The sequence below is a fragment of the Pseudomonas sp. FP1154 genome, from assembly GCF_030687245.1.
GTDB classification, from domain to species: Bacteria; Pseudomonadota; Gammaproteobacteria; order Pseudomonadales; family Pseudomonadaceae; genus Aquipseudomonas; species Aquipseudomonas rhizophila.
In genome coordinates this window covers 4535160-4646089 of sequence record NZ_CP117465.1, presented here as the reverse complement: position 1 = coordinate 4646089, position 110930 = coordinate 4535160, and the positions used below count along the sequence as shown (strand labels likewise).

Genomic DNA, 110930 nt, shown 5'->3' with positions numbered 1-110930 from the left:
GGTATCGCTGGAAACCAGCGGCGCCTTGGACATCGCACCCGTTGATCCGCGAGTCAGCCGCGTCGTCGATCTGAAGACCCCAGGGTCCAAGGAAGCCCATCGCAATCGCTATGAGAACATCGAACTGTTGACGCCCAACGATCAGGTCAAGTTCGTTATCTGCTCGCGGGAAGATTATGACTGGGCCGTGTCCAAGCTGATTCAATACGGGCTCGACCAGCGGGCTGGCGAAGTGTTGTTTTCGCCAAGTCATCATGACTTGAACGCCCGGGAGCTGGCGGACTGGGTGGTGGCGGACAATTTGCCGGTGCGCCTGCAATTGCAGCTGCATAAATATCTTTGGAACGACGAGCCGGGGCGCTGATATGACTGAACACTCGAACATTGCAGAAAAACGTGCCGTCATCCTGTTGTCCGGCGGCCTCGATTCCGCGACGGTCGTGGCCATGGCGCGTGCCGAGGGCTACCGCTGCTACACCATGAGTTTCGATTACGGCCAGCGCCACCGCGCCGAACTGCACGCCGCCGAGCGGGTGGCCCGGGACCTGGGTGTCGTCGAACACAAGGTGATCGGCCTGAACCTCAATGGCATCGGCGGCTCGGCCTTGACCGACAGCTCCATCGACGTGCCTGAAACTCCCAGCGAAGGCATCCCGGTGACCTACGTGCCGGCACGCAACACGGTGTTCCTGTCCCTGGCCCTGGGCTGGGCGGAGGTGCTGGGTGCCCGTGATATCTTCATCGGCGTCAACGCCGTGGATTATTCCGGCTACCCGGACTGCCGTCCGGAGTTCGTCGAAGCGTTCGAGCGTATGGCCAACCTGGCGACCAAGGCCGGTGTAGAAGGGCAGGGCTTCCGTATTCAGGCACCACTGCAGAATCTCAGCAAGGCCGACATCGTTCGGGCGGGGGTGAAGCTTGGCGTGGACTACGGGCTCACCGTTTCCTGCTATCAGGCTGACGATCAGGGGCGTGCCTGCGGCAAATGCGACAGCTGTCGCCTGCGTGCCGAAGGCTTCGCGGCGGCGGGTGTGAGCGATCCAACCCCTTATTTTTGATTTATTTCAAATTAGGTGTTGAATAGTCCTTAGAAATCAGTATTATACGCGCCACCACACAGCGGGTCGTTAGCTCAGTTGGTAGAGCAGTTGGCTTTTAACCAATTGGTCGTAGGTTCGAATCCCACACGACCCACCATTTTTAGCAGTTTTAAAAGTCTGGAAGGCCCACGAAAGTGAGGATTTCCGGATTTTTTTTTGCCTGTAGAAAACTCGCCGCTTGAAAACCGGAACCACCCGACGATTCGAGTGGTTCCCTGGGTTGTTAAAGCAAGCCGTCCTCGGCGCATACCTTCACGATCTGTTCGCGAAACCAGATGTTGGCGTTGTCCTGGCCGGGTTTCTCGCTCCACATCATATCCAGCGTAAAGTTCGGTAAGCCCACTGGTGGCCTGCGATGGCTGTATTTGCCTTCATCGCAGGTCAACGCCTGGATACGCCGAGGCAACGTCAGGATGAAGTCGGTTCCCGGAATCATATTCAGTGCTGCCACGTAGCTGTTGGCCCGAGCGACAATCTGTCGGTTGTAGCCTTGCCGGGCGAGCCAGCCGTCCACCATGTTGGTGTCGGAGGTCCAAGGCGTCGGAAAAACATGCTGGCAGGCGACGAACGCCTCCAGATCAAATTCCTCCCTGGGCAGTGAAAAGTCTTTATCGACCACGCAGACCAGTTCATCTTCCAGTAATACTTGCGAGCGCAACCCCTTCGCGCCGCGATGAAAGTTGGGGCCAAAACAAACAACCAGGTCGAATCGACCCTCCATCAATTCGTCAACCGGAATGTCTTTGTGAAATTTCGTGATGTTAATGATGACGGGGAAACGGCTGCCAATGAATCGTTTCACTAGCTGGGGAAGTATAAGAAGTTCGAAATACTCCGGGGCGCAAATATTGAATGTTATTTCTTTCTGCGTGGGGTCGAATGTTTGAATGCCGGAGTGGCATATATTTATGGTCTTGAGGATGTTGAGTACATGGCTGTACATGGCCGTGGCTTTGTTCGTGGGCCGCATGCCACTACGGGTATTGATGAATAACTCATCTTCGAAACTTGTGCGCAGCTTCTTCAGGCAGTAGCTCACGGTTGACTGGCTCACACAAAGGGTCTCGGACACCTCGGTGACGCTGCTTTGCTCGTACACCGCGACAAACACCATCAGGTCCTGCATGTCCAGCTTTCTAAGCAAATTACTATTGAGCATAAGATCCTTCTCGGCGCAATCCATCAGCTAGCGTCCCTTGTTTTTATGACAAAGGGGTTTATTTATATATTAGCGGAAGGCATTTATTTTTTAAATGGCTTGTGGGAATTTTCTTAAATATGCTCGCCTCGCTTTTTATAGAAATCCTGCACAAGGACGGAGGAGGACGATATGCAAATTCGCGTCGCAGAAACTAAGACACCGTTATGGGTGCAAGCCACTGAAGTAGTGAAAGAGAAATTTCGCCGTTCTTATTCGGCGTCGGTTGAACCGAATCCACAATACTTTGCGGTCACCCAGGATCCGTCAGACCGTATTCTTGCCTGTGCCGGTATTACATTCGCGGACCACCGCACACTGTTTTCCGAGCAATACCTGGCGCAACCGATAGAAGTGATTTTGTCCCAGCGCCTGGAGAAAACCATCGACCGCTCAAACATTGTCGAGATCGGCAACCTGATCTCCCATCACCTGACGGCCGGCATGATTCTGGTCAACATGATTCCCCTGTTGTCCTGGTGCATGGGTGGGCATTACTTGTTGTGTACGGTGACACCCCGCGTTCGGCAAATGATGGAAAGTTGCCAAATCGATTTCGAGCCGCTGCTGACAGCAGACCCTGCGCGCCTGGGCGAGGAGGGTGGCAAGAACTGGGGGACTTATTACTCCAAATTGCCGGTCACCGGGTTCATCCGGGTAGACCCGCAGCGCTCGCGTTTCGCGGCCATGACGCTCAATACCTCGTTCACCCAACTGCCTGGCGATTCACTGGCGAGGGCGCAGCCATGAGCGGCGGATTTATCCATCACTTGCAAAGCGCGTTGCAAGACAATCGCCAGGCTGTCTGCGCGGTGGACTGGTCGGCGTCGGGCGGCGAGCCGGTGGCATTGACCTATGGCGAGCTGGAACATCGTGCCCTCAATCTGGCCGCCGAACTGCAACGGCGTTTTCCCAGCCCGGCCCATGGCGATCATGTGGTTTTGGGAATTGCCACGCGTAACAGCAGCGACTGGCTGGTGGCCGATCTTGCTTGCTTGTTTGCCGGGATTACCGCGTTACCGTTGCCATTGGCTTTCAGCCAGGCTCAGGCGGAGCACCTGGCCGAGCGTTGCGACGGGTTTGTAGTGGATGCCGCCGGGCAGCGGACACTGGCGCAGCGATGGAAGTTGAATTTCCCTGAAAGCCGTTTGCGCCACATCAGCGAGCCGGTCATCGAACAGCCTTTGTTGCATACGCCCGACGGTGATGAAGACTGGATCTGCAAAATCATTCACACCTCGGGCACGACCAGTCGCCCGAAGGGCGTGCAGTTGAGTACCCAGGCGGTCGGCGCCGTGCTGGCATCGCTGCGTCAACGTATGCCCGCCGATGCTCATCGCCGTTACCTGTCGCTGGTGCCCTTGAGTTTGCTGCTCGAACAGGTGACTGCCGCCTATCTACCGTTGCTGGCGGGCGGAACCGTGCATTTCTTGCCACCGAACGAAGCATTGCTCGGCGAGCCTGGGGCTTCGCCACAGCGTCTGGTCGAGTGGATCCTGCAGGTCCAGCCAACGGCCCTGACAGTGCCGCCGGTGATGGTCAACCGCTTCCTGGAACAAATGGACGAGGGCGGCGAGCAGGGCGAGAGACTGGCGCGCTATCTGCAATCGGGTGCGCATATTACCTGTGGCGGTGCGGCGGTCAGCATCGATGTACTGCGCGGACTGGAAGAACGGGGCATTGCTGTGTACCAAGGCTACGGCCTGTCCGAGAACGCCTCGGTGGTCAGCATGAACACCTTCGAACAGCAGCGCCTGGGCAGCGTGGGCAAACCCTTGCCCCATGTCCAGGTGCGTATCGGCGCCGACCAGACCATTGAGGTCAAGAGCAGCTCACTGTTCAGTGGCTATTCCGGCACGGACCCCAGTGCCTGCTCCATGTCTGCCGATGGCTGGATGGACACTGGAGACCTGGGCATGCTGGACGACGATGGCTACCTCTATGTGCACGGGCGTAAGAAGAACGTGATCTGCCTGCCCAACGGGCGCAACGTCAGCCCTGAACAGGTTGAGCTGGAGTATCGCAAATACCCCGGCGTCAACGATGCCGCAGTGTTTTTCGATGAGCACCATGGCCTGGTGGCGTTGCTGTGTGTCGAGTCGGCCCCCGCGCGCGATGAGCTGGTGGCCTGGTCCGCCCGGCGTTTTTCCGACATCGAAAGACCCAGCCGACTCTGGTTGTTGACCCAGGACGACCCGTTGATCGAGCAGCTTTACACCGTTACCGGCCGGCCAAAACGCGCCGACATCGCCACTGTTTTTTCCACTCTGCAAGGGACTGCATCCAATGACCACGCCTGCCTTTCACTTTGAAACCGCGGACATCTCTATCGTCGAGTCGCACCACTTCGCCAGCCTGGGCAAGAGCGAGCTGTATGAGCTGCTGGGCCATTACGGGGTCGTGCTGTTTCGTAACTGTATCCACAGCGCCGAAGATTTCAGCGCCTACGTCAAACAAAACAGTTCGCGGCTGAGCCTGGATCCGGCCCGCGTCATGGTGGGCGGCGCGGCACAGTTGGTGGACGCGGGACATCAGGCGGTTGGCCTGCACTGCGAAAACGGTAACTCGCCGTTCTGGCCGGACATGACCTGGTTCTATTGTCAGGAAGCACCACGCAAGGGGTCGCAAACGACGTTGTGTGACGGTGAGAAGGTGTTGGCGAAACTGTCTCCAGCCTGCCGCAGTTTTTTTGAAGAAAACCCTATCCGCTACAGCCGTACCGTTGCGGGGGAAAAGTGGCGTCGTTTGGTTTGCCACTATTCGCCAGCGTTGTCGGACCCGGCGGCCGTCGAAATCGAGGACCTGTGGCAAATCATCGGGGAGGACCCGCAGACGGTTATTTCCTTCAACCCGGCCGATGACTCCATTCACTACGCCTTCAGCACTCCGGCGATCCTCACGTCCGCGTTCAGCCAGCGTCCGGCCTTCGCCAACAGCATCCTGGGACCTTCCTTCAACTACGAAGCTCCGGTGATCGACACCGTGGGGGGGCAGCCGATTCCTGCTGGGTTTCTGCGGGAAATTGCCGAAGTGTCCGCCCAGTACACCTGCCCGGTTGGCTGGCGCGATCACGACGTGGTGATGATCGACAACCGTCGGGTCATGCACGGTCGTGAAACCATCGTCGACGAACGTCGACGCATCTTCAACGCCTTGAGCTATCGCTGAGACTCATCATGACGAACAACAACAAATACATTGTCAGCGGACAGTACGAGAGTTATCTCGATGGCGATGGCCGGCAGATTATCGACCTGAGCGGCGGGTTCGGTTTCCAGGTGCCGTCGGTGATCGAGGCGGTCAGTCGCCAAGCGGACATCATGGGGTTATCCAACCGGGTGCTGATGTCCCAACCGCTTATTGCCTTGTGCCGACGCCTGGCCGAGCTGCTGCCTGCGCCGCTCGTCAACTCTTATGTGTGCAGCTCCGGGGATGAGGCGTTCGAGGGCGCATTGAAGTTGTGCAAGGGCCTCAAGCCCAAGGGCAACACCATCGTGTTCATCCAGGGGGGGGATTATGGCGCGCTGACCTACGGACGTTGCCTCAGCGCCGCGCAAGATGATCTGGCCGTGCAGAGTTTTCTAGGGTTCAAGCGAGTGGCGATTCGGCATCTGGCTGACCTGGACACGGTGGACTGGAGCGATTGTTTCGCGGTGTGCCACAGCAACACCCGCGTGGATGCCAGCGGCCGATTGCAACTGCTCGATGCTGCACTGCTCGAGCAATTGCATGCCCGCGCAGCACAGGCTGGCGCGCCGGTCATCGCGGTCGACACCCACAGTTGCCTCGGTAGCCTGGGGACGCTGTTCGGTTTCCAGCGTTATCGTCCTGTCCCGGACATTGTCGTGCTTGGGGGCCCCTTGGGGGGCAGCGCGATTCCCATCGGCACCTATACCTGCAGCGAGCGCATGGCCTGGCAGGTCTATGGGCGCAGCAGTCCGGCCAAACACGGCAGCACCACCGCTGGTAATCCGATGGCGTGTGTAGCGGCCCTGGCAGCCCTGGATTATGTGCAGGCCCACGACTCGCCTCTGCATTGTCTGGAGAACGGTCAGCGGCTGGTGCAAACCCTGGCGCCATTCGGAGCGGTGGCCGTGGGTGGCTGGGTCAGTCTGCCGCTGGCCGATGATCTGCAGCCGTCCCTGCTGTGCGAAGCGCTTTACCAGCAAGGCGTTTATATCAGCCCACCCCGGGGCCGCGAATTGATCTTGCGCTGCCCGATCACTGCACGCCCCGAACAGATTCAACGTGCCGCCCACCTCATCAAGGAGACGCTAAGCCATGTCCTTACTCAGGCCGCATGAACAACTGCTGGATGATTGCCAGCGGCACTGGAGCGCCTCGGCGGCCAAGCTGTATCGCCTGGGCAAGACCAGCGTAGAACAGCAGACCGATGGCATCCATGTCACCGATCACACCGGCAAGCGCTTCATTGACTGCGCGTGCAGCTACGGGGTGTTTATCGTCGGGCATCGCAACCCGACGGTGCGTGAGCAGGTGCAGGCGCAATTGAATCAGTTGGCCTGGGTCCCGGAAGGCCGGCGCCATCCGCTTCAAGACAAGCTGTCCGAGCGGCTTTGCCAACTGGTGCCGGGAGAATGGGGCGACGTGCAATTCATGGTCTCGGGTGCCGAGGCCGTAGAGCAGAGTCTGCGTTATGTGCTGCGGATCCAGCCTCAGCGGCGCAGGATCGTCGTGATGAGCGGCTCTTATCATGGCAAGACTTTGGCGGCGATGAGCATTCTGGGCCAGCAACAGCACCACAGCAGTTATGGCATCGCTTGCCCCGAAGTGACCTGTGTCCCCTACGGCGATTTCGCCGCCCTGCAAAAGGCCGTGGGCGAGGGTGTCTGTGCGGTGTACGTCGAGCCGATTCTGGGCGGCGCTCATCTGCAGGTGCCCCCGGTGGGCTACATGGCCAACCTTCGAGCCTTGTGCGACGCCACGGGCACGCTGCTGGTGGCGGATGAAATCCAGACCGGTTTCGGCCGTTGCGGCAAATGGTTCGCCGTGCAATATGACGACGTGGTGCCTGACATCATGATCCTCTCCAAGGGTCTGACCGGCGGCTACACCTCGTTCGCTTGCGCCATGTACAGCCGGCGCCTGGCCACCCAGTATCCAATCAGCGAAATCGAGCCCGACACGCGAACCAATGGCGGGCATCCGCTAGCGTGTGCCTCGGCGCTCGCGGCCATCGACTACATCGAGCAACACAACCTGGTGGAGCTGTCGCGGGTCAACGGTGGGTTGCTGCGCCACGGTCTGCAACGACTGGCCTTGCGTTATCCGCACATCATCGAGGATGTGCCGGGCGTCGGCCTGATGACGGGCCTGCGCCTGCGTGGTTCGGTCTATGAGGCGCTGATGAGCATGGAGCTGGGCAAGCGTGGCGTCCACGCCGGGCATTCCATGAATGAAAAGGCCGAACGCCCGGTGCTGCGTTTTTATCCGCCGCTGAATATCACGCCCGAAGCCTTGCAGCATGTCCTGGCGATGATCGAAGAGTCCCTGCAAGCCATCGATCGGCGCCCGGCGCTGGCGGTGAAAGCGTTTTCCCTGGTGGTGCGCAACATGTATCTATTGCCCAACAAGTGGCTGCGCAGCAAGGAGGCGTCATGAGCCTGTTCAACCCCGATACGCTGACCCTGCGGGAAATGGCCGGTCTGCTGCGCCGTGGCGTGCTGACCAGTGTCACGTTGCTGGAGTTTTACCTGCAACGCATCGCTGAGCGTAACCGGCACATCAACGCACTGATCCAGCTGGCGCCAGTCGAGGAGCTGCGGCGCCAGGCTCGCGAGGCTGACGAGATGGCGCGCGTTGGCCAGATCAGTGGCCCGCTGCATGGGATTCCCATCACCATCAAGGATGTCCTGCATGTGCGTGGTTTCAAGATGTCCCGAGGGCTGGGGGAGCTGTTGGGCGAACCCAGTGAGCAGGACGCAACGGCCGTTGCCCGGCTTCGACAGGCCGGGGCGATCATTCTGGGCATCAGCAATGTGCCTGAGCTGTGCATGGCCTTCGAAACCGAAAACCTGGTCTACGGCCGGACCCTGAATCCCCACGACTTGCAACGCTCCGCCGGCGGCAGCAGCGGCGGTGAGGCAGCGGCGATCGCTGCCGGGTGTTCCCCGGCCGGGCTGGCGTCCGATGCATGTGGCAGTGTGCGGATACCGGCGCACTTCAATGGCATCTGCGGCTTGAAACTGACCCAGGGGCGGGTGCCGCTGACCGGCCAGTTTCCCAATGACCGTTCCGGGCTGTTCCACATGACCTCGGCCTTTGGCGTGATGGGCCGCTATGTCGATGACCTGGCGCTGCTGGGCCAATTGATCAGCGGTGCCGACGGGCAGGATCCGGACACCGTCGATGTACCGTTCACCGCCAGCGAGCCGCTGGCCAACCTGCGGGTGGCGCTGTTCTCGGCGTCGAGCCGCCCGCCGGTCAGCGCGGCGGTGAGCCAGGTATTGCAGCACGTCGAACGATGCCTGGGTCCGGTGGTGGCCGAGGTGAGCACGGTCGCGCCGCCGATGCTCGATGAGGCCTGTGATGTGCTGTGGCGGGTGTTCATCACCGGCGCTGACGCCGGTCGCGGTTGGCGGCAATTGTTCGAGTCCATGAACAAGCGACGTTTTACCCCGGCCATCGCTCAATTGCTGGACATGAGCGAGGCGGTGGAGTTGACCGTGGATGAGGTCAAACGCGACTGGATCATGATCGATACGTTTCGCTATGAGTTGGCGAAATTCTTCAAGCAGCATGACCTGTTCATCTGCCCGGTATTTCCGGACGTCGCGTTCCGTCACGGGGAGTCCCTGGAGGATCGCGACCGGTATGCCTTCGTGTTCCCGTTCAGCCTCAGCGGTTCCCCGGCAGTAGTGATCCGCGCCGGAACGGACCCGACTACCGGGATGCCTATCGGCATCCAGATTGTCGGGCCTCATTGGCAGGAAGAACGGTTGTTGGCAGTGGCTGCTTTCCTGGAGCGTGAGCTGGAGCGCTGGAGTCCGGTTACGCCCCGTCCGGCATCGACGTACTGACCGCCCTCAAGCCGTGACGGTTCTGGTGTTTCGGCTGCTGAGCACCAGTGCCAGCATGCCGATACCCACCAGGGCAGCACCGAGGATCTCGATCATCAGCGGTTGCTGCCTGAGCCAGAACCAGTGCAGTACGGTCACGAACAGGGTGCTGAGGTAGACATAGGAAACCACCGTGGACGGCGCGATTACCCCAATTGCCCGGTGCAACAGCCAGAAAGTGGCGAGGGTGCCGAACACGGCCAGGTACATCAGCCAGCCGATGTCCAGCGTCGACAACTGCAGAGCGCTGCGCCAGCCGCCGCTGAACAGGCAAAACACCAGCAGAAACAGCGCCCCGAACAGCATGTTCCAGAACGTCATCGTCACCGGGTCGCGGCCTTTCAGCGCGCGGACCTTGAACCGTTGGCTGAGGGGGGAATACAGCGCCATCGCCAGGCAACCGGCGCCGAAAACCAGCACGGGATAGAGCGCCGGCAATTGTCCCGGAGCCGACCCCTTGAGGGTCAGCAACACTGCGCCGATCGCTGCGGTCGACATCGGCAGCAGGCGGGTCTTGAGGCTTGGGTTGGGCAGCAGAAATACCTCGAACAACAAGGTCATCAACGGCACCAGCGTGTACAGCGTCGCGGTATTGACCGCCGAGGTGTAGCGCAACGCTTCGAACAACGAACCGAAGTACGTTGCCAGCAACAGGCCAAGTACGGCATGGGCCAGCAGGCCTTTGCCGGAGACCGGCGAGGTGTTTTTCAGCAGTAACAGCGGCAGGAACATCAGGGCGGAAAACAGCAGTCGCAAGCCGGTGAGCAGGATCGGATCGATTGACTGACTGACCTGCGCCGCGGCAAAGAACGACGCTGCGATCAGGATTGCCCAGATGAGCATGCCCCAGTGAGCGGCTGCGAAACCGACGTTTTTCATCAAGGTTCTATTCCTGCTTTCAAATACCGGAACGTCATGAGGGACAAATCGGCCGGCTGTCATGGTGAGTGTGAAAAACAGGGCCGCAGTCAACTGCAGCCCTTTGACGCCACTAGCTGATGTGTCGCGCGTAGTGTTTGGGATTGAAGCGCAGGACCATCACGATCATCAGCGCCATGACCGCGGTGAGCGACCACCAGGCCCATTCGAAGCTGCCCAACTGATCGCGGATCATCCCGGCAATCAACGGCGAGAGGCCGGCGATCAGGTAGCCGATACCTTGCACGAACGCCGTCAGACCACCGGCCCGACGTGGGTTGTCCAAGTGATCGAGGGACACGATCAGGCTCATTGGGAACAGACCGCCAATGCCCAGCCCCAGCAGGCAAGGCCACAACAGGCTGAAGCGGTCCGGGCTGAGGATCAGGCCGCAGAACCCCGCGATGATCAGGGCCAGCAAAACCGCCAGGACCAGGCGCTTATCCTGGCTGCGGTTGGCAATCGCCGGGGTGACGAGGCCGGACAATACTTCCATCGCGGTGAGGAACCCCAGCAGCAGGCCGGCGTGCTGTTCGCTCCAGCCTTTCTCCACGTAATACGGCGCCAGCCACGCCAGCACGCAGGTGTAGGAGGCGGTGCCGAGGCCGAAGAAGATCGCCAGCAGCCAGGCCCGCGAATTGCTGAAAAACGATTCCTGGCGCTGCGCCGGGGCAGCGGGCAAAGGCGTGACGGCCGCGCGCTGGGCGTACCAGCAGCCCAGGGCGATCAGCGCCAGCAGTGCCCAGATCGCCAGGCCGATACGCCAGCTGCCGGTCTGCTCCAGGACGAACGGTGAAAACGACGCCGCAAGCGCCGCGCCGCCCATGATGGACGTGACGTACAGGCCCATGAACAACGAGACATTGTCGGCGAAGCGCGATTTGATCAGCGCCGGCATCACGGCCTGGATCAGGGCGATACCGATCCCCGCCAGCACCGCGCTGATAATCAGCTCGACGGCGCTGTCCAGGTACAGGCGCGATGCCGTGGCGATGCCGATGATCAGCAGCGACAGCACGATGGTGCGGTGCTCACCGATGCGCAGGGCAATGCGCATGCCCAAGAACATCGCCAGACCCATGGCCATGACCGGCAACATGGTCAGTAACGAAGCGGTGCTGAAACTCAGCGGCACCTCGCCGCGAATGGCTGATAACAATGGCCCGACAGCCGCCATAGAGGGGCGCAGGTTCAGTGCCACCAACACCACGCTGACCATCAGCCAGACGGCGTGGGTGCTTGAAGTTCGAACGTTTTCCATAACAGAGCCTTGCTGGATAAAGCTCCATTTAGGCTGGGATGTGAGGGGTGGGGCAAACTGAAATCTGGTGGGGGGTATTTAAAAATCAGGTGCACTCCAAACCCCTGTTCAGTGGAGTCAGTCGTGCTATTCCATCGCCGGACTCAACGTCCCGAGCCATGCCACCAACGCCAGTATTACCACCGCCACGGACAACTCCAGAGCCATGCTGCGCCGCAGGGCATTGACCGCCACGCTGTGCTCCCCGGTCTGCCGAGCCTGTTCCAGCAACGGGCTCAGATGAAAACGATTCAGCGCGGCAAACACCAGCATCGCCGCGAACAACACGACTTTAAGCACCAGCAATTGACCATAGGTGCTATCCAGCAGCCCGTCGACGCGAGGACCGACGATGAACAGATAGTTCACCACCCCTGTCACACTGATCACCACCACAATCACCGCCCCGGCTGTTTCAAACCCGGTCAGGGTTCGCGCCAGGACCGGCAGCCGGTGTTCAGCACGGCGAAGTAGCAGGGCAAACGCAGTCAGGGCGCCCACCCAGCCGCCCGCCGCCCACAGGTGCAGAAAATCGGTGATGAAGTGCCAGTTACGGCGCAGGCCTTCGTCCATGGCGCCATGCCCGGCCCAGGCCAGTGTCGCCAGGGCCACGGCACCGCTGAGGGTGACCAGCCACAAGCTGACGGTCGGTGCCGGGTGGTTCAGGGCCACAGCAATTGTCGCCAGCAACAGCGCCGCGATCCGAACACTCCAGCTCACACCCACGTCGGTCTCGAACACCATCATTTCAATGTGCGGCAACAGCTCGTTCCAGTCGGTGACGCCGCTCATGGCCCAGGCCATGCACAGCATGGCGGCCACCGACAACAGCACGCCAAACAGCGCTGTGGTCAGCACAAGTGCTTTGAAGTGCACCACCACGCCCGAGATCCGCTCTGGACCGCGCAAGCTATACAGACCGAACGCGGCCAGGCCGAACAACACCATCAGATCCAGGTACAGGGCCAAGCGCAGAACAATGTTGAGCAGGTCAATGTTGATCGAGGCGCTCAAGTCACTTCACCTTGAACGTGACATTGCCGGTGATCGGGTGAGTATCGGACGACACCGCGCGCCACTGGACCTGGTAGGTGCCGGTGGTGAGCGGAGCGTTCGGGGTAATGACCATGGTTTTGGGGTCATCGCTGCCGGAGACCTTGGCCTTCATGGGCATGGGCGAGTGCGCCGACATGCCGGGCATCCCGGTCATGACCAGCTTGGCGCCGGAGAACTTGGTCATCAGGTTCTCGGAAAAATGCAGTTCGATCTTTGCCGGCGCCGCACCTTCAGCACCTTCAGCGGGCGTGGAGGAAAGCAGCTTTGGGTGCGCTTGGGCCAGGCCACTGATCAACAGGCCTGTGGACAGCGCGACGGTGACTACAGCGGTTCTGATAAATGACATGCAAGGACTCCTACAGCTCAGGTTTCTAGTTTTTTAGTTGACTGCGATTACAACCACCCTCAGAACCACATGCGCACGCCCAGCACCAGGCGTGCCTCGCTGCGGTCTTCGTTCTCTTCCCGGGCGTAGTCGGCAGTGTTGCCGTAGACGCGGTTCCAGGTGACGCCGATATAAGGGGCGAACTCACGGCGGATTTCGTAGCGCAGCCGCACACCCACTTCAGTGTCCGACAGCCCGGAGCCGACACCGCGATCGGGATCGTTCTTGCCGTAAAAGTTGGCTTCGGCGGTGGGTTGCAGGATCAGACGATTGGTCAGCAGGATGTCGTAGTCGCCTTCCAGGCGCACCGCACTCTGACCGCCTTCGCCGATGAACGCGGTGGCCTCGGCTTCAAAGTTATACAGCGCCATGCCCTGTACACCGAAGGCGGCCCAGGTTTGCGGGTCGCCCGGCTTGAAATCCTGGCGCACGCCGGCGACCAGGTCCCACCAGGGGCTGACGGCATGTCCCCACAGGGCCTGGAGTTCGGCTTCCTCGGTCTTGCCGTTGGTGCGTTCGCCTTCGGAGCGCAGCCACAAGCGATCGATGTCGCCGCCGATCCAGCCCGAGGCGTCCCAGCTCAGGGCACTGCCATCATCGGCGTCTTGCCATTCCAATTGGTCGATGAGCAAGAATGAATGGATGGCGCTGTCATGCACGGCATGGCCGCCATGGTCTTCGTAGACGGCGGCGCGGTCGGCGTCGGTCAGCTCGGGAATCGGCGTGCGGCTGCTGGTGGGGGCCGATTGCATCGGTTCCATACCCTGCATCGAGTCCATGCCTTGCATCTGGCTATGGTCCATCCCCTGCATCTGGCTGTGATCCATGCCTTGCATGGCATCGCTCGCGGCCCAGGCCGAGCCAGTGGCGCCCAGAGTGAGGCTGGCAAAAAGTGCCAGGGGGTAGTGAAAAATAGTGGTCATGGTCGGCTCCTCATTCCTGCACCCGAACTTCACGGAACATCCCCATCTCCATGTGGAACAGCAAGTGGCAGTGATATGCCCAGCGTCCGAGGGCGTCGGCGGTGACCCGGTAACTGCGTTTGGAGCCCGGCGGCACATCGATGGTGTGTTTACGCACCATGAACTGGCCATTCTCGTCCTCCAGATCGCTCCACATACCGTGCAGGTGGATGGGGTGAGTCATCATGGTGTCGTTGATCAGCACGATGCGCAGGCGCTCGCCGTACTTGAGCAGCAGCGGTGCGGCATCGGAGAACTTCACGCCGTTGAACGACCAGCTGAATTTCTCCATGTGGCCGGTCAGGTGCAGTTCGAGGGTGCGGCCCGGTTCACGCCCGTCGGGGTCGGGGAACGTGCTGCGCAGGTCCGAGTAGGTGAGGACCTTGCGACCGTTGTTGCGCAGGCCCATGCCCGGGTCGTCGAGCTTGGGGCTGACGCTCATGGCCTGCATGTCCACCAGCGGATTGTCTTTTTCGGAGTCTGGATGGGACAGCCCGTCGTCCATGCCTTGCATGGAACCGTGGTCCATCCCCGCCATCTGGCTGTGATCCATGCCCGCCATGCCCTGCATCGATCCGTGATCCATACCACCCATGCCCATGTCGTCCATGGTGACCAGTGGCCGTGGATCCAGCGGCGGCACCGTTGCCGAAAGACCGGAACGGGTCGCCAGGGTGCCGCAGGCGTAGCCGGTGCGATCCATCGATTGGGCAAACAGCGTATAGGCTTCTTCGCTTGGCTCGACGATAACGTCATAAGTTTCGGCCACGGCGATGCGCAGCTCATCGACGCTCACCGGTTTGACGTACTGTCCATCGGACGCCACCACGGTCATTTTCAGGCCGGGGATGCGCACGTCGAAATAGGTCATGGACGAGCCATTGATCAAGCGCAGGCGAAGGCGTTCGCCGGGTTTGAACAGACCGGTCCAGTTCATGTCCGGCGTCTGGCCGTTCATGAGGTAGGTGTAGGTGGCGCCACTGATGTCGGCCAGGTCGGTGGGGTTCATCTTCATTTCGGCCCACATCTTGCGATCGGCCACGGTGGCGGCCCAGCCGTTCTTGCCGACATCGTCAATGAAATCACCGACGGTGCGTTTGTTGTAGTTGTAGTAGTCCGATTGCTTCTTGAGCTTGCGGATGACATCGGCGGGGTCTTCGTCGGTCCAGTCGGTGAGCATCACCACGTAGTCGCGCTCGTACTGGAAGGGCTCGGGCTCCTTGGCGTCGATCACCAGTGGGCCGTAGACCCCGGACTGTTCCTGGAAGCCGGAATGACTGTGGTACCAGTAAGTACCGTTTTGCCGGACCTTGAATTGATAGACGTACATGCCATCGGGCTCGATGCCCTTGAAGCTCAACCCCGGCACGCCGTCCATGTTGGCCGGCAGCAGAATGCCGTGCCAGTGGATGGAGGTTGGATCTTTCAAACGGTTGCGCACCCGCAGGGTCACGGTGTCACCCTCACGCCAGCGCAGCAGCGGGCCGGGGATGCCGCCGTTGATGGTCTGGGCGGTGCGCGGATTGCCGGTGAAGTTGACCGGGCTTTCGCCGATGAACAGGTCGAATTCGGTGCCCGTCAGTACATTGGGTTGGCCGGGGCTGGTGACCGCCCAGACGGGCGCGCGCCACAAGCCCAGGCCAGCCAGGATGCCGCCGGCAGTCAGGCCTTTTACGAAGGTTCGCCGGGAAGTATTTGATTGCATGCCGTTTGAAGTCCGTCAGTCGATTTGCAGCGAGCACAGGGGCGTCCGTGTGCAGGGTTGAAAGAAAGATGACACAGGCGGGAACGCGAAGTGATTACATTTCAGTCAGGTTGACGGGGCTATGGGAGCAAGGCTTGCTTCGCGATGAAGGTCATGCGGTTTTTCAGAAGCCGAGGCGCCAGCTTCGCGGGCAAGCCTTGCTCCCACAGATAGAGCGCTGGCCACAGGGCACAGGTCAGAATGATCTTTTGCAACGGCGGGTTATTCTGTAGCCTTGCCGGCTTCACGCTATACCGTGCCTGATTGATACCCACTTTCCCGGCGGTACCCGAGTGGTCCGGAGCCGGGTGTATACTCGACTTTCGCGCAAAACGCGCCTGCAGGTCTTGCGAACATGACGCAAATTTCCGAACGCCTTCTGGTTCAGGCCCATCTCGACGCCAAACAGCCCAAGCCGCTGACCGCCGAGCAAGAGGCCTGGTACCGCGCCGCCATCGCCGCCGAGCTCAAGGCTCAGGATGCGGTGCTGGTCGCGCACTTCTACTGCGACCCGATCATCCAGGCCCTGGCCGAAGAGACCGGGGGCTGTGTGTCCGACTCCCTGGAAATGGCCCGCTTCGGCAACGCCCATCCGGCCAAGACCGTGGTGGTGGCCGGGGTCAAGTTCATGGGCGAGACCGCCAAGATCCTCAACCCCGAAAAACGCGTATTGATGCCGACCCTGGAAGCCACGTGCTCCCTGGACCTGGGTTGCCCGGTGGAGGAGTTCTCGGCGTTCTGCGACCAGCATCCGGAACGCACCGTGGTGGTGTACGCCAACACGTCGGCAGCGGTCAAAGCCCGGGCCGACTGGGTGGTGACGTCCAGTTGCGCACTGGAAATCGTCGAGAGCCTGATGGACAACGGCGAGACGATCATCTGGGGCCCCGACAAGCACCTGGGCACTTATATCCAGCGCAAGACCGGCGCCGACATGCTGCTCTGGGACGGCGCCTGCATCGTTCACGAAGAGTTCAAGTCCAAGCAGTTGGAGGACATGAAGGCGCTGTACCCGGACGCCGCAATCCTCGTGCACCCCGAGTCGCCAACTTCGGTGATTGAACTGGCCGATGCGGTGGGCTCCACCAGCCAGTTGATCGCCGCGGCCCAAAGCCTGCCGAACAAAACGCTGATTGTCGCCACTGACCGTGGCATCTTCTACAAGATGCAGCAGTTGTGCCCCGACAAGGTCTTCATCGAAGCCCCCACCGCCGGCAACGGCGCGGCATGCCGCAGTTGCGCGCACTGCCCGTGGATGGCGATGAACACCCTGGAGCGCACGCTCAAGAGCCTGCAGGAAGGCACCAACGAGATATTCGTCGACCCGGCGCTGATCCCCCAGGCCATTCGCCCGCTCAAGCGCATGCTGGACTTCACCCAGGCGGCGCGGATGAAGCTGGCGGGCAATGCCTGAAGGTAGCTCCAAGTTGCAAGCTGCAAGTCCAAAGCTTGCAGCTTGCGACCTATTTCTTTTTCTTGGGAATTCGCACCAGCTGCGTATCCGAGTAGATGTCATGCCAGGTGCGCTTGCGCTTGTCGAACAGCGACCAGATGAAGCCCAGTCCCACCAGCAGCAATGAGGCGATCGACACGACAAATCGCAACAGGGCCTGCCACAGGCTGATCGCCGTGCCATCGGCGTTCTGCACGCGAATGCACCACACCTGCATGCCCAGGGTCTGGCCGTTGTGGGTCCAGAACTTGGCGAAGAAGCCGAACAGCACGAAAAGCAGCACGGTGGACAGTAGCGGGTCGCCGTCCAGTGCGCCGGCGTCGGTGAGGGCGCGCATTTTTTCTTCGCCGATGATCGCCATCTGAATCATCTTGTAGACGCCGCCAGTGACGATCAGCAGGGCCGTGCACAGTAAAAAGTCATAGAACATCGCGGCCAGGCGACGGCCCAGGGTGGCGGGAGGGAACTCGCCTTGGGGGATGAGCAGGTGTTTGGGCATGACGGCCTCGGACGAAAAAGAGGCCATTTTACGGATTTACGCCCATAAAAAAGCCCCTGATATCAATCAGGGGCTTTTTTGTTTCTCGAAAGCTTAGCCTTCGGCTTGAACCTCGTCAGCCTGCATGCCTTTCTGGCCTTGCACAGCAACAAAAGTGACTTTCTGGCCTTCTTTCAGGCTCTTGAAGCCGCTGCCCTGAATGGCGCGGAAATGCACGAACAGATCCGGACCGCTGTCAGGAGTGATAAAACCAAAACCTTTCTCGTCGTTGAACCACTTGACGATACCGTTCTGACGCTCAGCCATTTTCTTATTTCCTTTGATGCTAAATTAATGACAGCCTCTTCCACATGAAAGAGTACTGGGGCTGGGTTGCAGGAAAGTAAGAGACGTCGAGCGGGATGTAGCGAACTTCATAAGCTACTGCCCAGGTCACGGTTCCAAGCGACCCATGCAAACACAGTGATCAAACTCTACGCCAACTATGAACAAAAAAACAACCCCCTCTGAAGGCCCCGTATTTACTCAGCATTCTCGCATTTACAGGGGCTGCGGGCAGGGGCTTATTCGATAGGCTAGTTCAATTGTTTTCAACGTTATAGGTGCAATTTCAATATCGAGTAGATGCACCTTTTTATGGCGGTTGCGTTACACATTAGTGCACGTATAACGCAACCGCGTTACGTATAGAAACAGTCAATCAACCGCGGTAGTAGCGTTGTGGAACAAATGGCATTTTGCTTACAAGCAAAGGCACTTTTTTCCCACGCACGATGGCCCAGACTGGCGTATCCAGTGCGACATAGGCGCTGTCCAGGTAACCCATCGCCAACGGAGCGCCCAGGGTCGGGCCGAAACCGCCGCTGCACACCGTACCGATAATCTCGCCCGCTTCGTCGACGATCTCTGCACCTTCGCGCACGGGTGTGCGTTCCTGGGGCAGCAGGCCGACGCGTTTGCGCTTCACGCCGCCCTGTTGCTGGGCGAACACGGTTTCAGCCCCTGGGAAACCACCGGCCCTGACGCCATCGGCGCGGCGGGCTTTAGAGATCGCCCACAGCAGGCTGGCTTCGATCGGGGTCGTTTCGGTGTTCATGTCGTGGCCATAAAGGCACAGGCCGGCTTCCAGGCGCAGGGAGTCGCGAGCGCCCAGACCGATGGCGGCCACTTCCGGCTCTGCCAGTAGGGCGCGGGCCAGCTTTTCGGCCTCGGCGGCGGGCACCGAGATCTCGAAACCGTCTTCACCGGTGTAGCCCGAACGGCTGACAAAGCAGTCCATACCCAGCAGCGTGACGCGCTGGAACTGCATGAAGGTCATCTTCGCCACGTCTGGCGCCAGTCGTGCAAGCACGGTGACGGCGGCCGGGCCTTGCAGGGCGAGCAGGGCGCGGGCTTCGAACAGTGGCTCGATGCTGCACTGGTCGCCGATATGGGCGCGCAGGTGGGCCAGGTCCTGCTCCTTGCAGGCCGCGTTGACCACCAGGAACAGCTCGTCGTTGCCCAGGTTGGCGACCATCAGGTCGTCGAGGATGCCGCCGTTTTCGTTGGTGAACATGGCATAGCGCTGCATGCCCACCGGCAGGTCGATGATGTCCACCGGCACCAGGGTTTCCAAGGCTTTGGCGGCGTTTGCGCCGCTCAGGCGGATCTGGCCCATGTGGGACACGTCGAACAGCCCGGCCTGATCGCGGGTGTGCTGATGTTCTTTCATCACGCCCAATGGGTATTGCACCGGCATGTCATAGCCGGCGAACGGCACCATGCGGGCGCCGAGTTCGAGGTGCAGGGCGTGCAACGGGGTCTTCAGCAATGGTTCGGTGGACATATCAGCTCCTGGGAAAAATGTAGAAGTGAGGCAAGCGCATCAGCATTCGATGATGTTGACCGCCAGACCGCCGCGGGCGGTCTCCTTGTATTTGCTTTTCATGTCGGCGCCGGTCTGGCGCATGGTGCGGATGACTTTGTCGAGGGAAACGAAGTGATGCCCGTCGCCGCGCATGGCCATGCGCACCGCATTGATGGCTTTCACGGAGCCCATGGCGTTGCGCTCGATGCACGGCACTTGCACCAGGCCGCCGATGGGGTCGCAGGTCAGGCCGAGGTTGTGTTCCATGCCGATCTCGGCGGCGTTTTCCACTTGCTGCACGGTGCCGCCGAGCACTTCGCACAGGGCGCCGGCGGCCATGGAACAGGCCACGCCGACTTCACCCTGGCAACCGACTTCGGCGCCGGAGATGGAGGCGTTTTCCTTGTACAGGATGCCGATGGCGGCGGCGGTCAGCAGGAACCGCACCACGCCGTCTTCATTGGCCCCAGGGATGAAGCGCATGTAGTAATGCAGCACGGCCGGGATGATTCCCGCCGCGCCGTTGGTCGGCGCGGTGACGACGCGGCCACCGTAGGCGTTTTCTTCGTTGACGGCCAGGGCATACAGGTTGACCCAGTCCAGCACCGACAGCGGGTCGCGCAGGGCAGCCTCCGGGTTCTTGCACAACTGACGGTGCAGCGCCGCCGCCCGGCGCTTGACCTTCAGCCCGCCCGGCAGGATGCCTTCGTTGCGGCAGCCGGCCGCCACGCAATCCTGCATCACCTGCCAGATCTTCAGCAGGCCGGCGCGGGTTTCGGCTTCGGGGCGCCAGGCACTTTCGTTGGTCAGCATCACCTGGCTGATGGACAAGCCATAGGTGGTGCAGTGGCTCAACAAGTCCTTGGCGCTTTTGAACGGGAAGGTCAGGGGGGTGGCATCTTCGACGATACGGTCGGCGCCGGCAGCGCTTTCGTCGACGACAAAACCACCGCCTACCGAGTAATACTCGCGGCTGCGCACCTGCAGGCCCGCCGCATCGAAGGCGCGGAAGATCATGCCGTTGGGATGAAAAGGCAGCGGCTTGCGAATCATCGCCAGGTGCAGTTTTTCGTTGAATTCAATGCAGTGTTCACCCAGCAGGTTCAGGCGCCCGTTGCTGCGAATCTCTCGCAAGCGGGCGTCGACCGTTTCAGTGTCCACGGTATCCGGGTGTTCGCCTTCCAGACCCAGCAGCACGGCCTTGTCACTGCCGTGGCCTTTGCCGGTGGCGCCGAGTGAGCCGTAGAGCTCGACCTTGACGCTGGCGGTGGTGTTGAGCAGGTCATCACGACGCAGCCCTTCGACGAAACGGGCAGCGGCACGCATCGGGCCGACCGTGTGGGAACTGGAGGGGCCGATGCCGATTTTGAACAGGTCGAACACGCTTAACGACATGGTGTTTCTCCGGTTTCTTTTTATGAGGATCGACGGTTTAAGGTCTGGCATAGATCCTTGTGGGAGCGAGCCTGCTCGCGATAGCGGAGTGTCAGGCAACATCTCTATTGGCTGTTACGCCGCTATCGCGAGCAGGCTCGCTCCCACAGAGGATTCGGAGGGCTGGTAGATCGCCCTCCGCTCAGGTCAAGCGTAGCTTTCGATCGACGGGCAGGCGCAGACCAGGTTGCGGTCGCCGAACACGTTGTCGACCCGGCCCACCGGCGGCCAGTATTTGCCGTCGATCAACGACGCCACCGGGTACACCGCTTGTTCGCGGCTATAGGGGTGGGTCCACTCGCCGACGATTTCCGCGGCGGTGTGGGGGGCGTTTTTCAGCGGGTTGTCGTCTTTGTCCAGGCTGCCGTTTTCCACCGCACGGATTTCTTCGCGGATGCAGATCATGGCGTCGCAGAAGCGGTCCAGTTCTTCCTTGGATTCGCTTTCGGTCGGCTCGATCATCAGCGTACCGGCCACTGGGAACGACATGGTCGGGGCGTGGAAGCCGAAGTCGATCAGGCGCTTGGCCACGTCATCGACGCTGATGCCGCTGCTGTCCTTGAGCGGGCGCAGGTCGAGGATACATTCGTGGGCCACCAGGCCGTTGCTGCCGGAGTAGAGCACCGGGTAGTGTTCTTCCAGACGGCGGGCAATGTAGTTGGCGTTGAGGATTGCCAACTGCGAGGCACGCTTGAGGCCCGCACCGCCCATCATGCGGATGTACATCCAGGTGATCGGCAGGATGCTTGCGCTGCCAAATGGCGCCGCGCACACCGCGCCTTCCTTGCGCGCCATGTTGGCGTGGCCCGGCAGGAACGGTGCCAGGTGGGACTTGACGCCGATCGGGCCGACACCTGGGCCGCCACCGCCGTGAGGAATGCAAAAGGTCTTGTGCAGGTTCAGGTGCGACACGTCGCCACCGAACTTGCCCGGGGCGCAGAGGCCGACCATGGCGTTCATGTTGGCGCCATCGATGTACACCTGGCCGCCGTTGTCATGAATGATCCCGCAGATTTCGCGGATGCCTTCCTCGAACACACCGTGGGTGGACGGGTAGGTGATCATCAGCGCCGCGAGGTGTTCGCGGTGCTCGGTGGCCTTGGCCCGCAGGTCTTCGATGTCGACGTTGCCGCGAGCATCGCAGGCGGTCACGACCACACGCATGCCGGCCATGTTGGCGGTGGCCGGGTTGGTGCCGTGGGCCGACGATGGGATCAGGCAGATATCGCGACGGTCTTCGCCACGGCTCTGGTGATAGGCGCGGATCGCCAGCAGACCGGCGTATTCACCCTGGGAACCGGCGTTTGGTTGCAACGACACCGCGTCGTAACCGGTAGCAGCGCAGAGCATGGCTTCCAGTTCGTCGGTCAGTTGCTGGTAGCCGGCGCTCTGTTCGGCGGGGGCGAACGGGTGCAGGGCGCCGAACTCGGCCCAGGTCACCGGGATCATTTCGCTGGCGGCGTTGAGTTTCATGGTGCAGGAACCCAGCGGGATCATGGTGCGATCCAGGGCCAGGTCCTTGTCGGCGAGCTTGCGCAGGTAGCGCATCAGCTCGGTTTCGGAGTGATAGCGGTTGAACACCGGGTGGCTGAGGACCGCCGACTGGCGCACCAGCTCGGCCGGGATACGGCTGTGCACGGTGGCGGCCAGGGCGGCGAAATCCGGCAGGGCCTTGCCGTCGGCCAACAGGCTCCACAACGTTTCGACGTCCGCCTGGCAGGTGGTTTCGTCCAGGGACAGGCCCAGGCGTTCAGCGTCCACCACGCGCAAGTTGATGCGCTGGGCACGCGCCTTGTCGTGCAGGGCAGCGGTTTGCGCGCCGGTGTGCAGGGTCAGGGTGTCGAAAAAGCTGTCCTGCTCGACAGCCAGACCCAAGGCGCCCAAGCCCTTGGCGAGGATCGCGGTGAGGTGATGAATGCGGTTGGCGATCTGAGTCAGGCCTTTAGGGCCGTGATACACGGCGTACATGCTGGCGATGTTGGCCAGCAAGACCTGGGCGGTGCAAATGTTGCTCGTGGCTTTCTCGCGACGGATGTGTTGTTCGCGGGTCTGCATCGCCAGGCGCAAGGCCGGCTTGCCGAAACGGTCCACGGAAACACCCACAAGGCGGCCCGGCATATCGCGCTTGAAGGCATCCTTGGTAGAGAAATACGCCGCGTGTGGGCCGCCAAAGCCCAATGGCACGCCGAAGCGCTGGGCGCTGCCGATGGCCACGTCGGCGCCGAACTCACCCGGTGCCGTCAGCAGGGTCAGGGCCAGCAGGTCTGCGGCGACAGCGACGAGGGCGTTGGCGGCATGGAAGCGTTCGGTCAGTTCACGGTAATCGAACAGGTCACCGTTGCTGGCTGGGTATTGCAACAGCGCGCCGAAGAAACTGCCGACATCGGTCAGTTCGCGTTCGTCGCCCACGACCACGTCGATGCCCAAGGGCTCGGCACGGGTGCGCAGCACATCAAGGGTTTGCGGGTGGCAATGGCGGGAAGCGAAGAAGGCATTGCTGCCCTTGTTCTTGCTCAGGCGCTTGCAGAAGGTCATGGCCTCGGCGGCGGCGGTGGCTTCGTCCAGCAAGGATGCGTTGGCGATTGGCAGGCCGGTCAGGTCGCTGATCAAGGTCTGGAAGTTCAGCAGTGCCTCGAGACGGCCCTGGGAAATTTCCGGCTGGTAAGGGGTGTAGGCGGTGTACCAGGCCGGGTTTTCCAGCAGGTTGCGCAGGATCGGCGCTGGCGTGTGGCAGTTGTAGTAGCCCTGGCCGATGTAGGTCTTGAACAGTTGGTTCTTGCCGGCGATGGCCTTGATCGAGGCCAGTGCATCGGCTTCGCTCTGGCCGTCGCCCATGTCCAGCACGCTGGTGCCCTTGATGCTTTCCGGAATGACGCTGGCGCTCAACGCTTCCAGGGAGTCGTAGCCCAGGCGCTCGAGCATGGCTTGCTCGTCGCTGGCTCGCGGGCCGATGTGGCGGGCGATGAATTCGTTGGCGGTGCCGAGATTAACGGTCATGTTGCGCTCCTCAGGCTTCGGCGTTGGCTTTGATCAGGCGGTCATAGGCGTCCTGATTCAGCAGTTGGTCAACTTGGGTGGCGTCGGCGGGCTTGAATCGGAAAAACCAGCCTTCGCCCAGCGGATCTTCGTTGACCAGTTCCGGATTGCTTTCCAGGGCCGGGTTCACTTCCAGCACTTCTCCGTCCAGCGGCATGTACACACCGCTGGCGGCTTTCACCGATTCCACGGTAGAGGCTTCGTCACCCTTGGCGTAGCTTTGCAGTTCCGGTAACTGAACATAGACCACATCGCCCAAGGCGTTCTGGGCAAACGCGGTAATACCGACGGTAACGCTGCCGTCGGCTTCAGTGCGCAGCCATTCGTGATCTTCAGTGAAACGCAACTCGCTCATGGAAACTCCTGGGGCCAGATTCGTCTGGTGGACGCGAAGAAAGGCGCGGGGCTTGGCCCGGCCGAATGGTTATATCCTTAGCAAGAATGCGGCCAATGCTGATAAATACTTATATATCAATGGCTTACTCGGTTCTGTCGAGCGCCGGCTGTATTGAGCTGTAGCGAAAACGCTACAGCTATACGCCTGGAAAAAATCGTTGTGGGATCAAAGCCTTGCGCGGCGCAGCTTAGCGCCAAGTGTATCGATATCGTTCCGCTGTAGCGCTTTCAGTACAGGTGGAGGTCGTTTTTGAGCCAGGTTCCAGGTACGCCGCAGGTCCCAATGTGGGAGCGAGCCTGCTCGCGATAGCGGTGGGTCAGCCTGCACGGATATTGACTGATACATCGCTATCGCGAGCAGGCTCGCTCCCACAGAGGGCAGCAGCGTGCTTACGGCTTGCCGGAAATCCCGTATTTACGCAACCGATGGGCAATCGCTGTATGGGAGGTTTGCAGGCGGCTGGCGAGCTGGCGGGTCGAGGGGTAGTTGACGTAGAGGCTTTCGAGCAGATGTTTTTCGAAGGCTTCCACCGCTTGCTCAAGGCTCTCGACTTCCACGTCACCCTGGCGCGCCACAGACGTGCCGGCAATGTCCAGGTCGCCAATGTCCACCAGGCTGCTTTCACAAATGGCCGCGGCGCGGAAGATCACGTTCTGCAATTGCCGCACATTGCCCGGCCAGCGGTTGCCCAGCAGCGCCGGGTAGGTGCCGGGGGCCAAGCGGCAGACCGGGCGCTGGATTTGCGCACAGGCCTGCTGCATGAAGTAGCGCGCCAGCAGCAAGATGTCCTGGCCACGCTCACGCAGCGGCGGTACTTCGACGTTGAGCACGTTCAGGCGATAGAACAGGTCTTCGCGGAACGAACCTTCGCTGACCATTTTTTCCAGGTTGCGGTGGGTCGCGCTAAGAATGCGCACGTTGACCTTGATTTCCCGGTCGCCGCCGACCCGACGGAAGCTGCCATCGTTCAAGAACCGCAGCAGCTTGGCTTGCAGGTAGGGCGACATCTCGCCGATTTCATCGAGAAATACCGTGCCCTGGTTCGCCAGTTCCATCAGCCCCGGCTTGCCACCCCGTTGCGCGCCGGTGAAGGCGCCGGGGGCGTAGCCGAACAGTTCACTTTCGGCCAGATTCTCCGGCAGCGCCGCACAGTTCAGGGCCAGGAACGGCGCGCCGTGGCGGGCACTGATGGCATGGCAGGCCCGGGCCACCAGCTCTTTGCCCGTGCCGGTTTCGCCCTGGATCAGCAACGGTGCATCCAACGCCGCTACCCGCTGGGCCCGGGCCTTGAGGGTGCGGATCGCCGGGGATTCGCCCAGCAACGCGTCAAACCCTTCGGCGTGGTCGTGGTGCAGCGCCGATAGGCGTTCGCCGATGCGGTTTGGCTGATAGAGGGTCAGCAACGCACCGGCGTTTGTAATGGGCGTGGCGTCCAGCAGTAAGGTCTGGCCGTTGAGGGTGATTTCCCGAAGCGGCAGGCGGAAACCATTCTCCAGCAGAGCGACCAACAGGGCTTCGTCACCGAACAGCTCGGCAACGCTTTCCCCGGCCGGTTCACGCCCGTACAGGGCGATCAACGCCGGGTTGGCCAGCAATACGTGGCCGGCGCTGTCGAGGGCCAGTACCGGGTCGGTCATGGCCGCGAGCAGGGCGTCGAGCTGCAAATGCCGACGCTGGCCGGGCAGGATGTCCACCACGGTGACCGCCTGCACGCCCCGCACGCTGAACAGCGCCTCGCGTAATTCGTCCAGCACCTGCGGGCTGAGGGTCGGGGCATCGATGTAGACGTTGGGCGGCACCATCTCCACCGCATCCAGATTGAGATTGCGCCCACCGAGCAGCGCCAGGACTTCCTGGGTAATGCCGACGCGGTCGATGAAACTGACGTGGATACGCATGGGGCGGTTCTGGGTTCTGGAATACGGAGGGTGGCAAGTATGCCTTGGGGCGGGCTATTGGTGAAATCCTGGTGCAGGGTCAAGGATATACACCGATCTCTATTGTGGGAGCGAGCCTGCTCGCGATAGCGCAGGGTCAGTCCACATCTCCATTGGCTGTTGCACCGCTATCGCGAGCAGGCTCGCTCCCACAGGAGGTTGGCGGTGAGGCGGCTATCGTTTACAACCCAATATCCCACTCCGGCCTCTCGGGAAACTTGAGCACCAAAAAATCCAGCAGGCTGCGCAGCGCCGACGGCATGTGTTTGCGTGAGGCATACACCGCGTACATGTTCATCCGGCGGGGTTCGGCGTGGGGCAACAGGCGGATCAGTTCGCCGTTCTTGATGTGGGTGCCGGCCTGGTAGCTGGGCAGCATCGCCACGCCCGCACCGGATATCGTTGCCTGCAGCAATGTGCTGGCTTCGTTGGCGCTGATGTTGCCCTGCACCGGCACCGAGACCTGCTCGCCGTCCTGCTCGAAATGCCACAGGCTCTTGCCGACGTAGGAGTGGGTCAGGCAGTTGTGCCGGCTCAAATCCTCGACCCGTTGGGGCGTTGGGTGTTCACGCAGGTAGCCGGGCGAGGCGCAGATCACCGAGCGACAGACTGTGAGGCGCCGGGCAATCAGGTTAGGGTCCAGGTCGTTGCTCATGCGGATCGCCAGGTCGATGCGCTCGTCCACCAGGTTCACGGTGCGGTCGAGCATTTGCAGGTCGACGCTGACCCCTGGGTAGCGCACGACGAACTCGGTCATGGCTGCCGCCAATTGGGCCTGGCCGAACGAGGTGCTGGCGCTGATGCGCAGCATACCCCGTGGCGCATCGTCCGACGTACTGACGGCGGCCTGCATGTCGCCGGACAGATCCAGCATCTGCCGACAGCGCGGCAGGATCTCCAAACCCGCGGCCGTCAGGCTCAATTTGCGAGTGGTGCGGTGCATCAGTCGGGCACCAACCCAGTCTTCCAGTTCCGCCAGATACCGTGACACCACCGGTCGTGACAGGTCCAGATGTTCGGCTGCTGCCGACTGACTGCCCAGTTCCACCACGGCGACGAACACTTGCATTGCTTGTAGACGATCCATGATTTGCCCGATTTCAGAAACAAACTATGTCCAAGCATCGCATTTTTTGAAACGAGTCAGGTCCCTAAGCTGCGCTCATTCCCAATCGGGCTTATGCACAACGGAGCACAACATGACCGGATCCACCTTATTCAAGCGTCTGCTGCTGACCAGCGCTTCGATGATTTTTGCGGCCAACACCTGGGCAGCCGACCTTGCCCTGGAGGTCTACAACCCTGGCGCGACGGCCGTTTTCCCGGTGACCTCGGTATTGGTCAGTGGGGAAAAAGAAGTGGTGTTGGTGGACGCCCAGTTCGGCAAGTCCCAGGCCGAACAGGTGGTGCAGAAAATCCGCGCCAGCGGCAAGCAATTGACCACGATCTACATCAGCCACGGCGATCCCGACTACTATTTTGGTCTGGAGACCCTGACCGCCGCGTTCCCGGATGCCAAGGTGCTGGCCTCTGCGCCGACCGTCGAACACATCAAGCACACCATGGACGGCAAGTTGAAATATTGGGGGCCGATCCTCAAGGGCGATGCGCCGAGCAAAGCGATCGTACCCCAGGTACTCAAGGGAGACAGCCTGACCCTGGAGGGCAAGCGCTTGCAGATCATCGGTCTTGATGGCCCGCAACCGGACCGCAGCTTCGTGTGGATCCCGTCGATCAAGGCGGTGGTCGGCGGCGTCGTGGTGGCCGAGAACATTCACGTCTGGATGGCCGACACGCAGACGCCGCAGTCCCACAAGGATTGGCTGGCGACGCTGGAGGGCATTGAAAAACTGCAACCGAACACTGTGATTCCCGGCCATTACCTGGGTGATAGTGCCCGGTCCCTGGCTCCGGTGAAATTTACCGCCGAGTACATCAAGGCCTTCGACGAAGAAACCGCCAAGTCCAAGGACTCCGCCGCCCTGATCGCCGCCATGAAGCAGCGCTACCCCGATCTGGGGGAAGACAGCTCCCTGGAGCTCAGTGCCAAGGTGGCCAAGGGTGAGATGAAGTGGTGAATACCGATCTTTGATCAGAGCACCGTTGTGGCGAGGGGATTTATCCCCGCTGGGTTGCGCAGCAACCCCAAAACAGGCGAAGCGCTCCGTCTGATAAACCTCAATGTCAGCTATAGGGCTGCTACGCAGCCCAGCGGGGATAAATCCCCTCGCCACAAGAGCCTGTATTTCAACATCGCTAACCAATGGAGAACATCATGAGCAAAATCGCAATCATCGGCGCCACCGGTCGGGCTGGCAGCCAGTTGTTGGAAGAAGCCCTGCGTCGTGGCCACAGCGTGACGGCCATTGCCCGTAACACGGCCAAGATCGGTAAGAGGGCCGGTGTGGTCAGCCAGCAGTTGGATGTATTGGACAGCGAGGCCTTAATCGCAGCGGTAGCCGGTCATGATGTGGTGATCTGCGCCGCCCATTTCGCCACCGTGCCGGCCGACAAGGTCATCGCCCCAATCAAGGCTGCCGGGGTCAAGCGCTTGCTGGTGGTGGGCGGGGCCGGTTCGTTGCTGCTGCCGGACAATAGCCGTGTGATCGACAGCGAAGGCTTCCCTGAGGAATACCTCGCCGAAGCCAGCGCCGGAGCATTGTTCCTGGACGTGCTGCTCAAGGAACAGGACCTGGACTGGACCTTCCTCTCGCCCTCGGCGGAGTTCGTCGAGACCGAGCGCACCGGTCAGTTCCGTATCGGCAAGGATCACCTGCTGTTCGACGCCGCCGGGCGCAGCTGGATCAGCTTTGCCGATTACGCCATTGCAATGATCGATGAAGTGGAGACGCCGCAGTTTTCGCGGCAGCGCTTTACCGTCGGTTATTGAGCCACTGGTTAGGACAGGCGCTCCTACGGGGTCAGCTGTGGAGTCTCATCCACACGCTGACCAGCACCGTCGCCGCCATCAGCCACGCCACCGCCGCCACGGCCAGCGAAGCCTCCAGGCGCATCCGGTCGACCATCACATACAGCGTCGCCAGGTAGACGAAGTAGGGGATGATCGACCACATGCCAAACACGATGGTGGTTTTCAGATCGTCCACCGAGCGGCCCTTGCCGACAATGTAGTGGGCGATCAGGGCAAAGGTGGGAAACAGTGGCACCAGCCCGGCGATGTAATAGTTCTTGGTCTTGGCGAGCATCGCCAGGATGACCACCACGGCGGCACCGAGCGCTGCTTTGAAAATCAGGTCCACAGGTTTACTGCCCCAGGTTAATGGCTCAGGCCATATTTTTTGACTTTGTCGAACAGCGTGGTCTTGGCCATGCCCAGTTCGAGACTGGCCTGGGTCAGATTGCCACCGCTGCGTTGCAGGGCGTCCACCAGCAGGTTGCGTTCGAAGGCTTCCACCGCTTCGGCGAAGGCCAGGCCCTGGCTGGCGCCGCTGGCCCCCGACTTCTTGAAGGCCGGCAGGCCGAGTGCATAGCGCTCGGCGACGTTGCGCAGTTCCCGCACGTTGCCCGGCCAGTCGTGGCTCATCAGGTTGGACAGCGTCTGGTTGTCCAGCTCCGGCACCGTGCGGTCGAAACGCAGGGACGACTGCTGCAGGAAATGCTCGAACAGTTGCAGAATGTCTTCGCGGCGCTCGCGCAGGGGCGGCAGTTCCAGGGTCACCACGTTGAGGCGGTAATACAAGTCGCTGCGAAACTGCCCGGCCCGGCCCAGTTCGTCCAGGTCGGACTTGGTGGCGGCGATGACCCGGCAATCCACGGCCACACTCTGGTTCGAACCCAGCCGCTCGAGGGTGCGTTCCTGCAACACCCGCAGCAACTTGATCTGCAAGGGCAGGGGCATGCTTTCCACTTCATCGAGAAACAGCGTGCCGCCGTCGGCGTGCTCGATCTTGCCGATCCGTCGTTTGCCGGCGCCGGTAAAGGCGTTGGCTTCGTGGCCGAAAATCTCGCTTTCGAACAGGTTCTCCGGCAGGCCGCCGCAGTTGAGCGCGACGAATTGTTTGCTGTGACGTCGGCTGAAATCGTGCAGGCAGCGCGCGACCAGTTCCTTGCCGGTGCCGGTTTCACCTTCGATCAGCACGTTGGCCGAGGTGTCGGCTACGTTGGCGATCAGTTCTCGCAGGTGCTGCATGGCCGGTGAACGGCCGATGATCCGGCCTTCCAGGGAGTCGCGTTCGGCCAGTTGCCGGCGCAGCGATGAAACCTCCCGGGCCAGGCTGCGTTGCTCCAGGGCGCGGCGGGCGACGTCCACCAGGCGTTCGGGGGAGAAGGGTTTCTCCATGAAGTCATAGGCGCCTTTTTGCATGGCGCCGACGGCCATGGAGATGTCACCGTGGCCGGTGATCAGCACCACCGGCAGGCTGCGGTCCCGGGCCTTGAGGCGGGTCAGCAGCTCCAGGCCATCGATGCCCGGCAGGCGAATGTCGCTGATGACGATGCCGGCAAAGTCATCGCCGACCCGCTCCAGGGCCTCTTCGGCGCTGCCCACGCCGATGCAGGGAATGTCTTCCAGGGACAGGGCCTGCTGGCAACCCAGCAGGACATGGGGGTCGTCTTCGACGATCAGTACGCTCAGGTCGTTATTCATGGCTGCTCGGCAGGTAAAGGGCTTACCAACGGTAAACTGAGGGCAAACGTGGTTCCACCTTCGGCCGGGTGTTCGACCTCCAGATGCCCGCCCGCGGCGGCGGCCAGGCTCGCCGAAAGGGTCAGGCCCAGGCCCAGGCCCTGTTCGCCGGGTTTGGTGGTGAAGAAGGGTTCGAACAAATGCTTGCGCGCCTCGGGATCGATGCCATGGCCGTTGTCCCGCACCCGCAGGCGATATTTGCCATCCGAGGCAGTGCCTTCAAGCCACAGCCGCGGCTCGGGTTGGCTCTGCATGGCGTCCAGGGCGTTGCCGATCAGGTTCACCAGGATTTGTTCAAGACGCGTCTGGTCGATCTGTACCTGCACGTCATCGTAACCGGCATGCACCTGGATCTTCAGGCTTTCGAGGCGGCCGCCCAGCAGTTGCAGCGCGGCTTCGACCGCCTTGCCGAGGCTGGCCCGGCCCTGATCGTCCCCGCGCCGGGCGAAGGAGCGCAGGCTGGCGGTGATCCGGCCCATGCGGTCGATCAGGTCGTTGATGGTCTTGAGGTTGGCGCTGGCGATATCCAGCTGGCCCCGCTCAAGAAAGCGCACGGTGTTGCCGGACAGGGTACGCAGCGCGGCCAGCGGCTGGTTGAGTTCATGGGCGATGCTGGTGGACATCTGGCCAATGGCGGCGAGTTTGCCAGCCTGCACCAGTTCGTCCTGGGCCCGGCGTAACGTCTCTTCGGCCTGCCGCCGTTCGCGGATCTGGCCCTTGAGCCGTTCATTGCTGGCCCGCAGGTCGGTGGTGCGTTCGGTAATCCGACGTTCGAGCTGGTTGTTGGCTTCCTGCAAGGCCTCCCGGGCAGCGAGGCGAGTGGCGATGACCTTGCGCCGCTCGTTCCAGGCGATCAGCAGGAAAGCCACCAGGGCGAAGGCCACGGCCACCAGGATGCCCTGGTTGATTGCCTGGCGACGCAGGTCTTCAAGTGGCGTCAGCAGGGTGAAATTCCAGGGTGTGTCGCTCAGGGGACGGGTCTGTGACAGATAGCTGATGGGCCGCTCGTCGGACACCAGTTCGGCGTTGGCCGGGAAGGTCAGTTTTTCCATGCCTTCGGCCAGGCGTTCCCGAGCCAGGGGAACCAGCTCGTTCAGTGGGAACCAGTAATACTGCAGGCTGCGGGCCAGGCGCTCTTTGGTTTCGTCGCTCAGCGGTCGCACGGACTTGAGCCGCCGCGCCGGATCGCTGGACAAAATGATGATGCCATTCTCGTCGCTGACGAAGGCTTCCAGGCGCGCGCGCTGCCAGCGCTCTTCCATGGCTTCCAGGCGCACTTTGACCACCGCCACGCCGATGATCTTGCCCTGCTGTTCCAGACCATGGGCCAGGTAATAACCAGGCTCGCCGCTGGTGCTACCGATGCCATAGAAGCGCCCGGGCTGACCGCGTACGGCGTTCTGGAAATAGGCGCGAAAGGACAGGTCTTCACCCAGGTAACTGTCGACGTCGCGCCAGTTGCTGGTCGCCATGACCCGGCCTGTGGTGTCCATCACATAAATGGCCCGACTGCGGCTGCGCCGGTTCAGGCCTTCGAGGTATTCGTTGACGGTCTTGCGATGCTCGGGCGTGGGGTCGTCGAGCAGTTGCGATACGCTGGATTCAAGCTCCAGCAGGCTGGGCAGGTAGGTGTATTTGCTGATCTCGCTCTCGACCGCACGGGCGTGCAGCTCCAACTGGCGCTCGCCGTTCTCGCCCAGGCTGCGAATGCCGTAGTGCTCACTGATCCAGAAGCCGAGGTAACCCAGGCCGATCATCAGGGCAATGATCAGCGGCGGCAGGAACAGATGGCGAATCAGACGAGGCTTCACGGCGAGTGATGGCGGCGCGGCGCGATAGAGAGTGGGGTCGCATTTCATCACAGAAGCCTTGGGTCAACCACAACACTTACCGAAGTACCAGCGCAGTCCCTTGTGGGAGCGAGCCTGCTCGCGATAGCGGACTGACATTCAACACCAAGGTTGACCTGTCATGCCCTCATCGCGAGCAAGCTCGCTCCCATAGGGGAAGTGCGTTTTGTTTAGTGCTGCAGGATTTTCTCAAGGAAATGCTGCGCACGTTCGGAGCGGGCGCTGATGTCGCCGAAGAACTCTTCCTTCTCGCAGTCTTCGATGATCTGGCCCTGGTCCATGAAGATCACCCGGTTCGCCACTTTGCGGGCGAAGCCCATTTCGTGGGTCACGCACATCATGGTCATGCCTTCGTGGGCCAGTTGCACCATCACGTCGAGCACTTCGTTGACCATTTCCGGGTCAAGGGCCGAGGTCGGTTCGTCGAACAGCATCACGATCGGGTCCATCGCCAGGGCACGGGCAATCGCCACGCGCTGCTGTTGGCCGCCGGAGAGCTGGCCCGGGTGCTTGTGGGCATGGGCCGACAGACCGACCCGCTCAAGCAGTTGCAGGCCTTTCTGGGTGGCTTCTTCCTTGCTGCGGCCCAGTACCTTGATCTGGGCGATGGTCAGGTTTTCGGTGATGGTCAGGTGCGGGAACAGCTCGAAGTGCTGGAACACCATGCCAACGCGCGAGCGCAGTTTCGGCAGGTTGGTCTTCGGGTCGGCGATGGACGTACCGTCGACCACGATGTCGCCTTTCTGGAACGGCTCCAGGGCGTTCACGCATTTGATCAGCGTGGACTTGCCCGAACCCGACGGGCCGCACACCACCACAACTTCACCCTTGCTGACCTCGGTGCTGCAATTGGTCAGTACCTGGAAGTCCCCATACCACTTGTTGATGTTCTTGATAGAGATCATACGGCGAACCTTTTTTGCAGACGCTTGACCAGCAGCGAGGCGGCAAAGCTGATTGTGAAGTACACGAGACCTGCGATGATCAGGAACTCATGGGAGCGGCCGATGATGTCGCCATTGGCCCGCGAAGCATTGAGGAAATCCACCAGACCGACGGTGTAGACCAGCGAGGTGTCCTGAAACAGGATGATGCTTTGTTGCAACAACAGCGGGGTCATCTTGCGAAACGCCTGGGGCAGGATGATCAGGCGCATGGTCTGGCCATAATTCATGCCCAGCGCCTGGGCGGCGCCCATCTGACCCTTGGGGATCGACTGCACGCCGGCCCGCACGATTTCGCAGAAGTAGGCCGCCTCGAACATCATGAACGCCACGACGCAGGAGCCAAACGCACCGATAGGGGTGTCTTCGCCGGTGATCCAGCGCAGTACGAACGGCACCGCCAGGTAGAACCAGGTGATGACCAGCAGCAGCGGGATCGAGCGGAAATAGTTGACGTAGGCGCCGGCAATGCTGGAGATCAGCTTGTTGTGGGACAGGCGCATCAGCGCCAGGATAGTCCCCAGGATGATCCCGCCAACGACGCCCAGGGCCATCAGCTTGAGCGTCATCACCATGCCGTTCCACAAACCGGGAATGGCCGGGATGATGCCAGTGAAGTCGAGTTCCATTATTTACCCCCCACGGAAATCAGGCCGGGCACCGCGACTTTCTTCTCGACCATGCGCATGAGCAGCATCAGGCTCATGTTCAGGGTGAAGTAGATCAGTGTCGCCAGGGTGAAGGCTTCGAACAGGTTGGCGGAGAACTCGGCGGTCTGTTTGGTCTGTGCAAGCAATTCCATCAGGCCGATCAGCGAGGCCACGGAGGAGTTCTTGAAGACGTTCAAGAATTCCGAGGTAAGCGGCGGAATGATGATCCGGTAGGCCTGGGGCAGCAGGACGTTCCAGTAGATTTGCGGCAGCTTGAAGCCCATGGCCCGTGCGGCGGATTCCTGGCCGCGCGGCAGCGCCTGAATACCAGTACGAACTTGTTCGCAGACCCGCGCGGCGGTAAACAGGCCCAGGCACACGACGACGCTCAGATAGGCCGAGGTCGTGGGGTTCAGGTCCTGCTTGTACCACTCCTGCAGGTCCGCAGGCAGCAAGTCGGGCACCAGGAAGTACCAGATGAACAGCTGAACCAGCAGCGGTACGTTACGAAAGAGCTCCACGTAGCCGGTGGCGATACCCGACACCAGCCGGTTCGGCACGGTGCGCATCACGCCCAGAACCGAACCCAGCAGTAGGGCGATGATCCAGGCCGCGACGGCGATGGCGATGGTCCAGCCCAGGCCGGCCACGTACCAGTCGAGATAAATCTCGCTGCCGATGCCGGTGGACTTGAAGAACACGCCCCAGTCCCAGTTGTAATTCATTAGGGTCTCCCCTCAGATCGATCGATATGCAAATACCCGCCTGGGGAAGCTCCATTCCCACCTGACCCTTGAAGGGCAGGCACACACGATCGGCTCGACAGCCACCGGTTCGAGTGTTTCCAGATATGCCAGCAGGGAGTGACCATCCCCTGAAAGCGCAAAAGCACTTCCAGGGGACAAGGTTAGTCAGGAATCAGGATTTCTTTTCGTCGGCCGCTTTGTCGGTCGGTTCGGCGATCAGTTTCTTGAGCTCTTCGCTCATCGGGAAGTTCAGGTTCAGGCCTTTTGGTGGAATTGGCTGCATGAACCATTTTTCGTAGATCTTGTTGATTTCACCAGAAGCGTAGGTGGCCTTGATGGCGTCATCGACGGCTTTTTTGAACGGCTCGTCGCCCTTGCGCATCATGCAACCGTAGATTTCGAAGGACTGCGGGGTACCGGTCACGGCCCAGTCGCCTGGTTTCTTGGCCTTGGCCATTTCACCGGCCAGCAAGGCGTCGTCCATCATGAAGGCAACGGCACGACCGCCTTCGAGCATGTTGAACGATTCGCCGTGGTCTTTGGCCGAGATCACGTTCATGCCCATCTGCTTGTCGGCATTCATGGACTTGAGGATGCGCTCGGACGTGGTGCCGGCGGTGGTCACGACGTTTTTGCCCTTGAGGTCGTCGAAGTCCTTGTACTTGGAGTCCTTCTTGGACAGCAGCTTGGTGCCGATCTCGAAGATGCCAACGGAGAAATCAACCTGCTGTTGACGCTCGACGTTGTTGGTGGTGGAGCCGCATTCCAGGTCGACGGTGCCGTTTTGCACCAGTGGGATACGGGTTTGCGAGGTCACCAGGTTGTACTTGACCTGCAGGTTCGGCACGTCCAGTTCTTTTTTCAGGGCTTCGACGACTTTCAGCTGAATGTCGTGGGAATAGCCGACCGGTTTGCCGGAGGCGTCCGCGATATAGGAAAACGGAATGGAAGCGTCGCGATGCCCGAGCGTGATGACGCCGGACTCTTTGATCTTTTTCAGCGTACCGGTCAGTTCGGCAGCGAAAACCGGGGTGCTGATCAGAGCGGCAGCAATGGCTGCGCCCAGGAGATGGGGAACGATGCGCATCGATATTTCCTCGACATTGTTTTTCTTATTCAGCCGGTTCGTCGGCCCTGAGTGCTTCGAAGTACCTGGCAGCTCCTGTTGTGTTGGCATGCAGGCATTCGTCTCGAAGGAGTGTAGAGCATGAGTCGTGCCAGACCAGTTGACTCAAATTAACTGTTTGTTTTTAAACGTAATTAATCTTTTTTCTGATTTTTTCCACAGGCTGTTTATCCGGTTGGCCGAATTGACTGGTGAGTCTTGTTCGGAAAACCGAATGCATTCCGGCCTCTCCATGTCTTGTGAGAGCGAGCCTGCTCGCGATAGCGGTCTGCCTGGCGAGACTTATGTTGAAGTTGATGGCCTCATCGCGAGCAGGCTCGCTCCCACAGAGGGCGGCGGTGTATGCCAGATAGCAAAAAGCCCCTGAATCGCCAGATTCAGGGGCTTTCGTATAAGCGGTTAACCGATCAGGCCGCTTCGATCTTGCGACGGTTGTGCTCCACCTTGTCCAGGTATTGCTGCAGCTTCTGCTGTTCGGCCGCGGTGGTGAACAAGCCAAGTTTGCTGCGGCGCCACAGGATATCGTGGGCATCGATGGCCCATTCATCGCTGCACAGGTAGTCGACTTCCCGGGTGTAGAGGCCCGCTCCGATGTATTCGCCCATGTCACCGAGGTTGTGCACGCCTTCAAGCATGCGCCAGGTGCGGCTGCCATAGGTGGTGGCCCAGCGACGGGCAAGCTCGGTCGGCACCCAGTCGAATTTGTCACGAATCGCCGAGCACAGCGCTTGCGGGGTGGTCATGTTTTCGCCGCCGGGGAGGGTAGCCACGGCAGTCCAGCTGGGGCGCATCTGGGTAAAATACGGGGCCAACTGCGCCATGGCCGACTCGGCCAGTTTGCGGTAGGTGGTCAGCTTGCCGCCGAACACCGACAGCAGCGGGGCTTCGTCCGCACTGCCCGACAGCGCCAGGGTGTAGTCCCGGGTGACGGCCGATGGGTTGTCGGATTCATCGTTGCACAACGGCCGAACACCGGAATAGCTGTGCAGGATATCGTCGCGGCTGATCTGCTTCTTGAAGTGCGCGTTGACCACTTTGAGCAAATAATCGGTTTCGCCCTCGGTGATCGCCACTTTGGCCGGGTCGCCGGTGTATTCGCGGTCGGTCGTGCCGATCAAGGTGAACTGGTTCAGATACGGAATGGTGAAGACGATGCGCTGGTCTTCGTTCTGAAGAATGTGCGCGTGCTCGCCTTCGTAGAGTTTCGGCACGATCAGGTGGCTGCCCTGGATCAGACGAATGCCGTAAGGCGACTCCAGCTTCAGGTCGTCGCGAATGAACTTGGCAACCCAAGGACCGGCCGCGTTGACCAGCGCCTTGGCGCGGATCGAAAACAGGCTGCCGTCGGCGCGTTCCAGATGCAAATGCCACAAGCCTTTACTGCGACGGGCGTTCACGCAACGTGTGCGAGTGTGGACATGGGCGCCTTTTTCCCGGGCGGCCATGGCGTTGAGCACCACCAGGCGCGCATCGTCGACCCAGCAGTCGGAGTATTCAAAGCCTTTGGTAATCTCGCTTTTCAGCGCGCTGTCGGCGCCGAATTTCAGGCTTTTGGAACCGGCAAGTTGTTCGCGCTTGCCCAGGTGATCGTAGAGGAACAGGCCGGCGCGAATCATCCAGGCGGGGCGCAAGTGCGGACGGTGGGGCAAGACGAAGCGCATCTGCTTGACGATGTGCGGAGCCTTGGTCAACAGCACTTCGCGCTCGGCCAGCGCTTCGCGCACCAGACGGAATTCGTAATGTTCGAGGTAGCGCAGGCCGCCATGGATCAGCTTGCTGCTGGCCGAGGAGGTGTGGCTGGCCAGGTCATCCTTTTCGCAAAGGAACACCGAGAGGCCGCGACCCGCTGCGTCTGCGGCAATCCCTACGCCGTTGATCCCGCCGCCAATGACGGCGACGTCGTAAACCTCAGCGAGAGGGGGCGTAGGCAAGGTAGAAGTGGGCATCGGCTGGCCTCGGGCTTTTTTTCGAAATATTTGAATTCGAACATTAATGTTCATTTGCGAAAATACTAGCCCATAAACTCGGCAACAGCCAGCAGACTTCGATTGAAAATACTGATCAAAGGAAGCTGAAAGGAAAATTTTCGAACATGAAGCGGGTCGCTGATATGGTCGGAGATGCTTTTGTGGCGAGGGGATTTATCCCCGCTGGGCTCACAGCAGCCCTAAAGCCAGGCGACTCGGTATATGAGGCAAATTGAGTTGACTGTATTGGGGCTGCTGCGCAGCCCAAGCGGGGATAAATCCCCTCGCCACAGGGTTTCGGGGGGAGCTCAGACCACTTCCAACCGAATCTTGTGCTGGCTCAGCAATTGCGCCAGGGCCGGCACGGGTTGCTGATCGGTCACCAGGCAATCGATCAGGCTGATCGGTCCCAGCCTGACCATGGCGTTGCGCCCGAATTTGCTGGAGTCCGCTGCCAGCAGCACCTGCCGGGCGTTGGCGATGATCGCCTGGGAGACCCGCACTTCCTGGTAGTCAAAATCCAGCAGGCTGCCGTCTTCATCGATCCCGCTGATGCCCACCAGGGCGAAGTCGACCTTGAACTGGTTGATGAAGTCGACGCTGGCCTGGCCTACCACGCCTCCGTCGCGTCTGACATTTCCCCCCGCGATCAGGACTTCGAAGTCGTCCTTGGCGCTGAGGATCGAAGCTACGTGCAGATTGTTGGTGATGACCTTCAGGTGGTTGTGATTGAGCAGCGCCCGGGCGATGGATTCGGTGGTGGTGCCGATGTTGATGAACAGCGAGGCATGGTCAGGGATCTGGGCGGCAATGGCTTCGGCGATGCGTTGCTTCTCGTCGCGCATCTGATCGGCGCGCATGGCGTAGGCGGTGTTTTCAACGCTCGAATCATAGGCCGCGCCGCCGTGGTAGCGACGCAGCAGGTTCAGTTCCGCCAATTGATTGATGTCGCGGCGGATGGTCTGCGGGGTGACAACGAATAGCTGCGCCATTTCCTCGATGCTGACGTAGCCGCGTTCGCGGACCAGTTCGAGGATTTGCTGCTGACGGGGAGGCAGATTCATGGGGCTTCCTTTGGGCTGCCATACAAAATTTGCCCATGATGCCGCAGGAATCCCCTCCCGACCAGTTTCACGACCCTCGTCGTACCCAGCTTCGGCTTATTCAGCGTCTTCGTGAGGTTCCCAGTCGCGGGTGCGGCTGACCGCTTTCTGCCACCCGGCGTAGAGTTTTTCCTTGGCCTGCTCGTCCAGTTGCGGTTCGAATTCGCGCTCGATCACGGCCTTGCCGCGCAGTTCTTCCAGGCTGCCCCAGAAACCACACGCCAGGCCGGCCAGATACGCGGCGCCCAAAGCCGTGGTTTCCCGCATTTTAGGGCGTTCGACCCGGGTGCCGAGAATGTCCGCCTGGAACTGCATCAGGAAGTTGTTCGCTACCGCGCCGCCGTCCACGCGCAGGGCCTTGAGGCGTTCGCCCGAATCCTGTTGCATGGCGTCGAGTACGTCGCGGGTCTGGTAGGCAATCGACTCCAGCGCTGCACGAATGATGTGGTCGACCCGCACGCCGCGGGTCAGGCCGAACAGCGCGCCACGGGCATAGGGGTCCCAGTAGGGGGCGCCCAGGCCGGTGAAGGCCGGCACCAGGTACACGCCGTTGCTGTCCTTGACCTTGTTGGCGAAGTATTCGGTGTCGAGAGCGTCATTGATGATTTTCAACTCATCGCGCAGCCACTGCACGGTGGAGCCGCCGTTGAATACCGCGCCTTCCAGAGCATAGGCCACTTCGCCGCGGGGACCGCAGGCGATGGTGGTGAGCATGCCATGATTGGATTTGACGGCTTTGTCGCCGGTGTTCATCAACAGGAAGCAGCCGGTGCCATAGGTGTTTTTCGCCTGGCCTGGCTCCACGCACATCTGGCCGAACAGGGCGGCCTGCTGGTCGCCGGCGATGCCACCGATGGCGATGCCGCTCTTGGTGCGGCCATAGACTTCCGAGGACGACTTCACTTGCGGCAACATTTCGCGAGGGATGTCGAGAATTTCGAGCATCTTCGCGTCCCACTCCAGCGAGTGAATATTGAAGAGCATGGTGCGCGAGGCGTTGGTGTAGTCGGTGACGTGGACTTTGCCGCCGGTAAATTTCCAGATCAGCCAGCTGTCCACGGTGCCAAACAGCAGTTCGCCGTTACGTGCGCGTTCGCGGCTGCCTTCGACGTTGTCCAGGATCCACTTGAGCTTGGTGCCGGAGAAATACGGGTCGGTGACCAGGCCGGTGGTTTCGCTGATGTACGGTTCGTGGCCGTCACGCTTGAGTTGCTGGCAGATCTCGGTGCTACGTCGGCACTGCCAGACAATGGCGTTATAGATCGGCCGGCCGGTGGTCTTGTCCCAGACCACGGTGGTTTCGCGCTGGTTGGTGATGCCGATCGCGGCGACCTGGTCATGATGCAGGCCAGCCTGGGCCAAGGCTTCGACCATCACCGCGCTCTGGGTGGCGAAGATTTCCATCGGGTCGTGTTCGACCCAGCCGGCCTGGGGGTAATGCTGGGCGAATTCGCGCTGGGCGGTGCAGACCACATTGGCGTCGCGGTCGAAAATGATCGCCCGCGAGCTGGTCGTACCCTGGTCGAGGGCAATGATGTAGTTCTTGTTCTGAATGTCGGTCATGTCGATTGCCTTGGGACGTGAATAAGGGGTGAGGCCTGGCGCACGCTTGAGCGGGCAGAGTGTGCGCCGATTGTTTCAGGATGTTCTGGGTTTGCCGTCAATGGCCGGTTTTGCATCCTTTGTAACAGCCACGGCGCTGGGCAGATGGCGGGCAATCAACCCGCGATAGGCCGCAGCGCCCAGGCATGCACCCACGATCGGTGCAAAAATCGGAACCAGGAAATACGGGATGTCGCGTCCACCCGTGAGGGAAATTTCACCCCACCCGGTGAAGAAAGTCATCAGTTTAGGGCCGAAGTCCCGCGCCGGGTTCATCGCGAAGCCCGTCAGTGGCCCCATCGAGCTGCCAATCACCGCGATCAGCAGGCCGATCAGCAGTGGCGCCAGCGGGCCGCGGGGCAGGCCATTGTTGTCATCGGTCAGGGACATGATCACGCCCATCAGAATGGCGGTGATGATCACCTCCACCAGAAAGGCCTGGCCAGTGGACAGCGCCGGGTGTGGATAAGTGGAAAACACCGAGGCCAGTTCAAGGCTGGCTTCTGAGCCACGAATCATTTCCCGGGACTGTTCGAAATCGAAGAATAGATTGCTGTACAGCGTGTAGACCAGCAGCGCGCCACAAAAGGCGCCGGCCACCTGGCAAATAATGTAGAAGGGTAACTTACGCTTTTCAAAGTCGGTGAAAATACACAGCGCGATGCTGACGGCGGGGTTCAGGTGTGCGCCGGAAACGCCGGCGCTGAGGTAGATCGCCATGCTGACACCGACACCCCAGATGATACTGATTTCCCACAGACCGAAACTCGCACCCGCGACCTTGAGCGCTGCAACGCAGCCAGTGCCGAAGAAAATCAGCAGGGCAGTTCCCAGGAATTCGGCCAGGCATTGGCTGGAGAGGGGTGGCTGTTGTAAAGCAATTGTCATTCAAACCTCGGTTTTTGTTGTTGTCTGGCGCGTCAGGTAAAGCCCTGTCGCGCGTTCAGCGCCGAGGCAGGATCCTCATCCTGAACTCGGGGTGTTGGTTGAGACCTGCGTTTCTGTTTTCAGTTTCGAAAAAATATAGACAAGAAACGCTGGTGTCAAAGGTCGAAAGTGAACCATTGGTCACATTTAAACTATTCGTGGTGTGAATGACTGTTTCGCTCACGCTAAGTCACTGGAGTTGGCAGCCCAGTTCCAGCGCCTTTTGGCCGACGATGACTTAGAATCCGGCCACGCTTATTCGAATTTCCTCAGGAGCGATCATGACCCCGGCATTGGATCTGCTTAAAAAGGTGCGCGCCGAGCATCGCATTCACAGTTATGAACACGATCCCAAGGCAGCCTCCTATGGTTTGGAAGCGGCAGAAAAGCTTGGACTGGATCCGGCGCAGGTCTTCAAGACGTTGTTGGCGGCCAGCGAAAAAAACGAGTTGTTGGTGGCGGTGGTGCCCGTGGTCGGCAGCCTGGATTTGAAAGCCCTGGCCCAAGCCGCCGGCGTAAAGAAAGTCGAGATGGCCGACCCCGCGGCCGCCCAGCGTTCGACCGGTTATCTGCTCGGCGGTATCAGTCCATTGGGGCAGAAAAAACGTCTTCGCACTTTTATCGACAGTTCTGCCCAGCCGTTCGCCAGCATCTTTGTCAGTGCCGGAAGGCGCGGGCTGGAGGTAGAGCTGGCGCCTGCGGTACTGGCCGAGCATACCGGGGCGGCGTTTGCGGATATCGGGCGTGCTTGAAACCGGCGCAGGGCGTGAGCAAGTACCGTTGTCATAATGGTGTCGGGCTTAGGCTTGGGTGGCTGCCGGGGCCTTCGTCCTGGGCTGTAGGGTGAAAATTCGTCGGATCTGTCACTGGAAAAGCAGTAGCTGGGCACTCATGCTCATGCATCAATAACAAGGAGAAGTGCCATGCAGCTTGCGTTTCATCAAGTCGATGCGTTCAGTGATCGGCCGTTTGGCGGCAATCCGGCGATGGTCTATCGGCTCGACGCCTGGCTGGCCGATGACTTGATGCAAAGGATCGCCGCCGAACATAACCTGGCTGAAACGGCCTTTCTGGTGCGTGAAGGCCAGCATTGGCATATCCGCTGGTTCACGCCCACCACTGAGGTACCGTTGTGCGGGCATGCCACCTTGGCCAGCGCCCATGTGCTGTTCGAGGTCTATCACGAAACCGTCGAGCGACTGGACTTCATCTGTCGATCCGGGGCGTTGAGCGTCACTCGCGAAGGTGATCGGCTATGGCTGGATTTTCCAGCCATCGTCCCTAGCGAGTTGGGTGCATCCCTTGTGGTCCAGGCTGCCCTGGGCGTGGAAGCGGTGGACGTGTTGAGCTCCAACGAACTGTTCGTCGTGCTGGAGTCGGAGCAGGCGGTGCTCGATTGCAAGCCGGACATGGCGGCCCTGGCGAAGCTGCCGTGGCCGGGCGCAATCGTGACTGCGCCGGGAAGCCGGCATGATTTTGTCTCGCGTTATTTCGCCCCGGCGATTGGCATCAATGAAGATCCGGTCACGGGCTCGACCCATTGCAGCCTGATTCCTTACTGGTCTCGGCGCTTGGGCAAGCTGGGGCTGACGGCTTATCAGTGCTCGGCCAGGGGCGGCGAACTGTTCTGCCGACTTGAGGGAGAGCGGGTGAAGATTGGCGGGAATGCGACGTTGGTGGCCAGTGGGACGTTGATGTTGGGGGGAGCCGGTAACCTCATCTCAAATCTCTGAGGTCAAAATGTGGGAGCGAGCCTGCTCGCGATAGCGTTGGTTCAGCTTGCATCGATGCTGAATATGCCTACGCCATCGCGAGCAGGCTCGCTCCCACAATTGCTTCTAGCTGGCAGTACTGTAGCGCCGCACGCCGCTTTCCACGGGGGGTATATGGGCCGCCGTGCTCCCTGACGCCTGGAACAGCACCAAGTGTTCAGCCGCTACGCGGATGCCGACGTGGTCCCCCACCAGATGGTCGGCATGGCTTGGGAAAATGGATTCCAGCTGCGCTCCGGTCGGCAATTGCAGGCGATACAGGGTTGAAGCCCCCAGGAACGTCTTGCCGACAATCCTGCCTGTGAGCGGACTGTCCGGTGCGTAGACGATATCGTCCGGGCGCAGCAGCACATCCACCGCACCACCGATGGGCCAGGTGTAGGCCCGATTGCCGCGCAGGATACCCAGCTCGGTTTGCACCGATTCCGGGCTGTCGAGCTGGCCGCGAATGAAGTAACCCTGGCCAATGAAGCTGGCGACAAATGGCGTCAGCGGTTCATGGTACAGATTGTAGGGCGTATCCCACTGTTCCAGCCGACCCTCCTTGAATACCCCGACATGGTCGCTCACCGCGAAGGCTTCTTCCTGATCGTGGGTTACCAGAATCGCGCTGGTGCCGCGGACCTTGAGAATGTCCCGCACTTCATGGCTGAGCTTGCGTCTGAGCTCACCATCGAGATTGGAGAACGGTTCGTCGAGCAGCAGCAATTGCGGTTCCGGCGCCAGGGCGCGAGCCAGGGCCACACGTTGTTGCTGACCCCCGGACAGTTCATGGGGAAAGCGCTTGCCCAAGCTCTTCAGGTTGACCAGCTCCAGCAGTTCCTCGACCACGCGGTCCTTGTCCGGATGCTTGCGAATGCCAAACGCAATGTTCTCCGCCACGCTCAGGTGAGGGAACAGCGCATAGTCCTGAAATACCATGCCGATGCGGCGTTTTTCCGGGGCGAGGGTGAAACCGGCGCGGGAGATGGTTTCCCCCGCCAGCTGGATCTCACCTTCCTGTACCGGTTCGAAACCGGCGATGGCTCGCAGCGTCGTGGTCTTGCCACACCCGGACGAGCCGAGCAGGCAACCGATATCCCCGGCATTGAGGTGCAGGTTGAGGTTCTGGACGACGCGCTGGTTTTGATAACCGCAAGTCAGGTTCTGCAGGTTCAGTAGCAGGGTATGGCTCATGCGTGGTGGTACGCCGGCTCGACCAGAAACTCGAGCAAGGCCTTTTGTGCGTGAAGGCGATTTTCTGCCTGATCCCATGCCACGGAGCGTGGATCGTCCAGCAGGTCGACGCTGATCTCCTCGCCGCGATGGGCCGGCAGGCAGTGCATGAACAGCACGTCAGCGTCCGCCAGGTCGAGCAGGGCGCGGTTGACCTGAAGTGGCGCGAACAGTTTCAGACGCTTGGCGGTTTCTTCTTCCTGGCCCATGGAGGTCCAGACATCAGTGCTCACCAGATGCGCGCCGGCCACGGCCTGTTTCGGATCACGGACGATGGTCACCCGGCTCCCGGCCTTGGCCACCAGTTCGGCACTGGGGTCGTAGCCTTCCGGGCAGGCGATGCGCAGTTGGAAGTCGAACTGGATCGCGGCTTCTATATAGCTGTTGCACATGTTGTTGCCATCGCCGACCCAGGCCACGGTCTTGCCCTGGATCGAGCCGCGGTGTTCGAGGAACGTCTGCATGTCGGCCAGCAACTGGCAGGGGTGCAAGTCATCGGACAGACCATTGATCACCGGTACGCGCGAGTGCGCCGCAAACTCAGTCAGCGTGCTGTGGGCGAAGGTACGGATCATCACCGCATCAAGCATGCTCGACATGACGATGGCGCAGTCGCCGATCGGTTCGCCACGGCCCAGCTGGGTGTCGCGGGGCGACAGGAAGATTGCCTGGCCGCCGAGCTGGATCATGCCGGCTTCGAAAGAAATACGGGTGCGGGTCGATGACTTCTCGAAGATCATCCCCAGCACACGGTTTTTCAGGGGCTCGAACAGTACGCCGCGATTACGCAGGTCCTTGAGCTCCACGCCTCGACGGATCACGCCGAGCAACTCGTCGGGCGTGAAATCCATCAGGGAGAGAAAGTGCCTTGCGCTCATGATTGACTACCTTTTGTCACTGATCGCAGATGCTCAAAGCCTTGTTTCATGAAAAAACGGGCGAGACCTGCGGCAAAAGCCGCACGGGGCGACGAAATAGGGGAAGGCGCGATCTTATAAGGAAATGTCGCGTCTTACCAATAGGGCTACAGTTTTAGGGGATTTCAGCGAGGTCATAGCAGGTTGGCGAAGACATGTATGAAGCCGGTTTCCTGACAGCAGCCACCCATTTGTACACCGGCCTTGCGCAGCTTGGCAATCAAACCGGGGTGTTATTGAATGATTTGGCCGGCCTGTTCCTGGGCGTGAATATTTCCTAATGCCAGGGCCTGGGTTATAAATGAACCTCAGACGCAGGAGCCCCGAAATGGATTCGAAAGAGCAACAACTGATGGAACTACTGGGGCTGACAGCGCGCTCCCTGACTCACCTGACCGCCTCGGTGACGTCCATGTCATTCGAGTTGCTGCGCAGCGATGACGAGGTGACCAAGGCAGCAGGTCGACGCATGATCGATCGCATGGCCACCATCAGCAGCGGGCTCGACGAGCATTGGCGATTGATCGGAGAGTTGACGGGCGTGCCCATTGCTCACGAGCAAGTGGAAACCATCGAGGAAATCCAGTTGCTGGCGCCGCCTTCCGAGCAGCCTTGAGCTCACTGCATCGGCGGGCCTGATGCACGGCAATTCACAGGACGAACGTCGCTGGCGCAGGGGTGGATCACGCGCCATAGTTTTGTTCCCGCGGCCGAAAGCGCCCGTTACGAATAAAATAGAGGCTGGCCATGACCAAGACTCTCCACCACCGTGCGTGCCATCTGTGCGAAGCCATCTGTGGCTTGACCCTTGAAACCACCGAGACCGAAGGCCAGGGCCTGGCGATCACGTCGATCAAGGGCGATCCACTGGACAGCTTCAGTCGCGGCCACATCTGCCCCAAGGCGGTAGCGCTGCAGGATATTCAGAACGATCCGGATCGCCTGCGCCAGCCCATGCGCCGGGTCGGTAGCGAGTGGCAGCCTATTGCCTGGGACGATGCCTTCGCGCTGGTGGCCGAACGTCTGGCGGGCATCCAGGAACGCCACGGTCAGAACGCGGTAGCGGTCTACCAGGGCAATCCCAGTGTGCATAACTATGGGCTGATGACCCACAGCAACTATTTTTTGGGCCTGCTGAAGACGCGCAGCCGATTTTCGGCGACTTCGGTGGACCAACTGCCTCACCACCTGACCAGTCACCTGATGTACGGTCACGGCCTGTTGTTGCCGATACCGGACATCGATCACACCGACTTCATGTTGATCCTGGGCGGCAACCCGCTGGCCTCCAATGGCAGCATCATGACCGTGCCGGACGTGGAAAAACGCCTCAAGGCGATCCAGGCCCGTGGCGGTAAAGTGGTGGTGGTCGATCCGCGTCGCAGCGAAACGGCGGCTATTGCCGACCAGCATGTGTTCGTGCGCCCGGGTGGCGATGCCGCTTTGCTGTCTGGTGTGCTCAATACCCTGTTCAGCGAGGGCTTGACCCGTGACAGTCACCTGCCGGTGGATGGCCTGGAAGACGTGCGCCAGGCCGTCGCGACCTTCACGGCTGAAGCGATGAGCCCGCTCTGTGCTGTGCCAGCTACGCAGATTCGGCAGTTGGCCCGGGACTTCGCTGCCGCGCCTTCAGCGGTCTGTTATGGGCGGATGGGCGTCTCGACCCAGGCGTTCGGCACGCTGTGCCACTGGCTGATTCAGCTGATCAACCTGGTGACCGGCAATCTTGACCGGGTCGGTGGGGCCCTGTGTACGGAGCCTGCGGTGGACCTGGTTGCGACCACCTCGGGAGGGCATTTCAATCGCTGGCAAAGCCGGGTGTCCGGGCGTCCCGAGTACGCGGGCGAGTTGCCGGTTTCGGCTCTGGCCGAGGAAATGCTCACCGAGGGCGAAGGCCAGATTCGTGCGCTGGTCACCGTGGCGGGCAACCCGGTGCTGTCCACTCCCAACGGACGGCAACTGGAGCAGGCGCTGGACGGGTTGGAGTTCATGGTCAGCGTCGATCTGTACATCAACGAAACCACGCGCTACGCCGACCTGATCCTGCCATCCACCTCGGCCCTGGAAAACGACCATTACGACACCACGTTCAACCTGTTCGCGGTGCGCAACGTGACCCGTTTCAACCGGGCGATCCTGCCCAAGCCCGAAGGGGCGCTGCACGACTGGGAAATTTTCGTCGGACTGGCCAAGGCTTTCGCTGCCAGAACCGGCAAGGAACTCAAGCCGACCATGCCGCCGGCGCAAATGATCGATTTCGGCCTTCGTGCCGGCGCCTATGGCGATGCCTCGCCGCATAAGCTGTCCCTGGCGACCTTGTTCGACCATCCCCATGGCATCGACCTGGGCGCCCTCAAGCCCAACCTGGCGCCACGCTTGAAAACCGAAAACCAGCGAGTGCAGGCTGCACCGGCGGTCATTCTTGCCGACCTCACGCGCTTTGCCGGGTTGCAGGCACCACAGGCGGATGAGTTGCTGATGATTGGCCGACGTCATGTGCGCAGCAATAACTCCTGGATGCACAATTTCCACCGCCTGGTGAAGGGCAAGCCGCGTCATCAATTGCTGATGCACCCGGAGGATCTGAGCAGTCGCGGGTTGAGCGACGGGCAGCGGGTGAAAGTCAGTTCGCGGGTGGGTATGCTTGAAGTCGAGGTGCAGGGTAGCCTGGACATGATGAAAGGCGTGGTCAGCCTGCCCCACGGTTGGGGCCATGCCCGGCCGGGCGTGCAGATGACCATTGCCAGCGCCCAACCCGGTTCGAGCGCCAATGACCTGACCGATGACTGTCAGCTGGATGAGTTGTCTGGCAATGCAGCGCTCAATGGGGTTCCGGTGAAGGTGGTGGCTGCGTGAATTTGTCTCTCGGGGAGACCGAGCAGCGTGCTCGGCTTTCCGTTACAATGCGCCACCGTGTCGACAACTGAAGTCGCAAAGTTTAAGCCGAGGTGCTCCGTGGATATCATCGAAACGATTAAAGACCAGATTGCCAACAACACCATCCTGCTTTACATGAAAGGCTCGCCGAATGCGCCACAGTGCGGCTTCTCGGCCAAGGCTGCTCAGGCTGTGATGGCGTGTGGCGAGAAGTTTGCCTACGTGGACATCCTGCAGAACCCGGAAATCCGCGCCAACCTGCCCAAGTACGCCAACTGGCCAACTTTCCCGCAACTGTGGGTGGCCGGTGAGCTGATCGGCGGTAGCGATATCATGACCGAGATGGCGGCCGACGGCTCTTTGCAGGCCACGATCAAGGCTGCTGCCGAAAAAGCGGCTGCGAACAAGACAGAAGCCTGATTCACGGACAAACAATGTGGGAGCGAGCCTGCTCGCGATGAGGGCGTGTCAGTCAACGTGTTGTGACTGATAGACCGCTATCGCGAGCAGGCTCGCTCCCACAAAGGTTTTGCGCTGTGGCCTGGAAATCCAGGCAATAAAAAGCCCCGCCTCTGGAAAGAGGGCGGGGCTTTTTATTGGCTTGCTTTTGGGGAAGTTACTCTTCGCCCATCTGCGATTGCAGGTAGTTCTCAAGACCCACTTTGTCGATCAGGCCCAGTTGGGTTTCCAGCCAGTCGATGTGTTCTTCCTCGGACTCGAGGATGTCTTCAAGCAGTTCGCGGCTGCCGAAGTCGCCAACGCTCTCGCAATGGGCGATGGCGACTTTCAGGTCGGCGTGGCCGGCACGCTCGATCGTCAGATCGCACTTGAGCATTTCCTGAGTGTGTTCGCCGATGTGCAGCTTGCCCAGGTCCTGGACGTTCGGTAGACCTTCGAGGAACAGGATGCGCTTGATCAGCTTGTCCGCGTGTTTCATCTCGTCGATGGACTCGTGGTACTCGTGCTTGCCCAGCTTGTTCAGGCCCCAATCCTCATACATGCGCGCATGCAGGAAGTATTGGTTGATCGCGACCAGCTCATTGGCGAGGATCTTGTTGAGATGCTGGATGACTGTAACGTCGCCTTTCATGGTGAGGGCCTGCCCTGTAATAGCTGTGTATAGGGCTGAGTTTGAGCCGCGCACTGACGAGTGTCAAACCTAAGTTATTGAATAATAAATGAAAATTAATCGGAATAAGAATGTTTGTGTTCCGCGTCTAGAGGCTAAGCGCTTGATTTAAAGGCATAAAAAAACCGGACATTGAGCCCGGTTCTTCAAGAAGCTGGATTTAAGCGGCAGTAAATTCTACCGGATAGGGAATCGAGGCCTGGGCCGTTTGCATTTTGGCAAGGGTTTCGCGAACCACTTCCTTGGCCAGGCACGCACATTTGCCGCATTGGCTGGCTACGCCGGTGGCTTGGCGGACTTCGCGGTAGCTGCAGCAGCCTTCATAGATCGCTTCGCGGATTTGTCCGTCGGTGACGCCAGTGCAGAGGCAAACATACATAAGTAAGAACCGTCGCTGGTTGTGACTCAATTGAGACGGATCTTAATGTTAACGAGAATGATTGTCAAAGTGGTTTCTGAAACCCTTGGGCCAGAGCTGACGAACGGTTTTTTATCCAGGGCCAATGAGGGGGCATGCCAAGGGAAAGGATTTTTGGACTCGCCGAAAAACCGTTGAAGACAGTCCAAATTCGCGGTGTATGATGATCGGCCCTTGCAAGCGGGTTCGTGTCACAGGGCTGTCGCCTGAGGGTGGCAGGCTGGCCCGGACCTTGTTTTCACGTTATTCACCAGGAGATATCCAATGAGCGTACTCGTAGGCAAACAAGCCCCTGACTTCACCGTCCCGGCCGTGCTCGGCAACGGCGAAATCGTCGACAGCTTCACCCTGTCCTCGGCCATCAAAGGCAAATACGGCCTGGTGTTCTTCTACCCGCTGGACTTCACCTTCGTCTGCCCATCCGAGCTGATCGCGCTGGATCACCGCATGGACGACTTCAAGGCCCGCAACGTTGAAGTGGTTGCCGTTTCGATCGACTCGCACTTCACCCACAACGCCTGGCGCAACACGGCTATCAACGCTGGTGGTATCGGCCAGGTGAAATACACCATGGCTGCCGATATGAAGCACGAAATCGCCAAGGCCTATGACGTTGAGTCCGAAGGCGGCGTGGCCTTCCGTGGCGCGTTCCTGATCGACGACAAGGGCGTTGTCCGTTCGCAGATCATCAACGACCTGCCACTGGGCCGTAACATGGAAGAGCTGATCCGTCTGGTCGACGCGCTGCAATTCCACGAAGAGCACGGCGAAGTGTGCCCAGCCAACTGGAAAAAAGGCGACAAGGGCATGACCGCATCCCCTGAAGGCGTTGCCGCCTACCTGGGCGAGCACAGCGACAAGCTGTAAGCGCAACAGGCACAAAAAAACCGGCCCTCGATGGGCCGGTTTTTTTATGGGGAAGGATTTATCCCAATTGTTTAAAAACACCAGAAACAGCTGTGGGAGCAAAGCTTGCTCGCGATACAGGCGCCTCGGTATCTCTGGGATACCGTGTCGTTTTCATCGCGGGCAAGCCTTGCTCGCACCGTCCTGATGCTTACTCAGCACATCAGTCGTCGAAATCCTGCCAGCCACCCATTTCTTTCCAGCGATTGACGATGCCACAGAACAGCTCGGCGGTCTTCTCGGTGTCGTAGCGGGCCGAGTGGGCTTCACGGCCATCAAAGTCGATGTCGGCCGCCTGGCAGGCCTTGGCCAACACGGTCTGGCCGTACGCCAGGCCGGCAAGCGTCGCGGTGTCGAAGCTGGAAAACGGATGGAACGGGTTGCGCTTCATATCCAGGCGCGCCACCGCGGCATTGAGAAAGCCCAGGTCGAAGCTGCTGTTATGGCCGACCAGGATCGCCCGTTTGCAGCCGTTGGCCTTCAAAGCCTTGCGCACGCCTCGGAAAATGTCCGTCAGGGCCGTCTCTTCACTCACCGCCATGCGCAATGGGTGATCAAGCTTGATCCCGGTGAACTCCAGGGCTGCCGCCTCGATGTTGGCGCCTTCGAACGGTTCGACGCGGAAGAAATAGGTGTGATCAGGGAACACAAAACCTTTTTCGTCCATGCCAATGGTGGTCGCAGCGATTTCCAGCAGCGCATCGGTGGCGGAGTTGAAACCGCCGGTTTCTACGTCGACCACGACCGGCAGGTAGCCCCGGAAGCGGGCTGCCATGGGGTGACGGGCAGCGCCCGAACCACCGTTGCCGTCCAGCTCGTCGTCGAAATGATCTTCACTCACACACTTTCCTCCAGCAGGCGCCAGCGCAGTTTTTCACCGGCGCGCAGCGGGATAACAGTCAGCTCGCCAAAAGGCAGGCTGGCGGGGGCGGTCCACTCGTCGCGAACCAGGGTAATACGATCGGTGTTCACCGGCAGGCCATAGAAGCGCGGGCCGTGGAGGCTGGCGAAGCCTTCGAGTTTGTCCAGCGCATTGCGCTGCTCGAACGCCTCGGCATACATCTCGATGGCGGCATAGGCGGTGTAGCAGCCAGCGCAACCGCAGGCCGCTTCCTTGGCGTGCCGGGCATGGGGCGCCGAGTCCGTGCCGAGGAAGAACTTGGCGCTGCCGCTGGTGGCAGCGTCGAGCAAGGCTTCTTGATGGGTGTTGCGCTTGAGGATCGGCAGGCAATAGAAGTGCGGCCGGATCCCGCCCACCAGCATATGGTTGCGGTTGTACAGCAGGTGATGCGCGGTAATGGTCGCGCCAACGTTCGCCGGGGCTTCGTTGACGAACTGCACGGCATCACCGGTGGTGATGTGTTCGAACACCACCTTGAGCGTCGGGAAGCGCTCCACGACACGACGCATGTGCTCATCGATGAAGATTTTTTCGCGGTCGAACACGTCGACCACGAGTGACTTCACCGTGGATCAGCAACGGCATCCCGACTTCGGCCATGGCCTCCAGCGCCGGGAAAATCTTGTCGATGCTGGTGACGCCGGAGTCCGAGTTGGTGGTGGCGCCGGCGGGGGGTACAGCTTGGCGGCATGGACGAAGCCGCTGGCCTTGGCCTCGCGTATTTCTTCGGGCTGCGTACGGTCGGTGAGGTAAAGCACCATCAGCGGTTCGAAACGGCTGCCGGCCGGGCGTGCGGCCAGGATTCGCTGGCGATAGCCGTCGGCCTCGATGGCGTTGCGCACTGGCGGAACCAGGTTCGGCATGATGATTGCGCGCCCGAAGGTGCGCGCGACATCGGCGACGGTATGGGTCAACACAGCACCATCGCGAAGATGAATATGCCAGTCGTCGGGACGCAGCAGGGTCAGGCGGTCGGACATTGGGGGGCTTCCAGGCGGGTCAAACTCTGGGGAATGCTACCGGAAAAGACCGATTCAGGCACCCGCTATCAAGTTCTGGCGCAAGTTACCGATAGCTCCTACAGGTGTGCCACGAATCCGTAAGGCGCCCCGGACAGGCGTCATACTCTCAACGTGTGTCGATCTTTGTATAAAAGCCATTGGAGCCGCCCGTGCGCCAGCGTTATTTAGCCTTGCTCAGTGTGTTTGCCAGCCTTCCCGCCATGGCGCTCACTTTCCAGACCCGTCTGGAGAGCATTGAGTGGACGGTCGAAGGCGACAAGTTCGAGTGCCGGCTGAGTCAGCCGGTCACCGATTTCGGCAGCGGCGAATTTGTGCGCCGGGCCGGCGAGCAGGCGATCTTCCGGCTCAAGTCCCATAACCCGATGCTCGGTGGTGGTTCGGCCATCCTGCTGGCGGCCGCCGCGCCTTGGCAGCCGGGACGGGGCGACATCAACCTGGGCTCGGTCAGGCTCGGCAGCGGCGATGTGCTGTTCAACAGCTCTCAGGTCCAGGCGGGCCGCTTGATCAGCGGGCTGATGGAAGGGCGCAGCCCGGTGGTACGGCGTAACACGGGGGACGGGCGGGTTTCGGAAGTCCGGCTGCTGCCCGTGCGCTTCAACAAGGCCTTCAGTGATTACCAGGGCTGCGTGGCAAAACTGTTGCCGAAGAATTTCGAGCAGGTGAAGCAATCCCAGATCGGCTTTCCCGGCGAAGGCGTTGAGCTCGATGCCCGGGCCAAGGCTCAGTTGCAGGTGATGATCGACTTCATCAAAGCCGACCCGACCGTCAACCATGTCGAACTCGACGGTCACTCCGACAATAGCGGCAATCGATTGACCAATCGTGAGCTGTCTCGTCGCCGTGCCCTGGCGGTCCAGGACTTCTTCAAGGCCAACGGCTTTCAAGAGTCGCAGATCACCGTGCGGTTCCACGGCGAACGTTACCCCCTGGTGCCCAACACCAGTGCCGCCAATCGCGCCAAGAACCGTCGTGTGGCCGTGCGCCTGGAGCGTGTGGCGGTGCCTGAAGCGCCGGCACCGCAGGCTACACCCGCCGCGCCCCCTGCCAAGGCTCCGACGCCGACCGCGACACCGGCCCAGCCCACTGCAGCCACCGCCGCGCGGACATCCTGACCCGAGAGGATCGTCGCGCGCTCGACATAATCTGTCGCTTCGTCGTCATAAGCTGTCGCGCCCCTGTAAATTATCCGCGCTGGACGTTAAACTTCCCGGCTTTCCGTACAACCCGTGGAGTGATGGCATGGCGGACGTAAACAAGGTCGTTCTGGCGTATTCCGGCGGCCTGGACACTTCGGTGATCCTCAAGTGGCTGCAGGACACTTATAACTGTGAAGTGGTGACCTTCACCGCTGACCTGGGGCAGGGCGAAGAAGTCGAGCCTGCACGCGCCAAGGCTCAGGCCATGGGCGTCAAAGAGATCTACATCGATGACCTGCGCGAAGAGTTCGTCCGTGACTTCGTGTTCCCGATGTTCCGCGCCAACACTGTTTACGAAGGCGAGTACCTGCTGGGTACCTCTATCGCCCGTCCGTTGATCGCCAAGCGCCTGATCGAAATCGCCAACGAAACCGGTGCCGACGCCATTTCCCACGGTGCCACCGGCAAGGGCAACGATCAGGTGCGTTTCGAACTCGGTGCCTATGCCCTCAAGCCCGGCGTGAAAGTCATCGCGCCGTGGCGCGAGTGGGACTTGCTGTCCCGTGAAAAGCTGATGGACTACGCCGAGAAGCACGCCATCCCGATCGAACGCCACGGCAAGAAGAAATCCCCGTACTCAATGGATGCCAACCTGCTGCACATCTCCTATGAAGGCGGCGTGCTGGAAGACACCTGGACCGAGCACGAAGAAGACATGTGGCGCTGGACCGTCTCCCCGGAGAAGGCTCCTGACACCCCGCAATACCTGGAGCTGACCTATCGCAACGGCGATATCGTCGCGCTGGACGGCGTGGAAATGAGCCCGGCCACCGTGCTGGCGACCCTGAACCGTATCGGTGGCGAACACGGCATCGGTCGTCTGGACATCGTCGAGAACCGTTATGTCGGCATGAAGTCCCGCGGCTGCTACGAGACCCCGGGCGGCACCATCATGCTGCGTGCTCACCGCGCGATCGAGTCGATCACCCTGGACCGCGAAGTGGCTCACCTCAAAGACGAGTTGATGCCCAAGTACGCCAGCCTGATCTACACCGGTTACTGGTGGAGTCCGGAGCGTCTGATGCTGCAACAGATGATCGATGCCTCCCAGGTCAACGTGAATGGCGTCGTGCGCCTGAAACTGTACAAGGGCAATGTCATCGTCACTGGGCGCAAGTCTGACGACTCCCTGTTCGATGCCAACATCGCGACTTTCGAAGAGGACGGTGGCGCTTACAACCAGGCCGACGCTGCTGGCTTCATCAAGCTCAACGCCCTGCGCATGCGCATCGCGGCGAACAAGGGTCGCAAGCTGTTCTGATCCTGGCTCCATGAAAACGGCCTGCCATGTGCAGGCCGTTTTTTTGGGGGACCCTTTCCCCTGTGCTGCTCATTCGTTGTGGCGCTGTTTTGCGCGTTTGGATCGATCGGCCTCGGCCAGGCCTTCCGGTGCCCGGGGGATAACCAAAATGAACAGTCGTCGCTGTTTTTTCTGTGGATGAACAGTGATCAGCCATCCTTTGCCCTTGGGCGCCCGGCGGGAAAACCGTGCGCGCCGACAGCTCGAATCATCCATGATTTTCATGAAGTGTTTGCTCTTGCGAAAATCCGAGGGCGAATATAACGAGCGATAGTTAAAGTTCAGGGTGATAAAAAAAAGAAATAATAGATAGAACGGAAAGCTGATCAGAAACCAAAGATAGTATTCACGGTCCTGATCGTCGAGGAAAGGCAGGGAGATGGCTGCCGAAGTCTCGGACAAAGTTGCGAATATAGCGATTAGCGTCATGGGGTTGGTGATGATTTTCGAAGGTTTGTTCATGGTGGATGCTCATAACATATTCAGGCTCGGTGATTGCATTAGGAAGGTGTGAGTAATTGATGAGTTCGCGGTTAAGGTATTGATCGTGGTGTTTCCTCATGAATAGGATTGAATAAATTTCGCTTATTCCTTATGTGAATTCAATTTTATTTAAATAAAACCTTTGTGGTTGTGTTGGTAAATAATTCAGTTACTTTTTATGAGGCGAGTGTTTTTTTGCTATTGGGGGACGGGGTGGATGCAGAAAAAAGCGCTTGTTTAGAGGGGCGCGGATCCCCTGATGCATCCATTTGCCTCTGTAAACAAATTTATGGCGCATTATTTCCAAGGGGATTTGTAGGATTTTTCTGTATCGCTTGTAGGTTGCGTCTCTCGGTGCGAGCGGTCAGGGGGGGCGGCATGCCAAGGTAGAATTGACTAGGCTATTGTGCGTGCTCTAAAAATTCGAACAGCGAAGTTGGATTTGCCCATGAATAAAGTGCTGATCGTGGATGATCATCCCGTCATTCGTCTTGCTGTACGTTTGCTAATGGAGCGTCATGGATATGAAGTTATTGCCGAAACCGATAATGGCGTCGATGCGTTGCAACTTTCCCGTGAACTTATGCCTGATATCGTTATTCTGGATATCGGCATTCCGAAACTGGATGGACTGGAGGTCATCGCACGCCTGACCGCCAACCCTTCACCTTTGAAAGTTCTGGTGCTGACTTCCCAGGCACCTGGGCATTTTTCGATGCGCTGCATGCAGACGGGGGCAGCCGGTTATGTGTGCAAGCAGCAGGACCTCACCGAGTTACTCAGTGCAATCAAGGCGGTGCTGTCGGGGTACAGTTATTTCCCCAATCAGGCGCTGCATACGGTGCGTTCGAGTCTGGGTAACGCAAGCGAGTCCGATATGGTCGATCGACTGTCCGGGCGAGAGATGATGGTCTTGCAGCAACTGGCTCGCGGAAAGACCAACAAGGAAATTGCCGATGGGATGTTCTTGAGCAACAAGACCGTCAGTACATACAAGACACGCTTGTTGTTGAAGCTCAATGCCCGCTCGCTGGTTGATCTGATCGAACTGGCGCAGCGTAACGGGTTAGTGTGAGTTTTTCCGGCCGCGCGTACTCAGTAAAAAGCCTCCATTCGGGAGGCTTTTACGTGTCAGAGGTCAAAGTCGTAATCGGCCAGTTGTTTCTGCAAGCGGCGCTCTTCCAGCAGATTATCAATCGTGCGACGTTTGCTCAGATTGGTTTTCGCTGTTTCGACGACCACAGGTTCCACATCGTCGGCCTCAACGGCGATGAAATCGTCTTCTACATCCAGTTGTTCTTTGTCAGCACTCATGGGATCGACTCCAGGCTTAAACTGCCATTGGCGCTCCTTATATCGATAAACCACGGGCGGGTAAAAAAGATTTTTTCAATCGACAAATCAATAAAAGCAATAGCGCCTCAATCGTCGGAGGTCTTGTGCTTGTATTCGCATAAGTCCTCGATCCGGCAGCTGCCACAGCGGGGCTTGCGCGCCAGGCAGACGTAACGTCCGTGAAGGATGAGCCAGTGATGGGAATCGAGTAGAAATTCCTTGGGTACGAATTTCATCAGCTTTTTCTCCACCTCCACCACGTTTTTGCCCGGCGCCAGCCCGGTGCGGTTGCTGACGCGGAAAATGTGAGTGTCGACGGCCATGGTCAGTTGGCGAAATGCGGTGTTGAGCACCACATTGGCGGTTTTGCGACCGACCCCTGGAAGCGCTTCCAGCGCTTCGCGAGTCTGTGGGACTTCGCCGTTGTGGCGCTCGATCAGCAGGCGGCATGTCTCGATCACGTTTTTTGCCTTGCTGTTGAACAGGCCGATGGTCTTGATGTACTCGGACAGCCCTTCGACACCCAGCGCGTGAATCGCCTGCGGCGTGTTGGCCACCGGGAACAGCTTGGCCGTGGCCTTGTTGACGCCGACGTCGGTGGATTGGGCCGACAGAATCACCGCGATCAACAGTTCGAACGGCGAGCTGTAGGCCAGTTCGGTCTTCGGTTCCGGGTTGTCTTCGTGCAAGCGACGGAATATTTCCAGGCGTTTTGCGGCGTTCATGGGCGCGGCGTTTCCTCGATCGTTGAAGGGGGGCTGGCGCCCGTCCAGGCCTGGTGCGCTGCCAGCAACAGACCGAGCAGAATAAACCCGCCAGGGGCGAGCAAGGCCAGTGATATTGCGTTGCCAATCAGCTCGCGCAGGGCGCCCAAGCCGATCATCAGCAGGCCGAACACGCCTGCCAGCCTGAGATGTTCGGGCAGGCGTGAGCCGACGAAGATGTCGTCATGCTCCAGCGCCACGCAGCTCAAAGCGATCCAGCCAATGTAAAGGCTCAGCGGCTGATACATTTCCAGCATCCAGGCCTGCGCCACCAGGCCTGCGCAAGCCGTCAGGGTGGCGGCCAGCACAATGGAGGCGAGCAGTCGCTGAGGCGCTGTCAGGTGGGACCGTACCAGCCCCATGGCCAAGCCATGGCCGGCACTGATCAGTACCCAGGCCAGCCATAAGCCCAGCGCGTTTGCCAGCGAATCGCTGGCGCCGACCAAGGGCACGAGCAGCAGGCCGCGGGTCAGGAGCAATGGCTTATTCATCAATGATCACTCCGGTCAGTTGAGCCTGATGCTCGTCGAAGTAACGCAGTGCATCGTGAACAGCCTGCAGGACTGATCGGGACGTGACGGTCGCGCCGGCCAGTTGATCGAACTGCCCCTGATCCTTTTTCAACGCCCAGCCGCTGTCGGTGGGAGCCTGGAGCGACTTACCGTTGAAGGATTGCAGCCAGGGATTTGGCCAGTCAGCGATGGCCGCGCCCAGGCCGGGCGTTTCCGACTGGCGCAGGGTTTTCACGCCCAGCAACCGCCCTTGCGGGTCGATAGCGACCAGCAGTTGGATGCTGCCTTCATAGCCCAGGGCCTGACTGCGTAACAACACTGCGCTGGGCAGGCCGGCGCGAGTGGCCAGGTATCCGCCCAGCAGCGTGCTATGGGCCAAGGTCACCGGGGTCGTTACGACAGGTTGTGCCAACGGCTGATTGTCGTATCGGTCGGTCGGCAGCACGTCGAGCAAGGTTCGGTTCGCAAGGTCTTGTTGCTGACCCTTGATGCGCCCTGCGGTGCTGAGCTGAGTCAGGTAAGTGGCCCCAATGCCGAGACCGATCAGCAAAGCCAGGATGGCAACGCCACGGTAGTTTTTCATAGGGGCTGCGGCCTGTGTCGCGCCTCGGCGAAGCGCTCCAGTGCGGGCACGCCGAGGTTCATCAGCAGCACCGCAAACGCCACGCCGTCCGGGTAACCACCCCAAGTCCGGATCAGGTAAGTCAGCAGTCCCACGCCTGCGCCAAACAGCAGGCGAGCGAGGGGCGCTTTGGCGCCCGAGACCGGTTCGGTCACGATAAAAAACGCACCGAGCAGGGTCGCACCCGTGAGCAGATGAAACAACGGCGAGCCATTGGAGTCGGAGCCCGATCCGTTCCAGCACAACAAGCTGATGATGAACAGGCCGGCGAGCATGCCCACCGGCGCGTGCCAGCTGAACACCCGTTGGTGCAGCAGGAACAGTCCTCCGGCCAGAAACGCCAGGTTGACCCACTCGACGCCGCGCCCACCCCAGCGTCCGAACGCCGGGTTGGCGGCGAACAGCTCATCGATGGTCAGGCTTTTGTTGATTCGCAGGCTGTCCAGGGCCGTTGCTGCTGCCCATCCATCAGGCCCAGGGTGAACCGCGAACACCTGTTGCAGGCCGTCGGACAGGCTCATGCCGTGAAGTGCCGGCCATTGATTGAGTTGCTGGGGAAACGCGATCAGCACCAGGGCGTAGCCGAGCATCGCCGGGTTGAACGGGTTATTGCCGACGCCGCCCCACAGGTGCTTGCCGAACAGCAAGGCGCAAGCCGTGGCTGTGACGGTCAGCCACCAGGGGCAATAGGCCGGCAAGGCCAGCGCCAACAGCGTGGCGCTTACCAGCGCGCTGCCATCGTTGAGTGCCGGTTTGAGCGGTCGGCGCCGTAAGCGCAGCGCCAGTGCTTCGACGGCCAGTGCGCTAAGGCCCGCCAGCAACAGGTTGAACACCACGCCCCAGCCATAAAACCACGTCAACGCCAGAATGCCGGGCAGTGTCGCCAGTAGCACCCGCAGCATCGCCTGCCGCAGCCGTTCGTCCATGGGCTCAGGGAGCGACATGAGCATCCACCTGGCGTTCGGCGTCTTTCACCGCTTGCTCCAGGGGCTCTATTTGTTCATCCGACGCCCCTGCGGCCCTGGCCTTGCTGAGTTCGGCGCGACGCATGGCCAATTGGATCTTGGCCCGTTTCAGCTCGGCACTTTGAGGGGGGGCGGGGGTTGAAACAGTGGGCTGGACCGTCCCTTCCAATTGCGTCAAGGTTTGTTGCGCCGCTTCGAACTGGCGCTGTAGCACGATCAATTGCGACTGTTGTTCGAAGGTCGGCGGGTGGCCGAATGCTTTCAAGGATTTGTTCAACTGCGCCCGGCTCATGGCCAGGTCGACCTTGGCTTTTTTCAAGGCCGCATCGGCGTTGGCGGCTTTTTGCGCCCGTACCCGCTCCAGTGCCGCTTGCACGGGGTCGACGGACTGGGTTTGGGGCTGTGAGGCGCGCTGTGTACGGGCCAGACGCTCGGCGAGACGCTGCTCCTCTTCGCGGCGCAGACGTGCGTTGCGCTGTTCGAAGCGCCGCCGGGCATGGTCGCGCTTGGCGGTGCGCGCTTGCTGCTCTTCGACGCTGAAGGCCAAGCCACCGACCACCGGCACCACGGTTGCCGTGGGCAATGGGTGCATTTCGATGCAGTCGACCGGGCAGGGCGCCACGCATAGATCGCAGCCTGTGCATTCGTCGACCAGGACGGTGTGCATCAACTTCGCCGCACCGACAATCGCGTCTACCGGGCAGGCCTGGATGCACTTGGTGCAGCCGATGCATTCGGCTTCGCGAATAAAGGCGATCTGCGCCGGGGCTGAACCACGGCTGGTATCGAGCTCAAGCACAGGCACTTTCATCAGCTCGGCCAAGGCGGCGATGGTTTCACGGCCACCGGGCGGACACTTGTTGATCGGTTCGCCCTGGGCGATGCCTTCGGCGTAGGGCTTGCACCCGGGGTGGCCGCACTTGCCGCATTGGGTCTGCGGCAGCAGGGCGTCGATACGTTGAATCAGACTCATGCTTTGACCAGCCCGCGCAATCCAAGAAATGCCACCGCCATGAGCCCTGCGCCGATCAACTGGATCGGCAGACCACGAAAGGGTCTGGGGATATCGTTATCGAAGGTGCGCTGACGCAAATCATCGAACAGGCTCAACACCAGCCAGAAACCCAGGCCGGCGCCCAGGCTCGCGGCGACGGTGAGGCCCAGGCCGTGGTCATTCCGGCTGTTGATCAGCGTGATGCCCAGTATGCCGGCATTGCCCAGCAGCAGTGGCCACAAACCATCGAACGGCAGCGTCGGCAGCCAGCGCCCCAGCCAGTGCAGCAACGGTGCAATCAGCAACACACTCAAGGACAGCCATGCCAACAGGCGCAGCGAGGTCAGATTGGCCGGAACCAGCAGCCAGCGATCGATCAGATAACCCAAGGTGCCGACCATCAGCATCAGGCATGTCGTCGCCAGGCCCAGGGCGTGGACTTGCCTTCTTCCATTGGCCGCCAGCAGCGGATTGACGCCCAGCGGCCAATGCAACACAAGGTTGTTGATCAGGGCGGCGCTGAACAGTGTAAGAACGATTTCGGTCATGGGCGTGCTGGAACGAGAACCTGTCGTTAGAGGTTAGGCATTATCCGGCACACCGTCAGGGTGGGCCAGATATGAAAATCCCACAGTCGCCTGCCGGCGACTGTGGGATCGGTACCGCGCGTGGTCGCGTTATTTGATCCGCTGACCCGGCTTGGCGCCGCTATCGGGGCTCAGCAGGTAGATTTCTTCACCGCCGGGACCTGCCGCCATCACCATGCCTTCGGAGATGCCGAAACGCATTTTGCGCGGCTTGAGGTTGGCGATCATCATCGTCAGCCGGCCTTCGAGCTTGGCCGGGTCCGGATAGGCGCTCTTGATGCCGGAGAACACGTTGCGCTGCTCATCACCGATGTCCAGCGTCAGGCGCAGTAGCTTGTCGGCGCCTTCCACGGCTTCAGCCTTGACGATCAGGGCTACGCGCAGGTCGATGGCGGCAAAGGCGTCGAAATCGATCTCCGGCGACAACGGGTCCTTGGTCAGCTCGCCATTGCCGGCCGGGGCACCGGTGTCGGTCTGGCTGGCGGCCAGGTCTTCTTTCGAGGCGTCGGTCATGGCTTGCACCTTGGTGGCGTCGATGCGAGTCATCAGCGGCTTGAACTCGTTCAGTTGATGGTTGCTCAGCAGCGTCTGGTGATCGTCCCAGGTCAGCGGTGCGACGTTCAGGAAAGCTTCGGCATCGGCGGCCAGCAACGGCAGCACCGGCTTGAGGAAGATCACCAGTTGGCGGAACAGATTGATACCCAGGGCGCAGATCGCCTGGACTTCGTCCTGCTTGCCTTCCTGTTTGTTCAGTGACCACGGCGCCTTGTCGGCGATCCAGGCATTGGCGCGGTCGGCCAGGGCCATGATCTCGCGCATCGCCCGGGCAAAGTCACGGGCCTCGTAGGCTTCGGCGATGCTCGGGGCCGCCGCCAGAAAGGCCTCGGTCAGCTCCGGCGCGGCGTTACCGGCTACCAGTACACCGGCGTTGCCTTTGTGGATGAAGCCGGCGCAACGGCTGGCGATGTTGACTACCTTGCCCACCAGGTCGGAGTTGACCTTCTGCACGAAGTCTTCAAGGTTCAGGTCCAGGTCGTCCACGCCACGGCCGAGCTTGGCCGCGTAGTAGTAGCGCAGGTATTCCGGCGACAGATGGTCCAGGTAGGTCCGGGCCTTGATGAAGGTGCCGCGGGACTTGGACATTTTCTGTCCGTTGACGGTCAGGTAGCCGTGGACGTTGATACCGGTCGGTTTACGGAAACCGGCGCCTTCGAGCATGGCGGGCCAGAACAGCGCGTGGAAGTTCACGATGTCCTTGCCGATGAAGTGATACACCTCGGCCGTGGAGTCCTTGCCCCAGAACGCGTCGAAGTCCAGCTCCGGCGTGCGGTCGCAAAGGTTCTTGAAACTCGCCATGTAGCCGATGGGCGCGTCCAGCCATACGTAGAAATACTTGCCGGGCTCGCCGGGGATTTCGAAGCCGAAGTACGGCGCATCGCGGGAAATGTCCCACTCTTGCAGGCCGGAGTCGAGCCATTCGGCGAGCTTATTGGCCACCGCGTCGTGCAACGTGCCGCTGCGGGTCCAGGTTTGCAGCATCTCTTGGAAGTCCGGCAGCTTGAAGAAGAAGTGCTGGGAGTCCTTGAGCACTGGCGTCGCCCCGGAAATCGCCGATTTCGGGTCCTTCAGGTCGGTCGGTGCGTAGGTGGCGCCGCATTTTTCGCAGTTATCGCCGTACTGGTCCTCGGTGCCACATTTCGGGCAAGTGCCTTTGATGAAGCGGTCGGCCAGGAACATTTTCTTTTCCGGGTCGAAATACTGGGTGATCGAACGGGTCGCGATGTGCCCGGCGTCACGCAGCTTCAGGTAGATCTGGCTCGACAGCTCACGGTTTTCTTCGGCGTGAGTGGAGTGGAAGTTGTCGAAGTCCACCAGGAAATCGGCAAAGTCGGCGCTGTGTTCGGCCTGGACGTTGGCGATCAGTTGCTCCGGGGTGATGCCTTCCTTTTCCGCGCGCAGCATGATGGCCGAACCGTGGGCGTCGTCGGCGCAGACATAGATGCACTGGTTGCCGCGATGTTTCTGGAAGCGCGTCCACATATCGGTCTGGATGTATTCCAGCATATGGCCGAGGTGAATCGAACCATTGGCATAGGGCAGGGCGCTGGTGACGAGGATCTTGCGTGGCTCGGACATGGGGCTCGGCTACTTGATGAAACGGAGGTCGGCCACTATAAAGCGCTGGGAAATATATTTCACCCCACTGGCCTGTTTCCGGATGCATTGCTGGGGGCGGTATGGACACAACCTGTGGCGAGGGGATTTATCCCCGCTGGACTGCGCAGCAGTCCAAAATAGAGCACTCTGACACACTGTAGCAGCAGGTTTTAGGGCCGCTGCGCGCCCTAACGGGGATAAATCCCCTCGCCACAAAGGTGTTCGCGCGACAGTAATCAAGTCGCCACGCGGCAGCGTGGGGCGTAGGATAGCGGCCTGTTTTTCAAGTCTTGCTATCGGAGTTGCCCATGAGCGCCGTCAATCGCGCAGCGGTGGAAGCCGTTCTTCGCCAGTACACCGACCCTTACCTGAATCAGGACCCGGTCAGCGCCGGATGCGTGCGCACCATCGACATCCAGGGCGATCGCGTCAGCGTCCAGCTGGAAATCGGCTACGCCGCCGATCTGTTCAAGAGCGGTTGGGCGCAAATGCTGCAAATGGCGATCGAGTCCCTGGACGGTGTAGCCAGCGCCAAAGTCGACGTCACCAGCGTGATCGCTGCCCACAAGGCCCAGGCGCAAGTGCCGGGGCTGGCGAACGTCAAGAACGTGATCGCCGTGGCCTCGGGCAAGGGCGGCGTGGGTAAGTCCACCACCGCCGCCAACCTGGCCCTGGCCCTGGCCCGTGAAGGCGCGAAGGTCGGGATTCTCGACGCGGACATATACGGCCCGAGTCAGGGCATCATGTTCGGCGTTGCCGAGGGCACCCGGCCGCAGGTCAAGGACCAGAAATGGTTCGTTCCGATCCAGTCCCATGGCGTGGAAGTCATGTCCATGGCCTTCCTGACCGATGACAACACGCCGATGGTCTGGCGCGGGCCGATGGTTTCCGGCGCCTTGCTGCAACTGGTGACGCAGACCGCCTGGGGCGATCTGGATTACCTGGTGATCGACATGCCGCCAGGCACCGGGGATATCCAACTGACCCTGGCGCAGAAAGTCCCGGTGGCCGGTGCGGTGATCGTCACCACGCCGCAGGATCTGGCCCTGCTGGACGCCCGCAAGGGTGTGGAGATGTTCCGCAAAGTGAACATCCCGGTACTGGGTGTGGTGGAAAACATGGCCGTGCACATCTGCTCGAACTGCGGACATGCCGAGCATCTGTTCGGTGAAGGCGGCGGAGAAAAACTGGCGAGCCAGTACGGCGTCGAACTGCTGGCCTCGCTGCCGCTGTCGATGCTGATTCGCGAGCAGGCTGACGGCGGCAAACCCACGGTCATTGCCGAGCCGGACAGCCAGATCGCCATGGTCTATCAGGAACTGGCTCGCCACGTCGGCGCGCGGATCGTGCTGCAAGAGGCTGCGTCACCGGCGATGCCGAACATCACCATGAGCGACGATTGAATAAGCCGTAACACAATCCATTGTGGGAGCGAGCCTGCTCGCGATAGCGGTGTATCAGTCACATCAAAGTTGACTGACCCGGCGCCATCGCGAGCAGGCTCGCTCCCACAGTGGTTGTGTGCAGGTTTTTAGATCCGCAACCCGCCATCCATCTCCAGGATCCGGCCGGTGTAATAGTCGTTCTCGAAGATGTACGCCGCCGAATGGGCGATCTCCTCGGGTTTGCCCATGCGCTTGAGCGGGATGCCAGAGGTCATTTTTTCCAGGGCTTCGGGTTTCATGCCCAGGGTCATTTCGGTTTCGATGAAGCCCGGCGCGATGCCGGCGACACGGATACCGTAGCGTGCCAGCTCTTTGGCCCAGGTCACGGTGGCGGCCGCCACGCCGGCCTTGGCCGCCGAATAGTTGGTCTGGCCGACGTTGCCGGCGCGCGAGATCGACGAAATGTTGATGATCGCGCCGCTGTTCTTCAGCTCGACCATTTTCGCTGCCACTTCGCGGGTACACAGGAAGACACCCGTTAGGTTGACGTCAATCACCGCCTGCCACTGGGCCAGGCTCATTTTGCTCATTTCGCCGTCCTTGACCTTGAGCAGCAAGCCGTCGCGCAGGATCCCGGCGTTGTTGATCAAGCCGTGGATCGCGCCGAAGTCCTCGGCGACCCGGGCGACCATGTCGCTCACTTGCTCCTCATTGGCGACGTTGCACAGATAAGCCCGGGCCTCGACACCCTTGGCCACGCAGGCGGCAACCGCCTGGTCGAGTTTTTCCTGATTGAGGTCCACCAGGGCGAGCTTGGCGCCTTTGCCGGCGAAATACTCGGCCATGGAGCGGCCCAGACCCTGGCAACCGCCGGTGATAATGATTACTTTGTCGGTGAGTTGCATTGGCATGTCCAGATTGCAGAGCGGTTGGAGGATGTCCTTTTACTGGCCTCTCGATCTGCGACGGCGTAGCCCGGTTGCACACGAGAACTGCCTAAAGGCGCGCTGGTACTTTGCTCCAGTCGCCTGACCGTTTCCAGACGGATTTGATCAAAGGAGTCATAAATTGAGCGTTGAAGCTGCCAAGCATGCACGAGAATTGCTGCTCAAGGAATACCGTGGAGTGCTCTCCACCCATTCCAAATCCATGCCCGGTTTCCCGTTCGGCTCCGTGGTGCCATATTGCCTGGACGACCAAGGCCGTCCACTGATCCTGATCAGCCGTATCGCCCAACACACCCACAACCTGCAAAAAGACCCCAAGTGTTCAATGCTCGTAGGTGAGCGGGGGGCCGAGGATGTGCAGGCCGTAGGGCGCCTGACTTATCTGGCCGAGGCGCGCAAGCTGGAAGACAACCTCGCCATCGACGCCGCCGCTGAGCGTTACTACCGTTATTTCCCGGAGTCGCAGAACTACCACAAGGCCCATGACTTCGATTTCTGGGTGCTCAACCCGGTGCGTCATCGTTACATCGGTGGCTTTGGGGCCATTCACTGGATCGACCAGATCACCCTGGCCAACCCCTTCGCCGGCAAGGCCGAAGCCAGCATGATCGACCACATGAATGCCGACCATGCCAAGGCCATCGCGCATTACGTCGAGCTGGCCGGTCTGCCCGCCACCGAACCTGCGCTACTGGCCGGTATCGACAGCGAAGGCATGCACTTGCGGATCGGTCAGGCCCTTTACTGGCTGGCGTTTCCAGCGCCTTGCAATACGCCGACACAAGTGCGCGAAGCCTTGGTTTATCTGGCTCAAGCCGAGCAATGGCCAAAAAATGCTGAGGCTGACGCTTGAATTCACGAAAGGGCGACGTCATTTAGGGTTTGATAGCAAGGCATTCTTGCGTTGAGGAACCTTTTGATGCGCCCTTTTTTGTTGCTCTTTCTGCTGTTCCCGGTGTTGGAGCTGTTCGTATTCGTCAAGGTCAGCGGGGCGATCGGGTTTTTCCCGGCGCTGCTGCTGGTCATTCTCGGCTCGATGCTCGGCGTGTTCGTGCTGCGCATCGCCGGCCTCGCCACGGCTCTGCGTGCCCGTGAAAGCCTGAACCGTGGCGAGCTGCCTGCCCAGACCATGCTCGAAGGCCTGATGCTGGCCTTGGGTGGCGGTCTGTTGATCCTGCCTGGCTTCATCAGCGATGTGCTGGGCCTGGTCATGCTGCTGCCGTTCACCCGTCGGTTGCTGGCCAATAAAATGCGCCAGCGTGCCGAAGAACAGGCGATTCGCCAGCGAGCCTTCGCCGACGACCTTCAGCCCCGTGGCGGGCCGCCTCCACGAGAACCTGTGGGCCGCGAACCGGATGTGATCGAAGGCGAGTTCGAGCACCGCGATACCAAGTAAAACCAGCGACACGGCACCTTCGGGTGCCGTGTTCGTTTTCGGCTTCGTGAAGTAAAAAATTTTCTACCCGACCCTTGAAATCGGCTTGTACGCCCTTATGTATGGGTCACCGCAAGGTTTCCGGTGGCGACACTGGACAGACTTCCGCGGTTCGCTTGACGAACCGCATCCGGCTCCGCCGGCTTTTGTTAAACCCGCCGGGACTACACCGGCCGATGAAAACCAAAATTAGGAGAGATCGACAATGAAGCTTCGTCCTCTGCATGACCGCGTCGTCATCCGTCGCAGCGAAGAAGAGAAGAAAACCGCTGGCGGTATCGTCCTGCCAGGTTCGGCTGCTGAAAAAGCCAACCACGGTGAAGTTCTCGCTGTAGGCCCAGGCAAGGCTCTGGAAAACGGTGAAGTACGTGCGCTGGCCGTGAAAGTGGGTGACAAGGTTGTGTTCGGCCCTTACTCCGGCAGCAACACAGTGAAAGTCGACGGCGAAGACCTGCTGGTGATGAGCGAGAACGAAATCCTCGCTGTCCTGGAAGACTGATTCCCCCGCTCATTTTCCCGTTACTACAAAGTATTTAAGGAATATCGATCATGGCTGCTAAAGAAGTTAAATTCGGCGATTCCGCCCGCAAGAAAATGCTCGCCGGTGTCAACGTCCTGGCTGACGCAGTAAAAGCGACCCTGGGCCCTAAAGGCCGTAACGTGATCATCGAGAAGAGCTTCGGCGCTCCGACCATCACCAAGGACGGCGTTTCCGTAGCCAAGGAAATCGAGCTCAAAGACCGCTTTGAAAACATGGGCGCGCAACTGGTCAAAGACGTTGCCTCCCGTGCCAACGATGATGCTGGTGACGGCACCACCACCGCGACCGTACTGGCTCAATCGATCGTCAACGAAGGCCTCAAGGCTGTCGCTGCCGGCATGAACCCGATGGACCTCAAGCGCGGCATCGACAAGGCGACCATCGCCATCGTCAAAGAGCTTAAAGCCCTGTCCAAGCCATGCGCTGATACCAAGGCTATCGCTCAGGTCGGCACCATCTCGGCCAACTCCGACAACTCCATCGGCGACATCATTGCCGAAGCCATGGAAAAAGTCGGTAAAGAAGGCGTGATCACCGTTGAAGAAGGCTCGGGCCTGGAAAACGAACTGTCGGTTGTTGAAGGCATGCAGTTCGACCGTGGCTACCTGTCGCCGTACTTCGTCAACAAGCCGGACACCATGGTTGCCGAGCTTGAGAGCCCGCTGATCCTGCTGGTCGACAAGAAAATCTCCAACATCCGCGAAATGCTGCCAGTGCTGGAAGCCGTTGCCAAAGCCGGCCGCCCACTGCTGATCGTGGCTGAAGACGTTGAAGGCGAAGCCCTGGCGACTCTGGTTGTGAACAACATGCGCGGTATCGTTAAAGTCGCTGCCGTCAAGGCACCTGGCTTCGGCGACCGTCGCAAGGCCATGCTGCAGGACATCGCCGTACTGACCGGCGGTACCGTTATCTCCGAAGAGATCGGCCTGAGCCTGGAAAGCACCACCCTGGAGCACCTGGGTAACGCCAAGCGCGTAATCCTGTCCAAGGAAAACACCACCGTGATCGACGGTGCTGGCGTCGAGGCTGATATCCAGGCTCGCGTTACTCAGATCCGCGCACAAGTGGCCGACACTTCGTCCGACTACGACCGTGAAAAACTGCAAGAGCGTCTGGCCAAGCTGTCGGGCGGCGTTGCAGTGATCAAGGTTGGCGCCGGTTCCGAAGTTGAAATGAAAGAGAAGAAAGCCCGCGTTGAAGACGCCCTGCACGCAACCCGCGCAGCCGTCGAAGAAGGCGTGGTACCTGGCGGCGGCGTGGCACTGGTTCGTGCCCTGCAAGCCATCAGCGAGCTCAAAGGCGATAACGATGACCAGAACGTGGGCATCCAGTTGCTGCGTCGCGCTGTTGAAGCACCGCTGCGCCAGATCGTTGCCAACTCCGGTGACGAGCCAAGCGTTGTGGTCGACAAGGTCAAGCAGGGTTCGGGTAACTACGGTTACAACGCTGCGACCGGCGAATACGGCGACATGATCGAAATGGGTATCCTGGACCCAGCCAAAGTGACTCGTTCGGCTCTGCAAGCGGCTTCGTCGATTGCCAGCCTGATGATCACCACCGAGGCGATGATCGCTGAAATCAAGGAAGACGCTCCAGCTGGCGGCGGTATGCCAGACATGGGCGGCATGGGTGGCATGGGCGGCATGATGTAAGCCAGCCTTACCCCTGTACTGAAAAACCCCGTCTGCGAAAGCAGGCGGGGTTTTTTAATGCCTCGGGTTTACCCCGCTCATTGAATTTGCACCAATCCCTGTGGGAGCGAGCCTGCTCGCGATAGCGGTGTAACAGTCACCCTCAATGTTGCTGATCCGACGCTATCGCGAGCAGGCTCGCTCCCACATTCAGATTGGTGTTCAAGCATTGACGGGTTGGGTTGTCGCCGCTCGCTTCGCTGTAGAGGCCGGCCGGTACAGCACGTAGTAATAACACCCCAGGCAAATCAGCCAACAGAACACCGCTGTCCACGCATTGTGGGAAAAGAAATGCGCCCCTTGCATCATGCGGCTCACGGAGAACAGCGTTCCCAGGGAGGCAGCGAATATGAAGGCCAGGCGGGCCAGGCGAGGGCGGCGGTCGCGCAGTACGAAGAACAACGCGAACAGCGTAAACCCGGTGGCAGCGTGACCACCGGGCCAGCATCGGCCGGGTTTGTCAGTTGCCGGGCGTGGGCTCAGCAGTTCGCTGTAGGTTTGCTTGCCTCCGAACTCCTTCAGGCTCCAGGGGCATTGCACTGCCGTTACGGCTTTCATCGGCGTGACGAATGAAGTAGCCAGCGCCAGGGAGAGCACCAGGCAGCCCAGTTCGCGTTTGAACGGTTTGAGTCGGGTGAGGAAGAACGTGCAGATGAACCCGAGAATCGACAGCACAGAAAACGCGATGACCACCTGTTTGGCCCGGTCATGCAGAATGTCTTCCAGAAAAAAACTGTGCCGACCGATGAACCCGTCGACTGGGTCGTAGAACAGCCTGGCCAGATCCATGTCCAGCGTGGTCAGTTCCAGCAGCACCAGGATCACCGCGATTGCAGCGGGCAGGCCCAGGGCGACCCGGAAATTCAGCGGCCTGGAGACGGGACGGGTGGTGGTGGAAACCATGGCAGTACCTTTGGTGGAGTGTTCTTGAGCAGCGCGTTGCGCGCAGTCTGGTCCGGGCACTGTGGGCGAGGCGTGAATGCCGGGTGAAAAACTCGTCAATGTCCAGGCAATCCACGCGCGACCCTTGCAGGAGCGGGCTTGCTCGCTACGACCGCCGATACAACCCTAGCCGTGATTCACACTTGGCCTTAAGCTGCGCGGGCCACGATGACCGTCCACGTGCGCAGAGGAGATGCCCATGCGAATTCTGTTGGTTGAAGACAACCGTGACATCCTGGCCAATCTGGCCGATTACCTGGGGCTCAAAGGCTATACCGTCGATTGTGCCCAGGATGGTTTGTCGGGGTTACACCTGGCCGCGACCGAGCACTATGACCTGATCGTGCTCGACATCATGCTGCCGGGCATCGACGGCTACACCTTGTGCAAGCGCCTGCGCGAGGACGCCCGACGTGATACACCGGTGATCATGCTCACCGCCCGGGATCAACTGGACGATCGCCTGCAAGGGTTCAAGTCCGGCGCCGATGATTATCTGGTCAAACCTTTTGCCTTGTCGGAGCTGGCGGCGCGGATCGAAGCGGTCATGCGTCGTGCCCAGGGCGGCGGGCGGCGCGCTTTGCAGGTCGGTGACCTGAGTTACGACCTCGATACCCTGGAAGTCACCCGCGAAGGCAAACTGCTGAAGCTCAACCCTGTAGGCCTGAAGCTGCTGGCGGTCTTGATGCAGAAAAGCCCCCACGTGCTGCGCCGGGAAATCCTCGAAGAAGCCTTGTGGGGCGATGATTGCCCGGACAGCGACAGTCTGCGCAGCCATGTTCACCAATTACGTCAGGTGATCGACAAACCGTTCGACAAACCGCTGTTGCACACCGTGCATGGCGTGGGTTATCGCCTGGCCGAGGGCCGAGATGGAGTTTAAGCAGAGCCTTGCCCAACGGATCATCATCGCCTTTGCGCTGATGAGCGCGTTGGTCGCCGGTGCATTCGCCATGGGCATCGTGGCGACGGTTCACTTGGTGGAAGAAAGGCTGATTTCCGCCGGGCTTGGGGGGGACCTGCAACGCCTGCTGCTGATGGACAGCGTTTCGGACTGGAGTCATCGTCCGGAACCCGACCAGTTGTTCTATTTCAGTGGCGGCCCGGGTGACTTCGATTTGCCCAAGGATCTGCGTCACCTGGATCGCGGTTTCCACGAGGTCTTTCGCGCGCAATTGTCGTATCACGCCATGGTCGAGATTGTTGACGGTCGACACTACGTGCTACTGCAGGACCAGAGCGATTTCGAAGAGCGCGAACGGGTGCTGTTCGCCGTGGTGCTGGTGGGCTTCGTGCTCAGCCTGGCGCTGGCGGTGTTCCTGGGTTGGGTCCTGGCTCGCCGGGTGATGGCGCCGGTCGTGCGTCTGGCCCGGCAAGTGCGCCATCGCGACCAGCTCCTCGGGCTGGCCCCGCCGCTGGCCCCTGACTATGCCGCCGATGAAGTGGGTGAGCTGGCCGTGGCGTTCGACGCTACGCTGGGGCGACTGCGCCAGGCCCTGACGCGTGAGCGGTTGTTCACCAGCGACGTAAGCCATGAGTTACGCACGCCGTTGATGGTCCTGGCCAGCTCCTGTGAGCTGTTGCTGGAGAACCCGGCCCTGGATCAGCGCGGTCGCAAACAGGTCGAGCGGATCAGTCGGGCCAGTGAAGAAATGCGCGAGCTGGTGCAAACCTTCCTGATGCTCGCCAGGACCCAGCGCGAAGACAGCGGCATGTCGCCCCGGTTGACGCTAGGGCAGGTGGCCGAGGACCTCGTTGGGCTGTGGCGTGCGCCGATCGAAGCCAAGGGCCTGACCCTGATCTTCGAGCCGGGGCAAACCGCCGACACCCCGTATAACGCCACGTTCCTGACCGCCGTCATGGGTAACTTGCTGCGCAACGCCTTGCACTACACCGATCAGGGCTTCATTCGCCTCACGCTGTCCGCGACCGGCTTCGTGGTCGAGGACAGTGGCGTGGGCATTCCCGAAGAAAAACGCGAGGCGATGTTCGAACCGTTCGTGCGAGGTAACGAAAAGCGCGGCGAAGGACTTGGGTTGGGGCTTTCATTGGTCCAGCGGATTTGCGAGAACCAGGGCTGGACCGTGAGCCTCAGCACCATGGAGCCCAATGGCTGTCATTTTGAGGTTGAATTGCATCCTCGTAGCTGAGCGCTCTGCTCAAGATTGCCTGTTGGAAATATCTTGAAAACCGTCGAGTGCTTGCATGATGAAGTTTTCACAAAGGGATGACTTGGCGTGCACATGTCCATCCCTAACGTGGGAGCCATTACCTCATGGAGGCTCTCGCCAATGTCCAACCCTATCAAGCTCGACTTTTCCGAAAAATATGACGAACAGCACGCTCATCAATACCTGAATAAACATCAGGCTGGCCTGAGTCGGCGTCTTTCCCACCGCCGTGATGAACAACTGGCACGCATGGCTTTGGCGTTGGCAGGTGATCCTGGCCTGGTGCTGGACTTGCCGTGTGGTGCCGGGCGTTTATGGTCTGTTCTGGCCGAAAAACCGAACCGGGTGATCATCGGTGCGGACAATTCCGAAGCCATGCTCAAGACTGCGTTGAACGCTCAACCCGCCGATGTCGTAAAACGGGTACAACCCTTGCACGCTTCTGCGTTCGACATTGCCTTGCCTGATAACGCCGTCGACAGCATTTTTTGCATGCGCCTGCTCCACCACATCGGTGAACCTGCGCATCGACTGGCGATTCTGCGGGAATTCGAACGTGTCACTCGTGATAGCGTGATCGTTTCATTGTGGGTCGATGGAAATTTCAAGGCCTGGAGACGTAAGCGTCTGGAGCACACGCGTGGGCAGAAAGGCTACCAGAATCGATTTGTGTTACCGGCCGCTACAGTCGAGGGTGAATTTCGACAGGCTGGTTTCCGCATTCAGGAACGACTGGACTTCCTGCCGCTCTATGCCATGTGGCGAGTTTATGTATTACGCAAGAGGTAACAGCATGGTTGTGGCAGTAGAGACAACAGCGGTCCCCCGCTGCGGCTTCGAACACTTCTGGAATCAGCAGGGTGAATGGGTGGAACAACCCAATGTGCGTCGTGGTGGTGAAAGCGGAGTGCAGCGGATCAACAACGGCGGCGATCTGCTCTATGCCAAGCGTCAGACAGGGCATATTTACCGTAGCTTGTTGCATCCGTTTGGCCGCCCAACCGTGTTACGTGAGCAAGATGCCCTGCTGGCATTGAGCCGACTCGACGTCAGCGTTCCAAAGGTCATCTTCTGTGGCGCACAGCGGGACCCGATTCACAAGTGGCGTGCGCTGCTGGTGACTCATGCGCTGGACGGTTTCGTGGAGTTGGATCACTGGTATGCCACAGGCGGGCGCGAGCGTCATGGCGAAGCGGGACATGACCGAATTCTCCAGGCATTGGCAGAGAACCTGGCTCGCATGCATAAGGGGCGTTGGCAGCATGGCTGCCTCTATACCAAGCATGTATTTGTGCGCGTGACCGGAGAGGGTGAGTCCGCTCGAGCCGAAGTGGCCCTGCTGGATTTGGAAAAGTCCCGTCAACGCCTGACTTCCCGGACCGCAGCGTCCCATGACATGAAGCAACTGCGACGCCATTCGTCGTTCAGCGATTCAGAATGGGAAAAACTCGTCTACTTTTACAAAGCGGCGTTTGGCAGCGCTATCAAAGGTTTATAGCGATGAAATTAGAAATTGCTAGAGGTTTGTTTCTCGTAGGAGCCCTGGCAGTTACCTCTATGGCGGTGGCGGTATGGGAGCAGCCCCGTTCGCAGATCCTCAGTGCTTCCCACCCGGACGCGCACTGCCCTTTGCCACGTGTGGCCAAGGCCAGCGAGGCGATCCGGCCGGACGACGATCTGTTGCTGTTCATGTTCAGTCTTTCCCAAGGCATGAGGCCCCAGAGTTGATGGACAGGAAGCCAAAAGAAAGGCCTCGCGTATGCGAGGCCTTTCTTTTTTGGATCGCAGCCTTCGACAGCACTTACAGGGCCAGTGGACGCACGTTAGGGTTTGTCCGGCTTGGCCAGCAACGTATACACGCAGGGCAATACGAACAGTGTGAACAACGTGCCAATCGACATCCCGGTGGCGATCACCAAGCCGATGTCGAAGCGGCTCACCGCCCCGGCCCCGGTAGCGAGGATCAATGGCACCATGCCAAATACCGTCGCCGCGGTGGTCATCAGTACGGGACGCAAGCGAATCGATGCGGCTTGCTCCACGGCCTCCCGTGGGGTTAGCCCCTGTTCCCTGCGCAGCTGGTTGGTGAACTCAACGATCAGGATCCCGTGCTTGCTGATCAGGCCGATCAGCGTCACCAGTCCTACCTGGGTGTAAATGTTCATGCTCGACCAGCCGAGGAACAGCGGAATCAAGGCGCCGCAAATCGACAGCGGTACCGTCACCAGAATCACCAGCGGGTCCCGGAAGCTTTCGAACTGGGCGGCCAACACCAGGAAGATGATCGCCAGCGCCAGGGCAAAGGTGACCCACAGCGCGCTACCTTCCTGGACGAACTGTCGCGAAGCCCCTGCGTAGTCGAAAGCGAACCCTACCGGAGCCTCTTCTTGGGCAATCTGGCGGACCGTCTCGATGGCCTCGCCCATACTCACGATGGGAAAACCCGAAATCGTCACCGCGTTGAGTTGCTGGAACTGATTCAACTGCCGTGGTCGCGCCCGATCGCTGACTTTGATCAGCGTCGACAGCGGCAGCAATTCACCCTGGGTATTTTTTACGTAGTAGTTGTTCAACCAGTCCGGATTGTCCCGGAACGGCCGTTCGACCTGGGCGATGACCTTGTAGCTGCGCCCTTCGATGGTAAAACGGTTGATCTCGGCTTCACCCAGCAGGGTGGCGAGTGTGCCGCCCAGGTCTTGCATCGAGACGCCCATCTGGGCGGCCTTGGCACGATCGATGTCCACGACGACTTCGGGTTTGTCGAAAGCCAGGTCAACGTCCATGAAAGCGAACTTGCCGGATTCCAGTGCGCGCTTTTTGACCCGCTCGGCGATCTGCAACAGCGTTGCGTAGTCCTTGGGCGAGTTGATGACGAACGCAAATGGCAAGCCTTCGCCGGTGCCAGGCAGGGAGGGCAGGTTGAAACCGAATATTTGCAGGCCGGGGATGTTCTCCAGCTTGGCCTGGACTTCAGGCAGGATTTCCATCTGGGTGCGGCTGCGTTCGTTCCAGGGTTTGAGCAGGAAGCCGCCGATGCCCGATTGCACGCCGTTGTATCCGTTGATCTGGAACGAGGAGTAGTACTCCGGGAACTCCTTGAAGATGGTGATGAAATGATCGGTGTAGGTGTTCAGGTAGTCGAGGTTGGTCGGCTGCGGGGCATTAGCCATCATGAAGATGATGCCCTGGTCTTCATCGGGGGCCAGCTCGGACTTGGTGAACATGATCAGCACCGGAATCAGCAGCAGCACGATCACCGCGAACACCAGCACCACAGGCCGGGTATTGAGCATGCCGTGAAGCATGCGCTGGTAGCGGTTTTTAAGACGTTCGAAAACCACGTCCAGTCTATGCGCCAGTCCCGAGGGGTTCTCTTCGTGACGCAACAGCAAGGCGCACATCATGGGCGAGAGGGTCAGTGCGACGATCCCGGAAATGACCACCGCGCCGGCGAGCGTCAGCGCGAACTCCTTGAACAGCGCCCCCGTGAGCCCCTCCAACAGACCGATCGGCGCGTACACCGCCGCCAGCGTGATGGTCATCGAGATCACCGGCATAGCGATCTCCCGGGCACCTTCAATTGCAGCGTCGAATGGGCTTTTGCCTTCCTCGATGTGCCGGTGGATGTTTTCCACCACCACGATCGCGTCGTCCACCACCAGACCAATTGCCAGCACCATGGCGAGCAGGGTCAGCAGATTCATCGAGTAGCCCATCAACTGCATGAAGAACATCACGCCAATCATCGACAGCGGGATGGTCACCACCGGGATGGCCACCGAACGCAGGGCGCCCAAGAACAGGAACACCACGACGATGACAATCAGCACCGCCTCGAAGAGGGTTTTGACCACCTCGTCGATGGAAGCCTGGATGAACAGGGTGGCGTCGTAGGCGATCTCGGCCTTGAGGTTGGCCGGCAGTTGGGCCTCCAGATCCGGCATGATCCTGCGCACTTCCTTGATCACGTCCAGCGGGTTCGCGCCGGGGGTGGCCTTGATGCCGATGTACACCGAGGGCGTGCCACCGAAGGAACTGATGGTGTCGTAGTTCTCGGCGCCCATCTCCACCCGGGCCACATCGCGCAACAGCACGCGGCTGTCGCCATCGGTCTTGAGCGGAATCGCCGCGAAGGCCTCGGCGGACTTGAGTTCGGTGTTGGCGTTGATACTGGTGACTACGTATTCGCCTTTCACCTCACCAGCGGCCGAGAGGAAGTTGTACTGGCGCACGGCATCGGTCACGTCGGCGGCGGTGAGGCCGAAACCGGCAAGCTTGACTGGATCCAGCCACAGGCGCATGGCGAAGACCTGGTTGCCGAGGATCTCCGCTTCGGCCATGCCCGGCAATGTCGCCAGCTTGGGCTGGACCACCCGTGACAGGTAGTCGGTGATCTGCGGGTTGTTCAGTTCCTTACTGAAAAAACTGATGTACATCAGTGCCGAGGCATCGGCGGCCTCGCGGCTGAGCACCGGGTCTTCAGCATCTTGGGGTAGCTGGTTTTTGACTTCGTTGGCCTTGGCCAGCAGCTCGGTAAAAAGTCGGTCGCTGTTGGAACCGATGCGGGCGTAGACCGATATCACCGAGAAATTCTGACGGCTGACCGAGGTCATGTAGTCGATGCCCTCGGCGCTGGCCAGACTCTGTTGCATCGGCTGGGTGATATAGCCCTGGATGGTCTCGGCGTTGGCCCCGGGGTAGGCGGTGGTCACCGTGATCAGGGCGTTCTCCATCTGCGGGTACTGGCGCAGGGGCAGCTTGCTCCAGGCCTGGAAACCCAGCAGCACGATCAACAGGCTGACCACGGTGGCGAGCACCGGACGGCGGATGAACGGATCAGTAAAAGCCATGAGGGTTCCTTGATCAGTCCGCAGGGGGCGGGCTGTTCTGTTCGGTCAGGGTCTTGTCGTCGCTGATGGCGATGGGCGTGCCGTTATCCAGTTTGATCTGGCCGGCGATCACGACCTGTTCGCCGCTCTGCACGCCTTTGGAAACCAGCACGAGCCCGTCGCGTCGCTCACCGGTTTCGACGAATCGCCGTTCGGCGATGAGGATCGGCTGGCCCTTGTCATCTTTCTCGACGGTGCCGTCGTCGGCTTTCTTCTGCGTCACGACGTACATGGAGTTGCCGTAGAGGGTGTAGGTCACGGCGCTTTCCGGCACGACGATGGCGTTGGCCTTGTCCGGCAAGATCACCTGCAGGCTGGCGAACATGCCGGGCAACAGCCTGCCGTCGGGGTTGCCCAGGGTAGCGCGTACCAGCACGTTGCGAGTGCTGTCTTCGATCTTGGGGTTGATCGCGCTGATGGCGCCGACGAAGGTCTGGCCGGGATAGGCCGAGACACTGACGTTGACTGCCTGGCCGACCGCGAGCTTGGGTACCGCTTGCTCGGGGAGGTAGAAATCCACATACAGGCTGCTCAGGTTCTGCAGGGTGGCGACCACCGTGCCGCTGGCCAGATAGTCGCCGACGTCCACCTGGCGAATGCCGATGGTGCCGCTGAACGGTGCAACGATGTGTTTCTTGGCCAGCGAAGCCTTGAGCTGGTTGACTGTGGCCTGGTTCTTTTTCAACTGCGCCGCGAGCCGGTCGAATTCGCCCTTGGAGATCGCCTGGCTGCCCACCAGTTGCCGACCCCGGCCAAAATCCAGTTGCGACAGGTTAAGGTCGGCCACGGCGGTTTCCAGCAGCGCGCTTTCGACGTCACTGTCCAGTTGCACCAGTGGCTGGCCGGCCTTGACCTTTTGCCCCGACTGGAACTGCACCTTCTGCACCGTCCCGGCAATTTCCAGGCTCAGGTCTACGCCTTGCAGTGCGGTGAGGCTGCCGACGGTGGGCAGGCGGGTTTGCCAAGGCTGCTCGACAGCCGTGGCCACGGCGACGCTGACCGGCGGTTTGGGGGCAGAAAACATCTGGATCTGCTGGTAAACGGAGAAACCCTTGTAGCCGGCCAGTAGCAATACCACCAGCAGGACAACACCCAACATGATCAGCATGCGGCGTCGCAGCATGTTCCACTTCCTTGGAAATAAGCCGAGAGAAAATACAGACAGGCGGGCACATTACTCCGAGTACGCGATCGATTCAAAACGATGTTCATCGGTAATGTGTAAGGATTTTTCCTGAAGGCCCGCCGCCCGCTTGTCAGATCAAATGCAAATGGTTGTCCCAGAGCCCTGCGGGCAGATCCAGTGGTTTTGCAACCAGTTGTGCCTGCCGGCAATCGTAAAAGCGGCAACGGCCCTGACCCGATGTCACGACGAAACCGTCGGCCACCGCACCCACACCGGCGCAGTCTGGCAGAGGCGCATCCAGGCGTACTTCGCCGCTGTCCAGGTCCCAGATAAAAAAGCGGTTGCCACGGGGCGCTGTCAGGGCCACCAGGCGCAGGTCGCTGTGTACGGCAACGCTGGCGGTGTAATGACCCATCGCCTGCAATTGATGCTCGGCCACCGGGAATGCCTGGAACGGCTGGCCCGGACGCTTGATTGCCAGCAGCTCGGAGGATTCGTGGGCATCGCCCATGAATTGCTGGCCGCAAACGATGGTGCCGTCGCTGGCGATGCCCATGTGGCGCACGCTGTTCATCGATTGGGCGAGGGTTTCCTTGCTCAGCAGTGTGCCATCGCGCTGCATCAGTACCAGGCTCGGCTCCATGGCATTGAGGTTCATCTCGACGCGGCTTTCGGCCTCGGTGCGGATGCCGCCGTTGGCGACCACCAGCGTTTCGCCGTCGGGCATCCATGACACTTGATGAGGGCCGATGCCGTGAGTCGACAGTTCGCCGCTGTGCACCAACCGTTCGCCTTCAAAACGGTACACGCCCAGCAGGCCGCGGCCTGGATCGGTCGTGTCGTTCTCGGTGGCGTACAGCCATTCGCCGCTTTTATGAATCACCGCGTGCCCGTAGAAATGCCGGTTCGGCAATGAGGTGAGGGTCTGCAGCAGCGAACCGTCGCGCAGGTCGATCAGGTAGCTTTCGGTGCCTGGGCGACGAGCGACGAACAGCGCAATCGGTTTTGTCGGATGGTCAATGATGTCGTGGCAGCGCTGCTTGACCTGGGTGGCGAACACCCGGCTGCCGTCCAGTCGATAGCCCACGGCGTAGTGCTTGCCGTCGCTATCGTCCCGTGCCGAAAGCAGGAGCGGATGCTTGTCCTGTTGCTTGAACAGCGTCCAGCCGCCCAGGGTAACGGCGCCGAGCAGCAGGCTGCCCAGTGCCAGAGCCTGACGTCGAAACATGATCAGTCACCGTCGTTGGCATTGAAGCCCAATTGAATGCCCAGCGCCTTGGCCAATTCGCCTTCGTGCAGGCGATGGACAACGTTGAGGCTGTCGTACAGTTCGTTGAGTTGCTGGCGTCCGGCGTCGTCAGCGAGCATTTCGACCAGCGAGCGCTGGCTGTCGGCGAACAGTTTCAACGAGGTGTCGTAGGCCGCGTCGATCTTGTCGGCCAAGGGTTTCTGCTCGCTTGGCAACAGGCTGCGCAGGCCCTTGTTGTCCACGCCGACCCAGACGGTCCTGGCCGCGCTCAGACTGGCTTGCAGGCCTTGCAGCGACGACTGGCTGCGCCAGGCATCGGCCTGGAACGGTTGTGGTACGCCCTTGCTCTGGCGGCCCATCGGCGTGCCAAGTTTCTTCTTCAAGGTGTCCAGGGCAGTGACCTGGACCCGCAGCAAATCGGCGATCGCTTCGTGGGAATCAGCGTAGCGCTCGTTCGGAAACTTGCTCATCTGGGCGAGCATGCCGTCGTTGGTATTCCAGCGCGACAGGATATCTTCGGCCAATTGCTTCTGACGTTCGCCAATGGCGATCAGCAGCGGGCAGTACTTGGCTTTTTGCGCGCTGTCGGCCATGTCGATCCTGGCGTCGAACAGCAGGTACTCATAGGCGGAGAGGCCTTGGACCACAACGCTGGACTTGGCCAGACCGGCAACGTCGATCTGCGGCTGGTTATTGACCAGTTGCTCGACCTGACGGCCCACCAGGTTTTTCTTGTCCGGCCAGAACTGCACCTGCCAGGCGCGATTGCCCTCGGCCAACGGGCCGATCAGCAGTGGTTGCAACTCGGCCCAGGCTTTTTGTGCCTTGAGAAAGTCGGCGCGGGCGGTCTCCAGGTTTTCCTTGCCCTGGCAGAAGGCCAGGGCGCTGGTTGCCAGTTGCCGGTCAGCCTCGACCCAGCGGCTGTAGGTGGGCAGGATCACTTGCTTGGCGATGGCCGCTGAGGTGACCGCTTGCGGATCCTGGGGCGAGCATGCGCCGAGGACGATGGCGGCGAGGCTGGTAAACAACAGCTTGGGACGGAACATGTCGGGCTCCCGTTTTTCGGAGAATGCGATTAAAGGGAATTCAGGAACGCCAGCAACGCAGCGCGTTGCTCGGCATTGAACGCTAGAACTTGTCGCTGCGCCGCTTGCGCTTCGCCGCCATGCCATAGCACGGCTTCGAGCAGGTTGCGCGCGCGACCGTCATGCAAGAACTGGGTGTGACCACCGACGGCTTCGGTCAGACCGATGCCCCACAGCGGTGGGGTCCGCCAGTCACGGCCGCTGGCCTTGAATTCGCTGCGGTTGTCGGCCAGGCCTTCACCCATGTCGTGCAACAGCAGATCGGTGTAGGGGCGAATGACCTGATTCGCCAGTTCCGGTTCGGCAGCGTTGGCGGACGTGGTGTATTTCGGGGTGTGGCACGACTGGCAGCCGGCCTGGAAAAACAGATTCTTGCCGGCCAGCACCTGGGGCGAGTTCACATCGCGACGGGCCGGTACGGCGAGGTTGCGGCTGTAGAACAGCACCAGGCGCAGAATGTTGTCGCTGACTTCCGGCTCGCCATCGGCGCCGTTGCCGTTCGGGGCGCGCTTGCAGTCGACCTGGGCCTGGGTGCAATCGTCGAAGGGGCGCAGGCTTGTCGTCAGGCCCATGTCACCGGAAAAGGCGTGGACGTTCTGCTGATTGAGGTTCGGCTGGCCGGCCTTCCAGCCGAAACGCCCCAATACGGTCTTTTGCTGGACATCGTCCCAGACCTGGTTCGGCCGGCCGACGATACCGTTGTTCTCCCGTGCCTGGGCTTGGGCATTGGCCAGGATAGCTTCATCGGGAATGGCTTCGAGCAGCCCCAGGCCGATCATCGGCGGTGCGACGCGGGCCGAAAAGCGTGTGTCGGGGTGCATCGGGCCATAGCCCAGTTGGGTGATCTGCAGTTGCGGCTTGCGCAGTTCTACGACGGTGCCGTCGTCGAAGCGCACCGGGACTGGCGTGTAATCGACCCGCACCTTGCCTTCGGGGACAACGCCGGGCACGGACATGTCCTGCAATTGCCCGCCATAGGTCGGCTCCGGCACCACCCCCAGTTGTTCAATGACCTTGGCGTAGGCCGGGGCATCGGGAATCGACAGGCGCACCAGCATCGACACCGCGCTGGCCGCGTCCGGTGCCGGCGGATGGCCGCGACCGTCCTTGACGTGACAGTTCTGGCAGGCGTTGGTATTGAACAATGGCCCCAGACCGTCCCGTGCGGTGGTGGTCGAGGGCGCGATCACCCAGGGGCTGCGGAAAAAACTGTTGCCCACGGCGAAGTCCACGCGTCGCGAAGGTGGCAGGTTGGCCGAGGGCAGGGAAAAGGCGTTCTGATCACTCTTGCGTACCGTCGCAGCGCCACCGGACCGGGCTTCGCCGGGTTCGGCCTGGGTAAAACGCGGGGCGTCATCGCAGGCACTCAGGCCCAGGGCCATGAACAGAGCGCATAAGCGAAGAGGCAACGACGGCATCGGACTTCCTGGAAGAGGAGTGAAACGAGGGCGCAAAGTCTAACAGGGCGGGGCGGTTTGAATAAGAGGGATTATCGTTTGGTTTTTGAGCATCACTTTATCCAGATTACCTGGCTGCTTTTCTAAGGCTTGGCTCCAGCGTCCAGTCGTTTTCTCCCGCCGTTCGTCGGCAATCTGCTCTGACCTGTCAATCCTGACAGTAGCCGATCTTCCTTGGCTGGAGTTTGATGGCCCAACGCCGAAAAGCCACGCTACCCTCACTCGCCAGGAAAACATGATGGATACCGAATCGTCTGTCTTGAACCATCCGTTCGAACTATTCCCTGTTTACATCCCGGGATGGAAGACGCCGGTGCTTCCGGAAGGCCTTGCGCACGGCGGCATCCCACAAAGCATTTACGACGGTCGGCCCGAGGGATTGCAATGCGTGATCTATGCATGGACCGAGCTCAAGAGCGGCTCCTGGACAATGGCGGTCCTTGATCGAGTTGACTTGTATGTCAATGGCGAGCTCTCGGGGGCAGGCTTTACCGTCCAGCCGGGAGAGGAAAGTAAGGAGTACTTTCTCCTGGACCTTCCCCAGGGAAAACTGAGAGAAGGGGTCAACAGGCTGCATTACACAATAACCCGTCTCAGCGAAAATCCCGGTATTTCCAATGATTTGAATGTGCTGTACCACTTGCGGGCCCCCGGTGAGCCGGCGCCTCAGGGCCTGGATCTGGTGATCCCGCCGGATGTGCTCGGTGATGGGGTCAGCGCCGAGCGGGCGGCGCAGGGTGTGGCGTTTGGTTTTACCTATTCCTATCCGCGAGATTACGACAGCATCAGATTTTTAGTGGGCAATGTGACCGTTCCTGTTGACGGATTTGATGCCGCCAGACCGGTGACGCATACCCTGTTTACCGACACATTCAGACAGGCAGGGGACAACCCCAATACAGCGCTCCAGTTCACGGTGACTGACCAGTTGGGCAACTCCAACCGGTCGTTGATCAAGTACTTGGATATCCATTTGGACCGCGTGCTGATTGCTCCTACTCTTATCCATGTAAAAAATTCCGCCGGTGAGGAGATTCCCGACAAAGGCGAAACAACCAGCACCACCTTGGTGCTGTCGGGTGAGGCAAGCCATGGCAAGGAGATCGAGGTCTACGATGGCAGCGGTGCTGGTGCCGTCCCCAAGGGCACAGCAACTGCCGATGCGACAACCGGCCTATGGACCAAAGAAATTACCGTCGACGTCGGCGCTCGCCGCCTGTATGCAAAGTCGCTCTACCACCCTACGAACGTCTATTCGAACGTACGTATCCTGACTGTGATACCTGAACCCCTAAGCATCGATACCAGCGACGCGATTCTCGACCAGTTAATGTTTAGAGCCGATAAGTTTCCTGAACGTCCACCAGTAGGGGCGTTCGTAGAGCGGATACCGTCGGGAGGTGTGCCTCCCTATATCTATACTTCCAGCGACCCAGAGGTGGCAGAGCTTTTTTCATCATCGCAACCACGGGTTGTATCGAAGCACTCAGGGACCGCTACGATAACCGTCCGAGATCAAATGGGTGCAAGCGTGTCTTACCAAGTCATTACTTCCAAGGTTTGGCTGCTGTTTGACTTAGGTAAAGACAATGAGTGGCAGACGTATTGGAATTGCTGGGGGGCTGCGTGGAACGCCGGGGGGACGATCCCTGACCTGGTGACTTGGGGAGCGCTTCGAACCATCCATGACGGCGACCCAGGTTTGGGGGACTTGCGTGCATGGTCTGCGGACCAGGGTCCCGGTGAAAGGACTGTGTATACAATCAACCCCACAACAGGAGTCCGAGAGCTACTGTCCCAGGATAGCGACTATGCAAGGGGATGGATGATCAAAGAGGTATGACCTTCCCTTGGCATGGATGCGACGAGACTGGCGACGCTGTTCATTTCAGGTCTGGGGCCTGTGGCAAGGGAGCTTGCTCCCGCTGGGCTGCGCAGCAGCCCTAATAAAGCAGTGAGCTCAATCCTCCTGGCCGAGTTGGCTGGTTTTGGGGGCCGCTTCGCAGCCCAACGAGGATAAATCCCCTCGCCACAGAGCCAAGTTCACTGCGCGACAGCGCAGCGTCGAAGACGCGGCGGGCACTCTCTTGCCACAAGTTACTGTTTGATTTTAGGGTTGCACCACGGCCCCCGGTACCAACGGCAGTTCCAGCGTCGCGATAAATCCGCCATCGGAATGGTTGGCCAACACCAGCGCGCCGCCATGACGCTCGGCGGCGCGGCGGGCGATGGCCAGGCCCAGGCCATGACCTGCAGTGGTCTGGCCGGGGGCGCGGTAGAACGGTTCGCCCAACTGGCCCAGGTGTTCGGCCTCCACCCCCGGTCCGTGATCGCGCACGCTGACCATGATCCGCTCTCCTTGGCGCAGCGCGCGGACTTCGATCGGTTGACCGACCGGATTGAAGCGCTGGGCGTTGCGCAGCAGGTTATCCAGGGCCCGTTCAATCATGGTCGGCCAACCTTTGAGGGTCAGGTTCGGTTCAACGTCCAATTGCATGCTTTGTTCTGGAGAGGCCAGCTGTGTGTCTTTTTGCAGGGTAACCAGCAGATCGTTGAGGTCCACCTCTTCAGCGCTGGCGTTGTCGGCATCGACCCGGGCCAACACCAGGATTTCGCTGATCAGCGCTTCCAGACGATCACATTCGCGGGTCAGGCGCGGCCAGAGTTTTTCCCGCTCCTCGGGGCTGGCTCGTTCAGCCAATGCCAGGGCAATGCGCAGCCGGGCCAGGGGCGAGCGCAGTTCGTGGGATACATCGCGCAGCAGTTGGCGCTGGCTGGCGATCAGGCTTTGCAGGCGCGCGCCCATGCGGTTGAAGTCGGTGGCCAGCACACCAAATTCATCCCGGCGATTGGCCAGTTTGGCGAGGCTGTTTTGCTGGTAGGTGGTCTGCCCCAAATCATGCACTGCACCGCGCAGGCGGCTCAACGGACGGGTAATGGACAGGGTCACCAGCAGGCTGAACAACGTCAGTACCACCAACGCGATCCCCAGCGCACTCAGAGGCCAGAGCAGGCTGCCGCGGTGCCAGGCATCCAGTTCGGGGTGGGGTATGCGGTAGATGAACAGGTAAGTGTCGCCGGTTTTGGCGCTGGTGAACTCGTCGGTCAAGCGCCGCCAGGGCAGGCGTCGGTCGTTGTTGTTCTGTCGCGCCTCGAAGGCCTGCGCCCGACGCGGGAAAGTGCCGCGTACCACCGGGTCACCGCTCTCGTTAAGCACCTGGACGTTGATGTGATACTGATGCTTGCGTTGTTGCAGGATCTGCTCGGCGGCGTCTTCGCCCTGGCTTTCGAAGGTTTGCGTCCACTCTTCGGCCAGGGTGTTGAGGCCCGGATGGCGGCTGAGGATCCAGGCGTCCTGGTTCAGCATGTGGCCCAGCAGAATCGAAAGCCCTGCAACCAGGGCGATGGCCAGCCAGAAACTGGCCAGGATGCGCCAAAAAAGTGAACGCACGATCAATCCTCGAAAACAAAGAAAGCCCAACGGCGATTGGCCGTTGGGCTGGGGTGCTTCAGCGCATTATTGCGCCTTTTGCGGTTGCTGCGCTTTCCAGGCCTTGAACTCGGCCCACTCGGCCCGACGCTCGGCCTGTTTCTTCTGAATGGCGTCAAACTCTTTTTGCTGCTCTGGCTTCAACAACCCACGGATCTGAGCGTCGACTTTTTCGTGCCGAGCGGCCATTTCATCTTTCATGGCTTTCTGATCGGCTGGCGACAGTTTGGCCAGGTACTTTTCTACCAGTTCGCGGCGCTCGTGGCGCTGTTCGCCCATGATCTTGCGGATCTGCTGGCGTTGTTCGCGGCTCAGGTCCAATTGGCTGTACGGACCTTTGTCGTGCATCTGGCCGCCATGACGCGGGCCATCCATCGGGCCCATTGGTCCCATCGGGCCGGCGCCTTCAGGCATGGCCATCGCGACGGTAGGCAGGGCAGCAGCGAACATCAGAGCGATGAGGGTCTTGCGCATGGTGTATCTCCTTGTCTCGTTCCCGGTCAGTTCCGGATGAGTTCAGGTTACGCAGATCAAGGTCAGCGGCGGTCAGGGGTGGGTAAAGCTTGGGTAAAGACGTTTTGGCGCAGGCCTGACAAATCTGCAGGACCGAGCACAAAGCCCTGTGGGAGCAAGGCTTGCCCGCCATGAAGATAACGCGGTCTCTAAAGGAACCGAGGCGCCTGCATCGCGAGCGAGCTTTGCGCCCACAGCCCAGCGGCGCAGCGCTTAAAGGCTGTAGTAATAACCCCGGCTACGCAGAGCCACGATGCGTGGGCGACCGTCGGCGTGCGGGCCGATTTTCTTGCGCAGGTTGCTTACGTGCATATCGAGGCTACGGTCGTACAGGGTCAGCTTGCGTCCCAGGGCGATCTGCGCCAGTTCCTGCTTGTCCAGTGGCTCGCCCGGCTGCTTGAGCAGCGCTTCGAGCAGACGGCTTTCGGAAACAGTGAGGGTCTGCTCCTGCTCATCGATGCTGACCACGCCACGCACCGGGCTGAAGGTCAGGTCGCCCAGTTCGATCTGGCTGGACACCGCCGTCGGATGACTGCGGCGCAAGACCGCGCGCAGGCGGGCGGTCAGTTCCCGTGGATCGCAGGGTTTTGCCAGGTAATCGTCGGCCCCAAGCTCCAGGCCCAGGATGCGATCCAGCGGTTCGCCACGGGCCGAGAGCATCAGCACCGGCAGCTCCGGATGATCGTTGCGCAACTGCTTGAGCAGTTCCAGGCCGCTGCCGTCGGGCAGCATCACATCCAGCACCACCGCCGCCGGGGCGGTTTCGGCCAAGGCCTTGCGGGCGCTATGGCCATCGTGACAGGCCCGGACCAGAAAACCTTCCTGACCCAGCCAACTGCCGAGGAGCTCACACAGCTCCTGGTCATCATCAATCAGTAACAGCTCGCTCATGACTCACTCAATTTAGCCATTGCCGACGTTGTCTACGTCCACCGCTGGCAAAGATACCGCAGAGCAGGGCCAATAGCGCTACCCCGGCACCAATGACGAACCACTGCTGCTGATCGGTCAGCAGGCGTGGCAGGGGGCTGGCCTGGGCTTCCTTGAGTTGCAGCTTCAGACGCTGGTTCTCCTGGCGCAATCGACTCACCAGCGCGCTCTCGCGTTCGCTGTTGGCGTTTTGCAGTTGCTGGGTCAGTTCCTCGCGCATGCGTTCGCTGTTTTTCAAGCGTTGCTGCAATTCGGTGATCTGACTGCCTGCGCTCAAGGACAAGGGCGTCGAATGACTGCCGTCGGTGCTTTCTTCCCCATGGGCGGGAGCCCCGATCACCAACATGACCCCTAACAGGCACAGCGGACCTTTGCGCATTGCAACTCCTGAATTCCAATCGAGATTAGACAGGTTGTCGGCAGGTAAACGAGAACAATGAGCGATTGAGCGCAATGAGCCGCGAAGGCTCATCACGCATCGGGTTGTTAAGGCAGAACTTGCTTGAACGGCTTGACCACGACATTGGCGTAGACACCGGCGGCCACGAACGGATCGGCTTCGGCCCAGGCTTGCGCCGCGGCCAGGGAATCGAATTCGGCGACGATCAGGCTGCCGGAGAAACCCGCCGCGCCGGGGTCGTTGCTGTCCACCGCCGGGTGCGGGCCCGCCAGCACGATTCGGCCTTGGGCCTTGAGCTGTTGCAGGCGCTCAAGGTGTTCAGGGCGGGCGGCCAGGCGTTTTTCCAGGGAATTGGCGACGTCGGTGGCAATGATTGCGTAGAGCATGTCAGTCCTCGGTTTTTGGCGTGGTGGTATCGGCATCGTGCAGATGACGGGACAGGTAGATGCCCTGGGCGATCAGGAACAACAGCGTCATGCCCAGGCTGCCGAAGACCTTGAAGTCGACCCAGTAGCTCTGGAAGGTGAACGCGACGAACAGGTTGGCGGCGCCGCAGAACAGGAAAAAGCCGATCCAGGCGATGTTGAGCCGGGTCCAGATGACGTCCGGCAGGTTCAAGGCGTGGCCCATGATGCGCTTGATCAGCAGGCGATCGCCGACGAAGTGACTGCCGATGAACGCCAGGGCGAACAGCCAGTTGACCACCGGGGCTTTCCACTTAAGGAAAGTTTCGCTGTGGAAGGCCAGGGTCAGGCTGCCGAAGACGAGGCAGGCGATCAGGGTCAGCCACTGGCTTTTCTCCAGCTTGCGTTGGGCCACGAACAGGGCGCCATAGACCACCAGCGAACTGATGATCAGCATCGCGGTGGCGCTGTAGATACCGCCTACAGTCAAGGAGTGACCGGCAATGTCGACGGTCCGTGGGTCAAGTTTGTAGACGATGAAAAACAGCAGAAGCGGGATGAAGTCGATGAATTGTTTCACAGTGGCAGCCAGAAGCAGGATGTGGCGGCATAATAACAAACATCCTTGGCCGCGATAGGGCCAGCTGATTTGAGGTAACAAACTCTCGTGAATGTTGATTTGCACTGCCATAGCACGGCCTCCGATGGCGCCCTGGCGCCTGCGGTTCTGGTGGCGCGGGCGTTCGAGCACGGCGTGCGAGTCCTGGCCCTGACCGATCACGACACCCTCGAAGGCCTCGACGAGGCCCGTAGCGCGGCGACGACGCTGGGCATGCAACTGGTCAACGGGGTCGAGTTGTCCTGCACCTGGGGCGGCGCGACTATTCACGTGCTGGGTTACGGTTTTGATGTAAATGCGCCGTCACTGGTCCAGGCCATTGCGCAACTGCACGACGGCCGCTGGCTACGTTCCGAGGAGATCAGCCGCAAGCTTGCGCTAAAGGGCATGCCTGGTGCGCTTGAGGGCGCCCGGCAGATCCAGCAGGAACTGGGCGACAGTGGCAACGCCCCGGCCCGTCCGCACTTCGCGGACTGGATGGTGCGCGAAGGTTTCGTCAAGGACCGCGCCGAAGCGTTTCGCAAATGGCTGGGAGCCGGCAAGCTCGGGGACGTCAAGCAACACTGGCCGACCCTGGAAGAGACCGTCCAAACCCTGCGATCCGCCGGAGCCTGGGTCAGCCTGGCGCATCCGTGGCACTATGATTTCACCCGCAGCAAGCGCCGCCGCCTGGTGGCCGACTATATTCAAGCAGGGGGCCACGCCATCGAGGTGGTCAATGGCCATCAGCCTGCCGAGCAGGTCGGCAGCCTGGCGATTCTGGCCCGTGAGTTCGGCCTGCTGGTGACCGCCGGCAGTGATTTTCATGGCCCTGGAGGCTGGTCCGAGATAGGCGAATATCGCCCGTTGCCGGAAGATCTGCCACCACTATGGTGTAGATTCAAACATGATCCCGTTACCGCCACCGTCTGAACAGGTAGAACACGTGAGTCAATTTTTCCAGATTCATCCGGAAAACCCGCAAGCGCGCCTGATCAAACAGGCGGTGGAAATCATTCGGGGTGGTGGTGTGGTGGTCTATCCCACCGATTCTTCCTACGCCATCGGCTGTCAGATCGGCGACAAGAACGCTGTAGAGCGGGTAAGACGCCTGCGTCAGCTGGATGACAAGCACAACTTTGCGCTGATCTGCAGCGACCTGTCGCAGTTGGGCCTGTTCGCCAAGATCGACACCGGCACCTTCCGCCTGCTCAAAGCCCACCTCCCTGGGCCTTACACCTTTATTCTCAACGCCACCCGGGAAGTCCCGCGGCTGTTGCTGCACCCGAAAAAACGCACCATCGGCCTGCGGGTGCCCAGCCACCCCATTGCCCTGGCGTTGCTGGCCGAGCTGGGTGAACCGCTGATGAGCGTGACCTTGATCATGCCCGGCGAGACGGAGCCGATGAATGACCCTTACGAGATGCGCCAATTGCTCGAGCATCAGGTCGACCTGATCATCGACGGCGGTTTCGGCGGGATGAAGGCGTCCACGGTGATCAACCTGGCCGATGGCGAGCCGCAAGTGGTGCGTATCGGTTGCGGCGATCCAGCCCCGTTCCTGGTCGAGGCCTGAGTGTCCGCAGTGGAAACCGCCGTTGAGAGCGCCGACAGCCAGGCCGGCGCTCAGCAAGAGCTGCCGTTCGCCATGGTCTATGGCCAGGCGGTCATGGAAATGCCCCTGGACCTGTACATTCCGCCGGATGCGCTGGAGGTATTCCTTGAAGCCTTCGAAGGCCCGCTGGACCTGCTGCTGTACCTGATCCGCAAACAGAACATCAACATCCTCGACATCCCCGTGGCGGAAATCACCCGCCAGTACATGGGCTACGTCGAGTTGATGCAGTCGGTGCGCCTGGAACTGGCGGCCGAATACCTGGTGATGGCGGCCATGCTCGCCGAGATCAAGTCGCGAATGCTGCTGCCACGCTCGGCAGAGATCGAGGAGGAGGAAGACGATCCGCGCGCCGAACTGATCCGCCGCCTGCAGGAATACGAACGCTTCAAGGTGGCGGCCGAAGGCATCGATGGCTTGAGCCGGGTCGGGCGCGATGTGGTGGTGCCCAAGCTCGATGCACCCGAGGCGCGAGCACGTAAATTGCTCCCGGATGTCAGCCTAGAAGAGTTGCTGATGTCCATGGCCGAGGTGCTGCGCCGGGGCGACATGTTTGAAAGTCACCAGGTCAGCCGCGAAGCCCTGTCCACCCGCGAGCGCATGAGCGATGTGCTGGAGCGGCTCAAGGGCGGCGGCTTTGTGCCCTTCGTCGAGCTGTTCACCGCCGAGGAAGGGCGGCTGGGCGTGGTGGTGACGTTTATGGCGGTCCTGGAATTGGTCAAGGAATCCTTGGTCGAGCTGGTGCAGAATGAGCCGTTCGCAGCGATCCACGTGCGGGCACGAGCCGAATAACGAGCAAATCAATGAATCTGACTGAACCCCGCGAGCTGGCGCCGTTGCTTGAAGCTTTCCTGTTGGCCTCGGGAAAACCGCAATCGATGGAGCGCTTGTTCGAACTCTTCGAAGAAGGCGAGCGGCCCGAGCCGGCCGTGTTCAAGAAAGCCCTGGCGCTGCTGGGTAAGTCCTGCGAGGGGCGGGCGTTCGAACTCAAGGAAGTGGCTTCCGGCTACCGCCTGCAAATCCGCGAGAAGTTTTCGCCCTGGGTCGGGCGTCTGTGGGAAGAGCGTCCTCAGCGCTATTCCCGCGCCATGCTCGAAACCATGGCATTGATCGCTTATCGCCAACCGATCACTCGGGGTGAAATCGAAGATGTGCGGGGCGTGGCGGTCAACAGCCACATCGTCAAGACGCTGCTTGAGCGCGAGTGGATCCGGGTCGTCGGTTATCGCGACGTGCCGGGTAAACCGGCGATGTTTGCCACCACCAAGGCTTTTCTCGATCACTTCAACCTCAAGAACCTCGACGACCTGCCGCCGCTGGCCGAACTGCGGGAGCTGGAACCCGAGCCGATGCTGGAATTCGACGACGCCCCGGTGCCCCAAAGCTTGCAAGAGCTGGCCGACGCCAGCGCCGAGCCGGAGGAACCCAAGGAAGAAACCAGTTTCCATTCGTTGTTGCTGGAACTGGACACCATGGAGGAGGGGCTCAAGACCGATTTCGACGATCTGCTGCGTGAGGGGCCGGGGTCTGAAGGCGAAATGGATGAACCCGCGCAACCGGGCAGCGAAGTTGAACTTCAGGTCGAACCTGACCCCGAACCAGAAGAAGACATTCTTGGCGTAGCCGCGGCCCGGGAAAAACTGCTGGCCGCCGTGGCCGCGCTCGAACCACGCGAACCCGAGCCTGAGCTCAGCGATGAAGAAGCCGAAGCCCGCGCCCTGGCCGAAGCGATTGAAAACGAACGACGCCAGTTCGACGATTGATCACGGCTGACACAGCGCCGCCCCATTGTGGGAGCGAGCCTGCTCGCGATGGCGGTCTGTCAGCCAACATCATTTTTGAAGGTGAAATCGCTATCGCGAGCAGGCTCGCTCCCACATTAAGTCATGCGGTGCACCATGAGTTCCACCAAAGACCCCTGCATCAGCCTCTGCAAGTTCGACGACGACATCTGCATCGGCTGTGGCCGCAGCAAGCGCGAGATCAAGGCCTGGAAGAAACTCGACAAGGATGACAAGCGCACGGTGTTGGCCGAAGCGGCCCTGCGCCTGATCAAACTGGGCGCCACCGGTCGGCGGAAAAAGCGCTGAAGGTTCGTCGATCAGCTAGTCTCTGATGCGCAAATGCCTTAACGAGCGTATGATTCGCGACCCTTTGGCGATCCCTTCGTCATAGACCCGTTTTCAAAGTGTCAGGCCACGCCTGACCCGACCACACCGGGAGGTGCCCAGAATGAAAGACCAAGACCAGAACGACAGCCAGGAAATCGGCCCAGCAGGCGAGAAACTGCAAAAAGTCCTCGCCCGTATCGGCGTCGGCTCGCGCCGCGACGTGGAAACCTGGATCACCCAGGGCCGGATCAAGGTCAACGGCAAAGATGCCACCTTGGGCCTGCGTGTCGACATGCACGACGCCATCACCATCGATGGCAAGGTGATCAAGCGCGAAGAGGCCGCCGAAACGGTGCGCCGCGTGATCATGTACAACAAACCCGACGGCGAGATCTGCACCCGTGACGACCCGGAAGGCCGTCCGACCGTGTTCGACAAAATGCCGCGTCCGAAAGAAGGCCGCTGGATCAACATCGGTCGCCTGGACATCAACACCACCGGTTTGCTGATGTTCACCACCGACGGTGAGCTGGCCAACCGCTTGATGCACCCGTCCTACGAGATGGACCGCGAATACGCCGTGCGTGTACGTGGTGAAGTCGACGACGAAATGATCGAGCGCCTGAAGGCCGGCGTCGTGCTGGAAGACGGCCCGGCGCGTTTCACCGACATCAAGCAGGCTCCGGGCGGCGAAGGCTTCAACCATTGGTACCACTGCGTGGTGATGGAAGGCCGCAACCGTGAAGTACGGCGCCTGTGGGAATCCCAGGGGCTGGTGGTCAGCCGCCTCAAGCGCGTGCGTTTCGGTCCGGTGTTCCTCAACTCCGACCTGCCGATGGGCCGCTGGCGCGAAATGAGCCAGTACGAGGTCGACATCCTGGCCGCCGAAGTCGGCCTCAAGCCGGTAGCGATGCCGCAGATGACCGCCAAGAGCAAGGACAAGCTGGAGCGCATGCAGCGTAAATCCTCGCGTCCGATGGGCAAGACCGAGCGCGTGCGTACGCTGCGTCCTGCCGCTGATGGCCCGGCCGCAGGTCCGCGTCCGTCGCGTGAGCCGCAGATCGAAGGCGAACGCCCGGCCCGCAAGCCTGCGCCACGTCAGGACGGCGAACGCGGCCCGCGCACGCCACGTCCGGCCAACGGTCGTACCGAGCGCAACGAAGGTCGCGGTGCTCCGGCCGGTCGTGGTACGCCGGTGGCGGATCGCCCGGCCGACACCAAGCGTCCGGCCAAACCCGCAGCGAAAAAGCGCCCGGGCATCGTCCTGGTCGACCGCGACACGCCATCGGGCAAACGTCGCGGTGCCCCAGCGGGTTCGGGGCAGCGTCCGGGGTTTGGGCGTCGTAAGCCGGAGTGAGGCAGTTGTGAGGTTCTAGCTGCAAGTCGCAAGAAAAAACGCCAACCGTTGGGTTGGCGTTTTTTTTGTCTGGCTTTAGTGATGCAGTGCTGGTGAGTCCGTCATCGCGAGCAGGCTCGCTCCCACACTGGGGCGGTGTCGACCACAAATTGTCTATTCACCAAAGATCAACTGTGGGAGCGAGCCTGCTCGCGATGGGGCCAGCAGCCCCATTACCATCCCAAGGTCGCCCGCCTTTTCTTGCCGCTTGAAGCTTGCCGCTTGAAGCTGCCCCTAAAGCACAAACCGCCCATCAAACATCGGCTCGTTATCCAACGCCAACACACCGCTCTCGAAAATCAGATCCAGATGATGGCTGCCCTTGGCCCCGCCACCCAGCCCCAGGTGCAGGCCGCAATGGCGCTCCTCGAAACCGGCATTGCGGGCATAGAGGCTCTTGACCCCTTCGTTGGTGCCGATGCCCAGTTCCTCGATACGCCGGTTGGACGGGTTGGCGTCCAGGTATTTATTGAAGTCGTGTTCCAGGCCCGGCACATCGCTGGCGATTTTCTGAATGGTGGAGTCTTCGATCCACAACTCCAGCGGCGATTGCAGTACGCCGTATTTGCGGGCGAACGGGATGGTGCTCAGGAAAGTGCCGACGAACTTCACCTGACCGTTAATGGTGTCGCTGTGGGTAGCGATTTCGCCGGGTGCCAGGTCGTAGTTGCCAACACCGTTGATGTCGGTCCATTTCTTGACGCTGTTGAGGGCCGTATCGAAATACGAACCGTGGTCATCCTGAAAACTCAACGTCGTTGCTTGGGACATGCGCCGGATCAGGTGACTGTTGAGCCCGGCGATGCGCTGAGGAATCACGCTGAAGGTGTCGTAGAAATAATCGCCGTAGTCCTTGAACAGCAGCGATTTCTTCCAGTTGTCCGCCATCACGCCTTGCAACGCGCGAACAAAGTCCGGGCCGTCGGGGCGTGGGTTGGGCAGGGTGGAAGAGTCGTAGAAGAAAATGTACAGATCGCTGTCGGCAATCGCCTTGGACAGTCGCTCCGTGGGTTCAAGGTCCAGGCGCATGGTGCTGAACCGGAAGGGTGAACCGCTGCCAGCCTGTTCGGCAATAGCCCCGGTCAGTGCTTCGTAGTCGGCGGTATGGCCGAGCAACACCTTGGCTGGCTGGATGCCGGCCAGGGCGGGATGATGTTCAAGGTAGTAAAGGAAATGTGAGATGGCTCGTTGTGTGTCCATGCTTATTCTTCCCTGACAGTGGTGTTTGGCTTCCCTGAAATCTGCAAAGTGGCGGAGCCGACCGGCCGGATCGCCTCCGCCGGGCGATGCTTACAGAGGCCACATCGCCGTGCCGAACGGAACAACGGCGTCGGCTTGCATCATTTCAACTGCGGCTTCGTGGGTCGGTGCTTCAAACCATTCGTCCAGTTGCAGTTCGGTTTCCAAGTCTTTGTCCAGTGCTTGCATAGTGAATCTCCTAGATGACTTTTACGGAAAATTGCGAAGTCGATTCCGCGATGGAGAACTGACCGGAAGCGGCTGCGCAAAACCTGCCGGCACGACGCCTTGGCAAGTCGCTGAAAACCTAGTCGAGGGTTTTTTGGAATGCAAAAAAATAATTTATTTTTTTCGTTTGAACTTTTTATTCCATTTTTACCGAAGAAATTAGTTATTCAAAAACAGTTGGCTGTGTAGTTTTTTGCTTAGGTAGCTAGCTACCGTCAATTTGCAGTCAGCTTACAGAAAATTCCCACACGGAAAGTTTGCGTTACGGTTTGTAAAGAAATGCTGACGATTTTTGCCTATCAAATCGGTCTATACCGGCGTTTGGCTGCGCTGTAAGAAAAAACTGCCGAGAAGGTCGGTTTGACGGGGTTTCCGACACTTTGCAGCGCTTGTTTCAAACCGGCGGGACGGGTCAGATGCGCGGCAGACCTGAAGTACGGGGTGCGCAGGTGTCTGGTCGCAGTGGGGGAGCGGTGTACAATGCGCCGCGTTTTACTGTGACCCTTCGCGTACCCACGCATTTTCAAGGTTATCCGCCTTGTTCACTCCGCCACGCCACGAGCGTGTCGGGTTCGATTTCGTCACAGATAAAAACAAATAGGTGACGCATGACCGTTGTAGAAAATACGCATTCAGGCGAGCTGAAACGCGGCCTGAAAAATCGACACATTCAACTGATCGCCCTCGGCGGCGCGATCGGTACAGGCCTGTTCCTCGGCTCGGCGGGGGTGCTGAAGTCAGCCGGCCCGTCGATGATCCTCGGTTACGCCATTTGCGGCTTCATTGCTTTCATGATCATGCGCCAGTTGGGCGAGATGATTGTCGAAGAGCCAGTGGCCGGCTCCTTCAGTCACTTTGCCCACAAGTATTGGGGCGGTTTCGCCGGCTTCCTGTCGGGCTGGAACTGCTGGATTCTCTACATCCTGGTGGGCATGTCGGAACTGACCGCGGTCGGCAAGTACATCCACTACTGGGCGCCGGACATCCCGACCTGGGCTTCGGCGGCAGCATTCTTCGTCCTGATCAACGTCATCAACCTGGCCAACGTCAAAGTCTTTGGCGAGGCCGAGTTCTGGTTCGCGATCATCAAGGTCGTGGCAATTGTCGGCATGATTGCCCTGGGCAGCTATCTGCTGGTCAGCGGTCACGGTGGCCCACAAGCTTCGGTGACCAACCTTTGGGCCCACGGTGGATTCTTCCCCAACGGCGTGAGCGGTCTGGTGATGGCGATGGCGATCATCATGTTCTCCTTCGGTGGCCTGGAAATGCTCGGCTTCACCGCTGCCGAGGCGGACAAACCGAAAACCGTGATCCCCAAGGCCATCAACCAGGTGATCTACCGGATCCTGATTTTCTACATCGGTGCCCTGGTGGTGCTGTTGTCCCTGACCCCATGGGACAGCCTGCTGAACACACTCAATGCCTCCGGCGATGCCTACAGCGGCAGCCCGTTCGTGCAGGTGTTCTCGATGCTGGGTAGCAATACGGCGGCGCACATCCTCAACTTCGTAGTGCTGACCGCCGCGCTGTCGGTGTACAACAGCGGCACCTACTGCAACAGCCGCATGCTGCTGGGCATGGCCGAACAGGGCGATGCGCCCAAGGCCCTGGCCAAGATCGACAAGCGTGGCGTGCCGGTGCGTTCGATCCTGGCTTCTGCTGCGGTCACGCTGGTGGCGGTGCTGCTTAACTACCTGATCCCGCAGCATGCGCTGGAGTTGTTGATGTCGCTGGTGGTCGCGACCCTGGTGATCAACTGGGCGATGATCAGCTATTCGCACTTCAAGTTCCGCCAGCACATGAACCAGACCCGCCAGACACCGCTGTTCAAGGCGCTGTGGTATCCGTACGGCAACTACGTTTGCCTGGCGTTCGTGGTGTTCATTCTTGGGGTAATGCTGCTGATTCCCGGCATCCAGATATCGGTCTACGCGATTCCGGTGTGGGTGGTGTTCATGTGGGTGTGCTACCTGATCAAGAACAAGCGCAGTGCCCGGCAGGACATGGCTGTGGCCGCTGCCGCCAAGTAAGCGTCCTTGAAATACAAGAAACCCGGCACTTGGCCGGGTTTGTTGTATTCAGACTCATGCTGATCCCTGTGGGAGCGAGCCTGCTCGCGATGGCGCCAGCACATTCAGCATTGATGCAAGCTGACCCACCGCTATCGCGAGCAGGCTCGCTCCCACAAGGGTTGGTCGCTGTCTTGGGGATTCGCGGTATTCTGTGGGTCCTGATACCGGACCTCTTTTTCCATGCTGGCAATTTCCAACACTGTGCACATCCCGGACGCCGAGATCGAGCTGACGGCCATCCGTGCCCAAGGCGCCGGCGGGCAGAACGTCAACAAGGTGTCCAGCGCCGTGCACTTGCGTTTCGACATTGCGGCCTCGTCCTTGCCCGATTTCTACAAGGAGCGGTTGTTGGCGCTGCGCGACAGTCGCATCACCAGCGACGGCGTGTTGATCATCAAGGCCCAGCAATACCGCACCCAGGAACAGAACCGGGCCGATGCCCTGGAACGCCTGACCGAGCTGATCCTCAACGCCACCAAGGTCGAAAAGAAGCGCCGTCCGACCAAACCGACCCTGGGCTCGAAGAAACGTCGCCTGGAATCCAAGACCAAGCGCGGTTCGATCAAAGCCGGGCGCGGCAAGGTGGATTTCTAGTTTTTCTCCCGCTCCTGGCGATACTTCGGCGCCTGGCGGTACAGGTAGAGACTCAGCAACAACCCGCCCAAGGCCGCCAGCGCGGCGAACAAAAAGATCGAAGCAAAACCGAAACCTGCGGCAATCGCACCGGCCAACGGCCCGGTAATCCCCAGGGACAAGTCAATGAACAACGAATAGGCGCCCACCGCCGCGCCACGGCTGGAGGCGGGTACCAGGTTGACCGCTTCCACCCCCAGCGCCGGGAACACCAGGGAAAAACCGAAGCCGCTCAATGCCGCGCCGGCCAAGGCCCAGTGCGCATCCGGCGCCAGCCACAGCAACAACAACCCCAGGGTTTCCACCGACAGGCAGGCAATCGCCACCCGGAAGCCGCCCAGGCGGTTGATCAAATTACCGAACAGCAAGCGCGCGCCGATGAAGCTGGCGCCGAACAGGCTCAGGCACAGCACTGCGTTGTCCCACTGCTGCGTGGCGTAATACAGGGTGATGAACGTGGCGATGGTGCCAAAACCGATGGAGCCCAGGGCCAGGCCGCAGCCATGGGGCAGGACGCGTCCGAGAACATGCATGAAAGGCAGCCGTTCGCCAGTGACAATGGGCGCCGCCGTTTTCGGCCAGGCCAGCGCCAGCCCCAGCAACGCCAGCAAAATAATGCTGACGCCCATGCTCCACAGCCCCAGGGATTTCACCAGCCACACCCCCAACGGCGCGCCAATCGCCAGCGCGCCGTAGCTGGCGATACCGTTCCAGGAAATCACCTTGGCGGTATTCGCCGCGCCGACCCGGCCGATGCCCCAGCCAATCGATCCCGAGCCTACCAGGCTTTCGGCGCTGCCCAGCACCAGGCGGCCGATCAGCAGGCTGATCAGGCTCAGCGTCGGTAGGTTTGACGTCCAGGCAGACGCCAGCATGAACACACCGCTCAGCCCGCAACCGGCGAGGCCGAACATGACCGCGCGCTTGCTCCCCAGGTTGTCGATGATCCGTCCGGCATAAGGACGACTGAGGAGGGTGGCCAGGTACTGGACGCTGATTACCAACCCGGCGATCACCGCGCCAAAACCCAGTTCGCCGTGGACGAACCCGGGCAACACGGCGAGGGGAATGCCGATATTCAGGTAGCCAATGAAAGTGAACAGAACGATGGAAACGACTTGCAGCGTGACCGCCAAGGGGCGCTGGGTATCTGGCATGGGTAAAGAGTCCACGGAGCAGCAGGATAGATAGGCTGCTTATGATAGCGGTGCCTGCGACCGTGAAGCGTGGAAAAGTAAAACTATTTGCCGGATGGCGCTGGGGTGTCGTCTTGTCCGGCCACCAGGTGTGTGGTGACCAATGCAGCGAGGGCGTTTTCTTCAGTGCCAAATCGTGCCAGCAGGGCGGCTTGTTTCTCTGGGGAAAGGCGCGTCCAGATATCGACCATCTTTTCGGCGGTGCCGATCAGGACGCTGGCTTGGGCTTCGCTGAAGGTAGGGTCATCGGTCATGGGGGGCTCAGGATTCAGGCAGTGTGGAAAGCGCATCTTAGCGCTTTCCACACGGTCTGGTCGTGCGGGTGAATCAGTCTTCGCTGTCGGCCTGGCGGCGTTCAGTGGCTTCTTTGGGCTCGGGTTGCTGGGCGTCTGGTTGCCCCCCGGCTTGTAGCGTGGTCGTCTGCTCAGTTTCGTGCAGGCTAGGGAAGGGGAGATTAGGAATCTCGTGCATATCGCGCTCCTCGCAAAGTCTGTTGGTAGATCTGGTAGATCCGCGCTTTTAAAAAGCTTGGGCAGGATACAGCAGAAGAAATGACAAAAAGACTTTTAAGTTCCGTTGCGGCGACAAAAGGGCTTGTCTGGACAGGACATGTCCAATCATCAAACGCCTGCTACCGGTCGTCGCGAAGGCTCAAGAATACGCCCGGCGGGTCGATGGTTTGTACATATCCCGCATTCGGTTGCGACACTGCAAACCACGAACATGGAGGTCGGGACGTGTCGTCCGTGAGCTTGGCTCTTTCTTCTTTTCAAGAGATTTCCCTCCATGTTTCTACAAAAATCCCTGAGAGCGCAGATTCTCGCCTTGCTCAGTGGCAGCCTGCTGGCGATGTTGCTGATTGCCCTGGCGTCTTTCCATTTCCTCTCCAACGGCGTCCAGAACTATCGCAACCTGATCGATGGCCCGTTGCGTGCGTCGCAGTTGATCGATGAGGCCAACCTGCAATTCAAGGTGCAGGTCCAGGAATGGAAAAACGTTCTGCTGCGCGGCAAGCAGCCGGCAGACCTGGCTAAATACTGGAAGCAGTTCGAAGATCGCCAGCATGATGTCCAGGGTATTCTTGGCCAGTTGATCGCCCTTGAAGGGGTTGCGACACCCATCAAGACTCGGATTGAGGGGTTGCGAGACGAACACCGTCAATTGGGTGCGGCCTACCAGAAGGGCCGTGATGCGTTTGTGACGGCGGGCGGCGATGCGGCGGCGGGTGATGCGGCGGTCAAAGGTGTGGACCGCGCGGCCAGCGAGCAAATGAGTGCGCTGGTGGTGGAGTTGCGCAAACTTGCCAGCGAACAATCGGCGCAGATCAGTGCCGGTGCCGATCGCACGATTATGCTGGGCACCGTGATCATGCTGGTTTCCGGCCTGCTGATCGGGCTGTTCAGCCTGTGGCTGGTCAATCGCAACCTGGTGCAGCCGATCCGCAACCTGATCGAATACGTGACCCAACTGAGTCGCGGCCGTTTCGCCGAGCGGGTAGTCAGCAACCGGCAGGACGAATTGGGTGACCTGGCGCTGGCCGCCAATACCCTGCGCGACTTTCTCGCCGAAACCTTCTCGCGTCTGCAGCGCAGTGCCACGGAACTGGACAGTGCCAGCGGCGAGCTTAATGCCATCGCCAGCCTGATGAGCCAAGGCACCAGCGAGCAATTCGAACGCACCGACCAGGTGGCGACGGCGATGAACGAAATGTCCGCCACCGCCCAGGAAGTCGCTCGCCATGCCGCCGACGCGGCACAGGCCGCCGATGACGCCGATCACTCGGCGCAGCAGGGCGAGAAGGTCATGCAAGGGACCATTCATACCATCACCCGCATGCGCGGTGAAATCGCCAACACGGCCACGGTTATCCGCCAGTTGGAAACCGATAGCGGGCGCATTGGCAAGGTGCTGGAAGTCATCCGCGGTATCGCCGAGCAGACCAATCTGTTGGCCCTCAACGCTGCCATCGAAGCGGCCCGGGCTGGCGAGGCTGGACGCGGTTTCGCGGTGGTTGCCGATGAGGTGCGCAGTCTGGCCCAGCGCACCGCCTCGTCCATCATCGAGATCAACCAGATTATCCAGACCGTGCAAACCGGTGCGGTGGACGCAGCCCAGGCCATCGAGAGCGGTCAGTCGCGCAGTGAAGAAAGTGTGGAGCAGGTGACTCAGGCCGGTGTGATGCTCGAACGCATTACCCAGGCCGTGGAAGCGATTCGCGACATGAATCGTCAGATCGCCACTGCCGCAGAAGAGCAGACCTCGGTGGCTGAAGACATCTCGCGCAACCTGACCGAAATCACCTGCATCGCCAGCACTAACCTGGACAATGTACAGCGCACCGAAGCCGCGAGTCGGAACCTGCACGGTTTGTCAGGGCAGTTGAATGAAGTGACGGCGCGGTTGAGTGCCTGACGGTCGACGGTCGTTAGCGGTAGTTGTCGATAGATGCAAAAAAGCCGCGCAACCCTGAGGTTGCGCGGCTCATTTTAGTGACCAATTAACGGTCTTGCTTGTCGCTCAGGACTTTGCCGGTAGTTGCGTCAAAGTCTACATCCCACTCTGTGCCATCGGCCATTCTCAGTTCAACTTCATATTCATAACCGTTGAAGTGGTTATCCAGGTCGGTGTCGGTGATGGTTGCGCCTGGGTGCAACTTCAGGGCTGCTTGGTTCATCTCTTCCAGCGGCTTGATTTTTCCGCTCTTGACCAACTCAGGAATCTGGTCGACTCGAACATCAGCCTGGGCCAGGCCGGCGGTGAGGGTCAGGGCTGCGGCGGTGAACAGGGCAGTCAAAGTTTTCATGTGTTCTTTCCTTGCTGTGATTAAGGGGTGTGTCGTTTAAGTGGGTTCAGATTAACTGTGGCAACTTAATTCACCCTTAATTCAGTAACCGTTGTTCTCCAGCACCTGCGCCACGCTGCCTGTTTCGGGACGCTTCAAGTATTTGAGCAGTTCGCTGGCGCGGTTGGTAAAGATGCCATCCACTCCGGCCTCCAGCACTTTTCTGAAGTCCACCGCTTCATCCACCGTATAAACGTGCACCAACAAACCCTGGTCATGGGTGTATTGGTTCATCCACGGCTGCACCAGATCCGAATAACTCTGGCTGCCGCCTTGAGTCAACGCGGCGGACGGCCCGGTGCCGATAGCGCCTTGTGCCTTGGCGAATTGAACCCATTGTTCAAACTCGGCGTTGTCCTTGGGCTGCTGTTTGGCGTAATAGGCCGCCTTGTCCGTTTCGCCGGACTCGGCAAACGTCACCTTCGACTTGGCCTCGATGTAGCCATCGCCCACCCACAACAGCAGGACTTTTGGCACGTTCGGCATTTCTTTTTGCAGCAGTTCGAGGCTGCTCTTTTCGAAGGTTTGCAACACCACCTTGCCTTTGCCCTGACCTACACCGGTGGCGCGTTTGGCGAGCTTGGAGCCCGACGGGCTCAACCAGCCGCGGTCATGCAGTTTATCCTTCAAGTCGCGCTCGATGCCGGGGAACAGCTTCGGCTCCTTGGTTTCGATGTACAGCCCCGGTTTGTGCAGCGGGTTGCCTTCGGCGATGTTGATGACTTCATCGAGGGTCAGAATCTTCAGGCCCACGAACGACGGGCGGGCGCGGTCCGGGTAGGCGGTGTTGAACCAACTGCCGGCATCGAGGGTTTTGAGTTCCGCCATGGTGAATTCGTTGGCGGTGCTGTCCTTGCGCTCGGGGAATTTGGTCGCGACATCGGTGGTGCGCAGCAGGCTGTCGTCGTGCAGCACGAACAGTACGCCGTCCTTGCTGCGTTGCAGGTCCAGTTCCAAGTAGTCGGCGCCCAGGTCGCGGGCCAGTTTGTAGGCCGCGGCGGTGGTTTCCGGCGCGTCAAACGAGGCGCCGCGGTGGGCGATCACCGCTGGGTGAGGAATGCCCTGAAGGGCCGCGAGGGACTTGGGGGGCGCGGCTTCGCCGGCCTGTGTCTGGCCGAAGCCAAGCAGCAGGCTCAGCATCAGGGCACTACGGGTGAAGGTGACAGGCATGCTCGAGATCCTTTCGTGGGTTTCGCAAAGACCTATCTTTTAACAACTGAACGTTCCTGGCGCTATCGCTATACCGACATAAAAATGCGCAAAGCAGATTTTTCCCACGCTTTTCCAGGTCGCTTTGCAGTACGCTTGGCCGCACCAGTTTCCCCGGCAGAGGGAAACCCGAAGACAGCATCCAATTGCCCTGCGTGTAAACCATCGATCAGACGTCCTGCGGGACGCATCCATGAGGTTTACCATGCGCACCACTTCGACATTCATCTGCCAGGCCGCCGACCAGCTCAAGGGTTTTGTCGGCCTGAACCGCAAAACCGGCCAGTACATCGTGCGCTTCAGCGAAGATGCCTTTGGCATGGACGTGGCCGACGACGGCATCATCCCCACCTGTGAATTTGTCTGGACTCCGGCGGCAGACGGCACCATGGCCCTGAGTCGCCAGCGCATCCAGTTGCTGCTGGACCAGAACATCGACGACCGGATCAACCTCACCGAACCGCTGCGGGTTTACATGGCCCGTAGCGACCTGCCGGAGATTGTTGCAGTGCGTCAGTTGGTGGAAGGCTAAAGCCACGCCGACTATGAATGGGCTGAAAAAAAACTGTGGGAGAAAGGCTTGCCCGCGATGGCGGCGGCACATTCAGCACTGATGCAAGCTGACCCAGCGCTATCGCGAGCAGGCTCGCTCCCACAAGGGATTTGCGGTGCGCACCGAATCGGTTAGCCCTGAAAAACCACTGTGGGAGCAAGGCTTGCCCGCGATGGCGGCGGCACATTCAACACTGATGCAAGCTGATCTGCCGCTATCGCGAGCAGGCTCGCTCCCACAAGGGATTTGCGGTGCGCACCGAATCGGTTAGCCCTGAAAAACCACTGTGGGAGCAAGGCTTGCCCGCGATGGCGGCGGCACATTCAACACTGATGCAAGCTGATCTGCCGCAATCGCGAGCAGGCTCGCTCCCACAAGGGATTTGCGGTGAACACCGAATTGGGTAGCCCTGAAAAACCACTGTGGGAGCAAGGCTTGCCCGCGATGGCGGCGGCACATTCAGCATGGATGCAAGCTGGCCCAGCGTTTTCGCGAGCAAGCCCGCTTCCACAAGGGATTTGAGGTGGACACCGAATCGGGTAGCCCTGAAAAACTAATGTGGGAGCGAGCCTGCTCGCGATGACGGCGGCACATTCAGCATGGATGCAAGCTGGCCCAGCGCTTTCGCGAGCAGGTTTTGTAGGCTGGCATCAGGTTTGGCGCTGGAAGGCATAGTCCCGTTCGACCTTGCACACCCGCGTGTGGCAATGGGCGTACCAGGTCGAGCGACCGCGTTCGCGGATTGCGCGGTGTTCGGGGTGCTGTTTCCAGGCCAGGATCGCCGCTTCGCTGCTCCAGTAGGACACGGTGATGCCCAAGCCGTCTTCGCCACGGGCCGACTCGACGCCGAGGAAGCCCGGCTGCTCTTGAACCAGAGTCAGCATGCGCTCAGCGGCTTGGGCGTAACCCTGGTCCCCCTCAGTGCGCAGGGAGGTGAAAATCACCGCGTAATACGGGGCGCTCATGATGCTGTCCTCCGGCAAGCCTCGACAAACGCACTGACCAGCGGCGGCACACGTCCTTCCAACGCTGCGCGCTCAGGCTGGAACAGGGTCGCGACAAAAAAAGGATGATCAGCCAGCTCCACGGCCCGTAAATCGCCAGCCGAATCCCGGGCCACGGCGTGCAAGCGGTCACTCAGCAAGTCCCGCTCAAACTGTGGATTGACCCCAAAGCTGCACCGATATCCTTCGAAAACCTTAAGGCGACCATAGGCCTTGGCAATCAACGAATCGGCGTCAAGCTCAAGACAGTCGATGGTTTCGATCAGCGCACAGCTTAACGGCGTCAGCAGTGCCCGTTCAGCCTCGGGAGCTGTTTCGCCATGGGCTGCGTCGGCCCAGCCCTTCACATTGCGCGCGTATTCCAGCACGGTATGCTGAAAACCGCCGCAGGTGCCGAGGAAAGGGCGACGCTGTTCGCGGGCAAAACGAATGGCTTGCAGCGCGCCATTTTCGTTTCGGTAAGGGCTGCCGGGCACGCACCAGACCCCGTCGAAACCATTCAGGACGGCGCTGTCGGTGATGAGGTCGGTGCCCAGCCATTGAAATCCAATGTGATGACCGGTTTGCTTGCTGGCCAGTTCGAGTGCGATGGGGATGGCCCGATGGGCCGTTATTTGAGGGTCATAGTCGCCGACCAGGGCGATGTGCAAAGAACGCTGGTTTTCCATGAGAGGCTCGCCGCTTGTTGATTCCTGGTCGCCACTATAGATTGGCGTTCACGCAATCAATATTGGCGTTTGCCCAAGTGATCAATGCATCGACGCACTATCGTCTGGACTATCCCGATCTGTCCCTGATCCTGGCGCTGGTCCGTGGCGGCTCGCTGGCCCGGGCCGCGCGCTTGCTGCACGTGGATGTGTCCACGGTCTTCCGCTCGGTACGGCGGCTGGAGGCCGCCCTGGGCCAACCCTTGTTCGAAAAAAGCCGTGCAGGGTATTTGCCCACGAGCCTGGCCCAGGCGCTGGCTGAGCAGGCCGAGCGCGCCGAACAAGCGTTGGAGGCGGCGCGTATCGGGGTGGAGCAGGGCGGTGAGGTCGTCAGCGGCACGGTGCGCCTGACCTGCACTGACTCGGTCCTGCAAGCATTGTTGCTGCCGGCCCTGGCGCGGTTCATGCCTGCTTACCCGGCGCTGTTCCTTGAGCTGAGCACCTCGAACGACTTTGCCAACCTGAGCCGCCGCGACGCCGACATCGCCTTGCGACTGACCCGTACGCCGCCGGAACATCTAGTCGGGCGGCATCTGGGTAATGTGGTTTATCGGGCATGTGCCGACACCCGCTATCTGCGTTCGGTAAATACGGATGATCTGGCCGCCATGACCTGGATCGCGCCGGATGACTTTCTCCCCGATCACCCCACTGTGGCTTGGCGCCGTCAGCATCTTCCTGGCGTGGTGCCGGCCTATCGCTGCAACAGCATGCTTTCGGTCACCGAGTTGGTTCGAGCCGGGCTGGGCGTGGCGGCGTTGCCGGACTTTCTAATCGGCGAAAACAAGGGCCTTACGCCCATTGGCGAACCGCTGGCGGGGTATGACACGGCCCTTTGGCTGCTGACCCGGCCCGACTGTCGCGCCTTGCGCTCAGTGGTGACATTGTTCGATGAACTCAGGTGCAATCTGCGCTTGCACTGACTTTTGTCCAACAGGGCGTTGATGGCTCAATCGAGGATGATCTCCCGGCGGTATAGTGACTTGAGCCCCAGCCTCAGGCAGAGAACATCATGATGACAGAATCGTCGCAGCCCACTTCCACAGCACCTGTTGATCACTTGCGTTTTCATCGTCCCCACGCGCATTTGGGGCCGACCTTTGGTAATGACCGCTTTGCGCTACGCGCGGAGGCATTCGCGCGTTTTTTCGGGACACCCATGTTCCTGGGGGCGCAGACCTTGATCGTGTTGATCTGGATAAGCCTGAACATGTTGGGTGTGGTTCATTTCGATGCTTACCCGTTCATCTTGCTGAATCTGGCGTTCAGCCTACAGTCGGCCTACGCCGCCCCGCTGATCCTGCTGGCGCAGACACGCCAGGCCGCGCGGGACAAGGCCCAAGCCGAAGCGGATGCTCAACATCGCGAAGCACTGGCCATTGCCAACAGTGAGCGCCAGGCCCAGGCAGCACAGAACACGGCGCAATTGCTCGAGTTGTTGGAGCAGAACACCCGCCTGACGGAAATGACCAAGGCATTGACCGAGCGCATCGACTGCCTGACTACCGAGATGCACGAGAAATTCGTGAGCAAGCCATCGATGCCGTAATCCGTTTCTGCGGTGGTAGCGACACTCAGACCTGATAGCGGGCCAGGAACATGTCGAGGGCCGATTCAACCACCTGAGTCTGTTCATCCTGGGTCAGGCACGGCTGGCCCATGGAAATTTGAGGCCAGAAGGCGAACGTCTTGATCAGCCCGTGCATCTGTTGCGCCGCAAACGCCGGCTCCACGGCTTTCAACCGACCGTCGGCCTGGGCCTGGCGAATCCACACGGTCAAACCTTCTTCGCGCTGACCCATGCGCGCAACCATATCCTGGGCTCGCTCGGGCGAATGAATCGTCGCGGCAATGGCGATGCGCGCCAGATCGAGAAAATTATCGTCTGCCAGCATGTGCAATTTGGCTTGCAGCAGCTTTCGAAGCTGCTCACGCAGGGGCTGCTCCGGGCTGTAGGCCATGTCCTGTTCGGCGGTAATGCTGTTCCACAATCGATTCAGAATTTCCGCAAACAACTCCTCTTTGCTGGGGAAGTGGTTATACACCGTGCGCTTTGACACACCCGCCGTCGCCGCGATCTTGTCCATGCTGGTGATCTCGAAACCGCTGCTACGGAATTCGGCAATCGCGGCCTGGAGGATGGATTCGCGTTTTCGCTCGGTGAGGCGCTGCGGCGGTACGGTCATGGTTAATCATCATCTGGAGAAGGGAAGTTACACTTGGCAGTTTACTTGCTCTCGGGATTGCTGCAATCTACAAACTACACCGAGTAGTGTAGTTTTCAATCAGGCGGCTGAGCGTGCATGCAACGGCCATTAGCGTCCCACAACGGCGAAGCGCAATTGCGACGACGTCCTTGGAGTTTTCGCATCATGACCATTTTTTCTTCGACTGACAGCCCTGCGGTGCTTCCTTCATCCCAGCAGGAGCAAGGAAAGTACCGTAACCACGCCCCTACACCGCGCCAAGGGCTCGGCCAGATGCTACGCATCATGTGGAACATGATCTTCCACAAACCGCGCAACACCCGTCCTGCGGGCACCATCGAGGTACAACCGCTGACGCGCGCCGACCTGCTGGCCGCGCCGAACAACAGTGTTTTCCGCCTCGGTCATTCCACGGTGCTGCTCAAACTGCGAGACAAGTTCTGGCTGACCGACCCGGTTTTTTCCGAGCGCGCTTCCCCCCTGCAATGGGCTGGCCCCAAGCGCTTCCATCAGCCGCCCATCAGCCTGGAACAGCTGCCGCCAATTGAAGCGGTGATTCTTTCCCATGATCACTACGACCATCTCGATCATCAGGCCATCCTCCAACTTGCCGCCAAGACACGGCATTTCCTGGCCCCTCTCGGGGTAGGCGACACCCTGATCAAATGGGGCATCGACGCCAGCAAGGTGCGTCAGCTGGACTGGTGGCAGAGCACCGAAGTGGACGGCATTGAATTCATCGCCACACCCTCCCAGCACTTTTCCGGTCGCGGGCTGTTCGACGGCAACAGCACGTTATGGGCTTCGTGGGTGATGATCGATGGCGCCACCCGAATCTTCTTCAGCGGCGACACGGGCTATTTCGACGGTTTCAAACGCATCGGCCAGCAATACGGCCCATTCGACCTGACGCTGATGGAAACCGGCGCCTACAACGTCGAATGGCCGCACATCCACATGCAACCGGAGCAAACCCTGCAGGCGCATATCGACCTCAAGGGCCGCTGGTTGCTGCCGATCCACAACGGCACGTTCGATTTGTCGATGCATGCCTGGTACGAACCCTTCGATCGCATCCTGGCCCTGGCCTGGGAGCGCAACGTCTGCATTGCCACCCCGCAAATGGGTGAAGCCTTCAGCCTCGCGCAACCGCAACGTGGCCGCGCCTGGTGGCTGGACGTGGAACCCTCGGCTTATCAAGACCAGCCCGATATGGCCTGACCCTCGACGCATCGATCATTCGATCATTCGATCATTGCGTAGTCTGGCCGCCCCATCGGATCCGGCGTGGCGCCTTTGATATTCATGCCGCGCCCAGGCGCAAAGCCCGGGAAGAACACCAGGCCTTCGGCTTCCAGCCGAAAGGCCAGGGCCAGGCGGGTGACATCAAGTAGCTCGCCCCCCGCTTCGAAGCGCCGGATGGCCTGGGTCGAGACTCCAGACTGCCGTGACAATTCCTCGACACTCCAGCCCAGCATGGCTCGAGCCTGCGCGCTGTGGGCAGGGGTGAATTGATAGACAGCGATGCGTTCCAGGGTGGTTTTGATTGCGAGCGAGGCCATGGGAGTTCTCCAAAGCTGTGGATTCAAAAAATACTGTGTTTTTGTACAGTTGTTTTGAATCCTGATCAATCTCATTTTTTTGATCAATGACCGGTGGTCTTTTCCAGCCAGGCACTCGGTGCGTGACCCAGCACCCGGCGAAACATGGTGGAGAACGCTGCGGGGCTGTCGTAGCCCAGATCCAGGGCAATACGGGTTACCGAATCGCCTACGACCAATCGAGACAGCGCCGACATCACACAGGCCTGTTGTCGCCATTGGCTGAAACTCAACCCGGTTTCCCGGCTGAACAGCCGATTGAACGAGCGCAGGCTGATAGGCAACTGTGCCACCCATTGCACAGGTGAGACGTGGGCGTTGGGGCGTTTCAGAAACTCCTGGCACAGGCCGAGCAGGCGTGGGTCCTTGGGCAGTGGCAGGTGCAACGGCAAATGAGTGCTGCGCAACAGTTCGTGCAGCAACAGATTGATCAGCGCGCCGTCGCGTCCGGCCTCGTCGTATTCCGGCGCAAGCTCCACGGCTTCCAGCAGCAACTGGCGCATCAGGGGCGACACGCTGATGACTTGGCAACGGGCGTCCATGGCCGTCACCGCGGCCGGTTCGATGTACACGCTGCGCGTGCTGACCCCCAGCATCAGCACCTCATGGGCAACCCCGGGCGGGATCCATACCGCCCGTTGCGGCGGCACCACCCAATTACCGTCTTCGGTGCGGACGTGCATCACACCAGTGGCGCCATACAGCAACTGCGCCCGGCGATGATGGTGCGAGGGCAGTAAATGTCCGTGGGGGTAGTCGGTGCCAATGGCGACGACAGCCCTGGGGATCGCATCCAATAAATCGATCGAAGTGTTGCGCATCGAGGGGCTACTCATCATTGGCGTAAACGCAAACATTATTGGCCTGTTTGCTAGAGCGGGCCAAGCTTCGCTTATCTAACGTGGGGCGCCTCCCATTTCACGGATTCGCCTCGATGTTCTATGTATTGCTTGCGTGCTTCGGCTGCCTGAGTGGCGTAACGGCGGTGTTGTTCGGCTTTGGCGGCGGTTTCGTCGTGGTGCCTTTGATGTATCGCATGCTGATGGCCCATCACTCGGGTGACGCCATCGGTGAATCGGCCATGCACA

General features: G+C 60.2%; 110 protein-coding genes, 1 tRNA gene and 2 pseudogenes (2 of these 113 cut by a window edge). 47 read left to right on the top strand and 66 right to left on the bottom strand.

Going from position 1 to position 110930, the window contains the following annotated elements; all coding sequences use genetic code 11:
• The 3 genes from queE to PSH91_RS20910 all read left to right on the top strand — a co-directional run.
• Positions 1-364: the 3' portion of a 7-carboxy-7-deazaguanine synthase QueE gene (queE, locus tag PSH91_RS20920; RefSeq protein ID WP_047227061.1), read on the top strand. Its footprint begins 284 nt before the window's first position; the window shows 364 of its 648 coding nt (coding positions 285-648); its start codon lies off the left edge, out of view; the stop codon is at positions 362-364.
• Between the two features lie 19 nt (positions 365-383).
• Entirely contained in the window at positions 384-1058 is a 675-nt protein-coding gene (gene queC, locus PSH91_RS20915) for a 7-cyano-7-deazaguanine synthase QueC (protein ID WP_171061329.1), read from the top strand.
• A gap of 63 nt (positions 1059-1121) precedes the next feature.
• Positions 1122-1197: transfer RNA gene (locus PSH91_RS20910), tRNA-Lys, on the top strand.
• A gap of 126 nt (positions 1198-1323) precedes the next feature.
• On the opposite strand, the gene PSH91_RS20905 is transcribed toward PSH91_RS20910, so the two are convergent.
• Entirely contained in the window at positions 1324-2259 is a 936-nt protein-coding gene (locus PSH91_RS20905; protein WP_047227126.1) for a LysR family transcriptional regulator, read from the bottom strand.
• A 171-nt stretch (positions 2260-2430) separates the two neighbouring features.
• Here PSH91_RS20905 and PSH91_RS20900 point away from each other — a divergent pair, with 171 nt between their 5' ends.
• The 6 genes from PSH91_RS20900 to PSH91_RS20875 are packed head-to-tail and all read left to right on the top strand — an operon-like array spanning position 2431 to position 9338.
• Positions 2431-3048 (top strand): thermostable hemolysin, encoded by a 618-nt coding sequence (locus PSH91_RS20900; RefSeq protein WP_047227059.1) that lies wholly within the window; start codon positions 2431-2433, stop codon positions 3046-3048.
• Positions 3045-4610, top strand: a complete 1566-nt coding sequence (locus PSH91_RS20895) for an AMP-binding protein (protein ID WP_274089938.1) — start codon at positions 3045-3047, stop codon at positions 4608-4610. Before PSH91_RS20900 ends, PSH91_RS20895 begins: the two co-directional genes overlap by 4 nt.
• A complete protein-coding gene (locus tag PSH91_RS20890; RefSeq protein ID WP_047227057.1) occupies positions 4585-5466 on the top strand; it encodes a TauD/TfdA family dioxygenase in 882 nt (293 codons plus the stop codon). The genes PSH91_RS20895 and PSH91_RS20890 overlap by 26 nt, the downstream gene beginning before the upstream one ends.
• 8 nt (positions 5467-5474) lie before the next feature.
• A complete protein-coding gene (locus tag PSH91_RS20885) occupies positions 5475-6602 on the top strand; it encodes an aminotransferase class III-fold pyridoxal phosphate-dependent enzyme (RefSeq protein WP_076383699.1) in 1128 nt (375 codons plus the stop codon).
• Positions 6580-7920, top strand: a complete 1341-nt coding sequence (locus PSH91_RS20880; RefSeq protein WP_305466649.1) for an aspartate aminotransferase family protein — start codon at positions 6580-6582, stop codon at positions 7918-7920. Before PSH91_RS20885 ends, PSH91_RS20880 begins: the two co-directional genes overlap by 23 nt.
• Positions 7917-9338, top strand: coding sequence for an amidase (locus PSH91_RS20875; RefSeq protein ID WP_177513902.1), 1422 nt, complete (start codon positions 7917-7919; stop codon positions 9336-9338). Before PSH91_RS20880 ends, PSH91_RS20875 begins: the two co-directional genes overlap by 4 nt.
• A 6-nt stretch (positions 9339-9344) precedes the next feature.
• Here PSH91_RS20875 and PSH91_RS20870 read toward each other — a convergent pair whose 3' ends face one another.
• The 6 genes from PSH91_RS20870 to PSH91_RS20845 all read right to left on the bottom strand — a co-directional run bounded on the left by PSH91_RS20870 (position 9345) and on the right by PSH91_RS20845 (position 15703).
• Entirely contained in the window at positions 9345-10256 is a 912-nt protein-coding gene (locus PSH91_RS20870; protein ID WP_047227054.1) for a DMT family transporter, read from the bottom strand.
• Positions 10257-10368: 112 nt separating this feature from the next.
• Positions 10369-11556: a cyanate transporter gene (locus PSH91_RS20865; RefSeq protein ID WP_076383701.1), complete on the bottom strand. Its 1188-nt coding sequence runs from the start codon at positions 11554-11556 to the stop codon at positions 10369-10371.
• Positions 11557-11682: 126 nt separating this feature from the next.
• Positions 11683-12543, bottom strand: coding sequence for a copper homeostasis membrane protein CopD (gene copD, locus PSH91_RS20860; RefSeq protein ID WP_076386566.1), 861 nt, complete (start codon positions 12541-12543; stop codon positions 11683-11685).
• A 67-nt stretch (positions 12544-12610) separates the two neighbouring features.
• Positions 12611-12997 (bottom strand): copper homeostasis periplasmic binding protein CopC, encoded by a 387-nt coding sequence (gene copC / locus PSH91_RS20855; protein ID WP_047227052.1) that lies wholly within the window; start codon positions 12995-12997, stop codon positions 12611-12613.
• A 59-nt stretch (positions 12998-13056) separates the two neighbouring features.
• The gene (locus PSH91_RS20850) at positions 13057-13959 is read right to left on the bottom strand and encodes a copper resistance protein B (protein WP_305466648.1); all 903 of its coding nucleotides are present in this window, start codon (positions 13957-13959) and stop codon (positions 13057-13059) included.
• A gap of 10 nt (positions 13960-13969) precedes the next feature.
• Complete coding sequence (locus PSH91_RS20845; RefSeq protein WP_188252007.1) at positions 13970-15703, bottom strand: copper resistance system multicopper oxidase; 1734 nt, start codon at positions 15701-15703, stop codon at positions 13970-13972.
• 394 nt (positions 15704-16097) lie between these two features.
• Between PSH91_RS20845 and nadA the strand changes: the two genes are divergently transcribed.
• Positions 16098-17156 carry a quinolinate synthase NadA gene (gene nadA, locus PSH91_RS20840; RefSeq protein ID WP_047227049.1) on the top strand — a complete coding sequence of 353 codons (1059 nt, stop codon included), beginning with the start codon at positions 16098-16100 and terminating at the stop codon, positions 17154-17156.
• Between the two features lie 49 nt (positions 17157-17205).
• On the opposite strand, the gene PSH91_RS20835 is transcribed toward nadA, so the two are convergent.
• The 8 genes from PSH91_RS20835 to PSH91_RS20800 form a co-directional block, all read right to left on the bottom strand.
• Positions 17206-17694, bottom strand: coding sequence for an RDD family protein (locus PSH91_RS20835; protein ID WP_047227123.1), 489 nt, complete (start codon positions 17692-17694; stop codon positions 17206-17208).
• A 93-nt stretch (positions 17695-17787) separates the two neighbouring features.
• A complete protein-coding gene (locus tag PSH91_RS20830; protein WP_047227048.1) occupies positions 17788-18000 on the bottom strand; it encodes a cold-shock protein in 213 nt (70 codons plus the stop codon).
• Positions 18001-18394: 394 nt separating this feature from the next.
• Positions 18395-19519 (bottom strand): glycine cleavage system aminomethyltransferase GcvT, encoded by a 1125-nt coding sequence (gene gcvT / locus PSH91_RS20825; RefSeq protein ID WP_274089930.1) that lies wholly within the window; start codon positions 19517-19519, stop codon positions 18395-18397.
• Positions 19520-19558: 39 nt separating this feature from the next.
• Complete coding sequence (locus PSH91_RS20820; RefSeq protein WP_107321979.1) at positions 19559-20935, bottom strand: L-serine ammonia-lyase; 1377 nt, start codon at positions 20933-20935, stop codon at positions 19559-19561.
• Between the two features lie 186 nt (positions 20936-21121).
• Entirely contained in the window at positions 21122-23971 is a 2850-nt protein-coding gene (gene gcvP, locus PSH91_RS20815) for an aminomethyl-transferring glycine dehydrogenase (protein ID WP_107321981.1), read from the bottom strand.
• A 10-nt stretch (positions 23972-23981) separates the two neighbouring features.
• Positions 23982-24365, bottom strand: coding sequence for a glycine cleavage system protein GcvH (gcvH, locus tag PSH91_RS20810; protein ID WP_047227044.1), 384 nt, complete (start codon positions 24363-24365; stop codon positions 23982-23984).
• A 431-nt stretch (positions 24366-24796) separates the two neighbouring features.
• Positions 24797-26305, bottom strand: a complete 1509-nt coding sequence (locus PSH91_RS20805) for a sigma-54-dependent transcriptional regulator (protein ID WP_047227043.1) — start codon at positions 26303-26305, stop codon at positions 24797-24799.
• Positions 26306-26525: 220 nt separating this feature from the next.
• On the bottom strand, positions 26526-27431 hold the full coding sequence (locus PSH91_RS20800; protein ID WP_274089929.1) for a LysR family transcriptional regulator: 906 nt from the start codon (positions 27429-27431) through the stop codon (positions 26526-26528).
• 112 nt (positions 27432-27543) lie between these two features.
• On the opposite strand from PSH91_RS20800, the gene PSH91_RS20795 reads away from it, so the two are divergent.
• Positions 27544-28422: an MBL fold metallo-hydrolase gene (locus PSH91_RS20795; protein ID WP_305466642.1), complete on the top strand. Its 879-nt coding sequence runs from the start codon at positions 27544-27546 to the stop codon at positions 28420-28422.
• 197 nt (positions 28423-28619) lie between these two features.
• Positions 28620-29234 carry an NAD(P)-dependent oxidoreductase gene (locus PSH91_RS20790; protein ID WP_047227040.1) on the top strand — a complete coding sequence of 205 codons (615 nt, stop codon included), beginning with the start codon at positions 28620-28622 and terminating at the stop codon, positions 29232-29234.
• 31 nt (positions 29235-29265) lie between these two features.
• Here the strand turns inward: PSH91_RS20790 and PSH91_RS20785 are convergent, their stop codons facing one another.
• The 11 genes from PSH91_RS20785 to PSH91_RS20735 all read right to left on the bottom strand — a co-directional run bounded on the left by PSH91_RS20785 (position 29266) and on the right by PSH91_RS20735 (position 41865).
• The gene (locus PSH91_RS20785) at positions 29266-29595 is read right to left on the bottom strand and encodes a GlpM family protein (protein WP_173407518.1); all 330 of its coding nucleotides are present in this window, start codon (positions 29593-29595) and stop codon (positions 29266-29268) included.
• 26 nt (positions 29596-29621) lie between these two features.
• Entirely contained in the window at positions 29622-30902 is a 1281-nt protein-coding gene (locus PSH91_RS20780; RefSeq protein WP_230682613.1) for a sigma-54 dependent transcriptional regulator, read from the bottom strand.
• Positions 30903-30946: 44 nt separating this feature from the next.
• Positions 30947-32848, bottom strand: a complete 1902-nt coding sequence (locus PSH91_RS20775) for a sensor histidine kinase (protein ID WP_047227037.1) — start codon at positions 32846-32848, stop codon at positions 30947-30949.
• A gap of 161 nt (positions 32849-33009) precedes the next feature.
• On the bottom strand, positions 33010-33744 hold the full coding sequence (locus PSH91_RS20770) for an amino acid ABC transporter ATP-binding protein (RefSeq protein ID WP_047227036.1): 735 nt from the start codon (positions 33742-33744) through the stop codon (positions 33010-33012).
• Positions 33741-34412 carry an amino acid ABC transporter permease gene (locus tag PSH91_RS20765; RefSeq protein ID WP_047227035.1) on the bottom strand — a complete coding sequence of 224 codons (672 nt, stop codon included), beginning with the start codon at positions 34410-34412 and terminating at the stop codon, positions 33741-33743. Before PSH91_RS20765 ends, PSH91_RS20770 begins: the two co-directional genes overlap by 4 nt.
• Positions 34412-35158: an amino acid ABC transporter permease gene (locus PSH91_RS20760; RefSeq protein WP_047227034.1), complete on the bottom strand. Its 747-nt coding sequence runs from the start codon at positions 35156-35158 to the stop codon at positions 34412-34414. The genes PSH91_RS20765 and PSH91_RS20760 overlap by 1 nt, the downstream gene beginning before the upstream one ends.
• 193 nt (positions 35159-35351) lie before the next feature.
• The gene (locus tag PSH91_RS20755) at positions 35352-36266 is read right to left on the bottom strand and encodes a glutamate/aspartate ABC transporter substrate-binding protein (RefSeq protein WP_047227033.1); all 915 of its coding nucleotides are present in this window, start codon (positions 36264-36266) and stop codon (positions 35352-35354) included.
• A 446-nt stretch (positions 36267-36712) separates the two neighbouring features.
• Positions 36713-38251, bottom strand: coding sequence for a glycerol-3-phosphate dehydrogenase (gene glpD / locus PSH91_RS20750; RefSeq protein ID WP_173406630.1), 1539 nt, complete (start codon positions 38249-38251; stop codon positions 36713-36715).
• A 329-nt stretch (positions 38252-38580) separates the two neighbouring features.
• The gene (locus PSH91_RS20745; protein WP_047227030.1) at positions 38581-39336 is read right to left on the bottom strand and encodes a DeoR/GlpR family transcriptional regulator; all 756 of its coding nucleotides are present in this window, start codon (positions 39334-39336) and stop codon (positions 38581-38583) included.
• A 96-nt stretch (positions 39337-39432) separates the two neighbouring features.
• A complete protein-coding gene (glpK, locus tag PSH91_RS20740; protein ID WP_047227029.1) occupies positions 39433-40938 on the bottom strand; it encodes a glycerol kinase GlpK in 1506 nt (501 codons plus the stop codon).
• A gap of 75 nt (positions 40939-41013) precedes the next feature.
• The gene (locus PSH91_RS20735; RefSeq protein WP_305466638.1) at positions 41014-41865 is read right to left on the bottom strand and encodes an MIP/aquaporin family protein; all 852 of its coding nucleotides are present in this window, start codon (positions 41863-41865) and stop codon (positions 41014-41016) included.
• A gap of 320 nt (positions 41866-42185) precedes the next feature.
• Between PSH91_RS20735 and ybaK the strand changes: the two genes are divergently transcribed.
• Both ybaK and PSH91_RS20725 read left to right on the top strand, forming a co-directional pair.
• Entirely contained in the window at positions 42186-42656 is a 471-nt protein-coding gene (gene ybaK, locus PSH91_RS20730) for a Cys-tRNA(Pro) deacylase (protein WP_305466636.1), read from the top strand.
• A 171-nt stretch (positions 42657-42827) separates the two neighbouring features.
• A complete protein-coding gene (locus tag PSH91_RS20725; protein WP_047227026.1) occupies positions 42828-43637 on the top strand; it encodes a PhzF family phenazine biosynthesis protein in 810 nt (269 codons plus the stop codon).
• A 105-nt stretch (positions 43638-43742) separates the two neighbouring features.
• Here the strand turns inward: PSH91_RS20725 and PSH91_RS20720 are convergent, their stop codons facing one another.
• Entirely contained in the window at positions 43743-44852 is a 1110-nt protein-coding gene (locus tag PSH91_RS20720) for an ABC transporter ATP-binding protein (RefSeq protein ID WP_305466634.1), read from the bottom strand.
• The gene (gene argF, locus PSH91_RS20715) at positions 44849-45769 is read right to left on the bottom strand and encodes an ornithine carbamoyltransferase (protein ID WP_047227024.1); all 921 of its coding nucleotides are present in this window, start codon (positions 45767-45769) and stop codon (positions 44849-44851) included. The genes PSH91_RS20720 and argF overlap by 4 nt, the downstream gene beginning before the upstream one ends.
• A gap of 194 nt (positions 45770-45963) precedes the next feature.
• Between argF and PSH91_RS20710 the strand changes: the two genes are divergently transcribed.
• From PSH91_RS20710 to grxD, 4 genes are all read left to right on the top strand, one after another.
• A complete protein-coding gene (locus PSH91_RS20710; RefSeq protein ID WP_305466632.1) occupies positions 45964-46089 on the top strand; it encodes a hypothetical protein in 126 nt (41 codons plus the stop codon).
• Positions 46090-46136: 47 nt separating this feature from the next.
• On the top strand, positions 46137-46424 hold the full coding sequence (locus PSH91_RS20705; protein WP_047227023.1) for a hypothetical protein: 288 nt from the start codon (positions 46137-46139) through the stop codon (positions 46422-46424).
• Between the two features lie 131 nt (positions 46425-46555).
• Positions 46556-48664 carry a molybdopterin oxidoreductase family protein gene (locus PSH91_RS20700; RefSeq protein ID WP_076383710.1) on the top strand — a complete coding sequence of 703 codons (2109 nt, stop codon included), beginning with the start codon at positions 46556-46558 and terminating at the stop codon, positions 48662-48664.
• A 99-nt stretch (positions 48665-48763) separates the two neighbouring features.
• Positions 48764-49105 (top strand): Grx4 family monothiol glutaredoxin, encoded by a 342-nt coding sequence (gene grxD / locus PSH91_RS20695; RefSeq protein ID WP_047227021.1) that lies wholly within the window; start codon positions 48764-48766, stop codon positions 49103-49105.
• A gap of 196 nt (positions 49106-49301) precedes the next feature.
• On the opposite strand, the gene bfr is transcribed toward grxD, so the two are convergent.
• Both bfr and PSH91_RS20685 read right to left on the bottom strand, forming a co-directional pair.
• Entirely contained in the window at positions 49302-49775 is a 474-nt protein-coding gene (gene bfr, locus PSH91_RS20690; RefSeq protein ID WP_047227020.1) for a bacterioferritin, read from the bottom strand.
• A gap of 199 nt (positions 49776-49974) precedes the next feature.
• On the bottom strand, positions 49975-50193 hold the full coding sequence (locus PSH91_RS20685; RefSeq protein ID WP_047227019.1) for a bacterioferritin-associated ferredoxin: 219 nt from the start codon (positions 50191-50193) through the stop codon (positions 49975-49977).
• A 303-nt stretch (positions 50194-50496) separates the two neighbouring features.
• On the opposite strand from PSH91_RS20685, the gene PSH91_RS20680 reads away from it, so the two are divergent.
• A complete protein-coding gene (locus tag PSH91_RS20680; protein WP_047227018.1) occupies positions 50497-51099 on the top strand; it encodes a peroxiredoxin in 603 nt (200 codons plus the stop codon).
• A gap of 202 nt (positions 51100-51301) precedes the next feature.
• Here the strand turns inward: PSH91_RS20680 and rnt are convergent, their stop codons facing one another.
• Both rnt and pyrC read right to left on the bottom strand, forming a co-directional pair.
• The gene (gene rnt / locus PSH91_RS20675; RefSeq protein WP_047227017.1) at positions 51302-51979 is read right to left on the bottom strand and encodes a ribonuclease T; all 678 of its coding nucleotides are present in this window, start codon (positions 51977-51979) and stop codon (positions 51302-51304) included.
• Positions 51976-53019, bottom strand: a pseudogene (gene pyrC, locus PSH91_RS20670) (dihydroorotase). Before pyrC ends, rnt begins: the two are co-directional and overlap by 4 nt.
• A 191-nt stretch (positions 53020-53210) precedes the next feature.
• Between pyrC and PSH91_RS20665 the strand changes: the two are divergent.
• Positions 53211-54173, top strand: coding sequence for an OmpA family protein (locus PSH91_RS20665; RefSeq protein WP_047227015.1), 963 nt, complete (start codon positions 53211-53213; stop codon positions 54171-54173).
• Positions 54174-54300: 127 nt separating this feature from the next.
• Positions 54301-55518 carry an argininosuccinate synthase gene (locus PSH91_RS20660; RefSeq protein ID WP_024779511.1) on the top strand — a complete coding sequence of 406 codons (1218 nt, stop codon included), beginning with the start codon at positions 54301-54303 and terminating at the stop codon, positions 55516-55518.
• Between the two features lie 243 nt (positions 55519-55761).
• Here PSH91_RS20660 and PSH91_RS20655 read toward each other — a convergent pair.
• A pseudogene (locus PSH91_RS20655) lies at positions 55762-56019 on the bottom strand (hypothetical protein); the annotation flags it as partial.
• Positions 56020-56488: 469 nt separating this feature from the next.
• On the opposite strand from PSH91_RS20655, the gene PSH91_RS20650 reads away from it, so the two are divergent.
• The gene (locus tag PSH91_RS20650) at positions 56489-57115 is read left to right on the top strand and encodes a response regulator transcription factor (RefSeq protein WP_047227014.1); all 627 of its coding nucleotides are present in this window, start codon (positions 56489-56491) and stop codon (positions 57113-57115) included.
• 56 nt (positions 57116-57171) lie between these two features.
• On the opposite strand, the gene PSH91_RS20645 is transcribed toward PSH91_RS20650, so the two are convergent.
• The 8 genes from PSH91_RS20645 to metG form a co-directional block, all read right to left on the bottom strand.
• Positions 57172-57354: a PA3496 family putative envelope integrity protein gene (locus tag PSH91_RS20645; RefSeq protein WP_047227013.1), complete on the bottom strand. Its 183-nt coding sequence runs from the start codon at positions 57352-57354 to the stop codon at positions 57172-57174.
• Positions 57355-57461: 107 nt separating this feature from the next.
• Entirely contained in the window at positions 57462-58100 is a 639-nt protein-coding gene (gene nth / locus PSH91_RS20640; RefSeq protein WP_047227012.1) for an endonuclease III, read from the bottom strand.
• Positions 58097-58630: an Rnf-Nqr domain containing protein gene (locus PSH91_RS20635; protein WP_047227011.1), complete on the bottom strand. Its 534-nt coding sequence runs from the start codon at positions 58628-58630 to the stop codon at positions 58097-58099. Before PSH91_RS20635 ends, nth begins: the two co-directional genes overlap by 4 nt.
• Positions 58623-59234 carry an RnfABCDGE type electron transport complex subunit G gene (locus PSH91_RS20630; RefSeq protein WP_173406632.1) on the bottom strand — a complete coding sequence of 204 codons (612 nt, stop codon included), beginning with the start codon at positions 59232-59234 and terminating at the stop codon, positions 58623-58625. The genes PSH91_RS20635 and PSH91_RS20630 overlap by 8 nt, the downstream gene beginning before the upstream one ends.
• Complete coding sequence (locus PSH91_RS20625; RefSeq protein ID WP_173406633.1) at positions 59231-60217, bottom strand: RnfABCDGE type electron transport complex subunit D; 987 nt, start codon at positions 60215-60217, stop codon at positions 59231-59233. The genes PSH91_RS20630 and PSH91_RS20625 overlap by 4 nt, the downstream gene beginning before the upstream one ends.
• Positions 60204-61211, bottom strand: a complete 1008-nt coding sequence (rsxB, locus tag PSH91_RS20620; RefSeq protein ID WP_076383712.1) for an electron transport complex subunit RsxB — start codon at positions 61209-61211, stop codon at positions 60204-60206. The genes PSH91_RS20625 and rsxB overlap by 14 nt, the downstream gene beginning before the upstream one ends.
• Positions 61208-61780: an Rnf-Nqr domain containing protein gene (locus PSH91_RS20615; protein WP_076383713.1), complete on the bottom strand. Its 573-nt coding sequence runs from the start codon at positions 61778-61780 to the stop codon at positions 61208-61210. The genes rsxB and PSH91_RS20615 overlap by 4 nt, the downstream gene beginning before the upstream one ends.
• Before the next feature lie 129 nt (positions 61781-61909).
• Complete coding sequence (metG, locus tag PSH91_RS20610) at positions 61910-63955, bottom strand: methionine--tRNA ligase (protein WP_047227006.1); 2046 nt, start codon at positions 63953-63955, stop codon at positions 61910-61912.
• Between the two features lie 329 nt (positions 63956-64284).
• Between metG and apbC the strand changes: the two genes are divergently transcribed.
• Complete coding sequence (gene apbC / locus PSH91_RS20605; protein WP_047227005.1) at positions 64285-65379, top strand: iron-sulfur cluster carrier protein ApbC; 1095 nt, start codon at positions 64285-64287, stop codon at positions 65377-65379.
• Between the two features lie 128 nt (positions 65380-65507).
• On the opposite strand, the gene PSH91_RS20600 is transcribed toward apbC, so the two are convergent.
• Entirely contained in the window at positions 65508-66266 is a 759-nt protein-coding gene (locus tag PSH91_RS20600) for an SDR family oxidoreductase (RefSeq protein WP_047227004.1), read from the bottom strand.
• Positions 66267-66429: 163 nt separating this feature from the next.
• Here PSH91_RS20600 and PSH91_RS20595 point away from each other — a divergent pair, with 163 nt between their 5' ends.
• The 4 genes from PSH91_RS20595 (at position 66430) to groL (ending at position 69936) form a co-directional block, all read left to right on the top strand.
• On the top strand, positions 66430-67161 hold the full coding sequence (locus tag PSH91_RS20595; protein WP_305466626.1) for a HugZ family protein: 732 nt from the start codon (positions 66430-66432) through the stop codon (positions 67159-67161).
• Positions 67162-67227: 66 nt separating this feature from the next.
• Positions 67228-67704 (top strand): FxsA family protein, encoded by a 477-nt coding sequence (locus tag PSH91_RS20590; RefSeq protein ID WP_047227002.1) that lies wholly within the window; start codon positions 67228-67230, stop codon positions 67702-67704.
• A gap of 244 nt (positions 67705-67948) precedes the next feature.
• On the top strand, positions 67949-68242 hold the full coding sequence (locus tag PSH91_RS20585; protein WP_047227001.1) for a co-chaperone GroES: 294 nt from the start codon (positions 67949-67951) through the stop codon (positions 68240-68242).
• 50 nt (positions 68243-68292) lie between these two features.
• Positions 68293-69936, top strand: coding sequence for a chaperonin GroEL (groL, locus tag PSH91_RS20580; protein ID WP_047227000.1), 1644 nt, complete (start codon positions 68293-68295; stop codon positions 69934-69936).
• Positions 69937-70137: 201 nt separating this feature from the next.
• Here the strand turns inward: groL and PSH91_RS20575 are convergent, their stop codons facing one another.
• Positions 70138-70878, bottom strand: coding sequence for a phosphatase PAP2 family protein (locus PSH91_RS20575; RefSeq protein WP_274089925.1), 741 nt, complete (start codon positions 70876-70878; stop codon positions 70138-70140).
• A 238-nt stretch (positions 70879-71116) separates the two neighbouring features.
• On the opposite strand from PSH91_RS20575, the gene colR reads away from it, so the two are divergent.
• The 5 genes from colR to PSH91_RS20550 all read left to right on the top strand — a co-directional run bounded on the left by colR (position 71117) and on the right by PSH91_RS20550 (position 74816).
• The gene (gene colR / locus PSH91_RS20570) at positions 71117-71800 is read left to right on the top strand and encodes a two-component system response regulator ColR (RefSeq protein WP_047226998.1); all 684 of its coding nucleotides are present in this window, start codon (positions 71117-71119) and stop codon (positions 71798-71800) included.
• Positions 71790-73067 (top strand): HAMP domain-containing sensor histidine kinase, encoded by a 1278-nt coding sequence (locus PSH91_RS20565; protein WP_047226997.1) that lies wholly within the window; start codon positions 71790-71792, stop codon positions 73065-73067. Before colR ends, PSH91_RS20565 begins: the two co-directional genes overlap by 11 nt.
• A gap of 141 nt (positions 73068-73208) precedes the next feature.
• Positions 73209-73877 (top strand): class I SAM-dependent methyltransferase, encoded by a 669-nt coding sequence (locus PSH91_RS20560; RefSeq protein WP_076383716.1) that lies wholly within the window; start codon positions 73209-73211, stop codon positions 73875-73877.
• A gap of 4 nt (positions 73878-73881) precedes the next feature.
• The gene (locus PSH91_RS20555; protein ID WP_047226995.1) at positions 73882-74586 is read left to right on the top strand and encodes a lipopolysaccharide kinase InaA family protein; all 705 of its coding nucleotides are present in this window, start codon (positions 73882-73884) and stop codon (positions 74584-74586) included.
• A 2-nt stretch (positions 74587-74588) separates the two neighbouring features.
• Positions 74589-74816: a hypothetical protein gene (locus tag PSH91_RS20550; RefSeq protein ID WP_076383717.1), complete on the top strand. Its 228-nt coding sequence runs from the start codon at positions 74589-74591 to the stop codon at positions 74814-74816.
• A 95-nt stretch (positions 74817-74911) separates the two neighbouring features.
• Here PSH91_RS20550 and PSH91_RS20545 read toward each other — a convergent pair whose 3' ends face one another.
• From PSH91_RS20545 to PSH91_RS20525, 5 genes are all read right to left on the bottom strand, one after another.
• Positions 74912-77938 (bottom strand): multidrug efflux RND transporter permease subunit, encoded by a 3027-nt coding sequence (locus PSH91_RS20545; protein WP_047226993.1) that lies wholly within the window; start codon positions 77936-77938, stop codon positions 74912-74914.
• A gap of 13 nt (positions 77939-77951) precedes the next feature.
• Entirely contained in the window at positions 77952-79100 is a 1149-nt protein-coding gene (locus PSH91_RS20540; protein ID WP_305466624.1) for an efflux RND transporter periplasmic adaptor subunit, read from the bottom strand.
• A 133-nt stretch (positions 79101-79233) separates the two neighbouring features.
• The gene (locus PSH91_RS20535; protein WP_047226991.1) at positions 79234-80331 is read right to left on the bottom strand and encodes a DUF1513 domain-containing protein; all 1098 of its coding nucleotides are present in this window, start codon (positions 80329-80331) and stop codon (positions 79234-79236) included.
• Between the two features lie 2 nt (positions 80332-80333).
• Complete coding sequence (locus PSH91_RS20530; protein WP_047226990.1) at positions 80334-81398, bottom strand: imelysin family protein; 1065 nt, start codon at positions 81396-81398, stop codon at positions 80334-80336.
• Between the two features lie 29 nt (positions 81399-81427).
• Positions 81428-82855 carry a di-heme oxidoredictase family protein gene (locus PSH91_RS20525; RefSeq protein WP_370695167.1) on the bottom strand — a complete coding sequence of 476 codons (1428 nt, stop codon included), beginning with the start codon at positions 82853-82855 and terminating at the stop codon, positions 81428-81430.
• A 274-nt stretch (positions 82856-83129) separates the two neighbouring features.
• Between PSH91_RS20525 and PSH91_RS20520 the strand changes: the two genes are divergently transcribed.
• Positions 83130-84737: a hypothetical protein gene (locus PSH91_RS20520; RefSeq protein ID WP_281459903.1), complete on the top strand. Its 1608-nt coding sequence runs from the start codon at positions 83130-83132 to the stop codon at positions 84735-84737.
• Between the two features lie 267 nt (positions 84738-85004).
• Here PSH91_RS20520 and PSH91_RS20515 read toward each other — a convergent pair whose 3' ends face one another.
• The 6 genes from PSH91_RS20515 to PSH91_RS20490 form a co-directional block, all read right to left on the bottom strand.
• Positions 85005-86345, bottom strand: a complete 1341-nt coding sequence (locus PSH91_RS20515; RefSeq protein WP_305466619.1) for a HAMP domain-containing sensor histidine kinase — start codon at positions 86343-86345, stop codon at positions 85005-85007.
• A gap of 66 nt (positions 86346-86411) precedes the next feature.
• Positions 86412-86858, bottom strand: a complete 447-nt coding sequence (locus tag PSH91_RS20510; RefSeq protein WP_047226986.1) for a Spy/CpxP family protein refolding chaperone — start codon at positions 86856-86858, stop codon at positions 86412-86414.
• 252 nt (positions 86859-87110) lie between these two features.
• Complete coding sequence (locus PSH91_RS20505) at positions 87111-87788, bottom strand: response regulator transcription factor (RefSeq protein ID WP_047226985.1); 678 nt, start codon at positions 87786-87788, stop codon at positions 87111-87113.
• A 7-nt stretch (positions 87789-87795) separates the two neighbouring features.
• Positions 87796-88206 carry a translation initiation factor 2 gene (locus PSH91_RS20500; RefSeq protein ID WP_047226984.1) on the bottom strand — a complete coding sequence of 137 codons (411 nt, stop codon included), beginning with the start codon at positions 88204-88206 and terminating at the stop codon, positions 87796-87798.
• 107 nt (positions 88207-88313) lie between these two features.
• Positions 88314-88613 (bottom strand): YciI family protein, encoded by a 300-nt coding sequence (locus PSH91_RS20495; RefSeq protein WP_107321994.1) that lies wholly within the window; start codon positions 88611-88613, stop codon positions 88314-88316.
• A gap of 1 nt (position 88614) precedes the next feature.
• Positions 88615-89211, bottom strand: coding sequence for a septation protein A (locus tag PSH91_RS20490; protein WP_076383722.1), 597 nt, complete (start codon positions 89209-89211; stop codon positions 88615-88617).
• Between the two features lie 87 nt (positions 89212-89298).
• Between PSH91_RS20490 and PSH91_RS20485 the strand changes: the two genes are divergently transcribed.
• The 6 genes from PSH91_RS20485 to rluB all read left to right on the top strand — a co-directional run bounded on the left by PSH91_RS20485 (position 89299) and on the right by rluB (position 94312).
• Positions 89299-90162 (top strand): PHP domain-containing protein, encoded by an 864-nt coding sequence (locus tag PSH91_RS20485; RefSeq protein ID WP_047226982.1) that lies wholly within the window; start codon positions 89299-89301, stop codon positions 90160-90162.
• 13 nt (positions 90163-90175) lie between these two features.
• Positions 90176-90805 carry an L-threonylcarbamoyladenylate synthase gene (locus tag PSH91_RS20480; protein WP_047226981.1) on the top strand — a complete coding sequence of 210 codons (630 nt, stop codon included), beginning with the start codon at positions 90176-90178 and terminating at the stop codon, positions 90803-90805.
• 132 nt (positions 90806-90937) lie between these two features.
• Complete coding sequence (locus PSH91_RS20475) at positions 90938-91636, top strand: ScpA family protein (RefSeq protein ID WP_160893268.1); 699 nt, start codon at positions 90938-90940, stop codon at positions 91634-91636.
• A gap of 11 nt (positions 91637-91647) precedes the next feature.
• The gene (gene scpB, locus PSH91_RS20470) at positions 91648-92607 is read left to right on the top strand and encodes an SMC-Scp complex subunit ScpB (protein ID WP_076383724.1); all 960 of its coding nucleotides are present in this window, start codon (positions 91648-91650) and stop codon (positions 92605-92607) included.
• A 135-nt stretch (positions 92608-92742) separates the two neighbouring features.
• Positions 92743-92934, top strand: coding sequence for a DUF1289 domain-containing protein (locus tag PSH91_RS20465; RefSeq protein ID WP_047226978.1), 192 nt, complete (start codon positions 92743-92745; stop codon positions 92932-92934).
• Between the two features lie 142 nt (positions 92935-93076).
• Entirely contained in the window at positions 93077-94312 is a 1236-nt protein-coding gene (gene rluB / locus PSH91_RS20460; RefSeq protein ID WP_188251989.1) for a 23S rRNA pseudouridine(2605) synthase RluB, read from the top strand.
• A 273-nt stretch (positions 94313-94585) separates the two neighbouring features.
• On the opposite strand, the gene PSH91_RS20455 is transcribed toward rluB, so the two are convergent.
• On the bottom strand, positions 94586-95551 hold the full coding sequence (locus PSH91_RS20455) for a leucyl aminopeptidase (protein WP_076383726.1): 966 nt from the start codon (positions 95549-95551) through the stop codon (positions 94586-94588).
• Between the two features lie 90 nt (positions 95552-95641).
• The gene (locus PSH91_RS20450) at positions 95642-95779 is read right to left on the bottom strand and encodes a hypothetical protein (protein WP_003178782.1); all 138 of its coding nucleotides are present in this window, start codon (positions 95777-95779) and stop codon (positions 95642-95644) included.
• Positions 95780-96426: 647 nt separating this feature from the next.
• On the opposite strand from PSH91_RS20450, the gene PSH91_RS20445 reads away from it, so the two are divergent.
• Positions 96427-97848: an amino acid permease gene (locus PSH91_RS20445; protein ID WP_047226975.1), complete on the top strand. Its 1422-nt coding sequence runs from the start codon at positions 96427-96429 to the stop codon at positions 97846-97848.
• Between the two features lie 222 nt (positions 97849-98070).
• A complete protein-coding gene (arfB, locus tag PSH91_RS20440; RefSeq protein ID WP_047226974.1) occupies positions 98071-98484 on the top strand; it encodes an alternative ribosome rescue aminoacyl-tRNA hydrolase ArfB in 414 nt (137 codons plus the stop codon).
• Here arfB and PSH91_RS20435 read toward each other — a convergent pair.
• The 3 genes from PSH91_RS20435 to PSH91_RS20425 form a co-directional block, all read right to left on the bottom strand.
• The gene (locus PSH91_RS20435) at positions 98481-99680 is read right to left on the bottom strand and encodes an MFS transporter (RefSeq protein WP_047226973.1); all 1200 of its coding nucleotides are present in this window, start codon (positions 99678-99680) and stop codon (positions 98481-98483) included. The genes arfB and PSH91_RS20435 overlap by 4 nt on opposite strands.
• Positions 99681-99763: 83 nt before the next feature.
• Positions 99764-100009: a hypothetical protein gene (locus PSH91_RS20430; RefSeq protein WP_076383727.1), complete on the bottom strand. Its 246-nt coding sequence runs from the start codon at positions 100007-100009 to the stop codon at positions 99764-99766.
• Positions 100010-100046: 37 nt separating this feature from the next.
• On the bottom strand, positions 100047-100190 hold the full coding sequence (locus PSH91_RS20425) for a hypothetical protein (RefSeq protein ID WP_172833788.1): 144 nt from the start codon (positions 100188-100190) through the stop codon (positions 100047-100049).
• 315 nt (positions 100191-100505) lie between these two features.
• On the opposite strand from PSH91_RS20425, the gene PSH91_RS20420 reads away from it, so the two are divergent.
• On the top strand, positions 100506-102131 hold the full coding sequence (locus tag PSH91_RS20420) for a methyl-accepting chemotaxis protein (protein ID WP_173406640.1): 1626 nt from the start codon (positions 100506-100508) through the stop codon (positions 102129-102131).
• A gap of 85 nt (positions 102132-102216) precedes the next feature.
• Here PSH91_RS20420 and PSH91_RS20415 read toward each other — a convergent pair whose 3' ends face one another.
• Both PSH91_RS20415 and PSH91_RS20410 read right to left on the bottom strand, forming a co-directional pair.
• On the bottom strand, positions 102217-102522 hold the full coding sequence (locus tag PSH91_RS20415; RefSeq protein WP_047226970.1) for a PepSY domain-containing protein: 306 nt from the start codon (positions 102520-102522) through the stop codon (positions 102217-102219).
• Positions 102523-102603: 81 nt separating this feature from the next.
• A complete protein-coding gene (locus tag PSH91_RS20410; RefSeq protein WP_047226969.1) occupies positions 102604-103731 on the bottom strand; it encodes a glycerophosphodiester phosphodiesterase in 1128 nt (375 codons plus the stop codon).
• A 244-nt stretch (positions 103732-103975) separates the two neighbouring features.
• On the opposite strand from PSH91_RS20410, the gene PSH91_RS20405 reads away from it, so the two are divergent.
• A complete protein-coding gene (locus PSH91_RS20405; protein ID WP_047226968.1) occupies positions 103976-104302 on the top strand; it encodes a DUF2025 family protein in 327 nt (108 codons plus the stop codon).
• Between the two features lie 671 nt (positions 104303-104973).
• On the opposite strand, the gene PSH91_RS20400 is transcribed toward PSH91_RS20405, so the two are convergent.
• Positions 104974-105288 carry an antibiotic biosynthesis monooxygenase gene (locus PSH91_RS20400; RefSeq protein WP_047228802.1) on the bottom strand — a complete coding sequence of 105 codons (315 nt, stop codon included), beginning with the start codon at positions 105286-105288 and terminating at the stop codon, positions 104974-104976.
• The gene (locus PSH91_RS20395; protein ID WP_076383731.1) at positions 105285-105995 is read right to left on the bottom strand and encodes a CTP synthase; all 711 of its coding nucleotides are present in this window, start codon (positions 105993-105995) and stop codon (positions 105285-105287) included. Before PSH91_RS20395 ends, PSH91_RS20400 begins: the two co-directional genes overlap by 4 nt.
• Before the next feature lie 14 nt (positions 105996-106009).
• Between PSH91_RS20395 and PSH91_RS20390 the strand changes: the two genes are divergently transcribed.
• Positions 106010-106957 carry a LysR family transcriptional regulator gene (locus PSH91_RS20390; protein WP_305466611.1) on the top strand — a complete coding sequence of 316 codons (948 nt, stop codon included), beginning with the start codon at positions 106010-106012 and terminating at the stop codon, positions 106955-106957.
• A 92-nt stretch (positions 106958-107049) separates the two neighbouring features.
• Entirely contained in the window at positions 107050-107583 is a 534-nt protein-coding gene (locus PSH91_RS20385) for a DUF1003 domain-containing protein (protein WP_047228806.1), read from the top strand.
• Positions 107584-107608: 25 nt separating this feature from the next.
• Here the strand turns inward: PSH91_RS20385 and PSH91_RS20380 are convergent, their stop codons facing one another.
• The gene (locus tag PSH91_RS20380; protein WP_047228799.1) at positions 107609-108220 is read right to left on the bottom strand and encodes a TetR/AcrR family transcriptional regulator; all 612 of its coding nucleotides are present in this window, start codon (positions 108218-108220) and stop codon (positions 107609-107611) included.
• 186 nt (positions 108221-108406) lie between these two features.
• On the opposite strand from PSH91_RS20380, the gene PSH91_RS20375 reads away from it, so the two are divergent.
• Entirely contained in the window at positions 108407-109462 is a 1056-nt protein-coding gene (locus PSH91_RS20375) for an MBL fold metallo-hydrolase (RefSeq protein WP_047228798.1), read from the top strand.
• Between the two features lie 23 nt (positions 109463-109485).
• Here PSH91_RS20375 and PSH91_RS20370 read toward each other — a convergent pair whose 3' ends face one another.
• Complete coding sequence (locus PSH91_RS20370; RefSeq protein ID WP_047228797.1) at positions 109486-109803, bottom strand: helix-turn-helix transcriptional regulator; 318 nt, start codon at positions 109801-109803, stop codon at positions 109486-109488.
• A gap of 83 nt (positions 109804-109886) precedes the next feature.
• Positions 109887-110663 carry a helix-turn-helix transcriptional regulator gene (locus PSH91_RS20365; protein WP_047228796.1) on the bottom strand — a complete coding sequence of 259 codons (777 nt, stop codon included), beginning with the start codon at positions 110661-110663 and terminating at the stop codon, positions 109887-109889.
• 113 nt (positions 110664-110776) lie between these two features.
• On the opposite strand from PSH91_RS20365, the gene PSH91_RS20360 reads away from it, so the two are divergent.
• On the top strand, positions 110777-110930 hold the beginning of the coding sequence (locus PSH91_RS20360; protein ID WP_305466606.1) for a sulfite exporter TauE/SafE family protein. Its footprint extends 659 nt past the window's final position; the window shows 154 of its 813 coding nt (coding positions 1-154); it begins with the start codon at positions 110777-110779; its stop codon lies off the right edge, out of view.

Excerpts from the sequence above, each read along its gene's own strand:
- bfr (WP_047227020.1), bottom strand. The coding sequence starts at position 49,775 with ATGAAAGGCGACGTTACAGTCATCCAGCATCTCAACAAGATCCTCGCC.
- PSH91_RS20615 (WP_076383713.1), bottom strand. The coding sequence starts at position 61,780 with ATGACCGAAATCGTTCTTACACTGTTCAGCGCCGCCCTGATCAACAAC.
- PSH91_RS20415 (WP_047226970.1), bottom strand. The coding sequence starts at position 102,522 with ATGAAAACTTTGACTGCCCTGTTCACCGCCGCAGCCCTGACCCTCACC.
- PSH91_RS20790 (WP_047227040.1), top strand. The coding sequence starts at position 28,620 with ATGAGCAAAATCGCAATCATCGGCGCCACCGGTCGGGCTGGCAGCCAG.
- PSH91_RS20900 (WP_047227059.1), top strand. The coding sequence starts at position 2,431 with ATGCAAATTCGCGTCGCAGAAACTAAGACACCGTTATGGGTGCAAGCC.
- PSH91_RS20380 (WP_047228799.1), bottom strand. The coding sequence starts at position 108,220 with ATGACCGTACCGCCGCAGCGCCTCACCGAGCGAAAACGCGAATCCATC.
- glpD (WP_173406630.1), bottom strand. The coding sequence starts at position 38,251 with ATGCCCACTTCTACCTTGCCTACGCCCCCTCTCGCTGAGGTTTACGAC.
- scpB (WP_076383724.1), top strand. The coding sequence starts at position 91,648 with ATGAATCTGACTGAACCCCGCGAGCTGGCGCCGTTGCTTGAAGCTTTC.
- PSH91_RS20835 (WP_047227123.1), bottom strand. The coding sequence starts at position 17,694 with ATGCCCAAACACCTGCTCATCCCCCAAGGCGAGTTCCCTCCCGCCACC.
- PSH91_RS20465 (WP_047226978.1), top strand. The coding sequence starts at position 92,743 with ATGAGTTCCACCAAAGACCCCTGCATCAGCCTCTGCAAGTTCGACGAC.
- PSH91_RS20565 (WP_047226997.1), top strand. The coding sequence starts at position 71,790 with ATGGAGTTTAAGCAGAGCCTTGCCCAACGGATCATCATCGCCTTTGCG.
- PSH91_RS20405 (WP_047226968.1), top strand. The coding sequence starts at position 103,976 with ATGCGCACCACTTCGACATTCATCTGCCAGGCCGCCGACCAGCTCAAG.
- nadA (WP_047227049.1), top strand. The coding sequence starts at position 16,098 with ATGACGCAAATTTCCGAACGCCTTCTGGTTCAGGCCCATCTCGACGCC.
- PSH91_RS20755 (WP_047227033.1), bottom strand. The coding sequence starts at position 36,266 with ATGCGCATCGTTCCCCATCTCCTGGGCGCAGCCATTGCTGCCGCTCTG.
- PSH91_RS20535 (WP_047226991.1), bottom strand. The coding sequence starts at position 80,331 with ATGTTTCGACGTCAGGCTCTGGCACTGGGCAGCCTGCTGCTCGGCGCC.
- PSH91_RS20505 (WP_047226985.1), bottom strand. The coding sequence starts at position 87,788 with ATGAGCGAGCTGTTACTGATTGATGATGACCAGGAGCTGTGTGAGCTC.
- metG (WP_047227006.1), bottom strand. The coding sequence starts at position 63,955 with ATGTCCGAGCCACGCAAGATCCTCGTCACCAGCGCCCTGCCCTATGCC.
- colR (WP_047226998.1), top strand. The coding sequence starts at position 71,117 with ATGCGAATTCTGTTGGTTGAAGACAACCGTGACATCCTGGCCAATCTG.
- PSH91_RS20520 (WP_281459903.1), top strand. The coding sequence starts at position 83,130 with ATGATGGATACCGAATCGTCTGTCTTGAACCATCCGTTCGAACTATTC.
- PSH91_RS20760 (WP_047227034.1), bottom strand. The coding sequence starts at position 35,158 with ATGAATTACAACTGGGACTGGGGCGTGTTCTTCAAGTCCACCGGCATC.
- PSH91_RS20425 (WP_172833788.1), bottom strand. The coding sequence starts at position 100,190 with ATGCACGAGATTCCTAATCTCCCCTTCCCTAGCCTGCACGAAACTGAG.
- PSH91_RS20685 (WP_047227019.1), bottom strand. The coding sequence starts at position 50,193 with ATGTATGTTTGCCTCTGCACTGGCGTCACCGACGGACAAATCCGCGAA.
- PSH91_RS20735 (WP_305466638.1), bottom strand. The coding sequence starts at position 41,865 with ATGACAATTGCTTTACAACAGCCACCCCTCTCCAGCCAATGCCTGGCC.
- PSH91_RS20720 (WP_305466634.1), bottom strand. The coding sequence starts at position 44,852 with ATGAGCCATACCCTGCTACTGAACCTGCAGAACCTGACTTGCGGTTAT.
- gcvT (WP_274089930.1), bottom strand. The coding sequence starts at position 19,519 with ATGTCCACCGAACCATTGCTGAAGACCCCGTTGCACGCCCTGCACCTC.
- PSH91_RS20650 (WP_047227014.1), top strand. The coding sequence starts at position 56,489 with ATGAATAAAGTGCTGATCGTGGATGATCATCCCGTCATTCGTCTTGCT.
- PSH91_RS20365 (WP_047228796.1), bottom strand. The coding sequence starts at position 110,663 with ATGCGCAACACTTCGATCGATTTATTGGATGCGATCCCCAGGGCTGTC.
- PSH91_RS20630 (WP_173406632.1), bottom strand. The coding sequence starts at position 59,234 with ATGAAAAACTACCGTGGCGTTGCCATCCTGGCTTTGCTGATCGGTCTC.
- PSH91_RS20635 (WP_047227011.1), bottom strand. The coding sequence starts at position 58,630 with ATGAATAAGCCATTGCTCCTGACCCGCGGCCTGCTGCTCGTGCCCTTG.
- arfB (WP_047226974.1), top strand. The coding sequence starts at position 98,071 with ATGCTGGCAATTTCCAACACTGTGCACATCCCGGACGCCGAGATCGAG.
- PSH91_RS20455 (WP_076383726.1), bottom strand. The coding sequence starts at position 95,551 with ATGGACACACAACGAGCCATCTCACATTTCCTTTACTACCTTGAACAT.
- PSH91_RS20880 (WP_305466649.1), top strand. The coding sequence starts at position 6,580 with ATGTCCTTACTCAGGCCGCATGAACAACTGCTGGATGATTGCCAGCGG.
- PSH91_RS20745 (WP_047227030.1), bottom strand. The coding sequence starts at position 39,336 with ATGAATCTGCCTCCCCGTCAGCAGCAAATCCTCGAACTGGTCCGCGAA.
- PSH91_RS20400 (WP_047228802.1), bottom strand. The coding sequence starts at position 105,288 with ATGAGCGCCCCGTATTACGCGGTGATTTTCACCTCCCTGCGCACTGAG.
- PSH91_RS20525 (WP_370695167.1), bottom strand. The coding sequence starts at position 82,855 with ATGCCGTCGTTGCCTCTTCGCTTATGCGCTCTGTTCATGGCCCTGGGC.
- PSH91_RS20545 (WP_047226993.1), bottom strand. The coding sequence starts at position 77,938 with ATGGCTTTTACTGATCCGTTCATCCGCCGTCCGGTGCTCGCCACCGTG.
- PSH91_RS20765 (WP_047227035.1), bottom strand. The coding sequence starts at position 34,412 with ATGGAACTCGACTTCACTGGCATCATCCCGGCCATTCCCGGTTTGTGG.
- PSH91_RS20450 (WP_003178782.1), bottom strand. The coding sequence starts at position 95,779 with ATGCAAGCACTGGACAAAGACTTGGAAACCGAACTGCAACTGGACGAA.
- PSH91_RS20850 (WP_305466648.1), bottom strand. The coding sequence starts at position 13,959 with ATGACCACTATTTTTCACTACCCCCTGGCACTTTTTGCCAGCCTCACT.
- PSH91_RS20680 (WP_047227018.1), top strand. The coding sequence starts at position 50,497 with ATGAGCGTACTCGTAGGCAAACAAGCCCCTGACTTCACCGTCCCGGCC.
- PSH91_RS20645 (WP_047227013.1), bottom strand. The coding sequence starts at position 57,354 with ATGAGTGCTGACAAAGAACAACTGGATGTAGAAGACGATTTCATCGCC.
- copC (WP_047227052.1), bottom strand. The coding sequence starts at position 12,997 with ATGTCATTTATCAGAACCGCTGTAGTCACCGTCGCGCTGTCCACAGGC.
- PSH91_RS20495 (WP_107321994.1), bottom strand. The coding sequence starts at position 88,613 with ATGCTCTACGCAATCATTGCCACCGACGTCGCCAATTCCCTGGAAAAA.
- PSH91_RS20890 (WP_047227057.1), top strand. The coding sequence starts at position 4,585 with ATGACCACGCCTGCCTTTCACTTTGAAACCGCGGACATCTCTATCGTC.
- PSH91_RS20585 (WP_047227001.1), top strand. The coding sequence starts at position 67,949 with ATGAAGCTTCGTCCTCTGCATGACCGCGTCGTCATCCGTCGCAGCGAA.
- PSH91_RS20395 (WP_076383731.1), bottom strand. The coding sequence starts at position 105,995 with ATGGAAAACCAGCGTTCTTTGCACATCGCCCTGGTCGGCGACTATGAC.
- PSH91_RS20775 (WP_047227037.1), bottom strand. The coding sequence starts at position 32,848 with ATGAAATGCGACCCCACTCTCTATCGCGCCGCGCCGCCATCACTCGCC.
- PSH91_RS20895 (WP_274089938.1), top strand. The coding sequence starts at position 3,045 with ATGAGCGGCGGATTTATCCATCACTTGCAAAGCGCGTTGCAAGACAAT.
- PSH91_RS20700 (WP_076383710.1), top strand. The coding sequence starts at position 46,556 with ATGACCAAGACTCTCCACCACCGTGCGTGCCATCTGTGCGAAGCCATC.
- PSH91_RS20770 (WP_047227036.1), bottom strand. The coding sequence starts at position 33,744 with ATGATCTCTATCAAGAACATCAACAAGTGGTATGGGGACTTCCAGGTA.
- PSH91_RS20625 (WP_173406633.1), bottom strand. The coding sequence starts at position 60,217 with ATGTCGCTCCCTGAGCCCATGGACGAACGGCTGCGGCAGGCGATGCTG.
- PSH91_RS20555 (WP_047226995.1), top strand. The coding sequence starts at position 73,882 with ATGGTTGTGGCAGTAGAGACAACAGCGGTCCCCCGCTGCGGCTTCGAA.
- PSH91_RS20370 (WP_047228797.1), bottom strand. The coding sequence starts at position 109,803 with ATGGCCTCGCTCGCAATCAAAACCACCCTGGAACGCATCGCTGTCTAT.
- PSH91_RS20885 (WP_076383699.1), top strand. The coding sequence starts at position 5,475 with ATGACGAACAACAACAAATACATTGTCAGCGGACAGTACGAGAGTTAT.
- PSH91_RS20445 (WP_047226975.1), top strand. The coding sequence starts at position 96,427 with ATGACCGTTGTAGAAAATACGCATTCAGGCGAGCTGAAACGCGGCCTG.
- PSH91_RS20530 (WP_047226990.1), bottom strand. The coding sequence starts at position 81,398 with ATGTTCCGTCCCAAGCTGTTGTTTACCAGCCTCGCCGCCATCGTCCTC.
- PSH91_RS20375 (WP_047228798.1), top strand. The coding sequence starts at position 108,407 with ATGACCATTTTTTCTTCGACTGACAGCCCTGCGGTGCTTCCTTCATCC.
- PSH91_RS20540 (WP_305466624.1), bottom strand. The coding sequence starts at position 79,100 with ATGCTGCGACGCCGCATGCTGATCATGTTGGGTGTTGTCCTGCTGGTG.
- PSH91_RS20600 (WP_047227004.1), bottom strand. The coding sequence starts at position 66,266 with ATGCAACTCACCGACAAAGTAATCATTATCACCGGCGGTTGCCAGGGT.
- PSH91_RS20725 (WP_047227026.1), top strand. The coding sequence starts at position 42,828 with ATGCAGCTTGCGTTTCATCAAGTCGATGCGTTCAGTGATCGGCCGTTT.
- PSH91_RS20660 (WP_024779511.1), top strand. The coding sequence starts at position 54,301 with ATGGCGGACGTAAACAAGGTCGTTCTGGCGTATTCCGGCGGCCTGGAC.
- PSH91_RS20795 (WP_305466642.1), top strand. The coding sequence starts at position 27,544 with ATGACCGGATCCACCTTATTCAAGCGTCTGCTGCTGACCAGCGCTTCG.
- PSH91_RS20430 (WP_076383727.1), bottom strand. The coding sequence starts at position 100,009 with ATGCGCTTTCCACACTGCCTGAATCCTGAGCCCCCCATGACCGATGAC.
- PSH91_RS20820 (WP_107321979.1), bottom strand. The coding sequence starts at position 20,935 with ATGTCGTTAAGCGTGTTCGACCTGTTCAAAATCGGCATCGGCCCCTCC.
- PSH91_RS20435 (WP_047226973.1), bottom strand. The coding sequence starts at position 99,680 with ATGCCAGATACCCAGCGCCCCTTGGCGGTCACGCTGCAAGTCGTTTCC.
- PSH91_RS20805 (WP_047227043.1), bottom strand. The coding sequence starts at position 26,305 with ATGCGTATCCACGTCAGTTTCATCGACCGCGTCGGCATTACCCAGGAA.
- PSH91_RS20575 (WP_274089925.1), bottom strand. The coding sequence starts at position 70,878 with ATGGTTTCCACCACCACCCGTCCCGTCTCCAGGCCGCTGAATTTCCGG.
- gcvH (WP_047227044.1), bottom strand. The coding sequence starts at position 24,365 with ATGAGCGAGTTGCGTTTCACTGAAGATCACGAATGGCTGCGCACTGAA.
- PSH91_RS20865 (WP_076383701.1), bottom strand. The coding sequence starts at position 11,556 with ATGGAAAACGTTCGAACTTCAAGCACCCACGCCGTCTGGCTGATGGTC.
- rluB (WP_188251989.1), top strand. The coding sequence starts at position 93,077 with ATGAAAGACCAAGACCAGAACGACAGCCAGGAAATCGGCCCAGCAGGC.
- copD (WP_076386566.1), bottom strand. The coding sequence starts at position 12,543 with ATGGTGTTGTTCGGCCTGGCCGCGTTCGGTCTGTATAGCTTGCGCGGT.
- PSH91_RS20420 (WP_173406640.1), top strand. The coding sequence starts at position 100,506 with ATGTTTCTACAAAAATCCCTGAGAGCGCAGATTCTCGCCTTGCTCAGT.
- glpK (WP_047227029.1), bottom strand. The coding sequence starts at position 40,938 with ATGACCGACATTCAGAACAAGAACTACATCATTGCCCTCGACCAGGGT.
- ybaK (WP_305466636.1), top strand. The coding sequence starts at position 42,186 with ATGACCCCGGCATTGGATCTGCTTAAAAAGGTGCGCGCCGAGCATCGC.
- gcvP (WP_107321981.1), bottom strand. The coding sequence starts at position 23,971 with ATGACCGTTAATCTCGGCACCGCCAACGAATTCATCGCCCGCCACATC.
- PSH91_RS20830 (WP_047227048.1), bottom strand. The coding sequence starts at position 18,000 with ATGGCTGAGCGTCAGAACGGTATCGTCAAGTGGTTCAACGACGAGAAA.
- PSH91_RS20875 (WP_177513902.1), top strand. The coding sequence starts at position 7,917 with ATGAGCCTGTTCAACCCCGATACGCTGACCCTGCGGGAAATGGCCGGT.
- rsxB (WP_076383712.1), bottom strand. The coding sequence starts at position 61,211 with ATGAGTCTGATTCAACGTATCGACGCCCTGCTGCCGCAGACCCAATGC.
- PSH91_RS20870 (WP_047227054.1), bottom strand. The coding sequence starts at position 10,256 with ATGAAAAACGTCGGTTTCGCAGCCGCTCACTGGGGCATGCTCATCTGG.
- PSH91_RS20510 (WP_047226986.1), bottom strand. The coding sequence starts at position 86,858 with ATGCGCAAGACCCTCATCGCTCTGATGTTCGCTGCTGCCCTGCCTACC.
- PSH91_RS20800 (WP_274089929.1), bottom strand. The coding sequence starts at position 27,431 with ATGGATCGTCTACAAGCAATGCAAGTGTTCGTCGCCGTGGTGGAACTG.
- PSH91_RS20710 (WP_305466632.1), top strand. The coding sequence starts at position 45,964 with ATGTATGAAGCCGGTTTCCTGACAGCAGCCACCCATTTGTACACCGGC.
- PSH91_RS20705 (WP_047227023.1), top strand. The coding sequence starts at position 46,137 with ATGGATTCGAAAGAGCAACAACTGATGGAACTACTGGGGCTGACAGCG.
- PSH91_RS20500 (WP_047226984.1), bottom strand. The coding sequence starts at position 88,206 with ATGCGCAAAGGTCCGCTGTGCCTGTTAGGGGTCATGTTGGTGATCGGG.
- PSH91_RS20410 (WP_047226969.1), bottom strand. The coding sequence starts at position 103,731 with ATGCCTGTCACCTTCACCCGTAGTGCCCTGATGCTGAGCCTGCTGCTT.
- argF (WP_047227024.1), bottom strand. The coding sequence starts at position 45,769 with ATGAGCGCAAGGCACTTTCTCTCCCTGATGGATTTCACGCCCGACGAG.
- PSH91_RS20590 (WP_047227002.1), top strand. The coding sequence starts at position 67,228 with ATGCGCCCTTTTTTGTTGCTCTTTCTGCTGTTCCCGGTGTTGGAGCTG.
- PSH91_RS20385 (WP_047228806.1), top strand. The coding sequence starts at position 107,050 with ATGACAGAATCGTCGCAGCCCACTTCCACAGCACCTGTTGATCACTTG.
- groL (WP_047227000.1), top strand. The coding sequence starts at position 68,293 with ATGGCTGCTAAAGAAGTTAAATTCGGCGATTCCGCCCGCAAGAAAATG.
- nth (WP_047227012.1), bottom strand. The coding sequence starts at position 58,100 with ATGAACGCCGCAAAACGCCTGGAAATATTCCGTCGCTTGCACGAAGAC.
- PSH91_RS20905 (WP_047227126.1), bottom strand. The coding sequence starts at position 2,259 with ATGCTCAATAGTAATTTGCTTAGAAAGCTGGACATGCAGGACCTGATG.
- PSH91_RS20560 (WP_076383716.1), top strand. The coding sequence starts at position 73,209 with ATGTCCAACCCTATCAAGCTCGACTTTTCCGAAAAATATGACGAACAG.
- PSH91_RS20845 (WP_188252007.1), bottom strand. The coding sequence starts at position 15,703 with ATGCAATCAAATACTTCCCGGCGAACCTTCGTAAAAGGCCTGACTGCC.
- PSH91_RS20550 (WP_076383717.1), top strand. The coding sequence starts at position 74,589 with ATGAAATTAGAAATTGCTAGAGGTTTGTTTCTCGTAGGAGCCCTGGCA.
- apbC (WP_047227005.1), top strand. The coding sequence starts at position 64,285 with ATGAGCGCCGTCAATCGCGCAGCGGTGGAAGCCGTTCTTCGCCAGTAC.